We start from the raw sequence: 115,343 nt of genomic DNA, 5'->3' as shown, positions 1-115,343 counted from the left end.
AGAAACACCGCCGCCAATAACGATTGATGAAGGATTCAAGGTATTTCCTAAGTTTCCGCAAGCTAAACCAAGATAGAAAGTCACTTTGTCGATGACCATCAATGCTAAATCATCTTGTTCTTCTTCCGCTAATTCAAACACGTCTTTACTTGTGATGTCTTCGCCATTATCCAAACGAGCTTTTAATTTAGAACCGCCAGCATATTCTTCGGCTAATTGACGAGCCACACGTACAACACCTGTTGCACTAGCGACTGTTTCTAAACAACCACGTTTGCCGCATGTACATTCAAATCCATGAGGATCGACTGTTACGTGTCCGATTTCACCAGCACAGCCGGCTAATCCATGAAGCAATTCACCGTTCATGATGATTCCACCGCCAACACCAGTTCCTAATGTCATAAAGATTACATCAGGTTCGTTATCGCCAGCACCTTTCCAACGTTCGCCTAAAGCAGCAACATTGGCATCGTTATCAATCGTGAATTTGATGTTAGTTCCTTTTTCGATTTCTTTCTTAACTTGTTGTAATGTTGTCCAGTTTAAGTTGTATGCTCCGATAACTGTTCCGGCTTCAATATCTACACTACCAGGAGTTCCCATACCGATCCCGATAAATTGATCTGAAGTCATTCCATATAAAGATAAATGATGATTAATTGAATCAATGATGTCTGGTACAATATGTGAGCCATCATCTAGAATATTGGTCTCAATACTCCACTTTTGTTGGATTTCTCCGTCTTCAGTCAAAATTGCAAACTTAACCGTTGTCCCGCCTAAATCAATTCCTAATAATTTTTTATCCATACTAGTCACCTTCTCGACTTTCTTCAATGTGATGTTCCCGTTTTAGGATGCCCCAGCCTTGCAAATAAGTATCACGATCGATCAATCGACCTTCGTATAAATTCTTCAGTTCGATTTGCATCAATTCAATATCATAGATCCTTTTTCCGACATAAACATAAATGCCGAATTGTTTCAATAACTGTTGTACATCATATAAACTTTCCATCAAAACACATCCCCAGTATTATACAGAAAAATTTGCTATTTTTATAGCCTAAATTCTCAAAAAAATTTTCTTCACATTGTATTTTATAGTATTGTCTCATCAGTCGCAAATCGAAAAATATTATTTTTCTAATAAGTCGGCTAATTTCAAGACTGTTTTCCAATTTCGCAACGTCATACTTTTAGAATCTTTTGCTATTTTTGGCACAATTTTTGAAATACGTATACTATCATCCATCAAAAAATAGACTTTTTTTCCAGCAACAATAGCGCGTTCACTTTCCATCAACAGAGACGCTGAAGTGATTTGCTCGGCAGAAAAACCAACATATAAATGGGCTACTTTGGGATTTTTTTCTTCTGTATGTATAATTTCAGTCGCTGAAAATGGCAAATCTTCAATAACTTGCAAGAATTGTTCCTTTGTTAGATAAACAACTGTAGTTTCAAAGCCAAATCGTTGCATGAAGCATACAGTCACTTTAGTAGCGAACGCTTCGAGTGCTTCGTCAGTTGAAAAAATCAGGTTCCCGCTTTGGATATAACTAACGACATCCTGACAACCTAATCCGTTAAAAATTTCTTTTAAGTCAGCCATTTTTACACGATTCTTTCCTCCGACATTGATTCCTCTAAACAACGCTATATAATTCATTTTATTTTTTCCTTTCAATAAAAAAATACGAGCTTAATGCTCGTATTAATTCAATAGGCCAAATTTTCGAATACCGAATAAAAGACAAATCACTGTAACAAAAATAAATAATAAAACAGCAGTCACTCGTTCTCGCGTAGTAAAGCGATCTTTAGCAAAAGGAACGGCTAGTGCCCAACCAGAGAAGACTCCCCCAGCAATACCGCCTAAGTGACCCCAGATATCGATCGTAGAATCAAACACTCCAAATGCTAAGTTCATTAAAATAAACAATCCAAATTGGCGAGTCAACGCTTGGATATTAGGATTGTCGCGATAGTGTAACCCCACGATCAAAAATGCGCCAAACAAACCAAAAAGGGCTGTACTAGCTCCGCCGGACAAAGTCGTCGGCTGATTAAACGCAAAACTAGCAAAATTTCCCATCACGCCACTTAATAAATAAATGATCGCAAAACGCCAGTGACCAAAAATCGCTTCACATTGTTGGCCCATATAGTAAAGGACTACACTATTCAAAGCAAAATGCATCAAACCAAAATGGATGACCATTGGTGTAATGAAGCGCCAATACTGATGTTGAAAAACGATCGATGGAGCAAACATTCCTAACTGGCTCTCGATTCCTAAACTAGGTAATAAATATTGCAGTAAAAAAACAACTGCATTGATTACAAAAATCGTATACATAATATACGGTTTATCTCTTCTCATGCTTTCCCTCTTTCAATTTACTTCGCCATAATCAAACGATCGATTGGTAAATCAAACGTTTCTGGCTGCCAATTTTCAAAAATTTGTTCTTTAAAAACAAAACTGATCGTATCGCCTTGATAATTTGCTAAGTAGCGATCGTAATATCCGCCGCCAAAACCGATCCGGTATTTTTGATGCGTAAAACATAGACCAGGAACAATCAGCAAATCAATTTCTTCAGGCGTTGCAACAGCTTCAACCTCAGGTTCTTCGACACCAAATTTCGTCATCTGGTAACTCGTTTCTGGATCAACCCAATGAAAAACCATTTTTCCTTTAGGCAAAGATTTTGGAACAGCAATGTTTTTCCCAGACTCAAACGCTTTTTGAATTAATCTTTCTGTCGGAAATTCAATCGCTGTTGCTTTTGTAACACCAATTGTTTTGGCCTCTTTCCAAATCGCACTCTCAAAAAATTGATTATAGATTTGAGTGACTTGGTCTTGTCGCAATTCACTTTTTGACAATTCAACCAGTCGCTTGATCGCTTGTTGGCGTAATTTATCTTTTTCCACCCTATCACCTTCTTAGTAAAAAGAATAGCAAAGTCTGACCAAAATAAAAAGAGGATTACTCCCCTTTAAAAAAATCACTAACAATTTGACGTGCAATCATCAAACCACCAATCGCATTAAAGTGTAAATGATCGCCACTGTCATAATTAGAAATCAATCGACCATTCCCTTCAACAATAGCTGCAAAATCCCAGAGCTTTTGCTCATTATTTTCACGTAGCCATTGATTGATTGTTTGACGGACCGTTTCTTTGGTCGTATCCATTCCTGGATAACCTAAACATGGTGTCAACGTACAAAGTTGATAATCCACACCGCGTTCTACACAATAATCAATCAATCGTTGGACTGCTAGTTGAAAATGTTTTAGATCCAGTTCTCCATGGATCAAATCATTTGCCCCAAAAAAGATGATCACTTTTTTTACATTATGATGACTCTCTAAACATCTTTTTAAACGTGTAAAACTATCATGACCATAAAACAACTGATTCTTATCCGTTGACTGATCGTCACTGCTATCTTTCAATAAGAAGCTGCCATTGATTCCCTGATTGACCAAAAATAAATTATTCGATCTTAGTTTTCGTTGCAGCGGAGCTGTCCAAGTAGCCCCCTCGGTCAAAGAATCACCCAAAGCAATCAGACACTCTCCTTCGATATCGGCTTCGATCGCTAATAATCCTGTGCAAAAATCAGTATGTCCTTTTATCGGTAAAAAGTCAGCATCATTAAAAGCATAACCACTTTCCATCGGTCTCGCTTCAAATTTAATTTTCCATTTAGCAGCTTCAGAATCAATTAAAATAGCGGGCGTATAGTGGTATTTACCTGGATCAACAGAGAACGCACCAATTTGCTCAATCCATTCATTTGATTGAACCGTCAAAGCTTCGATCGATTGTCGCTGATGGCCGTATTCATTCACAAAAACTAATCGGATCTGTTCAACCGATAAAATTTGCTTAAAAGACAAATCAACTGTTCCATTGCCTTCACTATAATTCGCAATCCCACGTTGCGCGTGACTCCAAATCGTTGTCCAGACCATCTGCCATTACTCCAATCTATACACGTTTAAGTAATTGTAAAATAAAATAAGGAGCCCCAATCAATGATACGATGATCCCAGCAGCCATTTCGCCGCTAGGTAAAATTACTCGTGCGAATACATCACTGAATAATAATAAAACACCACCGATCAAAGCAGTCATCAATAATGTTTGATTATTTTTTCTACGTGTAATCTGACGCGCGATATGGGGAGCGATCAAGCCGATAAAACTGATACTACCGGCAATCGAAACACTTACGGCTGCTAGACAGACAGCACATGCTAAAAAGAATAATTGCGTTTTTTTTAGTTTTACGCCTAACCCGACGGCTACATCATCGCCCAATTCTAACACTTCAAGATAGCGTCCTCTAGACATCACTAAGGGTATCAAACAAACGATCCATGGTAGCAATAGAAAAACATGCTGCCAAGTTGTTCCCCAAATGGTTCCTGATAACCATGAAGTAACAAATTGATAATTGTCTTTCGAAACACGAATCGTTCCTAATAAAGTCAAAGCAGAGATGCCTGCATTGACTGCAACACCAGATAATAATAAACGATTGGGCGTGATCCGCTCAGATTGTCGACCAAAAAAATAGACTAATACTGTAGCTAAACAACTTCCTACACAAGCAATGAAAGGTAAGAGCCAACTGCTCTCTCCACTTGCGTAAAATCCCAAGTAAATCAAAACAGTCAGTCCTGCTCCGGCATTGATCCCTAGAATTCCTGGATCCGCTAAATCATTATGGGTGATCGTTTGAAAAATATAACCTGAAACAGCCAATCCCATACCGGCAAGAATTGAAACTAATAGCCGCGGAAAACGAAAATCAAAAACAATTAATTGCTGACTTCTACTTCCAGTCCCTTGAAAGACCTGCATTAGATCATAGAAAGACAATTTGTTTGTCCCAACAGTCAAACTTAAAAAAATCCCGATGATCATCAACAACAGCAAGCAAAGCCATCCGATTTTTTTTCTCATAAGCTTCCCTTCCTTATTTGTAAAAGTAAAAATGGTACACCGATGATCGTGATGATTACCCCAGTCGGAGTTTCAAGCGGTGGTGCTATTAGACGAGATACAACATCTGCTATCACAAAAAAGAGAGCGCCAAATACTGCGGAAGCTGGCACAACGTAACGGTAATCATGACCAACAAAATAGCGCACGATATGAGGAACGATCAAGCCTATAAAACTGATTGTTCCGACTAAAGACACCGCACTACCTGCCAGTAACAAGACACAAAACATACTGAGCCGTCGAATTCGATTTGGGTTTCGTCCTAGATTGAGAGCCGTCTCGTCTCCTAGACTTAATAGAGTGACTTGAGAACTTATCATGCATGATCCAATCAGACCGACAAGAACTAGTGGAGAGATAATCTTAATCTGTTCCCAAGTGATGTTACTTGTCCCCCCAACAAACCAAAAAGTTAACGATTGATTCAAATCAAACATCAAATTAATACTTTGACTAATAGCTGAGAAAAAGGCACTTAGTGCAGCCCCCAACAACACGATCCGAACAGGTGACAAACCAAAAGAGACCCGTGTTGATACTAAATAAATCAATAAGATCGCAACTAACGCGCCTAAAAATGATCCTGCTAAGCCAACAATTGGTGCCGGATTGGCTGTAAGTGCAAAAATTAATGCTAAACCTAAGCTAGCACCTGAATTGATTCCTAATAATCCTGAATCAGCGATTGGATTAGATGTAATGCCTTGCATCAAAGCTCCTGATACCGCAAAACCTGCACCAACTAGCACTGCTCCAATCATTCTGGGCAATCTTAAGTAACGAACTAATTGTTCCCCTTGATTGCTAGCATCAAAATGTAGTAAAGCATGGCTCACATCTGACCATTTACTGGTTACTGCTCCATAGCGTAACGAAAGAAGCATCACAACGACTAATCCTATAATCACAAGCGGAAAAAATAAATTTTTTTTCGTCATTCGTCAGCTCTCCTTTACCAAATCGTATGTCAGTACAATTGGTTTATCACTGTTTGGCAAAGTAGCAAAGGTTGCTTGGATATCAAAAAGATTCAGCAATTTATCAGCGGTAAAAATTTCTTTCGGAGTCCCTTGAAAAATCAATTCGCCTTTCTTCATTCCTAACAGATAATCAGAAAAACGCGAAGCATGGTTCAGGTCATGGATTGTCATCAAAATCGTTTTTCCTTGATGATTGATTTCTTGTAACAATTCCAAAATTTCTAATTGATGAGCTGGATCTAAAAACGTGATTGGCTCATCCAAAATCAAAATATCTGTATCCTGTGCCAAAGCCATCGCAATCCAAACTCTCTGTTGTTGCCCACCAGAAAGTGTCAGTAAAGTCCGTTGTTTTAATTTTGTCAGATTTGTTGCCTCTAAGGCCCACTGGATCAGCTGATGATCTTCTTCTTTCAAACCTGCAAAACCCTTTTGATAAGGAAAGCGTCCATAGGCTACGATTTCTTCAACTGTTAATCCATTCACTTGTGTAGTTGTCTGAGACAAGGATGCAATCTTTTGAGCGACAGTTTTTGTATCTAAGCGCTGAACGTTCTCGCCATCTATGTAAACATCACCTTTAGCCGGTTCTAAAATACGTGCTAAAGCTTTCAAAAAAGTGGATTTTCCACTTCCATTTGGTCCAATCAAACTAGTAATTTTCCCATCAGGAATCTCCACTGTAATATCATTCACAATAATCTTTTTGTCGTACCCAATTGAAAGATCACTTGTTTTCAATTTTGTCATCGATCTTCCTCATTTCTTTGATAATCGTTCTCAATTATCACCTTATTTTATCTTTACGTCAACTCAAATTTAATTAAAATTACTTATTGACAGGCTCTGGACTTTCAGCAATAATAACAATTGAGAAATGTTCTCAATTAACTTTAAAGGAGTTTTTTATGTTTAAGAAAATAATTTTAACGACCGTTTCAATGTTAACGCTTTTAAGTTTGGTGGCTTGTGGGCAAAGCGGCCAAACTAAAGATACATCAAGTGACGTGCGTACGTTAACAGATGCACAAGATCATAAAGTCGAAGTTCCTAAAAAACCAAAACGAATCATCGCTTCTTACTTAGAAGATTATTTAGTTGCCTTAGATGAAAAACCGGTTGCTCAATGGACCGTTGGTGAAGGAAAAATCCAACATTACTTGCAAGATAAGTTAGATGGCATTCCTACAATCAATTATGATCTTCCTTATGAAGACGTCTTAAAATTCGAACCCGACCTACTTTTAATTGGTTCTGATGGTACGTTAGAAGGCGGTAAATATAAAGAATATTCAAAAATCGCTCCTACCTATGTAGTCAAAAATGGTGATGGTGTGACTTGGCGTGAACAATTAGAAGATATCGCTAAAGTCCTAGGCAAAGAAGACAAAGCAAAAAAAGTTGAAACGGATTATGACGATTTAGTCAAACAAACAAAAACAGATTTAAAGGATAAGATTCAAGGAAAATCTGCTGCTGTATTATGGGTAACAAACAATTCTGCCTTCATGGTTGCGGATAATCGTTCCAGTGGTGAGTTGATCTATAAAGAGCTAGGCTTTGAAATTCCTGAATTAACTAAAGAAATCAGTGAAAAAGCTACCTCTGACTTCTCACAAGTCTCTTTAGAAAGTCTTTCACAACTAGATGCTGATTATTTATTCTTAGTCAACAGCGATACAGGGGCGGCTATGTTCAAAGACCCATTATGGAGCAATATTCCAGCAGTCAAAAACAACCATTTATATGAATTCGATGGCAATTCAAGTTGGTTGTATAACGGACCAATCGCCTATACTAAAATTGTTGAAAACATCAAGGACGTCCTTAAATAAAAAAGTCGTTTGACCAAGCCTTTCTTTTCAATAAGAAAGGCTTCAGTCAAACGACTTTATTTTTTACTTCGACGGCTTCTTGTAACTGGTTCTGTTGTTTTGGCTAAAAATTTTAATTGATAAGGTTCATGATAGCGAATCCCTTGTTTGACAAAATCCCCGCCAACAATGAATAACCCGATTGGATTTAGTGGTTCTGTTTGACGAATCATTCCGACTGTTTCTAAATCCCGATAATTTTTTCCGATTTGTAATTGATACGTCTGATCGTTGATCTGTTTGACATAGTAATAAGGATAAAGCGTATTTTCTTCAATTAAAAATCCTTCATGTTTTGTTAAATCATTCGTTGTGATTTCTTGTTTATCAATCAATGCTTGGATATTTTCAACCAATCTTAATTGATAATCTTCATTGAAATCCACAGAAATTTCTTTTGCATGTTCAAATAATTTTCTATTTTGTTTTGCTTGTTCGCTTTGAATATTAAAGGCATCATCCGGTAAATATTTAACAAACAATTGTGTGATATCTAATTTCAAGTTTTTATCTAAGAAATAGTAAAAGAAGTTTAGCACAGAAAAATAAATCAAAACGATAAAAACCAAACTATAAAGGAAAAATTGGAGATAATTTTGATTACTCCACAGACCATACACGATTCGTAAAACATAAAGTGTCGGCAAAATACTCAATAATGTATATGCCCGGTTCAAATATTTAGGACTGATATCTAAGAAACCTAAAAATTTATTTAAACCATTAATAATATCTAATAACAATGTCATTGGTTATCACCTGCTTTTGTTGCTTCCGCGCCATTTGTAGGCTGTTGTTGCGTAGCTACGGATTGCGATTCTTCGGTTGTTGATGATTCTTCACTAGATGATGTATCTGCATTGTCTGCAGAACTTTCTACTGTGCTAACAGCACGATTATCAGCATTATTGTCGTCGTTAGTGATTACCTCATCTTCACTAGTAGTTGGTTCTTCACTTATTATACTTGTCGAAGAATCGATTGTAGTATTTTCACTTGAAAGACTATCCGATCGCTGAGAAGAATCGTTCGTTTGTGATGTGACTGTTTCAGTTGTACTACTTGGCGTAGTGGAACTACGGTAACTTGAATGGTTAAACACACTCGTTGTCGTCGCGATCAAGATCGATACCGTTAGTAATGCGATTGGTTTTAAAATTGGTGGAACTTTACGCATCGAATTCTTCCTTTCTAAATAGATCATTTACTCTATTGATAGTTTTACCATTTGAAACTTATCTTTTGCTTAGGAATATATGAATTTTTTATGTAGTTTTAAAAAAAAGCCAGCATCCGCGAACGGACGCTGGCTTTTCAATGTAATTATTTTACTTCTTTATGCAAAGTAACTTTACGTTCGCGTGGGCAATATTTCATTTTTTCCAAACGATCTGGGTTGTTACGTTTGTTTTTATTTGTTAGGTAGTTACGTTCTTTACAAGAAGTACATTCTAAAGTGATGTTTACGCGCATGATTTTCCCTCCCTAGTAATAACGGTTTTTCCAAGATATTTCTCAGACTTTGATATCATATCATGTTTTTATCTTGTTGACTAGCTTTTTTGTAAAATTTGTTAAGTATATCTACTTGACGTTTTTATAATTGGGCTTCAATGTCTTTTGCGATCTCTTCTGGTTTTGTTTGCGATGCATAGCGTTTGATGACGTTTCCTTCACGATCGACTAAGAATTTTGTAAAATTCCATTTGACTGCTTTGTTAAGTAAACCACCTTGCGCACTCTTCAAATAGCTGTATAAAGGATCTTCATTCTCACCATTCACATCGATTTTGGCAAATGTTTGAAATGTCGTATGGTATTTCAACTGACAAAAGTCGGCTACTTCTTCATTTGAACCTGGAGCTTGATGGCCAAATTGATTACATGGAAAATCTAACACTTCAAATCCTTGTGCTTGATATTTTTCATATAAGTTTTGTAAGCCTTCGTACTGAGGTGTAAACCCGCATCCTGTTGCTGTGTTAACAATCAAAAGAACATTGCCTTTGTAATCTGCTATTGCCTTTTCATTGCCATCGATTGTCTTTACTTTAAAATCATATACTGTCATTGATTCCACTCCTCAAAAAAAACTAAGAAGCAAAAGCTCCTTAGTTTTATTGTACGCCATAAGTGTCAGCAAATGCATCAATTATCTCTTTTGCAATAGCCTTATTTTCATTGTCGTGTGCTTCGTCTAAGTTTGGAAGCATCACACTGATTGCAATTTGTGGATTGTTATACGGTGCATAAGCAACGATATTACTGTTGATCGTACTTTCTCCACCGTCTGCTACGGTTTCGGCTGTACCTGTTTTAGCTGCTGGATCTAATTTTGCTGAAGCAAGATCTCGGGCAGTCGTATTACCATCAGTACCATGGACGGCTTGATAGAAACCTTCTTTAATAATACCCATTTGATCTGAAGTAATATTTACTTGATTCAACTTGTTACCCGTGACTTCTTTTTCAAGACTGCCTAATCCGCCGCTGTCATTATTTCCATAGATTCCTTTGACTACATGTGGTGAGATCCGCGTTCCGCCGTTTGCGACTGTGGCTGCATATTGCGCCAGCTGCATCGGAGTATACGTATCATATTGTCCAAAAGATAAATCAAGCAGATTACCGCCGCCAGGACCATTTTCTTCACCAAAGTTGGTATTCTTGATCCCAGTTGATTCATTGGGTAAATCGATCCCTGTACTTACGCCCATACCGTATTCGGCAAAAGCATCACGTAATTTATTATAACTTTCTTTAGTTGAAGCACTTTCCGGCAAACTCATATTTTGTTGATAGGTAACACCTAGCATTCGTAAGACCAGTTCCATCATGTACGCATTAGATGACCATTCTAGCGCCTTAACTGTATTTAAAGGAATTTGATTTCCTAAGACCTGATTGTAGATTGATCCTTTAAGTGAAGTCCCTGCTAATTTGATTGGTTGATCTATCAATGTATCATTACCGGTGATAACACCTGTTTGATATCCCGCAGTAACAGTCCCGCCTTTGACAACTGAACCTGGTACAAAGGCATTTGTGATTGTTCCGAGTGCATTTTCAGTCAATGTTTTACTATTAGTGTCATGACTAAAACCAGCCATCGCATACACTTCACCATCATTTGGATTCATCGCAACCACGTAAGCACCGGGTGAGTATTTAGCCACGCCGCTGTCGACCATTTTTTGATAATGTGTTCGTAAAATATCTTCTACTTTTTGCTGGAATTCTGCATTGATCGTTAGAACAACATTCGAACCTTTTTCACCTTTTTTGACTTCAGTTTGTTTTTCGATATTTCCTTGTTGATTCAAAGTGACTTTATATTCACCTTTTTTCCCTTGCAAGACATCTTCATATTGTTTTTCTAGATAGCTTTTTCCGACACGGTCGTTGCTTGCATAGCCTTTTTTCAGTAAAGCTTCAGCTTCTTCAGCAGGCAAGCCTTCTTTTTCCGTCGTGATCGAACCTAAAATACTTCTTAATGATCCATCTAAATTGTCATTATATGAACGATCCCAGTCCGTTCCAGTGGAAACTCCTGGCAAATCTGCTGCCCGTTCAGCCACGACAGCCAATTCTTCATCTGTGACATTTTCATTTTTGACAAAAACCGTACTTAAAGCCGATGCACTATTCATACGTTTGAAAATCGTCGCAACTTTTAGCTGCTCATCGCTGAATTGGATTTCGCTATCTTTGACTTTATCGACTAGTTTTTGATATTCATCTGATGTATCAAGATTTTTTTCTTTAAACGATAACCGATCTTCGGCTTCTTTCAAATGATCGGCATCTGCTAACCAGAAATCTTTCTTATCACGGGTAGTTAGTGTGTCATCTGCTGGAACATCAATCAGTTTATTTAATTTTTCAGCTAATTTAAGGATGTCCTTGGCTGCCATTGAATTCCCTCGTGTAAAGGTAATTGCTGGATTCGCAGCATTATTGACTAATGCCGTTCCTTTTGCATCATAAATGACACCCCGTGGTGCGTTCTCTTTCACAGTGATGGTAGTTGAAGCTTTCATTTGCGATTTCATTTTGTCACCTTCTACGATCTGTAAATAGCCCAAACGTGAGACTAAGATAACAAATAAAGCAAAGATGACGAAGAATAGAATATTTAGCCGAAACGGCACGTGACTCTTGCTTTTGCTGCGGTCAGATTCGTCCGCCTTTTTTAAATGATCAAAAAATTTCTTTAATGGGTTCGTTGGTTTCATTCATCTGTTCCTTCCGTTCAACAGTTCTTTTTTTATTGTAGCCGAAAAAAGAATTTTTCAAAAGGATTATTCTTAGTTCCTTTACCATAGTTTAAACATTTTAATAATTTAAACCCTTTTCGTCTTCGCCAATGTTTCACAGTTTCATGATAAAAAATTTAGTTGACGGACATTTTCAAGCTAAAGCCTCGTTTTACAATTAAAGATTCACTCATTTATCGTGAAACATTTTAGCTATATAATTTCTGTGGAAAAACAGATTCTTAAAAAGGCTTTAACTACAACTTGGGTATATCTTTTTTTCCACAAGTTAAACTACAAAAAATTGAGGCAAAAGTAAATTTACTTTTGCCTCAATTTCAGTTTTTTATTGGCGACTCATGTTCGCAATGTCATCTTTGATTGCTTCGATAAACATGTTCAAATCTTGCGCTTCTTGCTCTTCGCTACCATAGCGACGAACATTGACTGAAGCACTTTCGACTTCTTTATCTCCAATAACCAATAGATAAGGAATTTTTTGTGTTTGTGCTTGACGGATCTTGTAACCTAATTTTTCATTACGGTCATCAACTTCTACACGAACACCTGCGCGGACTAAACGATCTTTTACTTCATAAGCATAATCTCCATGGTGTTCAGGTGAGACTGGTAAAATCGCAACTTGTTCTGGTGCTAACCAAGTTGGGAAAGCTCCTTTGTATTGTTCGATCAAGTAAGCAGTGAAACGTTCCATTGTTGAAACCACACTACGGTGAACTACGACTGGACGATGTTCTTTTCCGTCTTCCCCAATATATGTTAAGTCAAAACGTTCTGGTAATAAGAAGTCAAATTGGATCGTTGACAATGTTTCTTCTGTTCCTAATGCTGTCAATACTTGTACATCAAGTTTAGGACCGTAGAATGCAGCTTCGCCATCTGCTTCAAAGTAATCAAAACCAGATTCGTCCATTACTTCTTTTAATAAACCTTGAGATGTTTCCCACATTTCATCGTCATCAAAGTATTTTTCTGTATTTTCTGGATCGCGGTAGCTTAAACGGAAACGATAATCTTCAAAACCGAAGTCTTTGTATACTTCTAAAATCAAATCTAATGTACGACGGAATTCTTCTTTGATTTGATCCGGACGAACGAAGATATGTGCATCGTTCATTGTCATTTCACGCACACGTTGTAAGCCAGATAATGCGCCAGATTTTTCATAACGGTGATCCATTCCAAGTTCCGCTAAACGGATTGGTAATTCACGGTATGAATGAATGTGGTTTTTATAGATCATCATGTGGTGCGGGCAATTCATCGGACGTAATACTAATGATTCTTCACCATCACCCATATCCATGATTGGGAACATGTCTTCTTTATAATGATCCCAGTGGCCTGAAGTTTTGTATAAACTTGTATCAGCCAAGACTGGTGTATACACATGTTCATAACCCATTGAGATTTCTTTATCAACGATGTAACGTTCGATTGTGCGACGGATTGTTGCACCTTTTGGCAACCAGAATGGCAATCCTGAACCAACTTCTTGCGAAATCATGAATAGATCTAATTCTTTACCTAATTTACGATGATCACGTTCTTTTGCTTCTTCACGCATTTTCAAGAAATGATCTAAATCTGCTTGATTGAAGAAGGCTGTTCCATAAATACGTTGCATCATTTTGTTGTCTGAATTTCCGCGCCAGTAAGCACCTGCTACAGACAATAATTTAACGATTTTGATTTTTCCAGTTGATGGAACATGTGGTCCACGACATAAGTCAGTGAATTCACCTTGCGTATACGCTGTGATCACTTCGTCTTCAGGAAGATCGCTGATCAATTCAACTTTATAAGGATCATAGCTAAAGAAATCTAACGCTTCTTGACGGCTCATCACTTTACGTTCGATTGGTAAGTTTTCTTTGATAATTTTTTTCATTTCTTTTTCGATTGCTGGGAAATCTTCTTCACTTAATTGTTCTTCCCCATTATCAGTATCATAATAGAAACCAGAATCAATCGCTGGCCCTACACCAAAATGCATATTTGGGAATAAACGGCGGATTGCTTGTGCCATCAAGTGAGCACTTGAGTGACGAACAAGTGGCAATGCTTCCTCATCTTTATCGGTCACAATTTTCAATTCCGCATCTTCATCGATTGCACGATTTAAATCTTCTAACTGACCATTTACTACGACAGCTAATGCTTTTTTTGCTAATGAACTAGAAATGCTTTTTGCGATTTCTAACCCAGTAATGCCTTTATCAAATTCTTTTGTTGATCCATCTGGAAATGAAATTTTTACCATCCTGTAGTTCCCCCTTATGATTTTTGATCGATAATCAAGAAAGCTTCGCTAATCCTCAAAAATTAAGTATAAAAAAAGTCCTAGTACCGTAACGGTACTAGGACGAATAAACGTGGTTCCACCTAATCTTTGAGCAACTATTGTGCTCCTCACAAGCGATAACGGCGCTGTCCGCTCTTGCATTTGACAAGAGTCCTTCAGAAAGTGGTCATCCCTCGCGCTCATCTGGAAAAGTTTCAGCCATGCTTTCCCTCTCTTTTAAATAGCTTTCAAGTTCAGTTGTCTTTCTTCATCGATCAATTACAAACTCATTATAAACATGTATCAATTTAAAAAGCAAGTATAATATCAAATATTATCTCCACTTTCCACCTTGAGCATATTTTCCTTTTTGCATTTCATTAATGATCACATGAATATTTTCTTTAGGCGCACCTGCTGTTTTAGATACGACTTCAGTTACTTCTTTGACCATTTCTGTTAACTGTTCTTCGGTTCTTCCTTCAAGTAATTCAATATGAACAAATGGCATATCAATCGCTCCCTTGATCTTAAATTTAATTCTCCTAATTTTATCACAAGTAAGCATAAAAGAACCACTTGTTATTTAGCTATTTTGAATTCTATGATAGATACATTCCCACTCCAGGGCCTAACGGTAATTTGAAGACGTAAAAGGCAATGAACAACAGCACCCAAGTTATGAACAAGACGATAACGTGCGGTAGCATCAATGCAATAATACTTCCCACATCGGTCTTCTTATCATATTTTGCTGCAAAGGTTACGATCAAAGCGAAATATGGAAGCAATGGTGTAATAACATTGATTGGGGAATCTGCCACACGGTAAGCTGCTAATACTGCTTCTGGCGCGATACCCAATTGGTACAATAATGGAACGAAAATTGGCGTTAAGATCGCAAATTTTGGTACTGCTCTGACTAAAATAATATCTAATCCAGCAATCAATAGAATGAAGCAAAGTAACAATGCTAGACCACTCATTTGTAAGCCTTCAATAAAATCAGCAGCATTTACTGCCAATACAGTTCCTAAGTTAGTAAAGTTGAAGTAAGCAATAAATTGGCTGATGATCAATAGTAAGAAAATCATTCCGCTTAGATTTCCGAATACTTTAATGATCGGATTAACGACATCTAAACTTGATTTGATTTTACCCATTGCTCGACCATAAAAAATTGACGGCACTAGTGCTACTAACATAATGATCGTGATCAAGCTATCCATAAATGGTGTTGAACCAATGATATTTCCAGTTTCTGCATGACGTAATGGTGCGCCACTTGGTAATGTCACCATCATGATGATCGCTGTTAATCCTAGTAAGCCGATCAATGCCCAGCGTAAACCTTTTGCTTCGTCTGCATTATCTTCTTCAGGGAAAAGATCTTTATCCGATTTATATACCCCAAGTCGAGGTTCAATAATTTTTTCATTTACTAATGTACAAACAATAACTACTAAAACGGTTGAAGCAATCGAAAAGAACATGTTGGAAACTAAATCGACTGTATACGTAGGGTTTACAGTATGAACTGCTTCATTCAAAATTTCCGTCAACATCCCATCGATTGGTGTGATGATGATATTTACACCAAATCCAGCTGATACCCCAGCAAATGCTGCAGATAAACCAGCAATCGGATGGCGTCCGACTTTGTAGAAAACAGCTGCTCCTAAAGGAATCAATACTAGATACCCTGCATCAGAAGCAATACTTGAAAGTACTCCGATAAATACTAGGACACTTGTCATCATGGCTTTAGGTACAACTTTGACCAACTTGTGGATCAAAGCACTGATCAAACCAACTTCCTCAGCAAAACCAACTCCGACCATCGCTACTAACGTCACACCCAACGCATTAAAACTCATGAAATTAGCAACCGTCGACGTAAACATGAAACGAATTCCTTCGGCACTCAATAAACTTTCGACTGCCATCGTTGTCATTTCTGCATTATTTGTTTCAGCATTCAATGTTTCAAATGTCGCTTGAGCCCCAATTGAAGCAAAAATATGTGACAAAACAACCACCAACAAAATCAAAATAAGGAAAATAATTGAGGGATGCGGAACTTTGTTCCCGATTCGTTCGATCGTATTCAGCATCTTGTCAATTCGCGTATGCGGCTTAGCACCTTTTTTCTCTCGTTCTAAGTCTAGCTTCTGATCCATTTTAATAGACCTCCCATAAAAAATGATTTCGATCAGTTGTTTTTCTGCCGGGCCCTTGGCATTTATCAAACAACTAATCTAAGTGTTTTTAAATAACAAACTTGAAAACACTTACTTATATATCCAAAATAACAACATAACTCATCAGTGTCAATATTAATTTTAAAGTTTTTTTATAAATCTAATGATTAAATATTCTGAAAATACTGATAAAAAGTGCATTTTAATAATATTAAGCGAATTTAAGATCGACTAAAAAATCAATAATTATTAATTTTAATTAGAATAAAATAAAATTATTAGATTTATTATAATAGTCCGAAAATTATATAAATAACATTACATATCGTTGATTGGAATAGACCTACTTGCATTTAAAATTTGGCATCACATTTAAAAAGACTATAAAATCAACCTTTTATTCTTTTTTCAAAATTCAACTTAATTGAAACCCTTTCTAAATAGACGTTATTTTAAATTGGTCAACAAACGTAGTACCTTCCATCTTTTTATGAAAGCACTCAATATTTTCATATTTATGGATATTTACTTGCTTTGTAAAAATAGATAATTCCATCTTTTTGCTTCCAGCCACTCTTGTGTGCTATACTATTATGCTGTTAAAAACAATGAATGGTAGAAAAAGGAGGATGCTCAATGAACGCAAGAGAATACGAACAAGAGCACGTCCAACAGACAAGCGCTTTGATCCAACAAGAACTAACTTTTTTGGATCGTCAAAAACAAGAAACAAAAACAAAGTTTGATACTAATATGCGTGAAAATGCTGAACAAAAAATCCAAGCTGGTTCTTTTGAAGCATTAGCAGATACAATGGCAGAAACTCGCCAGCATGAAACTGAATTATTGATGCGTTATCAAACCTTAGCATCTCAAGAAAAACGTCAAAAAGTATTACGTTTGATGGAAGAAAACCCCTATTTTGCACGTATTGATTTCAAAGAAGATCAAGAATCTGAAACACTTTATTTAGGGATCGCCTCGCTGCGTGATACCCAAGAAGAAACGATCGTGATTGACTGGCGTGCACCCATCGCCAACCTTTATTACGAAGGCACATTAGGCCAAACATCTTATGAGGCTCATGATGCGATCATTCCGATTGAATTATTATTGAAACGCCAATTTAAGATTCGCGAAGGAAATATCCTTTCGATGGTCGATACATCCGAAGCGATCAATGATGATTTCTTATTAGAGATCTTAGATGAAGCATCTTCTAATCATATGAAAAATATCGTGGCGACAATTCAGCGTTCGCAAAATGAAATTATCCGTGATACAAGAAGCAAAGTTTTAGTTGTTGAAGGAATCGCCGGCAGCGGTAAGACTTCTGCTCTTTTACAACGTGTGGCTTATTTGCTCTATCACAATCGTAAATGGTTGGAAAATGACCAAGTACTATTATTCTCGCCTAACCATATTTTTTCTGATTATATCTCGACTGTCTTACCTTCACTTGGTGAGAGCGGCATTCCAACAGAAACGTTTAAAACTTTTTTAGCGGCCTTGTTACCGAATTATCAGATCCATACCGAAGAAAGTCATGAAGAAGTCTTCCTATCTGGTCAAGATGATCGTGTCCTTAGAGCAAAAAGCAGCTTTTTGATTGTTCAAGAATTGTATAAATACATTGAGCGAATCACTGGCTTTGGCCCATTGTTCCGCGATTTGAAATTAAAAGATAAAGTTCTGATTTCTAAAAAACAAATCCGTACTTGGTATCAAGAGGCTAATCCTGAATTACCCATGTATCAACGGATGCAATTATTGCAAACAAAACTGTTGAAAAAACTTGGTGGTTTAGAAAAAGATGAAATGAAAAAGGATTGGGCAAAGAAAGCTGCTGATGATTTAGTTGATGCTGTCTTTGTCAATAATCCAGATATGGAAGATTCCGAAAAAGCTGAAAGACGTCTACGTCGTCAAATGACTCAAAAAGTCGTCCGTAAAAAAATGCGTCCGTTACGTCGCCAAATCAATCGTTTCGGTTTTGTTAATTACGCTAAACAATATCTTCACTTTTTACAAAATGTACCGACTAGTCTATTAACACATTATCAATTGACAGAAGAAAATTGGAAAACTATGCTAGAAGAACTGATGGCTGACTTCAAGCGGAAAGATCTTAGTTTAGAAGATGGAACGCTTTTATTTCTCTTAATGAAGTCGATCCACCCAATGGATGTTCAACAAAAAGCGCGCTTTATCTTCATTGATGAAATGCAAGATTTTTCACCCGCTCAAGTAGCTTTATTGAGACATCTCTATCCAAAAGCAACCTATACTTTATGTGGAGATTTGAATCAAAAAGTCTTTGGTAATGAAAGTATGGTTCATTCTTTAGCGCAAATTTTCCCAGATGAATCATTGACACATTTTGAATTGACTACTAGCTATCGTTCAACCGAAGAGATCACGAATTTTGCCAATCAGTTCTTAACGCAAGAAAATCGAGTAGAATTGACTGCCCGCGTTGGCGATTTGCCAAGTATTTATTACACGAATGATACCCGTCAAATGATCGATGGTTTGATTCGTGAAATCGATGAGACAAAAGAAGCCGCTCGTTACTGGCGGACTGCGATTATCGCTAAGACCGTTGAAGAATGTCAGGCTTTATATGATCAATTATCGGCTGAACAAAAAGATCAAGTACAGTTGCTGACCGATGAAGAAGATTTCATGAAAAAGAATTTGATCATCATTCCGACTTATTTAGCAAAAGGATTAGAATTTGATCGTGTCTTCGCCTGGAATATTTCACCCGAAAATTACTATACTGAGCAAGACAAATTGATCCTCTACACTGTATGTACACGAGCAATGCACGAATTAAATCTATTAGTAATCGGAAAACAAAGTCCGCTATTAGATACCATTCCTGAAACACTATACCAAACAAAAACAATTTAAAAAAAGACCAGCCAAAAATTGGCTGGTCTTTTTTGATGATTATTAGTCCTCTAATTCAACGTTGTGATAAATTTGTTGTACGTCTTCTAATTCATCTAAAACATCGATCATTTTTTCAAATTTTTCTAAATCTTCACCAGTTAAAGTGATTTCGTTTTGTGGGATCATTTGCATTTCAGCAACAGAGAATTCTGTGATACCTTTTTCTTTCAATGCTTCTTGGATCGCATTGAAATCTTCAGGTTCGCCATAGACGATGATTTGACCCTCTTCTTCTACAACATCACGCACATCAATCTCTTTATCCATCAAGTATTCTAAGATCTCATCTGCATCTTCACCAGCAAAACCAAATAAAGCTGTGTGATCGAACATATACGCAACCGCACCAGAGACACCCATGTTTCCGCCATTTTTACCAAATGCGGCACGAACATCTGAAGCTGTACGGTTCACATTGTTTGTCAAGGCATCCACGATGACCATTGATCCGTTTGGTCCGAAACCTTCATAACGTAATTCTTGGAATGTTTCATCGCCAGAACCTTTTGCTTTTTCGATTGCACGATCAATGATATGTTTTGGAACATTATACGTTTTAGCACGTTCAATAACGAAACGTAATTTTTGATTTGCATGCGGATCAGGTTCTCCTGATTTTGCCGCTGCATAAATCTCGATCCCAAATTTAGCGTAAATTTTACTATTGTTTGCATCTTTCGCAGTCTTCTTAGCTACGATATTTGCCCATTTACGTCCCATGTTTTCACTTCTCTTTCGTTAATTTCATACTTTCCCATTATAACGACTCCGACAAACTTTGCAAAGTATTTTTTATAATCGAATCGGAAATCGGCCGATTGTTTGCTCTCTCGGATGCACTAATTGATAAATTTGGTCTGCGCGATAAGTTAGAAAATGCTGTTCTTTTTCTTTTTGTCCGATTTTAGCAGCCACAGGCAATGCGAATTGCTTTTTCTTCTGGTTTAAATAATGTTGCCCTTTTTCAGTGAATCCTAAGATATGGAGCATCGTCTGTTCTTGTTCAGTCTTTATTTCTAACAAACTGACTTGCAACAATAAATAAGTTAACAATCGCTGCAATCGCGGTTTTGTATAGCGCTTAGTACTGATCAAATCGATATATTCAGCAAAATCATTCGCATTGGCTGCTACTAAACGATGCTCTAATCCTTCTGCCATCTGATAAATCCCCTGCATTCTTTCCAATGGCAATGCCCGCAACTGATAATTTAAATACGGCCAAAAATCTTCCCAAGATATCTGAGTTTCAGCTAATTCCATGGCTGTCTGCTTAGGTACAAATGATGAAATCGACTGATTTTTAAAAACGGCTTGGCGAATTCCCGTTGCACTGGCAAATTGATCTTTAATCAACGCTTCATCATGATAACCTTGATCTTTTCGCACAAGCGGATAGATATCCATCGGCCGTTCATAAGTTGCATTTTCTTTCGCATAACTCAATCCTAAGATATGATTTGGCGGAAATGCTTGCGTTCCTGGGTACAATCTAGATACAGCTTCAGCCATTTTTTCAGGATAACTCCAGCCAATCGGCAATTCATGAAATAATTGGTCAATCGCTGATTTTTTTTCAATAAAGAAACGTCCATAATCAGCATAATCAAAGGACTCTCCACCATCAGTCCCAAAACACAACGCATCACACATTAATGCTTGCAATAGCTTGATGCTTCCCTTAGCAAAATAATCTGCTGATTGGACTGCCCAAGCAAAAGGGAGTTCTACGACTAAATCGACGCCATTTTCCAAAGCCGCTTGAGCGCGCGACCACTTATCAACGATCGCAGGCTCTCCACGTTGGAGAAAGTTTCCGCTCATCACAGCAACAACAACATCCGCGCCGCTCAACTCACGAGCTTTCTGAGCGTGATACTTATGCCCATTATGAAATGGATTGTATTCTACAACAATGCCGCAACTACGCATATATTTCCTCCTAAAAATTGATAAATAAAAAACCGAGATTGCTCTCGGCTATTTTTTACAGACAAAAAACCAACGTTTGCTTGTTTCATTAGGTGCTTGATCTGTGAAATCAGCAAAAATTTCAGTTTCAAATCCAGCTGTTTCCAACATTTTTTGATACGTTGGTAACGGATAGGTCCGTTCTTGATGCAATTCATCCACTCGTTCAAACAATTCATCTTCACGCTTAACAAAGAAAGTTAAAAAATGTTCGATACTGTGTGGAAGTTCTCCCGCATAGCTGTCCCATAAGAAAGCAAACTCTTCTGTTTGTTCATTAAAACTATATTCTGTGAAAACTTCATCGACTTGGTATGTCGAATGAACATCAAAAATGAACGTTCCTGATTTTTCTAAAAGTTCGTATACACCATTGAAAACTTGTTGGACTTGTTCTGGTGTTTGCATATAGCATAATGAATCTGAAAAACAAGTAACTGCTTGATACTGACCTAAATCAGTTAGATCTAGCATATCCCCTGCTACCCAATTAATTGAAACATCTTCTTCGATGCTCCGATTACTAGCCAAGGTCAACATTTCCTCTGATAAATCTAAACCAGTCACGTCGTACCCTGCTTTAGCAAATTCTACCGCTAAAGCTCCGGTACCACAGGCCAATTCAAAAATCTGATTAGTATCCTTGGGTAAATGATGAATGGAAAAATCTAACCATTGTTGATACAACGAATCATCCATTACTTCGTCATAAACGAAAGCAAATGTTTCGTACGCCATTAGTCGATCCAAGCCTCGATATTTTCAAGCGGTGCATCAGACCATAATTTTTCTAGATTATAGAATTCACGTTCTGAAGGGCTGAATACATGAACGATTAGGTCTCCAAGATCGATCAAGACCCATTTTCCGCCATCTTTACCTTCTACACGTTTGACTGTCACTTGATGTTCTTCTTCTTTATCAACGATTTCGTCAACAATGGCGTTGATTTGACGATCTGAATTTGCTGAACAGATCATGAAATAATCCGCTAATAATGATACTTGTGTTACATCTAAAGCCACAACGTCTACTGCTCGTTTTGAATCGGCTGCCTTAACAGCGATTTCCAACATTTTTTTACTATCTATGATAATTCTCCTCCTTGATTGTACTACCATGTTTCATTCTATTCTTCTCTACTGACACTGTACAGTGTCGTTAGTATTTATAAGACTTATTTAAAAAATCACTACTCAATTCCAGCAACCCAGCGATTATATGTTTCGATCGTCTTAGGATAGACTAGCGTTTCACTTTCAATCAGATGCGCTAAAGTGTGTTTTGTTTCAAATGCTACCGCTTGATCCAAATCACTAAAAGCAATCACTCGTGCATCTTCAACTCCAGGAAAATTTCTTCCAGGCTCAATATAATCCGCTACATAAATAATTTTATCCAGCAAATTCATTTCAGCTGCACCTGTAGTGTGCAAGCGAATGGCAGTTAAGATTTCTTCATCAGTAATCTCCAATTCACGAGCTACAAAATCCGCCCCGACTACGCCATGCCAAATCGCATTGCCATATTTTAACAACTCCGATTTATTCGAATAATCTCCTTGCTCGATTGCAAGTTGAAATTCTTCATCTGAACGTTCTTTTGCATAATCATGAGTCAAGGCAGCAATACTCGCTTTTTCTGGTGAAGCATCAAATCGTTCTGCTAATGCTACAGCAGTTTCTTCTACGCCTAAGATATGCTTGAATCTTTTTTCGCTCATACGCATTTGAACAGCTTGCATCAAAGCTTCCCGTTTTAATGATGTGTATACTTTACTGTAATTCATCAAGATACAACCCTTCCTCCATAATATATTCTCGGACTCGATCTGGAACAAGGTAACGGATCGAACACCCTTGTTTGACTTGTTTACGGATATAGGTAGAAGACAATTGTATCTCAGGAACATCAACCCAAATAATCGGATAAGGGCTCTCAAGCTCATAACCAGCGCGTTTCACACCAACAAAATTTACGAGTTGTACTAATTCATCGATTCGATGCCATTTCGGAAGATAGGCAACTTCATCGCCACCAATAATAAAATAATATTCTGTATCAGGATTTTCAGCTGTCATCTCTACCATCGTATCGATCGTATAACTTTTGCCTTTACGGGTGAACTCTCTCGTATCTACCGATAAAAATGAATTATCTTCAATCGCTAGTTTCACCATCGCTAAACGGTCTTTACTATCGATTGTTTTCTTTTCATCCACATGGGGTGGAAGATAACTTGGTAACAGATGCACTTCATCAAATCCCATTTTTTGACCCACTTGTTCGGCAATCATTAAATGCGCATTATGGATTGGATTGAAATTACCACCTAGTAGTCCGACCTGCTTTTTAGGCATTGAGGTCTCTACCATTGGTTCAACTTTTGGAATTGTTAAGCAATCTTGAAACAACCGTTATCCCTCCTTTTGATAAACCTAGAACTTAAATCGCTTTGACTTCTTTTGAAATTCGTTGATATTTTTCTTTGCTTGATGGTTTATATAAAACCAATACACGACCGATGATTTGAACCACGTCACAATGAACATTTTTTTCAATTACTTGTGCGACATCATCAGCGATTTCATCAGTATTTTGTAATAAATTGATCTTGATCAATTCACGTTTTTCTAACGCTTCTGCGATTTGGACTAAAACAGCATCATTGATTCCATTTTTTCCGATTTGAAAAATCGGTTGTAAATGGTGTGCCTTGCTTCGTAAAAAACGTTTTTGTTTTCCTCTTAATTCCATTAATAGTCTCCTTTTTTAAACGATAGCCTGCTTAAACAGCCATCTCATCAACCAATAGATAGTCAAATTTTTCTATAATATATTCAACTATCATCAATCTTATCTTTTTAGATCAATGCTTTACGCGTTAAAACATCGACGCCTTTTGGTGCCCAGCCAGCTACAACCGCTGGCGTTGAAACAGTTACCCAACCAAGACCAGCAAAAACAATGTCGGTTTTTTCTTTGATTGAATATTCAAAACGAACCAATTCAGGAAACTCAGCTACTTCATCTGGACGTGGTGGTTGCAATAGTCCACCCTTATGTTTGTCATAAAAAGCATCCGCTTTTTCTAATTTTGTCCGATGGGGCTCTATATCATTTGAGACATACGCAACAAAAGAAGCACGATCGCCTTGGATGAAATCAAAACGCGCCAACCCACCTAAGAACAAAGTCTGACCAGCATTCAATTGATAGACTTTCGGTTTGATTTCTTTATGTGGGGCAATAATTTTCAAATCTTTTTTTCCAAGATAGTGTGCCATTTGATGACGATGAATGATCCCTGGAGTATCAAACAAATAATGTCCATCATCTAATGGGATCTCGATTTTATCTAGTGTTGTTCCTGGAAACTGCGAAGTCGTGATCAAATCTTGCACTCCGGCAGTTTGTTTGATGATTTGATTGATCAGCGTTGATTTACCTACATTCGTCACGCCAACGACATAGACATCACGTCCATCGCGGTATTCTTCGATTTTAGCTAATAGATCAGTCATTTCATTCGACTTACGAGCACTGGTCAATAAAATATCCACTGGTCGTAAACCTTCTTCATGGGCGCGTTCACGCATCCATTGTGTCAATCGACCACGTTTTAATGATTTAGGCAATAAATCAACTTTATTTCCAACTAATAATACCGGATTATCACCAACAAAACGATGCAATCCTGGAATCAATGAGCCGTTGAAATCAAAGATGTCAACGACATTCACAATCAACGCATCCGCTTTGCCTAATTCATTTAACAAACGTAAAAAGTCATCATCTGTTAAGGAAACATCTTGGATTTCATTGTAATGGCGTAATCGGAAACAACGTTGGCAATAAACTTCTCCATTTTCTAGCCCTTTTTCTAAAGCTGATTGTGGAGTATAACCCAATTCTTTAGGTTGCTCTGTTTGGATCTTCGCACCACAACCAATACAAAATAATTCTTCTTCCATTTATAATCCACTCTTCCATTTCATTTCAGAATCTTTACGCAGCAGTGTCCGCATGATACGACGTTCAAAGAAACGATTGATCCGAGTATTCCAACCGTCTGTATCCACGATTGGTCGAACTAAAATACTTCGGATCCCAGCGGCATTGGCTCCGCGAACATCTGTCATGATTTGATCGCCGATCATTACGATTTCATTTTTTGATAGGCCCAATTTTTGCTGAGCACTTTTTATACCAACAGAAAAAGGCTTCATAGCACGCGACACAAAATCGAGCTCAAAACTTTCAATCGCTTTTGCGACACGACTCGCCTTATTATTCGATACGACGACAACTGGGATTCCAGCTTTATCCATCATTTTTAACCAATCGATCAATTCTTTGGTGCCATTAGGATTATCCCAGGCAATCAAAGTATTATCCAGATCAGTCAGAACCGCTTTTAATCCATGCGCTTTTAATTGTTCAGGGGTTATTTGATAAATGGCCTCGACCATCCACGTTGGTTTGTATTTGTCTAACATGGCAGCTCCTAAAATTTTTTTATACTTCTACAAAACCTGATTATAACGCAATTTTTCTGAAAACTCTACATTTCACTCCAAAGGTTTAAAAAAAAGACTAGGCTTTTTCAGCCTAGTCTACTATTTCTACAATACCTTCGATAGGAAATCGATCGTCCGAGCATTTTTTGTTTGATCGAAGACTTCTTCAGGAGTTCCTTCTTCAACGATTACGCCGCCATCCATAAAGATCACGCGATCGCCGACTTCTTTGGCAAAGCCCATTTCATGGGTAACGATCATCATCGTCATTCCTTCTTTAGCCAATTGTTGCATGACCGCTAAAACATCGCCGACCATTTCTGGATCTAAAGCAGATGTTGGTTCATCAAACAACATCACATCCGGTTGCATCGCTAACGCACGCGCAATCGCGATCCGCTGTTGCTGACCGCCGGATAATGATTGCGGATAGGCATCCGCTTTTTCTGATAAGCCGACTTTTTCTAATAATTCTTTCGCAATCACTTCAGCTTCTTTTTTTGATAGACCTTTAACTTTGATTGGTGACAATGTAATGTTATCCAACACCGTCATATTAGGAAATAAGTTGAATTGTTGAAAAACCATCCCCATTTTTTCACGTGTTTTAAAAATATCATTCTTTTTATTAGTAATATCTGTACCTTCGAATTTGATTGAACCAGAAGTCGGTACTTCTAATAAATTCACGCACCGCAAGAAAGTACTTTTACCAGAACCAGATGGTCCGATGATTACGACTACTTCCCCGGAAGTGATTTCAGCAGAAATATCTTTCAACACTTCATTGTCACCAAATTTTTTATTTAAATGTTCGATTTGAATCAATGCTTCTGTCATCATTTCCACCTCTATCTTATCGTTGATATCCTTTTCCAAGTTTTTTCTCCCATAGATTCAACAAACGTGAAGTCGCAAAAGTCATTATGAAATACAAGATTGCGGCTACAAAGTAAGGCTCTAATGGAATATATGAATTTGAAATAACGATTTGAGCTGAACCCATTAACTCATTGATCCCGATTGCTGTCAATAAAGAGGAATCTTTGATCAATGTAATAAATTCATTCCCCAATGGAGGCAAAATGTTTCTTAGTGCTTGCGGCAAGATCACATAGCGCATCGTTTGTGCTGGTCGTAAGCCTAATGAATGGGCGGCTTCCGTTTGTCCATAATTGACCGCTGTGATACCGCCACGAATAATCTCAGCAACGTAAGCACCTGAATTTAGTGACAAGACGATCATCCCAGGAAAAAGACGTCCCAAGTCGACGGTCAATACGCCGACACTGATATCTTTTGAAGGGAAAAATCCTTGTAAGAGTAAAAATCCGATCATAATTTGTAACAACATCGGCGTACCGCGAAGGATTTCGATGTAAACGTTGGCTAACCAATTCAATGGTTTGTGTTTAGAAAGCTTCAATAACGCCATTACTAATCCGATGAACGTTCCTAAGCAGACAGTAACTAGCGAGATCATGATTGTGATCCCAGTCCCAGATACAAAATAAGACAGGTATTTATCTAAAAATGAAAAATTCAATGCATGGTCCCTCTATTCTGCTGATTTTTCGGCTAATTCATGGTTTGTTTTGACATATTCATCAATTTTGCCTTCGTCATTCAATTTTTTGATGATTTTATTTAATTCCGTTTGTAATTCTTCACTGCCTTTTGGTAAAGCAATCGCAAAGGCTTCATCAGAAGATGGTTCTAAATCAATATCTGCTACCATTAGATCTGGGTTTTGTTGAACATAAGATTCAGCAATTGTTTTTTCAACAACCATTGCATCCAATGATCCGCTATTTACTTCTACGACCATATTCGGTACTTTTTCGATTGAGACTAATTTAGCGTCTTTGATTTGTGTTTTTACAATATCTTCTTGGATCGAACCTTTTTGAGCACCGACTTGTTGATCTTTCAATGAATCTAAACTAGTAAATTTGTCTTTATTCTTTTTGTTGATGATCACTACTTGTGGTGGATTGTAATAGTTATCCGTAAAGTCAAATTGTTCTTTACGTTCTTTAGTTGCTGAAATCGCTGAGATCGCGATATCTGATTTTCCTTGATTCAATGATGCTAAGACTGTGTTAAAGCTCATATCAGAAACTTCTGCTTTCACACCTAATTCTTTGGCGATTTCATTGACTAGATCAATGTCAGCTCCGACGATTTTATCTTTTCCATCAACCATTGTGTGGAATTCAAATGGCGCATAGTCAGCTGAAGTCGCTACTTTTAATACACCTGATTTCTTGATAGCTGCTAATTGATCTTCTGTCTTAGCGCTTGATGACGCATCCGTACTGCTGCTGCTTCCGCCACATGCTGCTAAGGTAAATAATGCTGCTAGAGTTATTACTAAGCCGGTAATCTTTTTCATCCTATTTCCCCCTAAAAATTAAACTACTTATTTCAATGAATTTATTATAGCACGAACTTTTTATAAAACAAGTATTTAATGTATAAATATTAAATTTTTATTGAATATAAGGCGTTTAATTGTATATATTCGATTTAAATTTGCATAAAATAATCAATTACTACTAGAGAGTGCTATTTGATTATTTTTTGCAACTAATTTGTTGATGGTGCCTTCTTGTTTCATTTCCTTAATATATTTATTCAATTCTTCCACTAACTTTTCATTTCCTTTTGTTACGGCAATACACAAAGCATCCTCTTTCATACTTTTTAATGGAACATCTGCGATCATTAAATCAGGATTTTTATCTACATAAGCATCTGCGACTGTTTTTTCGACAACCAATCCATCTAACGTATCATTTTTGACTTCTACAAAAATATTCGGCAACTTTTCAATTGAAACAAGCTTAGCACTCGTTAATTGCTCTTTTACGATGTTTTCTTGGATCGTTCCTTTTTGAGCACCAATTTGTTTATCTTTAAAAGTATCTAGTGAAGTAAATTCAGCGGCATGCTTTTTATTGATCACGATCACTTGCGGAGACGTATAATAGTCAGTCGTAAAATCAAAACTTTTTTCACGTTCGCTTGTAACAGAAATGGCTGATACAGCTACATCTGCTTTCCCCTCTTTGGTTGCTGCCAAAACTGCATTAAAACTCATATCGATCCAATCAATTTTTACGCCCATTTTTTTGGCGATAGCTTCCATCATTTCAATATCAGCGCCAACAATCTTATCTTTCCCGTTAATTTTGGTATGAAATCCAAAGGGTGCGTAATCTGGTGAAGTTGCCACTTTAATGACTTTTTCCTTCTGTATCGTATCTAACTTGTCCGTTGTCTCTTTCGTTCCACATGCACTTAGTGATAACAATACTAATCCCGCTAAAATCATTTTTATTCCTTTTTTCATATAGATACCCCCAAAACCATTTTTACAGTATAGCATATTATTTCATAAAATATAGCTTTTTATGAATATTTATTTATTATGAACTTGATTAAATGCATAAAAAAAGACAGCTTTCGCTGTCTTTTTTTTAATTAGAATTTTCGGAATCGTTGATACCGTTTCTCTAATAATTCTTCTGTTGAATAGTTCGTTAATTCATTCAGTTTTTCAACTAATGATTTTTGCATCATGCGAATAATTTTTTCTTCACTTAATTTTTTACCTTTGAGCGTTTCAGGAATTACACGATCGATGACATCAAGATCTAAAAGCTCAGCAGCAGTTATTTTCATCAGCTCAGCAGCTTCATCCGCCCGTTTTCCATCTTTCCAAAGAATCGAAGCAAAACCTTCAGGAGATAAAATCGCATAGATACTGTATTCCATCATCCAAACTTCATCAGCTAGTGCTAGCGCTAATGCACCGCCACTTCCACCTTCACCGGTTACAATCGAGATGATCGGTACTTTTAAATCGGCCATCTCCATCAAATTTTGAGCGATGGCTTCACCTTCGCCACGTTCTTCTGCTTCAACCCCACAAAAAGCACCCGGCGTATTAACAAAACAAATCACTGGTCGATTGAATTTTTCCGCTTGCTTCATCAAGCGTAAAGCTTTACGATAACCCTCAGGATTGGGTTGACCAAAATTACGAGCCATATTTTCTTTTAGATCGTTTCCTTTTTGGATTCCGATTACAGTCACTGGCTTTCCAGTGAGTTTAGCGATTCCGCCTACAATAGCAGGATCATCACCGAATAAACGATCTCCGTGGAACTCTTGGAAATCAGTAAAGACTTTTTTAAAATAATCCAAACTAGTTAAACGATCTTGATGTCTTGCTAATTTGACAATTTCTCCGGCAGTCAGACTCATATTAACACCAGCCTTTCTGTTGGTGAAGATCCAATATTTGTGCTAACTGACCTTTGAGTTCTAAACGTGGGATAATTTGATCAATAAACCCATGTTGCAAAAGAAACTCTGCTTTTTGGAAATCTTCCGGCAATTGTTGGCGGATCGTTTGTTCGATCACGCGACGGCCAGCAAAACCGACTAATGTTTGCGGCTCTGCTAAAATAATGTCGCCTTCCATGGCAAAACTAGCTGTGACACCGCCAGTTGTTGGATCCGTTAAGACAGTAATGTAAAGTAATCCGGCGTTGCTGTGACGTTTGACCGCAGCAGAAATTTTTGCCATTTGCATCAAAGAAAAAATCCCTTCTTGCATTCTAGCCCCGCCAGAAGCAGTAAACAATACCACTGGTAGCTGCTGTTGCGTTGCTTTTTCAAAAAGCCGAGTGATTTTCTCACCGACAACAGTTCCCATACTCCCCATGATAAAGTTGGCATCCATGACACCAATCGCGATTGGCTGGTCAGCAATCGTAGCCAAACCAGTAATGACGGCTTCATCTAATCCTGTCTTCTCACGCATCGTATCTATTTTTGCTAGATAATCGGGAAAATTGATTGGGTTTTTTTCCTCTAAATCATTATCCCAATCAACAAAACTTTTTTCATCAATTGTTAGTGCCAAGCGTTCCCAAGCACTGATCCGAAAACTGTATCCGCAATGAGGACAGACTTTTTCTGCACCCATTTCTTTTTTATAGAGTGTTCGTTTACAATTCGGGCACTTCGCCCACATGTCATCAGGCACAGTCGGCTTCGTTGTTGGCATGTTATCACGGTTAGGATTGATCCGAATGTAGTTTTTTTTCTTGTTAAAAAGTCCCACCTATATTCCTCCTACTCGCTTTGTTGCCACTCTGGTAAAAATGTTGTTTGTAAGAAACTTGTATCGTAATCTCCTGCTAAAACATTTGGATGACTGATCAAATCCATTTGAAAATCAACATTTGTGATCACGCCTTCTGAAACGAATTCACTTAGCGCTCGTTGCATCTTCATCAAGGCATCCAAACGATCATCCCCATGAACGATAATTTTAGCGATCATTGAATCATAAAATGGCGGAATCGTTACACCACTGTACATCGCACTATCCACTCGTAAGCCTAAGCCACCGCTAGGTAAAAGGAGGGTCTTAATTTTACCAGGAGACGGAGCAAAGTTGAATGCTGGATTTTCAGCATTGATTCGACATTCGATTGAATGACCTTGGAAAGTCACGTCAGATTGTTTTAATCCTAACGGCTCACCTGCGGCAATATTGATTTGTTTTTTTACAATATCGATTCCCGTTACCATTTCCGTAATTGGATGTTCGACTTGAATCCGGGTATTCATCTCCATGAAATAAAAATTCCCCGACTCATCACGTAAAAATTCGATCGTACCGGCACTTTCATAATTCACAGCTTTTCCTGCTTTGACCGCGATATCCCCTAACATATTCCGTGTTTCATCATCGATCACAACAGAAGGTGATTCTTCTAATACTTTTTGATTGTTTCGTTGTAAAGAACAGTCACGTTCGCCTAAATGGATCACGTTTCCATGCTGATCTCCTAAAATTTGAACTTCGATATGACGTGCCGGGTAAATAATTTTTTCTAAATACATTGCATCGTCACCAAAAGCTGCTTTAGCTTCTGACTTAGCAGATAAAAAATTCTTTTCTAATTCATCTTTATTAGGAACTTTTCGAATCCCTTTTCCGCCACCGCCTGCCGCTGCTTTTAGCATGACAGGGTAACCAATTTCATCTGCTAAAGCTTCTGCTTCAGCTAATGTATCAATCGCTCCATCACTACCAGGAATCACAGGTACACCAGCTTTTTGCATCAATTGGCGCGCATGAATTTTATTTCCCATCGCATCGATGGTCTCTTCACTAGGACCAATAAATTTAATATTACATTCCGCACACATCGTCGCAAACAAACTATTTTCTGATAGGAAGCCAAATCCAGGATGAATTGCTTCTGCATTTGTTACGATCGCTGCGCTTAAGATAGCCTGCATATTTAAATAAGAATCTGTCGAACGAGCGGGTCCGATACAGATCGCTTCATCCGCCATTTCTGTGTGTAACGCTTCTTTATCCGCTTCCGAATAGACGGCAACTGTCAAAATTCCTAATTCACGACAAGCACGAATGATTCGAACAGCGATTTCGCCACGGTTGGCGATCAATATTTTTGAGAACATAGACATCTATCCAATCATAAAAGTTAGTTCTGCTTCGGCAACTTTTTTACCATCGACATAAGCGATGCCTTTTCCGCAACCAGCTGAAGAACGAACTTTTGTTAATTCTACTTCTAAAACTAATGTATCGCCAGGTACTACTTTTTTGCGGAATTTTGCTTTGTCAATTCCACCAAAGTAGGCTGTTTTTCCTTTGAATTCATCCATTGATAATAGTGCAACTGCACCAGCTTGAGCCATTGCCTCAACGATTAAAACACCCGGCATTACTGGTTCGTGTGGGAAATGTCCTTGGAAAAATGGTTCGTTAACTGAAACATTTTTCTTCGCTTTGATCGATTTACCTGGTTCTAACTCTTCCACACGGTCAATCAATAGCATTGGGTAACGGTGGGGAATGATTTCTTTGATTTCTTCAATCGTTAACATATTTACGCTCCTTGTGTATGAAAAAATTTTGTTCAAACAATCCTAGTTGCTGTAGTTACTCAACTAATTCGGAAGAGTGGTTGACCAAATTCAACAACATCTTCATTTTCTACTAGAATTTCAGTGACCGTTCCTTCAAAATCACTTGTGATTTCATTCAGCAATTTCATTGCTTCAATGATGCAGACTGTATCACCTTTTTTGACCGTTTCTCCAACCGCTTTAAACGCTGATTGTTCTGGTGAAGGTTGCAAATAAACGATCCCAACGATTGGAGATGTGATTACTTGGCCCTCTACAACAGGTTCAGCAACTGAAGCTGATTCTGCGACAGCACTACTCGGTGCCACTGTTGTCGACACGGGAGGTACTGACACAGATTCGCCAATCGTTTCTGTTTGAACTGGTGTTGCTTGGCGACTCGTTTGATTTTTATTCATATATAATTCAAAACTGCCTTCACGTAAATCGAATTCTGTAAGGCTTGAATCATTGAATTGATTCAATAGTTCTTTAACTTCGTTGATTTCCATTATTATGCCTCCCAGCGTTTCAAGCAGATCACTGCATTGTGTCCGCCAAAACCTAGAGAGTTACTTACGGCGTAATTCACTTGAGTTTCTTTTGCTTCGTTCACAACAACATTTGCTTCGATTTCAGGATCTACTTCTTTAACATTTGCAGTTGGTGGAATAAATTGGTGTTGCAACGCCATTAAAGAGGCAACTGCTTCGACCCCACCAGCACCACCTAATAAATGTCCGGTTAATGATTTTGTGCTGCTGACATAAGCATTGTCAGTTAAGGCTGCTTTGATAGCTTTACTTTCTGCTTTGTCATTTGCTTGGGTACTTGTTCCGTGAGCATTTACATAATTAACTTCAGCAGGATCAATCCCAGCTTCTTTGACAGCTTCTTTGATGGCACGAGCAGCGCCTTCGCCATCTGGTGATGGTGATGTCATGTGGTAAGCATCGCAAGTAGCGCCGTAACCGACGACTTCACCTAAAATAGTTGCGCCGCGTTTTTGAGCATGTTCTAACGATTCAAGAACTAAGACACCGGCACCTTCACCCATTACGAATCCATTACGCTCTTTATCAAAAGGAATAGAAGCACGATCCGGATATTCAGAAGTACTTAAAGCTGTTAATGCCGCAAAGCCTGAAATCCCAATCTTATTGATACAAGATTCAGCCCCACCTGCAATAATCACATCAGAATACCCATGCTTGATATTTCGGAAAGCTTCGCCGATTGAATGTGTACCACTGGCACATGCGGTAACAGTACTAGTACAAATACCTTTCGCGCCGATTCTTAAAGCAACATTCCCAGCTGCCATATTCACGATTGCTAATGGCACGAACATTGGCGATACTCGAGCCGGGCCTTTTTTATCCATTTTGATCACTTGATCTTGGATCGTTCCTAGACCACCAACGCCTGATCCAATCATTACACCAAAACGCTCCATGTCTTCTTCTTCTGTATTGATACCGCTCATTTCTAACGCTTCTAACGCTGAGTAGATTGCATATAAAGAATAAGTTTCCATTCTTTTGGTATCTTTTTTTACGAAATATTTTTCTAATGGAAAATCTGTTATTTCCCCAACGACACTGATGCCTGTTTCACTCGCATCAAACCGTGTGATTGGACCTAAACCATGATTTCCTTCTTTTAAGTTGTTTAAAAATGTTTCTTCATCATTACCAATTGGTGATGCAACACCAAATCCTGTAATTACGACACGATTCATTTTTTTACTTCCTTTCTTTACATGACCATTCCGCCATCAACATTTAATACTTGTCCTGTAATGTAATTGTTTTGCGCTAGGAACAATGCGGCGTTTGCTACATCTTCAACACGACCAAAACTTTTAAGCGGAATTTGTCCTTCCATCTGTTCTTTAACTTTATCATTTAATTCATTGGTCATATCTGTTTTGATAAATCCCGGTGCTAAGGCATTACAAGTGATCCCACGAGGAGCAACTTCTCTAGCTACTGCCTTTGTAAATCCGATCACACCAGCTTTGCTGGCTGCATAATTACTTTGACCTACGTTACCGATCAAGCCAACAACGCTAGAAAGATTGATGATTACGCCCGCGCGTTTCTTCATCATTTGTTTCAATACTTGTTGTGTCATATTGAATGTTCCTTTTAAATTGATATCTAAAACGGCATCAAATTCTTCTGGTTTCATTCGTAAAAGTAATTTATCATTCGTAATACCGGCATTATTGATCAAAATATCGACTGTCCCTAAGGTTGTCTCGCATTCTTTGATCATCTTTCCGGCATCCTCAAATGAACTGATATCACCGCAAATACTGATGCACTTTACGCCAAACGACTCAATTTCTGCAATTTTTTCTTGCGGAATTTCTTTTCGTCCATTCAATACGATATTTGCTCCAGCTTGTGCAAAAGCTTGTGCGATGCCCCAACCAATTCCCCGGCTACTTCCAGTGATAAAAACGGTCTTATTTGTTAATTCCATTCGGACCTCCTACTTAGTATTCTCAGATTCTAAAAAGCTGATTGTTTCAGTCAATGTTTGTTTATCTTCTACTCGACTAGTCGCTAATCCGCGATCGATTTTTTTGATAAAACCAGTCAATGTTTTGCCTGGACCGATTTCAACAAAATTTGAAACACCTAACTCTTTTAGCGTCACAATGCTATCGCTGAAACGAACCGGTGACATGACTTGTTTTGTTAATAGGGAAACGATAGCTGATTGTTCCATGACAGTGGCCGTCGTATTTGAAATAACTGGAACAGTCATTTCTTTAAACGTAATCGTAGCTAATACTTCATTCAAGCGTTTACTTGCTGGTGCTAGTAAAGCCGTATGAAATGGCCCGCTGACATTTAATGGAATCATTCGTTTTGTTCCAGCAGCCTTTAATAATTCTTCCGCTTTTTCGACTGCGGCTACTTCACCGCCAATCACGATCTGTTGTGGAGTATTATAATTAGCTGGTGATACAATACCTAGATCAGAAGCCTGCTTGCAGCACTCTTCGATCACAGCTGCATCAGTATTCAATACAGCAACCATCTTACCGCTGCCTGTCGGCGCTGCTTCACTCATAAATTGCCCACGTTGATGAACTAGTTGAACAGCATCGCTAAACGACAATGCTCCAGATGCAACTAAGGCTGTATATTCCCCTAGACTTAAACCAGCGACTGCATCTGCTTGAAATCCTTTAGCTTGTAATATTCTTAAGAACGCTGTACTAACTGTCAAAATAGCTGGCTGCGTATATTTTGTTTCATTCAACTGGTTATTTTCTTCAAAACATAGTTCTTCCATTGAAAATCCAAGTAAATCACTGGCTTCTTCAAACGTTTCTTTTACAATTTTTTCTTGTTGAAATAATTCTTTTCCCATTCCAACATATTGAGCGCCCTGCCCACTGAACAAGAATGCTGTTTTCATGATTTTCTCCTAATAACAGGAAAGGCCAGGCCTGATGCCTAGCCTTTTCCTAAAAATTTTATTGATTAAGCGTTTTGTTGTTTTTCAACGTATTCAACTAAATCTTTAACAGTTGCAATACCGTCTTCTGTTTCGATTTTCACATCGAATTCATCTTCGATTTCGTTGATGATTTGGAATAAATCCAAGCTATCTGCTTCTAAGTCTTCTTGGATGTTAGTATCCAATTTTACTTCTTCTTTCTCTACTCCTAGTTCTTCCACGATAATGTCTTGAATTTTTTCGAATGTCATAAGTTGTTTCCTCCGATAATTTTAAAATTTAATTTTTATATTTTTAACAAAACTTACAGCTGGATCAATAGGTTTCCCCATGCTAATCCACCGCCGTAGCCTGTCAATACCACTTTTTGTTTTCCATTTAAAGATAAGATGCCCGCTTCAATCAATTCATCCAATAAAATTGGAATACTTGCTGCGGATGTATTGCCGTAGTTCATTAAATTCATTGGGAACTTTTCAATCGGCTCATCCATCTTGCGTGCTATTTTTTCAATGATTCGTTTATTAGCTTGATGCAGTAAATAATAGTCTACTGATTCATCACCGATAAATTCTTTCAAACTTTTTGTTACATCATTTAAGGCAAAGTTCCAAATTCCTCGGCCATCCATTGATAAAGACGGATTTACTTCTGGGTTGGTACAAAATGGATTTTTATTTTGGCGATAACCAGCAGTTAACGAAGTTGCTCTTTCGCCATCTGCACGCAACATTTGTTTCATAATAGATGCTTGTTCACTCGCTTCTAATAAGACACCTGCTGCACCATCACCAAACAATACTGCTGAAGAACGATCATCCCAATCTAATAACTTAGATGTTTTTTCCCCACCGATCACAAGACCACGTTTCATCCCGCTACGAATAAAATTCTCAGCTGTTGCTAAGGCGTAAACAAAACCTGCACACGCCGCTGTGATATCAAATGCCATTGCTCGACTCGCCCCGATCATTCCTTGGACTTGGCAAGCAACTGACGGAGACGTGTAATCCGGAGACATCGTAGCCACGATCACAAAATCCAAATCAATTGGATCTAATTTGCTTTTAGTCATCAATTTTTCCGCAACTTTAAAACACATATCAGAAGTATTTTCAGCTTCTGCTATGCGACGCTGCCGAATCCCAGTTCGTGACTGGATCCACTCATCAGATGTTTCCATCCATTGAGCCAGATCGTCATTTGTTACGATTTTTTCTGGAAGATAGCGGGCAGTTGCGGTTATTTTTCCGAAACTCATTATTTGATCTCCTCTAAATAATTATAAAGATTGACTAATGCTTTCAAGAAAACTTCTTGTTCAGCCGTATCCAAATCTTTGATGGCACTTTTCACCATTTCATGATGGAAGTGCTGATGGATTCGAAATACTAGACGCCCCTGTTTTGTCAATCCTAGCTTTACAACGCGACGATCATCTTCGCTGCGAATACGCTCTACATAACCTTTTTTAACTAATCGGTTGATTGATGTCGTAAGTGTTCCGACCGTGACAAGTAGTTCTCGTGCCACTTCAGTCGTCGTTTTCTTCTTATACATCCCGATCGCATCAATCGTATGCATTTCTGTGATCGTTAAATCGCTGAATTGCGATTTCTTTAGTTCGTTTTCTTCAATCGATAAAACATCATTGAAGATTGAAACTAAATAGGTATTTAATTCTTCCCAGTTTCTTTCCATGTCCTCACCTAATTAGTTTGATTATCAAATCATTTGATGTTCAAACTATATCTTATTTTTTTTCTGAATGCAACAACATTTTTTCAATTAACTAAAAATTAATGATTAGTACCTTGTTTGAATTATTTAGATTATAAAAATTTACTTTGGTTATCAAACAAGTTATACTAATAAATTCATTTTTATCCATATTTAGAAACAAAAAAATAAGCGGAAAACCCGCTTATTAAACATTTCGATGCATTGGAATTGTATTATTGTTTGGATGAACCAATAAGTATTGAATGACATCGATATTACTTGCTTGGAACGAAGCCGCACAGGCCTGTAGGTAAAGATCCCACATCCGATAAAAGTCTTCACCTTTTTGGGCGATGACTGTTTCTCCTACTTGATGGAAGTTTTTAGTCCAATGTTCCAATGTTAATTGATAATCACGACGCAAACTTTCTAAATCAAGCAACTGCAAATTATTTTCTGTGATATGACCCACCAATTCAGTCACACCTGGAATGTAGCCACCCGGGAAAATATATTGGTTGATCCACGCATTTTTAGCACCACCTTGTTGACGCGTGATTCCATGAATCAAGGCTGTACCGTTGGGCGCTAAATGATTTTCAACAACTTTAAAGTATTCTTGTAGATTTTCTGCACCTACGTGCTCAAACATACCGACACTTGTGATATGGTCAAATGTTTCTTTCAAATCACGATAATCCATCAATTCTACAGAAACAGTATCTTCTAAATGTTCCGCTTGGATAATTTCTTGGATATGATGGTATTGCTCTTCACTTAAAGTGATTCCCTTAGCTTTTACACCATATTCTTTGGCAGCAGTCAAGATCAATGTTCCCCATCCACAACCGATATCTAGTAATGTTTCACCTGGTTGAATAAATAATTTATCTAAAATATGGTGTACTTTATTGATTTGAGCTTGTTCTAATGTATCTTCTGGTGTTTCAAAATAAGCACATGAATACGTTAATGTACGATCTAGCCACATTTCATAAAAATCATTTCCTAAGTCGTAGTGACTATGGATATCATGAGCAGATTGTTTTTTTGTATGTTTTTCTTTTGGCATCCATTTTTTGAAATTACTATTATGGAAAAAGCCATTTGCTTGATTATAAATATCATAAATCAAAGCTTGGATATTGCCTTCAATTTCAATTTTCTTTTCCATATAGGCTTCGCCAAGTGCTAAAGAAGCATTGTTCAACAAATCCTTTACTGGAATCTTTTCATTAAAAATAATTTTAAAGACGGTATCGCCTTCAGTATTGCCATATTCTTTAACAGAGCCATCCCAAAAAGTTACTTGCGTTTTTTGAGAAAACGATGGTTTAAATAATTGATTGTATACTTCTTTATCTAACATATTATCCCTCCACAGGATATTCTGTTCCTAAAAAGAGATAAGTTCAAAAGAAAAACTAGCCATTTGAAAAAAAAATAGTCAATTCTAATTAAATTTTCATTAAAATTGCATGTAACCCCTTAACTAAAGGTAAAAAAAATAAAACGGGAAAACCCGTTTTATTGAATCAAATCATAAATTTCCATTGCAACGATATCAATATTGTCAAATTGATATGATTGTTTGCTGTCGCTTTCAGTAAGCTCGAATGTTTCTGTTGTATTATCATAAGTTACAGTACATTTTTCAACGCCTTCTTTTTCAAAGCGACGTAATTGTACTTCATTATCAGTTGATTCAGTCATTGCTTCTAAGCGTTTAATAATGGCAACTAATTGTGAGTGTTTCATCTAGATGCCCCCCTTCTTCTCAATTCTGTCTTATTGTATCAAATAAGACCGTCACTTGCATTGATTTTCATCAATTAATTTATGAATTTTTTGCTAAATCTAACTTAAGTTTACGCCCACCACAATTTGATCAACGCTTGAGTCCCGTCATTTTCAAATCCTTCAGCTGCTAAACGTTCATAAAGTTCCGTTGCAAGTTTTGTTGCAGGTAGATCCAGTTGTAGCTTCTCTGCTTCGTCTAACGCTATTTTCAAGTCTTTGATAAAGTGTTTAACGAAAAATCCTGGTGTATAATCCTCTTTTAAAATACGAGAAGCATAATTATCCATCGACCAATTTTGTGCTGCACCGCCACCTAATGTCTCTAATACTTTAGGTATATTTAATTTTGCTGCTTTCGCATATACTAGCATCTCTGTCATACCAGTCATTGTGCCGGCGATCATAATTTGATTTGCCATTTTTGTATGTTGTCCCGCACCAGCAGTACCTTGCAGTGAATAACTTTTCCCCATGATTTCAAACAATGGGATTACTTTATCATACGTTGTTTGATCACCACCGACCATGATCGTTAATGTCCCATTTTTAGCGCCTAAATCACCACCAGAAACCGGAGCATCCAAAGCTTCAGCGCCCTTTTCTTTAGCTGTTTGATCAATTTTTTGGGCTAACGTTGGGGTTGAGGTCGTCAAGTCAATCAATATTTTCTTTGTTACATCAACAGAGAAAATTCCTTCAACTCCATAAAAAATTTCTTCTACGTCACTAGGATAACCAACCATTGAAAAAATAATTTCACTGGCAGATGCCACTTTAGCAGGTGTATCTTGCCATACCGCTCCTTGTTCTACTAATTCGTCGGTCTTGCTTTTAGTGCGATTATAAACAGATACTTGATGTTTTGCAGCTAAAAAGTGTTTAACGATCGATTTTCCCATGACACCTGTTCCGATAAATCCTATCTTCATTCTACTAACCTCCAAAATAAAAAATAATCCATCTCCAGTATACATGAAGAGATGGATTTCAGCTTTATTTATCCTCGCTGTTTTTCAAAGAATTGATCCTCACTCTTACTTTGCGAACAGTTCTTTTAGGTAATTTTTCTGATGAAGGTGCTTTAACGTAGCTTCCAATCAATTCTTGATAGAAATCTAAGACATCTTCACCAAAACGCTCTGCCGAAATTTCAAGTAATTTTGCTTTTTGGACTTCGGAATCCAACGAAATTTGTTGATGGATATAATCAACTAATGTTTCACTGAAATCTCCATCTTTTTCGAAAGTAACACCTAGAGAATCATCGTCGAAGAGCTCATTCAAGTAATTATTTCCCTCTACAACACATTGTGTCCCTGAAGCAATTGCCTCAGCGTAAGTGAGTCCTTGTGTTTCAGATGTAGAAGCACTTACGAAATAATCTGCTGAGTGATAATAACAAGCGACTTCATCATGAGGCACTTCTCCAGCAAATTGAACATATTCATCGATGCCTAATTCATGCGACATGGCTTTCAATTCTTCGCAATAAGGCCCTTTACCGACGATCACTAAGCGTGCATTCGGAAGATTCATCAAGACTTCTGGAAATTGTTTGATGATCACTTGAATATTCTTTTCATAAGAAATTCGACTTAAGGATAAAATCATCAATTGATCTGCGTGGATCCCTAAACGTTCCCGTAACTTCTCAGTATTCTCTTTTGTAATATCTGGGCGGACAAAACCGTTGACTTCGATCCCCGTAGGAATGATTCGCATCGGAACATCAACTTCATACCGCTTCATCGTATCTACTACTCGCTTACTGGGACAAATCACACCAGATGAGTGATTAACAAACATCTTGATAAAATGTTTGACGTGAGTCGGACGGACGACTTTTCCATTTGCAATATAGTGAAGATAATCTTCATACATCGTATGGTACGTGTGCACTACGGGAATTTTCAGGCGATTCGCCACTAGTTTTCCTAAAAATCCCGAGCCAAACTCTGTATGAGTATGGATGATATCCAATTCTAATTCTTTTGCGATCTGATAGGCAAAAAATAGACCACGGACGACGATTCTACGATCTTTAAAAGATACAAACGGTACACTTGGCATCCGAACGATATCTTTTTCGAATTCGTCTGCTTCTGGATCAGTTGTAGTAAATATATAAACTTCATGACCTCTTGACTCCAGCTGATTTTTTAATGTTTTGATTGATGTGGATACCCCGCTGACTTGGGGGAAATAAGTGTCTGTAAAAAAACCGATTCGCACGTTTATTCCTCCGAACTATTTTACAACTTTTGCGTACATTTGATGGTCACAAGGGACATCCAATACCGCTTGGTAGACCGATTCTAACTCTTTACCAATTTGATTGATACTTTTCGATTGAGCTGTTCGAAAACCTTCCATTGAAAGATTCGGTAATCGATGATTGACTAGCTCGCGGATCAATTCGCTAAATGTTTGATTGTCTTCCGCCATATAGCAGTTTTTCCGATCTGCCATCCATCCTTCATAAACTGGGATATTCCTCAATAATACTTGTTGTTGACTAGCTAAAGCTTCAAGTACAACGATTCCTTCTGTCTCTTCATAAGACGGGAAAAAGAATAAATCTGCTCCTGAATAAGCCCCTTCTATTAAATCTCCATCGATATATCCTGGGAATATAACATTATCAGGATGATCCTTTTTTACAATTTTGCGAATATTAGCTGGTATCGAAGCCATCGGTACATCGCCAAACCAAATAAATGTATATTCCGGCAATTTTTTAGCAATTTCTACAAAATCCAGAATCCCTTTTCGTTCGAAAAACAATCCTACACAAATAATTACTTTTTGTGTTTTTGACAAACCAAAATATTTTCGAAAAGCTGTTTCTTTTCGTTCATCAGGATAATATCGCTTCAAATCGATGCCGTTTGAGATTGCAGCAATTGGTTGTTTCAATCCGTAATTGCGCAACAATTTTTTCGAATAAGGAGTCGGTGTAATCAAATGATCAGCTTGCTGATACAGACTTACTAACCATTTTTTTACTAATGGAGCTAATTGATTCGAACCGATAAAAGAATTGCGAAAATCTTCTTCTGTAGAATGGGCATGATAAATAACTTTCTTACCCATTTTTTTAGCTTTATTAACCATTAATAAACTTTTTGGCCCATAAGTATTTATATGTAAGATATCATAGTCAGTCGACTTAGGATCTAAGGTGTAGTCGATCCCTACCGATGCTAACGCTCTTTTTTGATGACTAAGAGCTCTCCCAATGCCGGACTTTCCAATAACATTTTGTCCTTCGAAGTAAAGTAAAACTTTCATACTGCACTACGCCTCCTTAAAAACAAGTCAATTATATCACAAGCATCTGTTTAATTTCTCCATCTATAGTATGAGTTTAACATACCGAATGATATTAATTTAATTAAAAACAAAAAAACCGTGGCTATCAAGCCACGGTCTAAAAAGAATTATTTTACATATTCTGCAACTAATTCTTGTACTTCTTCCATTGTATCGCATTCTTTCAACGCTTTGTCAGCTAATTCAGCCATTTTAGTCGTTGTTAGAAGTTTCATCAAACTACGTGTTCTAAGAACAGATGTTGCACTCATAGAGAACTCATCTAATCCCATACCCATTAATAATGGAACCGCTGTTTGATCGCCGGCCATTTCGCCACACATACCAGCCCATTTGCCTTCAGCGTGAGCGGCATCGATTACGTTTTTAATCAAACGTAAGATTGATGGGTTGTATGGTTGGTAAAGATAAGAAACGCGTTCATTCATACGGTCAGCTGCCATTGTGTATTGGATCAAATCATTTGTTCCAATACTGAAGAAATCGACTTCTTTAGCAAATTTATCAGCTAACACTGCTGCTGCAGGAATTTCGATCATGATTCCGACTTGGATCGTATCTGAAACTTCTACGCCTTCTTTGACTAATTTTTCTTTTTCTTCATTAAATAATTGTTTAGCTGAACGGAATTCTTTCAATGTGGCTACCATTGGGAACATGATACGTAAGTTTCCATGAACAGAAGCACGCAACAAAGCACGTAACTGTGTACGGAACATGTCATCACCTAATTCAGATAGGCTGATACGTAATGCACGGTAACCTAAGAAAGGATTCATTTCATGAGGTAATGTTAAGTATGGTAATTCTTTGTCTCCACCGATATCCATCGTACGAACAACAACTGGTTTGCCATCCATACCTTCCAATACAGCTTTATAAGCTTCATATTGATCGTCTTCTGTAGGGAAATCTGGTGAATCCATGTATAAGAATTCAGTACGGTATAAACCGATTGCTTCCGCGCCATTGTTATGAACACCTTCTAAATCTTTCGGTGTACCAATATTTGCAGCTAATTCAAAATGCTTGCCATCAGCCGTAACTGTTTCAGCATCTTTCAATTTATCCCATTCTGCTTTTTGTGTAGCATAAGCTTCGCCGGCTTTTTTGTATTCAGCCGCTTGATCATCAGTTGGGTTAACGATCGTTTCACCGATAATTCCGTTAACTGCTAATACATCGCCTTCTTTAACTTTAGAAGTGATTTCTTTCGTACCAACGATTGCAGGGATTTCTAATGAACGAGCCATGATTGCTGAGTGAGACGTACGTCCACCGATATCGGTTACAAATGCTTTTACAAAGTTTTTATCTAATTGTGCTGTGTCACTTGGAGTCAAGTCATGTGCTACAACGATAACTTCTTCGTCGATCATTGATGGATCAGGTAATGAAACACCTAATAAATGTGCTAATACACGTTTGGTTACGTCGCGGATATCCGCAGCGCGTTCTTGCATATAAGCGTTATCATCCATCGCCTCGAACATACCGATGTACATGTCTGTAACTTCTTTAAGTGCGCTTTCAGCATTCACTTTATTATCATTAATATGTTGTTTGATTTGACCAATCATTTCTGGATCTGAAAGAACCATTAAATGAGCATCAAAAACTTGTGCTTCTGCTTCGCCTAAACTTTTTGCTGCTTTATCCCGAATTTTTTCTAATTCAGCAGAAGAAGCCGCCAAAGCGTCGTCAAGACGCTTTTCTTCGGCAGCCGTATCTTCTACATTGTTTTTCTTGAAAGATAAATCCGGTTGTACTAGCAGATAAGCTTTAGCAACGGCAACTCCGTCACTAGCGGCAATACCTTTTAGTAATTCAACCATTATTCAGATAATCCTTCCTTTTTCATTGTTTCTTCGATAGCTTCGATAGCTTCTTTTTCGTCAGCACCTTCAGCAGAGATAACAACGTCAGATCCTTGGCCAACACCTAAAGACATAACGCCCATGATTGATTTTAGGTTAACTGATTTTCCTTTATACTCTAAGTTGATATCAGAGTTAAATTTGCTTGCAGCTTGCACTAATAAAGTTGCGGGACGTGCATGAATCCCCGTTTCTGCTACTACGTGAAAATCTTTTTTTTCCATATTGACCGTTCTCCTTTATAAAAAGTTGTTTTTTTATGTTAGGGGTCAGAATAATAATCGACATTATTTTGCGCCCTTCATTTCCTAAGATTACCATTTTTTTACGCTAGATACAACAATTTTAGACGAATATTCGTCGCTTGTTGAATCCCCTTTCTTAAAATATCTAGACTGAATCACTTAGTTATTGATTTATCTAGTTTTCATTTTTTTTCCATAACATAAAAAAATAGAAAAAATCAGATAATTATTTTTAGCACTCTCTATTAACAAGTGCTAAAAACTAAGACAAACTGTTTGCATTTATCAAAAATCTCGCTATAATTATTTATAGGTCAGTGATAGTCAAAAACTGACTAGCGTTTCTTTTTACGTGAAACGCCTACTCGATGTACAATGGAAGAAATAATCAACTATTGAAAGGGTGAAACGAATGCTTTGCCAAAATTGCCATGAAAATGAAGCAACGATTCATTTATACGCAAATGTTAATGGACAACGAAAGCAGTTAGATTATTGTCAAAACTGCTATCAAAAATTGAAGAATCAAGCTGGAGGTGCACCGCAAATGGCTGGAAATGATCCTTTTGGTTTCGGAAGTTTAGATGATTTGTTCCGCTCAATGTCGCAACAAATGCAACAACGACAAGGCGCAGCAGATCAAACTCCACCAACTCAATTCGGTGGTGGAAATGGAAATAATCACCCCCCTCGTGGAAACGGTGGATTATTAGATGAATATGGTATCAATATTACTGGGCTTGCTCGTGAAGGAAATATTGATCCTGTTGTTGGACGTGACGATGAGATCCAACGGGTAATCGAAATTTTGAATCGTCGAACAAAAAACAACCCTGTTTTAATCGGAGAACCTGGTGTTGGTAAGACAGCAGTCGTTGAAGGATTAGCGCAAAAAATCGTTGATGGCGATGTTCCACAAAAATTAATGGATAAAGAAGTCATTCGTTTAGATGTTGCTTCACTTGTTCAGGGTACTGGGATCCGTGGTCAATTTGAAGAACGAATGCAAAAATTGATCGAAGAAATTCGTCAAGCAGAAAATATTATTTTATTTATTGATGAAGTCCATGAAATTGTTGGGGCTGGTTCTGCTGGCGATGGAAACATGGATGCAGGGAATATTTTAAAACCTGCATTAGCACGCGGCGAATTGCAAATGGTCGGTGCTACTACCTTAAATGAGTATCGAATCATTGAAAAAGATGCGGCGTTAGAACGTCGGATGCAACCCGTGCGCGTTGAAGAACCTTCTGTCCAAGAAACGATCGCAATCTTAAAAGGTTTACAACCTCGTTATGAAGATTATCATCATGTAAAATATACAGATGAAGCAATTCGTTCAGCTGCTGAGCTTTCAAACCGCTACATCCAAGATCGCTTCCTACCGGATAAAGCAATTGATTTATTAGATGAAACTGGTTCAAAGAAAAACTTAACAATCCAAATCGTTGATCCTAAAACGATCGATAAAAAATTAGCTGAAGCAGAACAACAAAAATCTCAAGCCTCACAAGAGGAAGATTTTGAAAAGGCAGCATATTATCGCGACCAAATCAACAAATTACAAAAAATGAAAGATCGTCAAATCACTGATGAGGAAACGCCTATCATCACTGAAAAAGACATGGAGCAAATCGTTGAAAAACGCACAGGTATCCCTGTCGGTGAACTGAAAGAAAAAGAACAGACACAATTGAAAAATCTTGCTGTTGATTTGAAACAACATGTGATTGATCAAGATGAAGCAGTCGATAAAGTAGCCAAATCTATTCGCCGAAATCGTGTAGGATTAAATAAGAAAAACCGTCCGATTGGATCATTCTTATTTGTTGGACCTACCGGGGTCGGTAAAACAGAATTAGCACGTCAATTAGCAGAAGAATTATTCGGCTCAAGCGACTCTATGATTCGTTTTGATATGAGTGAATATATGGAAAAACATAGTGTTTCTAAATTGATTGGTTCGCCTCCAGGCTATGTGGGTTATGAAGAAGCTGGTCAATTAACTGAACAAGTACGTCATCATCCATATAGCTTGATTTTATTAGATGAAATCGAAAAAGCTCATCCCGATGTATTGCACATGTTTTTACAAATTCTTGATGATGGTCGTTTGACGGACTCCCAAGGTCGAACAGTCAGCTTTAAAGATACAATTATTATTATGACTAGCAATGCCGGTACTGGAAAAATTGAAGCAAATGTCGGCTTTGGCGCTGCTCGAGACGGTGTAACTCGCTCTGTTTTAGGCCAATTAAAAGACTTCTTCGCGCCTGAATTCTTGAATCGTTTTGATGCAATCGTTGAATTTAGTGCATTGTCGAAAGATAATTTGATGAATATTGTTTCGTTAATGTTAGATGATGTCAACGAAATGTTGGCAGCTCAAAAACTACACATTGATGTTCCCGAAAATGTTAAAGAAAAATTGGTCGATTTGGGTTATGATCCAGCAATGGGAGCCCGCCCACTTCGCCGTACGATCCAAGAAAATATTGAAGATGGTATTGCTGAATTTTATCTAGATCATCCAACAATCACTGATCTTAAAGCTAAATTAGACAAAGAAGATCACATCATCATTACTTCTAAACCAGAACGCTTAGCAAAAGAAAACAAAGAATAAAGAGAGAGGTTCCCAAAATTATGGGAACCTTTTTTATAAATTATTTGGTTCAAACTTCTTTTATGAGCAAAATTTTTCTTTTTTCTCGTTTTCTTTTATATAATTACTATACAAATAATTTTTTGAAGGAAGGTGTTTCGCTATGAAATTAATCAATGTGACCAATAGCCATTCCAAAATGGTTTATAATCAACTAAACAATACGGATGCCAACATGATCAAAGTATACACGATTGGAAATACGACAGTGATTTATACTGATGCGGCTAAACATGCCGAAATTGTTATCAAAAATGATAATCGAAACATTTTGCCAAATGAAATCGATTTCGTACATAAATACTTTCAACGCAAATTAAATGATGGAACATATGATTTTGAACATATCTCTTATTTAGAATCCCCTGGACTAATTGAAATGTCTATCGTAAAAAAATAGCTGAGGCTTTTGCCTCAGCTATTTTTTTACGATTATAAAATCGTGATTAATTTACATCAAACTTTTTAGTTCTACTTCTGGATATTTATCTGCAAACCAACGCATCGCAAATTGATTTTCAAATAAGAACAATGGTTGATCAAAACGGTCCTTAGCCAAAATATTTCGGCTTGAGCTCATGCGCTCGTCTAATTGTTCTGGATTGATCCAACGAGCGATTTTATTGCCCATTGGCGTCATCACTACTTCGGCATTGTATTCATTCAACATCCGGTATTGGAAGACTTCAAATTGCAATTGACCGACTGCACCGATGATATATTCATCTGTCAAATATGTTTTATATAATTGAATCGCGCCTTCTTGAACCAATTGATAGATACCTTTATGGAATGATTTTTGTTTCATTACATTTTTAGCAGTAACTTTCATAAATAGTTCTGGTGTGAATGATGGTAATTCTTCATATGCGACTTTCAATTTTCCTTCATATAAGGTATCACCGATTTGATAATTCCCTGTATCATAAACCCCAATAATATCGCCGGCGACAGCTTCTTCAACATTTTCACGGGCATCGGCCATGAACTGTGTGACATTGCTCAATTTCATTTTCTTACCGGTACGTCCTAAAGTAACATCCATTCCACGTTCAAAAGTACCTGAACATACTCGAACAAACGCGATTCGATCGCGATGATTCGGATTCATGTTGGCTTGGATCTTGAAGACAAAACCAGAAAATTCTTCTTCATAAGGTGAAACAGCTTCTTCGTCAATTGTTTTATGGGCATGTGGTTTTGGTGCTAAATCAACAAATGATTCTAAGAATGTTTCTACTCCAAAGTTAGTCAAAGCTGAACCAAAGAAAACCGGTGTTTGATCGCCACGGCTGATTTTTTCTAAATCAAATTGATCGCCTGCTTCGCGGACCAATTCTACTTCGCCAAGCACATCTTCATAAATTGATTTTTCTTTTAATGGATGATCGCCTGCGATTTCTCCATTTGTTAATTTAACATAGCGCTCGCCTTCATATTGTTCTGGACGGTAAAATTCAATCCGTTCATTATAGATATCATAAATCCCTTCCAAGCCCTTACCCATTCCAATTGGCCAGTTCATTGGATAAGATTCAATCGCTAATAGTTCTTCCAATTCTTCTAACAATTCTAGCGGTTCACGACCATCACGGTCTAGTTTATTGATAAAAGTAAAAATCGGGATCCCTCGACGCTTTACAACTTGGAAAAGCTTTTTCGTTTGTGCTTCAATCCCTTTTGCACTATCGATAACCATTACTGCACTATCCACTGCCATCAAGGTTCGATACGTATCTTCAGAGAAGTCCTCATGTCCAGGAGTATCCAAAATATTAACCCGTTTATCATCAAAATCAAATTGCATCACTGAGCTGGTAACAGAGATTCCGCGTTGCTTTTCTATATCCATCCAGTCAGACTTGGCAAAGTTACCGGTTTTTTTACCTTTAACCGTACCAGCTTGGCGAATCGCTCCACCGAATAATAAAAGTTGTTCAGTGATCGTAGTTTTACCAGCATCCGGATGGGAAATAATAGCAAAGGTACGACGACTGTCCACTTGTTGTTTTAAATTAGGATTGTTCATTTTCTTGCTCCATTCATCTATATCTAATATCATAAAATTTCAACCCAATCAGTATATCATGGAACACTCTCTGTTGGAAAGTTGAATCAATTTTCTGATAAAGTCTTTAGCACTTTTTAGGTTAGATAAAAGAAAACATCCTGCTAAAGCAGAATGTTTTCTTTTAAGCTTATTAACGACGGGGTTCATCGTCTTCAAATTCTTTGGTAAACAAACGGCGTTCTTCTTCTGGTTCCGCCATTTCAGCATCGTCAGGGTGGAAAATAGCACGAATCATCAAGACACGAGAACCTTCCATCTCTTCTGAAATCAAAGTGATATTATCAACATCAAAAGATAGCTTTTCGCCTTCATCAGGGATCGTTCCTAATGCCGTGATCAAATAACCAGCCATTGTATCGACATCACTCATATGAAGACTCGTTTCAAATTCTTCATTGAATTCATCAATCAACATTTTACCATTGATCAAAAATTCATTCTCACCGACTTTTTCATATAACTTTTCGATCTCATCAGATTCATCATCAATTTCACCGACAATTTCTTCTAATAAATCTTCTAATGTAACCAAACCAACAATACCGCCATACTCGTCCAGCAAAATCGACATTTGGTTTTGCGTTTTTTTCAATTCATATAATAGATCATCAATAAAAATCGTCTCAGGAACAAACAATGGTTCTTGTAAGATTTTTTGCAAGTTTACATTTTCAAAGCCAAACTGACGAGCGGCCTTTAACAATGTTTTTGTATGCAAAATCCCAACAATTTTATCTTTATCTTCATCATAAACTGGAATTCTTGAATAGCTTTCACTTAAGATTTCATCAATATTTTCTAAGACAGAATCATTGATATCGATCATGAATGAATCAGTCCGAGGAACCATTACTTCACGTGCTACCTTCGTGTCTAAAGAAAACACACCTTGCAGCATCTCGATTTCATCATTGTCCAATACGCCTTCATTTTCCAACATATAGCGCATTTCATCACGAGTCATTTTTGTATCTTCGTCGTCAAATGTCATTGGTGTCAATCTGGCTAAAAGATTGGTCGAAGCCGTTAACAACCAAACAAAGGGTTTCGTGATGATTCCTAAAGTTCTAACCACACCTGAAGTAAATTGTGCTACTTCTTCGGTTTTGGTCATAGCAATTCGTTTTGGATATAATTCACCAAATACAATCGAAACATAGGTCAACAAAAGCATTACAATCACAGTTGAGATCGTCTTAGCAGCTGCGCTCCCACCTAGCAATGGCGCCAATTGGGCAGATAAACTATCTGCTAACGAAGCTCCTGATAAAATATTGACTAACGTAATCCCTACTTGAATCGTCGATAAAAAATTATTGGGATTTTGAAGAACCACTAATAATTTTTTAGATTTAAGATTACCTTCTTCTGCTTTTTGTTCTACTCGGTTTTTATTGACCGACACCACCGCAATTTCAGCCGCAGCTAAAAATCCGTTGATTAACGTTAAAACTACCAATAAACCTAATTGGAGTAATAACGACTGACTATCGGGGTCAGCATTCATAATTGCATTCGCTCCTTAATTTAAAGTGTAAAAAAAGTGGCACAAAGGCCACAGTAAAATCCTATCACATCAGTTGTTCTATTGCAATCTTTTAAACAATTATAGAAAGTAGTTCGTACTTAACTAAGAAATTCTTGTTCTCGTTCTTCTTGCTTACTTTGTTTGAAAATTTTAATAATAAAAATCACGATCGTACGTAAAATTGCATATACTGGAACACCTAAAAAGACGCCTAAGATACCCGCCAAATTTCCAGCAACTAATAAAATTAAAATGATTGTCAATGGATGGATATTTAAAGATTTTCCGATCACATTTGGATAGATCACATTGCCATCAACTTGTTGAACAACCAAAACAACTAAAATACATAACAAAGCTCGTGTTGGTGAATCAAAGAACGTGTAAATCAGTGCCGGTGCCAAACCTAGATAGGGCCCTAAATAAGGAATCAAATTAGTTAATCCAGCAATCACACCGAATAGAAAAGCATATTCCACACCGATCAATAAATAGCCTAAGAAGGTGAATGTACCGACAAACAAACATTCGATCGCTTGTCCGCTGATATAGTCAGACAACGTTTTATTCAATTGTTTCAATAAGTCATTGATATTGCCCCGTTGTCTTTCAGGAAAGACACGCTCAATATTTGGAACCAATTTATCTCCATCTTTTAGCATATAGAAGAGAATAAACGGCACGGTAATCAATAATAAAACGACTGTCGTAATTTTCCCAATAAATGAACCCAACCCATTGGTTAGCCCACCTAAAAATTGTTGTAACAAATCACCAGCTGAAACATCTAGATTATTGATGTATTTATCAACGTCTAATTCTTTGAACAATGGAAAATGTGTTGCTTTATCTGCTGTTTCTTGCAACCACGTTTGCATATTATCAATGAAGCCCGGAATATTTTTTGCTAGTGAAACAAGCTGTTCTACTAGATTAGGAATGATACTCATGAAAATCAAAATGATGATACCGATCAACAAGATAAAAATGAGAGCAATTGCCAACAGGCGTTTCATCCCAAACTTCATTAATAAATTCACTAATGGATTCAATAGATAATACAAAAATCCAGCAATCAAGATTGGTGCAAATAGTGTGGTAAAAAATGTGCCAATGGGTTTAAAAACAAAATCAATTTTTGACGAAACTAGGATAAACGTCGCAATGATCAATATTTCAATCGACCAAAACATTAATTTTGAATTTTTTATTTTTTCAAACATTCATCTACTCCTTTTTTTCAATTTAGTTTATAGTATACATCATGTGAAGAAAAATACCCTTTAGGAAGGTGTCATTATGAAAATTTTAATCACTAAAGATACGATGAGCGAAATCTATCTCGATGCTGTTCGGATTCGGCAAAAAGTTTTTGTTCAAGAACAAGGTGTTCCATCAAATCTAGAAATCGATGGCAACGAAGCTTATGCTGTCCATTTTGTTTTATATACCGATGACAAACAAGCGGCAGCGACCGTTCGTCTATTACCTTTAGATGAAAAAACATTCAAGCTCCAACGGATGGCTGTTCTTAAAGCTTATCGCGGCCAAAATTTAGGCGCCGCAATCGTGGAAGAAGCCGAGCTTTTTGCTAAGCAACATCAGTTTAAAACAATCGAACTTGGCGCACAGCTGAGCGCAGAAAAATTTTATCAAAAACTAGGCTACAACGCCTATGGCGAAATTTTTCAAGATGCCGGTATCGATCATATCCATATGAAAAAAGAATTCTAATCTTCAGTATAGAAAAAAGACTATGTCAATTCACTTTGACATAGTCTTTTCTTTTGTTTACTTACGCGACAATTGCTTGTAACGATCATACCAAATATCGACATAGCCTTGAGAAAAAGGCCCCTTTTCATTGTTGATCCAGTCCACTAAGATCTTGACGTTTTCTTTAAGGATATAATCAATCTCTTTTGAGTAATGCATTTGCTGACTATGGGCTTCATATTCATCTACGTCCAATAACCGTTTTTCGCCATCTGGGAAAACTTTGACATCCAAATCATAATCAATATACTTTAACGCTTCGTCATCTAATACATAAGGTGATGCTAGATTACAATAATAAGAAACTCCCTTCTCTCGAATCATTGCTATTATGTTGAACCAGTATTTTTGATGAAAATAAACGATTGCTGGTTCACGAGTGACCCATCTTCGACCATCGGATTCAGTGACTAATGTATGGTCATTCAATCCGATCAATGAACACTCGCTTGTTTTCAATACCATGGTATCACGCCACGTTCGATGCAAACTGCCGTCGTGTTTGTAACTTTTAATTGTCACAAACTCTCCTTCTTTTGGAACCTTCATAGCTACCCTTCCCTCAGCGAAATTCATTCCGCATTTGTTTGGGTGTTATCACACCGACATCAGAATTATTATAGCAATAAAATGAAAGATTGCCTACTAATCTTTGTCGTCAGCTTGATTATTTTCAAAAACTTCGACTATTTTTTGTTGTGGTTTAGGGAAAACGTAAGTCGAAAAATCCCGCTGTTTGACCCAATCGCCTACGAGCGAGACTTGGTCGGTACTGCGGCCATAAAAAACTAAAATATGCCATCGTAAATGACTGAAAACATGTTTTACTTCTCCTAAAACTTTCTTCTGCCAAATGATTTCTTGGTCGATAAAAAAATCAGGATTTTCTTCTGCGACCTGGCTACTAGAAAAAAGATCCCAGCTGCTTGGATCATATTGTTCTTTCAATGAATTGAAGTGTGCTTCAGTGATTTCTTCCATCGGAAATAACCACATATTCGCTAACAAGCCTTTTTCTGCTCTTTTTTGTAATAAGAAAGTCTGGTCTTGATTCTCAATAACTCCGGCAACATAGTAAACATCTTTTGGTTTTTGCTTTTTTGATTTTACTGGAAAGTCAGTTTGACGATCTTCTTGATACGCCTGACAATATTTTTGCAGCGGACAGCTTTCGCATTCAGGACTGGTCGGTGTACAAATACTTGAACCAAGATCCATCATCGCTTGATTAAAATCTCCTGGGTGTTCTTGACTGATTATTTTATGCATCGCTTCATCAAAAACTTTTCGACTACTCGCTTTTGCAATATCATCTTCAATACAAAATAAGCGACTAACGACTCGCATGACATTTCCATCGATAGCTGGCTCAGGGAGCTCAAAAGCAATACTGCTGATAGCGCCTGCTGTATAGGGACCGATTCCTTTTAATGAACGGATGTCTTCGACTGTTGTCGGAAATTCTCCGCCGTATTCTTCCATGATTTGTTTTGCAGCTGTTTGCAGATTACGCGCACGTGAATAATAGCCTAAGCCTTCCCATACTTTCAATAATTTATCTTCATCAGCTTCAGCTAAATCTTTGATGGTGGGAAAGATTTCCATAAAGCGATAAAAGTAATCGATCACCGTATCAACCCGTGTTTGCTGCAACATAATTTCTGAGATCCAAATACGATACGGGTCTTGGTTATAACGCCAAGGCAGATTTCTTTTTTCGTGTTGATACCAAGTTAAAAAGTCTGTTTGAAAGGCGGTGACCGTTTCTTCTGACCAGTCTTGCCATGGCTTATTCATTTTGTTCCTCTTTTCCTCGGATAAATATATCAATTTGATCTAGTTGAAAGCCTTTTTGGTAAAGGCTTTGTTTTACTTTTTGACGTCTTTTAGCTGGTTCAAACCGCTGATTTTTACGCCATAATTTCTCTCCTTGGATCTCTAAAGCATCAGTTTCCTGTTCTTCAATTTCAGAAAAATCGATTTCAGCCAAAACATTTTTACTGATATCATTGCTAAATCCTTTAGTCATCAACAGTTGTTGGATTTTTTGTTTTGCTTCACGAGGACTTTTGCGATGAAATTTCTTTAATGCCTTTTGACCAGTGTGTAACGCTACTTCAAACTGGCTTTCAGTTTCGTAAAGATACAGCGCTTGCTGGATCACATCATCTTTTAGCCCTTTTTGTTTTAATTTTTGTTGTAAAACACGTGGCCCTTTGTCACCTAAACGAATCTGAGTGCGTACATAGCTCTCGCCATAAACCAAATCATTGATCAAATCGAGTTCTTTCAATCGGATAATAATTTTTTGGCGGTCAGCTTGTTCAATCTCATGATCTTTTAAATAGATCCGAATTTCTTGTTCTGTTCGTAGTTGGTAACTTAAATAATTCAATGCTAACTGAAAGCCTAAATCTTCTTTTCCTTCTTGTTTGATCTCAGTCAATAAGTCTTCTTCCAGTTCCTGTCCTTTCAATAAACGATGACGAACGACTGTGTCTTCTGAAAGTCTTAGTTGTTCGCCATTAGAAAATTCAACTTTATAAAAAGGTCCTCGACCTTGACTAATTTTTGTCACTGTTACCATGTCATTTACTCCTTATATAAGACGATAAAATCGTCTGTTGCTACTATGTATAATAGTTTCAGCACCACTTGATTCATAGATACTCTAATAAAGATTAATTCTATCATAGAAAGCTAAATGTCCGCTAAAAATATGCTAAAATAGTCCCAGTTTAGCTTTTCATTGATCATTCAACAAAGTACCGAGTTTTTAGCGATAAGGATTTTACGGACTTCGTTTATAATAAAGGTAAAGAAACTAAAAAGGTATCACACTAAGAAAGGAGCGGCTTATGGCTGTTCAATTACAAACCAATCAAACATTAACGTTAAAAATCAAACGTCTCGGAATCAACGGTGAAGGTATCGCCTATTATAAGCGTTTGATCATTTTCGTCACTGGTGCACTGCCAAATGAGACCGTTGTGGCTAAGATCACGAAAGCAACCCCGCGTTTCGCTGAAGCATCACTAGTCAAAATCATGAAAAAAAGTCCTGACCGGATCACGCCTCCATGTCCTGTTTACGAAGAATGCGGCGGATGCCAACTGCAGCATATAATTTACAGCAAACAATTGGACTTTAAAAAAGATCTTTTAAAACAGGCGTTGGAAAAATACAAACCCGAAGGTTATCAAAGTTTTGACTTACGTGATACTTTAGGTATGGATGATCCTTGGCATTATCGGAACAAAGCGCAATTCCAATTACGTAAAAACAAACAAACACAGCAAGTCGAAGCAGGCCTTTATCAAGCTGACTCACATCAATTAGTACCGATCAAAGACTGCCTTGTCCAAGAACCGACAACTCAAAAAGTCATTAATACTGTTACTAATTTATTAACTAAATACGATGTTCCAATTTATGATGAGCGTAACAACTCTGGAATCCTGCGTACATTGATGGTTCGGATCGGTATCCATACTGGCGAAGTTCAATTAGTCCTGATCACTAAAACAAAAAAATTACCTAAAAGTAATGCTTTGATCCGTGAGATCACTACTCGCTTACCGGAAATAGTATCCATTATGCAAAATATCCAAGACAAGAAGACGTCGGTCATAATGGGTGATGAAACCATTCATTTATGGGGCAAAGAAGTCATCAATGAGCAAATCAACGAGGTCAGTTTTGAACTTTCACCCCGGGCTTTTTTTCAGTTAAATCCTCAACAGACCAATGTCTTGTATCAAGAAGCGATCCAAGCTTTAGATTTAAAAACGCCCAAGACAGTCGTTGATGCTTATTGCGGTGTTGGGACGATCGGTTTATCATTAGCCAAACAAGCAAAAGAAGTTCGCGGCATGGATATTATTCCTCAAGCTATTGAAGATGCGAAAAAGAATGCGGCGGCTATGAACCTGACAAACACCCATTATGAAGTCGGAACAGCCGAAAGTTTATTGCCCAAATGGTTAAAAGCAGGTTTTGCTCCAGATGCGATCGTAGTCGATCCGCCAAGAACCGGCTTAGACAATCAATTATTGACCGCTATTCAAGCAGCTCCAAGTCCACAGATGGTATATATCTCTTGCAATGTCTCTACATTAGCCCGTGATCTTGTTAGCCTAACTAAAATTTACCATGTAGACTATTTACAATCAGTCGATATGTTTCCACAAACAGCTCGCTGTGAAGTCGTGGTCAAACTAACTAGAAAATAAAATACAAAAAAGACGTGTCCAAATCAGACACGTCTTTTTTATATTAGTAACCTGCAGCTGGTTGTCCATAAGCGTCATACGTATTATTTTGCTGATTAGTAGTATCAGCATTTTGGTCTGTCGCGCCGCCATAGCCTTGATCATTCGTATATCCCTGATCATTTTGCGTAGTCGGATCACTGTAATCTTGATAGCCATTGTCCGTTGTCCCTGAGTTATCATACGTATTACCGCTAGTACTATAATTATTGGCATTATCGTAACCTGGTGCATACTGACTGGTATCGTCGCTAGCTTTACCATCAGAATCATCATAGAATAAGGTATCAGTATCTGTTTCTGACAGATTAGGTAAAGTTGTTGCTGTCGCAATCCCTAATTGTTTCTTCAAAGTATTCTGGATATCTAATAATTCATTTGTTCCTAAAATTTGATAATAGATATCATCGATCATCTCACTTTGACCAACTAATTGTTTTTGTTTGATCGTATCAAAGGCAGAAAGATAATTCGTTCCGATGTCTAACATGTCATCCCAAGATAAATCGGTCGTCATATTTTTTTCAACAGCTTTTAAAATTTTCTTATAGTTACCTACACCATTGATCGACATTGCTTTTTTTAATATTTTAGTTACTACTTCACGTTGGCGTTTTTGACGTCCAACATCGCCTTCAGGGTCCTCGTGTCTCATCCGAGCATAGGCCAATCCTGTCTCACCATTTAATGTTTGTTTTCCTTTTTTCACATGAATACCATCTAACGTAAAATCAATTTTATTGTTAACTTCAATCCCGCCAACAGCATCGATCAGGTCTTTCAACCCTTTCATGTTGATCGATACATAGTGATCCAACGGAATATCCAATAGATTTTCGATCGTATCCATCGACATATCAACACCACCAAAAGCATAGGCATGGTTTAATTTATCATTCGTTCCATAACCAACGATCTTAGTTAAAATATCACGATCGAGGCTGACAATCGTTGATGTCTTTTTCTTAGGATTGATCGTCACTACCATCATACTGTCAGAGCGGCCTTGTTCTGTCCGCCCTAAATCACCAGTATCGACACCCGCTAATAAAATCGAAAACGGTTCTGTATTGTCTATATTGGGTTTTGTTGTATTGCTTCGCTTAGTACTTTTTCGTTTTGTATTACTACTTATACTGTCGACCATTTTACTCGCGTCATTCGTTACTTGGACCGCGTAGTAAGTGATCCCGCCGACAAATAAATTTAATACAATCAAGATTCCGACAACTATTTTTTTTCCGCGACTCATGCTACACCTCTATCAGCAATTTTTATATTCTATTTTCTCATAACTCAATTCTTCGCACAACTAACTCCGATAAATATTAAGTTAATATTCTATATTTAAAAAGTATTAATTTAAAATTACCCTATAAAATTGATTTATACCATACAAATATGAATATTTTAGGAAGCTTTTAAAAATTAGACAAAAAAAGCAAGACTGAAAAACAGTCTTGCTTCAAAAAAAACTAATTATTTAGCGTCCGCTAAATTTTTGTTTGCTTGATCCCAATTGATTACATCCCAGAAAGCCGCGATGTAATCTGGACGAACATTTTTATATTTTAAATAGTAAGCATGTTCCCAAACATCTAATCCAATGATTGGTGTTTTGCCCTCAGTCAATGGGCTGTCTTGATTAGCAGTCGATGTGATTTCAAGCTTTCCATCGTTCAGTACTAACCATGCCCAACCAGAACCAAAACGGCCGGTTGCAGCTGTCTTAAATTCTTCTTTCATTTTTTCAAAACTACCAAAGGCTTCATCAATCGCTGTTTTGATTTCTCCTGTTGGCTCGCCACCCGCATTAGGAGCTAAAATTTTCCAGAAGAAACTATGATTTGCATGACCGCCACCATTGTTGCGGACAGCAGTTTTGATATCTTCAGGAACGTCATTCAAATTGCTGACTAATTCTTCAATTGATTGTTCCCCTAATTCTGGATGTTTTTCGATTGCTGCATTTAAATTTGTTACATACGTATTATGATGTTTATCATGATGCAAGTGCATCGTTTCAGTATCGATAGAAGGTTCTAATGTATCGTAACCATAAGGTAAATCGGGTAAAGTATAAGCCATTGTTTAATTCCTCCTTAAGTATCTTACATAAAGACTGTATCAAACAATCCATACTTCTTCAAAAAATATGCTTAGCGCGGAGAAGAATCCGTTTTCTCTTCTTCAAACAGTTCAACTTTTTTAAAAATAAAAACTTTACTAAAGAAATAATTGGCAATTACGACCACTACCTGCGTAATAACCTTAGCAATCAAATTTCCGGTATGCAGCATATCGATCAATAAATACATACACGCCATATCCATTCCATAGGAAATGATGCGGGCAACTAAAAATTTACTAAATTCCCAGATCAGTGCGCCGACACCTTCTGTTTTTGATTGGAACACCCAAATTTTATTGGTTACAAAGGCAAATAGAACTGAACAGATCCATGAAATCGTATTGGAAATCGGCCAGCTGAGATGAAATCCTTGGTACGCTAACAAAAAAGTGACGATATTGACAACTGTGGCCAAACCGCCAAAAAATAAATAAATAAAAACTTCCCAGAGTTTTTTTTCAATTAAATAGTGTTTGAATCCTTGATAAATTTTCATATGCCCACTCTTTCTATTTAAGCTCTCACTTAGTAAGATAACGAAGCTTTGAATCGTAGTCAATTCTTTCTTGATTTCTTTTTAGTTTTTTATCCTTCATCTTGTTATTTCAATCTTACTTCGCTACAATGACATTTGGATATATAGATTGGAGCGATCACATGACTTTTCGTCAATTATTTAAAGGATCTTTGTTTCGTTTTGAAGATCTTAGCCAAGCTAGAAGTACCCCCTTCTGGAAATCAATCGTCTACTTAATTGGTTTGAGTGTTCTGTTAGCTATCCCCACCGTTTATCAGGCCTTACAAGTAATGACTCAAATAAAAACCGATAGTTTAAAAATTGTTCAAAAAGTACCTGATTTTGAGATTGAAGATGGCCAAATAAAAACTGAATCAAACGATCAAGGATTTATTTATCAAACCGACTCGATTATCTTCACTTTTGATCCCGCTGGCAAACGTAGTCAAAAAGATGTAGAAAAAGATTTAGTCGGCAATTACTTTAGTGTAGGACTGCTTAAAAGTAAAGCTGTCGTCGTTTTACCCGACTACGGTGGTATCAGTTCCACAATGTTCGGGGACAATGTCCTAACCTTTTCTTATAAGCAAGAACCTCTGAAAAGCTTGACTAGTGAGAAACTAAAATCCGGATTGGAAGACCTAGAAATTCCAGCTTGGACACCGCTAGTAATGTTGATTGCTGGATTATATCCATCCTTCATTAATTTATTTGTTACTTTGCTGGTTGCTGGGATTGCCGGAACCATCGTAGCTAAACTAAGATTGCGTCGGATCACCTTTTTTGAATCTTTCAAAACGATCGTTTACTGTGCAACGATACCGACGATTATTGCAACGCTGATTTCACTATTTCAACCAGCGTTTGATGTCAGTCTCTTGATTACATTTATTAGTTTATTTATCTTTTTTAGAGTCACGACCTTTTTCCCACGAATTGAATTACCGACAAAATAACTGCTTACGATTTCGTAAGCAGTTTTTTTTAACTTAGTTTGTTAAAATAGAACCAAGATTCAAATTGAAATGAGGGGAATTTTATGGCAAAACCAATTATTTTTTTACAGCGAGAATTCCGAACAGAATTCTTAAAAAAAATCCAAGCACTTGCTCCTGATTATCTCGTTCAGACAACTCTTTCTAATGATGAAGTAGCGCAGGTTGAAATCTCGGTCGGTTGGCCAAAAAAGTTTAATGATTCTTTGTTGGCTAGTAAACAATTAAAATGGGTCCAATCAATTTCAGCGGGTGTCGATTCTTTGCCTTTAAAACAATTCTCAGAGAATGATATCTTACTTTCAAATGGCAGCGGAATCCATGCACTATCCATTAGTGAACATATCATTGGTACTTTATTGAGTTATTATCGTGGTCTAAATCAAGCGATCAAATATCAGAATAAAAAAGAATGGGTTACTGATTTTGTTCATTACGATCAATTAGCTGGAAAAAATTTATTAGTTGTCGGAACCGGACATATCGGTCAGCAGTTATCAAAATCCATTCGTAGTTTGGGTGTAAATGTTTATGGCATCAATACTACTGGTCATTCTGCTGAAGGCTTTATTGAAACCTATTCAATAAAAAATCTCACTAAAATTGTGACTGAGATGGATATCGTAGTCGGTATTTTACCTGGTACGGCAGATACCTATCATATTTTTAATAGTGATGTGTTTGATCAAATGAAATCCTCTGCGATGTTCGTGAATGTCGGTCGCGGTAATACTGTCCACACTAAAGAACTAGCAACAGCATTATCGAATAAGCAAATTGCTTTTGCTGCTTTAGATGTATTTGAAGAAGAACCACTACCAAAAGATAGTCCATTATGGGAAATTGAAAACTTATTGATCACCCCACATATTTCAGGACTCACTGTAGATTTTCAAAATAAATTTATGAAGATTTTTTTAGCGAATCTAAAAAGTTATCTTGAAAAAGATGCACTGACTATCAATCAAGTAAATTTAAAAAATGGCTATTAAAAAAGTTGAAGCTATCGCTTCAACTTTTTTTCTGTCTCTTTTACAATGTATACGGGCCTATTTTTAGTCTCCATAAAAATCTTCCCAATATATTTTCCGATGATCCCGATCCCTAATAATTGAACGCCACCGATAAATAAAATAATTGTTACTAATGATGGCCATCCCGCTGTTGGATCACTGAATATCAGTGCCCGTATGATGATGAAAATCATCGCAATGCCAGAGGCGATACAAGAAAAGCCACCAACAAATGAGGCGATACTCAACGGTACATCTGAAAAATTGACAATGCCATCGATCGAATAATTAAAAAGTTTCCAAAATGACCATGATGTCTCACCTGCAGCGCGCTCCCTGTTTTCAAATGAAATATATTCTGTTTTAAATCCTACCCAACTAAATAGTCCTTTAGAAAAGCGATTGTGTTCCGTTAATTCTAAAACGGCATCGACCACTTGACGAGTCATTAGACGGTAGTCTCGTGCACCATCAACCATTTCAGTATCACTGATGTGATTGATCAATTGATAAAACTTCTTAGCAAAGAAACTACGAACCGGCGGTTCCCCTGCTCGATCAGAACGGCGGGTTCCAACGCAGTCGATATCGGAGGTTTCGATCAAATCAATCATTTGCGGTAAAAGCTCAGGCGGATCTTGAAGATCCACATCCATTACCGTTACTAACTCACCTTTAGACGCTTGTAGTCCGGCATACAAAGCCGCCTCTTTTCCAAAGTTACGTGAAAAAGAAATATAGCGAACATAATTATATTGAGCTGCTAATTTACGTAAGACTTCTAGAGTTTGATCGCTGGAACCATCATTAATAAAAATATATTCAAACTCATGGAAGACCGTTCTTTTTACTTTTTCCATTTCTGTAAAAAACAATGGGATTGCTTCTTCTTCATTAAAACAGGGAACAATTACTGACAACATCCAAATTCACTTCCTAATTAAACTTATACTTTGGTTCATCTAACTCTTCATCATAGTCTACTTCTAAATCATAACCCTTGAAAAACCATTCATCTGATTCTTCAATAAAGAATAATTGGCCACCGATTGTTTCTTCAACGAGCGTTTTTTCTGGTGTATCAACTGCCAATCCTACCGAAAAACCATCATGAACCTGTGTTTTACCATAAACTTTCCCATAAAACTTAATGCCTTGACCAGCTGTTGGTTCCATTTCTTTTTTGAACCAGTCTTGCGCTTTTGGAGTGATCGTCAATTTCATTTATCTTCACCTATCCATTCATTTTTTCGTCTAAGTAGTCTACATCTTCATCACGACCGATCACCACTAGATGATCGTCTTTTTGTACCACTTCTTCTGCTCCAGGTGTAACGATTGGATCCTGTTTATCCCGCCGAATCGCTACGACATTCAAACCAAATCGCCGGCGGAAATCTAATTCATTCAATGTTTTACCATAAAATTTACGATTCGTTACATTGATCTCAGCTAACGAAAACTCGTCTGATAATTCTAGATAATCCAAAATATTTTTTGAAACTAAATTATGCGCCAAGCGTTGACCCATGTCACGTTCAGGGTGAACGACACGGTCTGCCCCGATCTTTTCTAAAACACGAGCATGGTATTCATTCTGAGCTTTAGCTACGATATCAGGTACGCCCATTTCTTTGACCATCAGTGTGACCAAAATGCTTGCTTGAATGTCTTCTCCGATTGCTACGATCACATGATCAAAATTTCTAATCCCTAACGAGCGCAACGTCATTTCATCTTGCGCATTCGCAACTACAGCATGCGTGGCAATATTCATATATTCATTTACTCGATCTTCATTACTATCAACCGCTAAAACTTCCTGACCAGACTCAATCAATGTCCGGCAAATACTTCCACCGAACCTCCCTAATCCAATAATTGCAAAATTTTGTTTCATGATAGCTCCTTATTTTTAAACTAGTGAAATCAAATGATTACTTTAAATGAACAACAACTATAAATCTCAGTATAACAAAGAGCGGGTTAATAAAACAGAGATGACCTCTCTATTTTATTAACCCGTGTTTAAAGGCATAGATAGCTGCTTGTGTACGATCCTCAACTTCTAGTTTCGCTAAAATATTTGAAACATGTGTTTTGACAGTTTTTAAGGTAATGAATAATTCATCCGCAATTTCTTGATTGCTCATCCCTTGAGCAATCAGCAACAGAATCTCTTGTTCACGATTAGTCAATTCCTCATGCAATACGTGACGGTGACGATTCGATAGTTGATCCATCATTTTAGTCGTTACTTCAGGTTCCAATACCCGCTCACCTTGATAGGTCGCACGAATCGCATCAGCGATTTCATGAGCGGTTGAAGTTTTCAATAGATAGCCTGATGCGCCGGCCTCGATTGCCGGATAAACTTTCTCGTCATCGATAAAGCTGGTCACAATCAATATTTTTGCCTCTGGCCAATCTTTCAATATTTTTTTGGTAGATTCTATCCCATCCATTACTTCCATCACTAAATCCATTAGGATCACATCAGGGCGTAATGCTAATGCTTTTTCATATCCTTGGGCTCCGTTTTCTGCTTCACCTATTACTTCGATATCTTTTTGGATCGATAAGTAAGAAGATACACCTAAACGCACCATTTCATGATCATCTACTAACAACACTCGAATCATTGCTTACCTCCTAGCAACATGAATAAATTTTCTTTGATTTCATTCTTGATAAATCCATTTATAAATTTACCGTGTTTACAACGGGGACTTTGATTTCTACGCTGGTTCCTTGTCCTTTAAAACTAATGATTTTAGTAGTACCGCCAACGCTGGCGATCCGTTCACGAATATTTCTCAATCCATAACTTCCTGCATGTTCATCCTTAGCTTCAAAACCAACACCGTCATCAATGATCCGTAATAAAACATTTTGCCCGACAATTTTTAGATAAACTTCTAGCTCGTTGGCTTTCGCGTGCCGCAATGTATTAGACAACAACTCTTGAACGACCCTGAACAACTGATCTTCAACACTAGAAGCTACAGAAATGTCTTGGATATCCCATTTTAGCTGTATTTGGATTTTTGTCTGTAATTCCTTTAATAATTGCTCGATTCCTTGACGCAGACTTTTTCCTTCTAAACTGATTGGGCGTAAATGCAAGAGTAAGGCTCGCATCTCAGATTGAGCAGCATTGATGATATCTGCGACCATCGCTAACTGCTTCTTATACGGCTCTAGTTCCTCTGAATATTGCGACTGTTCATTTAATGCCGACATCATCATCATCGCAGCAAACAGCTGTTGAGAGACTGAATCATGCAATTCTCTCGCTAAACGGTGTCGCTCTTCTTCCAAAATTTTTTCCTTCGTTGTTCCATCGATCATTTGCGGTTGACTGCTCAATTGTTGCAGATCACGAGACGTCGTAATTAATTTCTCTTTGATACGCTTGATATCATGATCCACCAACAACATTTCTTTATTTTGCGAAATGGGTGTATCTAAAAAGGCTTGCTCATAATTTCCAGCTGCCAAACTTTGCAGTTTTTTTTCGATTTTCCCTAACTGACGCTTTTCTAAAAATGCTACTAAAAAATAAACGACGGCACAGACAGTTAGCGATAAAATCAAAATATGAATAAACAACGGAATATAAAATATTCGTGCCCCGAACAGCTGACCGAATAATCCCCTTTTTCCAATAGCATACATATAAAGAAATAACGTACTTAAAATCAGTAAAAAAGAAATCAAGCCCGAATATAATGCAATCTGTATGCGCGAATATTTTCCAGTCATACACGAATCACCTCAATATCTCCGACTAAAGTATTGGTGATGATCTTCAATCGTCGTTGACTTCCATCATAATCTTCGCTGTATATTTTTAGCGATTCATTGCGTAAGGCATATTGTTCATCATCAAAATCTACTTTACCATATAAGGTCGCATGTTCTAAAACTAAGCCTACACCATAAGGAACTAAGATACGTGTCCGCCCAAATCCCTTGCGGACGATTACGATATTGTCTTCTTTTGGCAATAGCGTATTTCCTAAATCAACCAGGGTATCTCCAGCTAGAATCGAGATATTGATATCATCCCATTCAAATACTTGCGTACCGATACGTTCATTTCCAATCCAACTCTGTCGTTTCCGCTCTCCATTGTGTTCGCTGGGTTCTGTGCTATCGACCATCACAATGCTTTTTTTATTTTTCAAAGAATGATTTGGCATAGAGATGCCTGCCAGTTCAAATCCCTTTAATCCTAAAAATAAAACTGCAAAAACCAGCATCAGCCAAGTAGCTGGACTATTGACTAGACAAATGATCACGATAACTAAGCCTAAAATCAACTGAAATTTACGTTGACCCTGTTTTCGTAGTGCAAAATAAATATTCAAACCACCGAAGAGAAGCATGATTAACATTGCTGGATTAGAAGATAATTGCCATAATAAAAAAATTGCCAGCAAAGCCTCTACCACGAAAAAAAAGCGCCATGGACTTTTCAAGTCATCTTCCCCCTACCTACTTTTATGTAATTCCTATTTTACTGTTTTTTGATTCGCAATGCTATCGGTCTTAAGTCGCAACCGTAAAAAAGGCTAAAAGAAAAGAGGCGACCAGCGCCTCTTAGAATTTTTAGCTTTGTGAAACTTTTGTGATTTTAACTTCCATGCTTCCGCCTGGAGTAGCGATCGATACGACATCGCCTACGCTCTTTCCAATCAACGCTTGGGCGATCGGCGAGTCATTGGAAATCTTACCTGAGAAAGGATCAGCTTCTGCTTTCCCTACGATTGTATACTCTTCTTCTTCTTCATCTGGCAATTCAACAAAAGTAACCGTTTTACCAATTGAGATTTCGTCAGAGTCAACATTATCTGTATCAATGATTTGTGCGAAACGAATCATGCTTTCTAATGTATTGATACGACCTTCGACAAAAGCTTGTTCATCTTTTGCTGATTCGTACTCAGAGTTTTCTGATAAGTCGCCAAAACTACGAGCGATTTTGATACGTTCAATAATTTCGCCACGTTTTACTGTTTTTAATTCTTCTAATTCTTGTTCTAATTTAGCTTTTCCTTCTAATGTCATTGGATACGTTTTTTCTACCATTTTTTCTTCTCCTTCAGTCAACAAAATTACGAAAGGTAATCTTTTATAGATTTAATCCACAAAAGATTACCACGTAATGATTGTATTGTAAATTATTTATTGCCCTTTATTGACATATTTTTCAACCAATTCCATATGTTCTTCATATGTCTTAGCATAATAGACTTTTCCAGTTGAGATATCTGCTACGAAATACACGTAGTCATTATCGGTTGGATTCAAGACTGCCGAGATTGCTTCTTGACTCGGATTATCAAATGGACCCGGCCCATAACCAGTATTCACATACAAGTTGTACGGCGAATCTACTTGCGTGTCTTTGATCGTTACAACTTCTTTATGTTCGCCTAGCGCATAAAGAATCGAAATATCTGATTGCAATGCCATACCTGAATCAATTCGATTAAAGAAGACTTGTGCGATATTTTTACGATCAGACTCAGTGACCCCTTCTTTTTCAACTAGGGAAGCCAGTGTCATCACTTCTTGCACATCCATGCCTTTTTCTTTTATTTGACTGTAGTATTGAGACATCACTTGGTTGGTTGTATCGACCATTTGAGTCACTAGATCTTCTAAACTACGGCTCTTATGAACATTATACGTTGCTGGGAATAGATACCCTTCTAAACGATAACGAACATCTTTTGCGTTACCTGCATCCGTCAATAAATCTGGATAAGTCGTTTTCAATTCTTCAAAGAATTTATCATCTTTCATCAATTTAATGAAATCAGCTTTTTTGAAATCTGTTTTCTTAGCGACTAAAGTAGCGATTTGATCAATATCATAACCTTCAGGAATTGTTACCTTAGAAGCATCGTCCAATGGTTCGGCACTTCCGCCTTCTTGAAGCTCTTTGCTGATTTGATCAAGCGTCATATTAGGTGAAAACTGATAATAACCTGCTTGAAAATTGGTTAGATTTTTAAATTTCGTATAGAAGTTAAAAATCATTCCATCTCGAATGACATCGCCATCTTCCAAGATATCTCCAATTTGACGATTTGATGAACCGCTTGGCACCTCGACCTGAACTAATTTTTTGTCGTTTTTATCCAAAGGTTTCAACCCGGCATTCACATAATTATAACCAGAAATTGCCAAAATCCCTGCTACAATCAAAATACCGATAGTCAAAACATAAACAATCTTATGGACGACCCGATCTTCTTTGCGACGTTCTGCTCGTTTCAAGTTACTCTCCTCACTTAAATCCCCTTCAAATTCAGTATCCATCCGATGAAGCTCATCGAATTTCTCACCAATTCGCGTAAAAATAGAAGGTTCTTCTCTCTGTTCATGTTCCTTTATAATAGGCTGCTTCGTTTCAGCTTCAGTAATTTTTTTTGAACTATCTTTATTAGACTTTTTGGCATTTGAAGAACGAGAAGCTACTTTTTTCTCTTTCTTTCCCTTTGATAGTCTCGGTTTGGCTTCAATTACCGGCTCATTTTCAACGCTTTTTGAAGGCTCGATTTTTTCTTCCACGGATTCTTTATTAGCTTCAGTCTTCGCTACTTGCTTAATTACCGGTGGAATAGCCCTTTTCTCTTCAATAGGTGTTGAAGGCCCTATGATTTCCTTTTTTACTGTTTCAATTTTTGGCTTTTCATTTTTAGTTTGTCTCTTACCAAATAAACGCTCGTATGAGGATGCTAATTCTTCATCATTCTCGCTTTTATTTTCTTTATCCAAACGTCCACTACTAGCAGTCGTTTTCTTTGTCGGCTCAACTTCACGATTTTTCCGGCCTTCTTCTAAAGCACGCATAATCTGCTCTTTAAAAGACCCGTCTTCCGAGTGTTGGTTTTGATCCTCAGACAAAAAACAACTCCTCCTTACCTCATGTCATAACTTTAACCATTATACATGAAATAAAAGAGGAGTGAAATGTAAAATTTATTTAGTTAAGGAAATATATAAAGTTCTTACTGTTTATTACACAATAAAAATAGTATGCCTATTTCTATATTTTTTAAACCATTTAATTTATATAGTAATCCCACACTTCTAATTACATCATTAAAATTTCCTTTTTATAACTTTAGTAAGAGCCTTAAACTCTGGACGATGGAAACTTTGAAGAACATAAATAGGTAAAATTATTCCTGAGGTAACTAAAATCCTTACTACAAAATACAGAATCCCCAAATTTCCTTTAAAATAATTAGAAATTAATAAAGAAATTACTATAGAGCTGACTAGTAACAATAGGTTTTTAGGTAATGTTCTTAAGTACTGATTAAAGCCTTTGTTAAAGCCATATTTAAATAAAACATATGGCTCATACCAGCACGGAACAAGGATACTTGAAAGTAATGTACCAAATAATATTCCATTAAGTCCTAAATCCATTACCCCAACAAAAAATAGAGAAAAAGCTAAATTTAATACCGCTTCAACAATTGATTTATGTCTTTGAAACCAAGCTAAACCATATGCATCAATAAATGAAAGGGAGCTCTTTCTTGTTACACCTACAGCAAAATTGATTACCATAATAAAAACTGTCATGAATCCTAAGCGGAAACTATGACCTATCCAAATATCAATGAAAGGATTAATTAAAACCAACAAAAAAGCGCTAAAAAAATAAGCAATACTATAACACAAAAAAATGTGTATCTTAAAAACATTTATTCCTTCTTCATCGCTACTACTTATTTTAAAATTTCCTATTGTTGCAGTAATAGAGCCCGTTACCTGATTAACCAACGCATTTAAAGATGCTATAATTAAAGAATAATTGTTATATAAACCAACTTTAGTCAATCCAATAAATATTGAAATTAGGATATTATCTGTTCCAGTAACTACCATATAACCAATTTTATTTGAAAATTGTCCTAATGTATTTTTTTTAATTTCATCTATTAAATTTTCAGGTAATTGTTTATTACTTGATTTTAATTTTTTTAAGAAAGGATACTCTTTGTCTGCCTTTATAGAAATAGAAATGTTTCCTACTATTGTACATAAAACCTGAAAAACGAGGTAAAAAGCATAATTTCTATAATAGAACAATATAAACGTACCAACAACTTCAAATAAGATCCAAAAGAAAAAATCATTTAGGGTTACGATATAATTGTTTTGATCGGCAATGATTATACTCCTTTTGTACGTGAAAAAATAGGAAACGACAGTATTTAGGAGGAATAAAATATAGTATAAATAGATACCATCAATATTTTGATTATTTTTTAAAATTAAATGTAAAAAAGGGATAAAAATAACACCTAAAACGCCAATAATTATACCGATTATACTGTATATTTTTTTATAGAATGCCATTAAACTGATTGTGGTCTCATTATCTTTTAAAGATAATGGCTTATATAGCGAGTAAACTAGTGCAGGTCCAATACCTAGTTCTGCTAAAGACAGAATCATTAAAACATTAGTAAATAATCCATTCAATCCAAGAATTTCTACGCCTAAAAACTGAATAAAAAAATACCTTGTGATAAACCCTACAATCATTTGAAGTATAAAGACTGTTGCTCCGACAAAAGAATTTCTTAATGCAAATTTTGTATAATTATTATTCATCTATTTCCCTCATTAATTTCTTTATAATTATTGGATAGTGGAAATTTTTTTGAGCAAATGATTGTACATATTCGCTATCTTCTTCCCAATTACTATTATTAATAAGCTGAATCAATTTTATTGAAAAATCAGATATATCCTCACCTTCATAAATCATACCATTTCGCTTATCAGCAACTATATCATTTGCTGAAATTATATTACTAGTTAAAATTTGATTTCCTGCAGACAGGGCTTCAACTAATACTATTCCAAAACTTTCATATCTTGAAGTAAGAATAAATATTCTTGACTCACTATACAATTTCCAAAGCTTATTTTTATCTTTTACTTCTCCAATGACTTCAATTATATCTTTCAATAAAGGATGTTCATTATATAAATTACTTAATTTTACTTTTATTGAATCACTCATTTCACCAACTAATAAAATTTTCCAATTTTTTTCAAATAAAACTTTTTGATTTTTCACAATTCCTTTGAGAAGAAATTCAGTATTTTTTTGATATGTTCCCATTCTAGAAACATGGATAATACTTTTTGATTTTTGAGATGATTCTATTTTTGCATGATTGTACGGAAAGTAGCCATTAGGAATATATAATACCTTTTTCTTCCATAAATCGGTTAATTCCTCAGATAACATTTTTGTTTCTATACTAATAAAGTCCGTTTTGCTTAAAACTTTCTCATATCTTAGTGGAATGATGGGTAAAATTTTTGAAGATACTTGAAGTTCTAGTATTGATTCTGCTATATCTAATTTCAAATATACTTTTCCATTTGGATTAATCTTCTTAAAAAGAACAATAAGAATTGAAGTATACCACCTTAGATGAAAAAAATGAACTACATCAATTGCTTTTCCTTCTTTAAAAATGTATAAAGCAACACTTAATAATTCTGAAATTGCCTCAAAATATCGATTCCAATGAGTAAAAAAATATTTATTTATAAATTTGTGTTTCAATTTTGGAAAAAATTTTTTCTCATCAGGATATTGACCATTTTTCCAACTTACTATGAAGCAATCATAATCTTTATATTGCTCACTTATAAGCCCTGGAATTACACCAACATCTTTAGTAATATGTATATTTTCACATCTTGGAAAAATAGTAACCCATTTTTTTTTCAAATTTAATCATTCCTTCTAAAAATAACTTATTTACAAAAATATTCTTTACTATATTGAATTTATATAATATTTTCAAGTATTGAACTATTTCCAGCCCAAACGTATTATTCATTTGAAGTCACCTTCTCTGCAATTCTATTTACCGGCAACTTCACTGCCTCATTCATAATAGAAATATTATTTTTAATTATTCTGAGCTTAAACAATAAAGAACTTCGCGAAGTCTTATGAAGTAAATCAGATGAAGCATCTTCTTTATGATAAATTGATATCTTAGATGTATACATTTGTTTATAATCTAATTTTCTACACAGCAACGCCAACAATTCCTCTTCATAATACAAAAAAGTATCTGGATAAAAACCAATATATTTTTTTAAATAGTTTTCAGTAAAATATATAGCTGCGCCATGTAACATATTTTTTTCAGGATCTAACACTTTCAATTCATGATCGTCCTCTACTTTAATAGAATCAATTTCACTCTTCGCTAATTTTGATAATATCAGCTTTATCGTTCCTACTAAATTTAGTTTTACTAATAAAAATAATAATCGATTTTCAAATTTAGTTTTTTTTATCTTACTTCCATTAATTAATGAAACAGGTAATGTATTTTGATTCTTTCCATCACGACTAATGATTTTGGTCCCGATCATCGCTACATCATGGGGAACGTCCAACGTAACTAATTCATTAAGGTAATTTGGATTATCAAGTATCGTATCGCCATTGATAACTAATATGTTAAAGATATCCATTTTTTTTAAATAGGCGATTCCCAAATTATTTCCCTTAGCAAAACCTATATTTTCAGCTGATTTTATCAAAGTTATTTTACTATCCAATTTGTATAGATCATTTAAAATTCTAAAAGAATCATTTTTTGAATCATTATCGACTAAAACGATATGATAATCTTGATATACCTGTTTTTTGATTGAGTTGATGCATTCAATAGTGTCCTCGTAGGCTAAGTAATTTAAAATCACAATTCCGATTGTCATTTAACGACCTTTCCAATTATTTTCTTTAGCATAGTATCTTCCCCTGTCTTGCTTTCAGAATAGATCGTACTCATAGCATATAAAAAAGTTTTGTAAAACAAACTATTAGAATACAATAATTTACGAGGAAAATTGTTCTTTGAATATAATTTATTTTGAGAGTATATTTTTTTCAAAAGTGACTTAGCTAAGTCACCTCTATCTTGTATACATTTTACCGCTATTGAATCATTTAAATTAAGCGCTTTTTGGTAAAAATGATCCATCTCTTCAGGGTATTTCTTTATAAAAAATTCTTTCAAGAGTTCATTTTTCTTTAGGACGTCAAAATTTTTGACACTGATTTTACTAGTTAAAGTAGAATTTTCAGCAGTACGATAATAATAGCTTTTACTATTTAATAACCCAATTTCAGTTATTTGATCTAAAATTTCATAAGCAAATAGACCGTCTTCATAAATAATCCCTTCATGAAAGTAAACTTCTTTAAATAATTCTCTACAATATAATTTACAAGTTGGTGACATCGCAGGGTAGCTAGATTTATACAGATAATTGATCATTTTGACAAAAGAATTACTAAAAATAGAATAGTCATTTGATTTTTTTGCAGTTAAATCAGTTGTTTCCTTTGTAAACTTACACATAACGACTTTCAAATGTTCATTTTCTTTAATGACATCCATTAACTCTTCAATATGAAAATTTTGAATATAGTCATCACTATCTACAAAAATTAAAAAATCACCTTGTGCCTGCTGAATACCAAAATTTCTAGCTTTGGACTGCCCGCCATTTTCTTGCATGAATAATTTAATTCTCTTATCTTGCAAAACAAATTCTTTTGCGATATCACTCGAAGAATCAGTAGAACCGTCGTCAATTAAAATTATCTCTAAATTTTTATATGTTTGTTGTATCACACTGTTTAAGCATTCTGATAAATATTTTTCAACATTATAAATAGGGATGATGACACTTACTAAATTATCCATTGCAAGCTCCTTTTACATAATCAATTACCGGTTCAAATGTTTTTGAAAAAGTAAAATGTTCTTTTCCGTATGTATAGATCAAATTGCTTAATTCATCCTGACTTTGTTTAGCTAGTAGTGATTCATACCATTGAACGATGCGCTCAATATCTAATGGGGAATCATCCGCAGGAACTCGATAATAAAAATCGACATCAGCGTTATCTAAGTCTGTCTTCACTCCAGAAACGATCGGTAGCCCTTTCGCTAGATACTCTTTCCCTTTTAAACTGCTATTATATGAAACTCCTGATCTATGCCGAGCCAATGAGTCAATGCCAATATCTGCTTGAGCATAAAATTCATCCAGTTCATCTAGGTTTTTTCTACCAACTAATTGAACATACTCAGCCATTTGAGTATCTTTCACTATTTTTTTATACTCATTTAATACGGGACCGTCTCCAACTAAAGTAAAGCGTACTTTAGTCTGCTTATTATTTTTACGATAATAATTGATCAACCCATTTATTACTCGATCATATCCATGATAAAAACATAAAGAGGCCACAGCTACAAGATTGACAGTACTATCTGCTTTGTCTTTGTGATTTGGTTTTTCCAAAAATTCATAGGCATTCGAAATGTTAATAGAAGGAATTTCATAGATAGTGGTATCATCTGAATATGTCACATTCTTATCTATATATTTAGCAAGTTTTGGGACCCAAATTTTTTCTTTACTTGAAATAATCCACTTTAAGATGCCCTGAAATTCATCTATGTACGGATAAGTGGGGATCTCTACAATCAGCTTGATTGCTGGATTTTCTTTTTTCGCACGTTTGACCATCTTTATAAAACTTCTATCGAAAATAGCACCTTTTCTGATATAAGCAAAGTCATACTTTTTCCATTCGATATTTTTAGTATTGAAATATTGAATGGAAAAAAAAGGTACTACATTAACAAATAGATGCCAGTTATTTCGTCTAGGATTAATATGAGTCGTCATATTAATCCCTTGTTTTCGAAATTCTGCTATCTGCTTATATATTTTTTCGTTGATTCCTTCAGCATGAGATAGGTCTTGAGATATAAAAATACCGTTCATTTTCTATTCCGTTCTGAGTCTTCTACTCTTTTTTTCAATAATGATAATTCTTGTGTTAATCTTTTTATATTACGTTGTGATTTAATTAAAGAAATATGTAGCATTAAAGTAAATACCAGCAACACCCCTGTTAGTGTGTAAAGTGCTAATGAAGTCAACGTTGTAATTCCAAGTATATTAGCAATTCTCGTTGCAAGGGCTGGAAATAGTGCTCCTATCAATAAAATAAACGCCAATACTAACCACTTGCCCATTTGACGAATGTCTGCCTGGTCTCTTCTCACCATCCGAACCGTTAAAATAAAATAAGCGACCGCAAGTAAAATCGCAATTACTTGTAATTGAATTGGCATTATTCCTTTTTCTCCTTTCCAATTATGGTTGCAAATAATATTGATAATGAAACGGTCAACATGTAATTGATAGAATTCAATATGTTGATACTTGACTCACCTGTTGCACGTTCAAACATATTTACGCCAACTTCTTTTACACGTATTTTATTAGCTAATAAATGCATATAGCTTTCTGGTTCTGGATATTTGCTAGGATAACGTGTAACAAATTGTTCAATAACCTTTCTGTTTCCAGCTCGGTAACCACTTGTCACATCTTTTATTCGTACCCCCGACGAAAACCTGATCAACGATGACAGAATTTTAATTCCGGCTTGACGTGCTCCTGTTGATTTGAATTTTGATTTACTATCAGCTACAAAACGAGACCCTACGGTAAAATCAGCTACATTTGAAAGAATCGGTTCTACTAATTCTGGTAAAGACTCAATGTCGTGTTGACCATCACCATCATACTGAACTGCAATGTCATACCCTTTTTGCATTGCATACATATATCCCGTTTGTACAGCTCCACCGATTCCTAGATTTTGTACTAACTCTACATGCTTTATATTATTTTGTTGTAATACTTCTTCTTCATTATCAGTCGAGCCATCGTTGATCACGATATAGTCTAAATCATAGTCTGTTTTCTTTCTATACTCATCAACAGTTCTGATCACTTCAACTATTCCTTCAGCCTCATTATACGCAGGTATGATTAACAAAATCCTTTTCTGTTTCATTTCTCCATCCTTACCACTCTCAAATTCGTTATTGATTACTCTTTTGATTATAAATATAAAATTTCATTAGCAAATTGGTAACACCTTTTCCCCAATACCGACGATACATCGCTTGCTCTTCTTTTTCTCTAGTATGATCATTTGTATTTACAGTTGTTTCAGATTCTTCATGGATACGATGATACATTAATTTATTTGAGATATAATGTATAGATCCCTTTCGGCGCATTATTCGTTCCCATGCATCCCAATCTAAGGTCATTTTTAAAGATTCGTCAAAGCTAAAATCATGCAAACGTGACATATTATAAGATACTGCTGGACAACAAATGAAATTACCAAAGGCATAGACTCGCCGTTGATATCCCTTAGTTGGAAGAAGGTTCATTATATGAAGCCCGCTAGTTTTGATCTTCAAATTGATATTTCGAGAACGTAGATTGGAGTTTTGATCTATTTCAGAATAATCTGTAAAAACAATGTTAGAATCTAAATGTTTTTCAAAAGCCTTGATAATTTCACTACCATACTCTGGCAAATATACATCATCTTGGTGGGCTATCGTTGCATAGTTTGTTTCTACAAACGACAATGAGTTATTCCAGTCTTTTCCGATACCTCCACCCGATTTAGAAAACATTTTGATTCCATATTTTTCACACAATTCTTGAATAAATGGATTTGGGGTACTTGTGTATAAAGAAACACAGGATGCCCCTTCTATAACTGAAGATTGATTTAAACATGTTTGTATACATTCTTCAAGATAATCAGACTCTTTATAAGCACAAATCATAAAAGTATGTAGTAATTCCATCTAACCCCTCCGTAATAAAAAGAAAATCCTGATAGATTGAATATATCTATCAGGATCAAATCAAAATAAGTTCACGATAAAATTATCTAAAAAAACGATTTTTTAAACGTTGGATCGATAATCTTACTTTAAATTCAAGACTCGCCAGCTTACTTTTACGCTCATTATGGCTTAATAAGTTTTTGATATGCCTAATAGAATTTAGCTCATAGTCTATTGGTTTTTTTAAGTCATTGATTATTGTAGCATAGACATTTTGAATTTGATATCTTTCCTCTGCAATAGAAACAAAATTAACAGCTTTTTTCTTTTTCTCCTCAAAATTGTTTAATAAATCTTTTAAGAGAAAAACCAACTGATCAATATTTCCTTGTTCATAAAGATCTCCAAAATCAAATATTTCATAAGCTGATAGATGGCCTGGATTATCTGAAAAAATTACAGGAATGCCATTTAATAGAGCTTCGACATAGACTAATCCAAAAGTCTCCATTGCGGAAGGAAAGACACAGATATCCTTATCCGTTAGTTCTGCCCACGGATTGTCAAGATTGCCTGTAAAGCGGATATTTTTTATTTTGTGTTCATGAATATAATCTGAACAGATTTTTTTATAATCAGCATCCCAAGCACCAATAAATACTAATTCAAGATCTTTTTGCTGCATTTTTTCATAGGCTTTGATTAATTCTAGCTGATTTTTTCTTTTAGTTAAGCGACCAACAGAAACGATCCTATGTTTCGTGGCCTTTTTAATTTTAGTAGGTACGATTTCTGTGTATGGAGAGAAATTTTTAACTTCCATTTTAGTAAAGTGTTTATTTAATGTATCATTCAGCTTTCCACTTACCGCATAGATATTTGTCGAATAATCTTGTATGAAATCGACTTTATCCAAATAATAATCAAATTCATTTTCCGGAAATTCATGAATCAACCAGAAATGTGGGATACTCTCACATGCTGCTGCTATTGCACCTTGAAACATATTTACAGTATTTGTGATTACAATATCGGCTTTATTTTCCCAGATAAAATGTCGAATCGAATTAATGTTTTCTCGATATGAAGTTGCCCTAGAAACATCCGTCCCAACAATTCCCCCTGGGGCATCTTCCCACCACCATTTAATACATGGTAAAAAATGGATTTCGATTCCCTCATCAAGACACTTTTTCTGATACTCTTTTTTATTATCAAAATCCGATCCTGGAGCCAAATTGATCACACGATATCCTTTAAAAACCAAATATTTCATTAGATTAAAAATAGATATTTCTGCACCATTATCAAATGTCCCTGTCGGTGAAACAAAAATCAAAGTCTTCACATCACTACCACCCTTTTTATAGATACCCAAATAATGCTACGCATGTATTGATCCATGTAGTTATGAATACTAATTTAAATATTAGTAAAACAAGTTTTTCTTCATTTAAAGCTAGTGTCTCTCCATCAAATGTTTTAAATACCTTATTCAACACTGGAGATAAAAACATTGGTACCATAGTCAGTATATAGAAATGATACCTTCCTTGCACTCCTGAAACATTTAAATCACCTAACTTGAATACCCGATCATCACCGCTTATAGCATAAAAAACAGCTAAAGTGACAACACTAAATATTCCAAGTATCCCTAGATATGCTGTTTTAGGAACAATACTATGGAACAGCAAACTAATTACAATTAACAAGAATAAAAACACCACGATATTAATAAAGCTCAATGTTTCAGATTTCATAAGAAATGGCTGTGGATTTTGGATAGAACCCATGATCGTTGCAAGCACATCAGAAAGACTCCGCAACACTACCTCAAGTGTATAGATCGGATGATTGATAAAATAGCTCAATCTAGAAATTGTATCTGCATCGGCCATATTTGCTTCTGCCGCTCTTTTCGTAATTAGACCTAGCCTAGTTAAAAGAGTATTTTGTCCAATCCATAAAATGCCTAACACGCCACTAAATCCGATCGCAAAAAAGCTACTAATATAAGTTTTGATATTTTTGAAAAAACGTTTTGGTAAAAATAATGGTAACACTGCTAGTAAAACCATTGGCGCTTTACAAAATACCAATAAGAAACAAGTAAAACAATAAAAAATCATTTTTTTCATGGTGATAGAACTTGTTCTATCTATAAAATTAGCAAATTGAGCAATCACTAATAATACTAAACCATAATAAGATGAATCATAACTATACCCTGCCGTAATCCATAAGGTATAAGGCAATGTACCAAAAGCAAAAAGCTGAATTTTATAGTTTTTACTAATTTTTATAGCCAAAAAAACCAAAATCGCATAAAAAATCAAGTTAAAAATTCTTCCCATATAATATGAAACAGCCAACTTACCACTAATTAATTGTCCAAACTTGATACCTAATGCACTGGGGATATAAGCTGGGTTATTGAACCCTTCTACATGAACATATTCTGACTTGTATTCAGACGGTAAATTTTTTAACGCCAAAAAATCTTTGTTATACAAATTTGTATTTATTTTACTACCATATCCAGGTTTGCTAGGCAGTTTAGTAATTGCTAAAAAGTCAGGTGAAACCATTAAGAAATTTTTTTCATCTACTTGATTTCTTATTTTACCATCAGATACTTGTAATGCATGGTAATAATGTGTATTTTCATCTAAATTTTGTCTAACTGGTAAAATAAGCGCATTAGCAATCCCTAAAAAAACAATCATTACAAAAGCATTACGTGCTATTTTTTTTGGATTGCTTAAACGACTGAAAGACAATGTCAGTATTCCAGCTATTAAAGCAATGAGCATATACAATTTAGGCCATAATGCAGCTCTATATTGTAAACTAAATTGACTAACTAACATGATAATGATACCAAACGCTAGGAGAAGATAATTTTTTTTTAATTCTACGACATTTTTCAACAGTCTATTCATTTTCTTCCATCCTTAATAAATTCAGTTAATTCATCTTGTTGATTAGAAGTTGTACAGTTTTCTAAAACGAAGTTAAACGCCTTATTAGCTATCTCATTGCGTTCCGATTTCGATAAAATCATTTTCTCAAGTTCCTCATACCAATGATCATCTGAAACTAAAATACCTGTCTCATTAGGGATGATCATTTCTTTGAAAGCCCCTATATTACTAGCGATTGTCGGCACTTTTACTAAAGATGCTTCTAACCACTTGATCTCTGATTTGGCACGATTGAAGACTGAATCTACTAAAGGTGCTAAATTAATATCTACGTTCGCTATAAGTTTAGGTAATTGCTCTCTAGGTACAAAGTCATGCACTTTGATTTGTTGACTAAAAGGCTTCATATCTTTTGGGACATCTAAATGGCCTACTAAATTCAATTCTACGTGAGGGTACTTGGATAATATTTTTTTTATAGCTGGTTTAATTAATTCAAAATTTTCATTATGAGTGATAGAACCTGAAAAATAACCAATCTTTACAATATCACCATCACATTCTTGATGACCATGCTCTAAACTAATGTCTACTAGTTCCTTACTCGCTAAATTTCGATTTATTAATACTAAATCTTTGTATTTTTTAAGTTCAATCTTCAAAGGAGTTGTTGCTGCGATAGCTCCATCACATAAACTTAGCATTCTCCCATAGCTTTCAACACCCGCATCATAGTTTAATTTTTCTTCACTAGAGATTGATTGCGTATATTCTAACTGATCTGTATATTGAGTATCAATAACTAAATCGTCAATATCATAAAGGATCGTTTTGTGATATTTTTTGGCTAAAGAACATAGCTCTGCTAATTTATCGCTGTATCCCGCACGATAAATAATAATATGACTTGCATGCTCTGCATAACCCATCTGAAAACTTGATAATGGGATAGTCCAAACGTCATAGCCCAGAGATTTAAGTTGTTCAGCCTTATTGTTAACACGATAAGTTGTCAACTGAGGAATAATATTTTCAACCCCGTCAATAATTAATATGTGTTGCTTAGTTACTTTATTTTTAACATCAAACATAATTTGATCAATTACTGACATAGGATATTCAGTATTATTTTCAATATATTCCAATAAAGCTGGTACTTCAGTCTCGCGTTTTAATCCTTGCCAAGTAAACTTATCATTATCATAGTTGGCAAATGCTGTATATTTTACTAATGGAATTCCATCTTTTAGCATAGTTAATGGATGAATGTACATTGGACTGTCTTCGTTCGTTGATGCTAATGCCCCATGTTTAAAACCTAAATCTGCAAAATATTTTGTAAAGACTGTTTCATGTTTTCCAATAGCTTTTTCTCTAGAATCTGTATCTCCTATATTACGCCAATAATCATAAAAACCACCATAATTTAATAGTGATTTTTCAATAACCAGAAAATACGACTGCAGATGTACTGGAATATGATTGTAGCGATTGTATCCTGTAAAATCTGGCTGAAATTCACCATAAGAGATACCCCAAAAATCTAGTTTTTTGTTCGCCATTTTATTAAAAGTCTGATTCAGATCAGACATCGGTCCAACATTCGTATCATTTACTAATAGAAGCTCATCATATTGTTTTAGTTTATCTTTGCCTAAGTATTCGATACCGTAACGAAAAGCAGCTGTATCATACCCACTATTTTCTCGATTTTTAACCTCACCCAATTTTTTCAATCGTTGAATATCAATTGTAGGTAATTCACCATTGATTACGATCAGTACATCTTCAACAATTGCAGCTAGCTCTTTCAAAAAAATATATTTATATTCTTGTAATTTATCTTGGTTCTCATAAATTACATAAACTAAAAACCGCTTAGGACTATCATAATTATTTTTCATTCGATTAATAGTTCGAATAGTTCTCAATGCACTTCCCTTAAGGCTTGGAAATTTTGATGTTCGCCGTTTTATTGCCATAAAAAAACGGCGAAGAGTAACTTTTAGCAGTCTTGGATTTTTGACCAGTTTAGCCGAATACCTCAGTGGCTTGAAAATAGCATTTCCTAATCGATAAGACTTCGAATTTAAAATCAAAGTTTGTTGCTGAGCTAGGTCATCGTTAGCCACTTTTAAATTTTTTATTTCAGCGTTCATCTCGATAACTTGATCATCGAGATCACTCTTTTCAGTGATTACAAGTTGCTCTTTTTCTGATAAATCTTGAATCCTAGCTTTCGCAGTTTTATACAACGAATCTTTTTCATCTAATTGTTTAGTTAAATAGTCTCTCGTTGTTTCTAATGAATGAACATAATCTGTCACATTATTAAGATGCTCGATTAATTCTGTTAAACGATCTTCAAGGATCATTAGATTTTTCCCGACAGCATCAAACACTTGGTCAGATATAATTGAAACATATTTTTTTAAAATATACAGGTATGTTTCATAATAAAATTTTTCTGATCCATGATCTCCTTTTCTAGATATTGACTCATTTAATATTCGATAATTCAACTTTGTTCCAATAGCCTGTTCTGGTTTCGCATCTTTATTAATGACTAAATTTAATATAAAATCATAGTCTACGAGTTTTCGACGATTCAGATTTAAATCGTATCTTACTTCACCAATTTTAGAACTTCTAATAAGTGAGCAGTTATCGATATAATTGGATTGTAAATGTTCTTCAAACGAATAAGGCTTCGAAGCCATAAAAATTTCTGTTGAATCAGCATCCACTAAATCAGTATAAATAATATCCTTTTTAGTTTGAAGCGCTTTTTCCAATAAAATCTCCACATAATTGTCGTCTAAATAATTGTCACTATCAACAAATAAAATGAACTCGCTATCATTCCATTCTAAGCCCTTATTTCGAGTGAGACATATTCCTAAATTATCCTGTGAGATATATTCTGTTACTTCGAAAGGACTATCTGATATCACATCTTTAATAATTGTTTCAGAATTGTCCGTTGATCCATCATTGATTATCAACAATCTTATTTTTTGATGTGTTTGTGCAAAAATACTTTTCAAACATTGCTCGATATATTGGCCATGATTATAACAAGTTACTACAACTGAAACTGTATTATCCATTTATTTATATCACCTTATCTTTATCCTTAAATACACTATTTAAAGATATTTTCTTGAAATCTAAATTAGAGACCTACTAATAAGCAACTTACGGCCTATATAGCAAGTCTCTGCTCATTTTTTTAAATAATCGTCCAACTTCCATTTCTAGTCAATACACCACTACTAGAAATCCGTTCACTTTTTGTCAGCTCTGGCTTTGGAGATACAATAATGATTGGAGACTCTTGTGAATCTGAAAAAGCAAATGGTTCATCTGAATCATTTCGGATTGAAACACCTAAACGAAGCTTACATTGATTAATATCTGCCAAATCGCACCGATAACGAATTTTTTTTATTCCAGCACCTGAAGTCATGTACTCTAACGAATTGTCATTATAGATCCACACATTCCGATCGATATCCGTCATCGAAAACGCTATATAGGTTTTTATATCCTTTAATACATTATACGAAATCTCAAATTCTACGCTACGATTACCATGCTCAATCAACGCATCAGATACAAGTTCCACTTTCAAATTCTCAATAACAGTATCTTCTTTTGGCATTTTTTCAGTTGTGCTTACTTCGGACTCTTTGTCATCTGCACCTTCAATAATAGTTGCCGTACCTTTTTGCATAACATTATCAAGTGAATATTGATTAGCTACTTCGTCTGGAGTTCCCAAAACTTTTACTTCTCCTCGATCAATGAGAATTGCTTTATTACAATATTTTCTAACTGCTTCCATTGAATGGGTGACCAAAATAATCGTCTTAGAATCTTTCTTAGCTTGCATGAAGTAATCATTACACTTGCGTTGAAAAGCTTCATCTCCCACAGCTAAAACTTCATCCAAAACTAAAATATCACTCTTCGCTTGAATCGCCACAGAGAAAGCTAAGCGAACTTGCATTCCGCTAGAATAATTTTTCAATTTTTGATTCATAAAGTCTGAAAGTTCAGCAAATTCTACAATATCATTATACATTAAATCAATTTCTTTTACTGAAAATCCTAATAATGCGCCATTTAAATACACATTTTCTTTTCCCGTCAACTCAGGATTAAAACCTACACCTAATTCAATAAATGAAACTAATTTCCCGTTAACAGTTACTGTTCCTTTTTCTGGGACATAAATTTGGGAAATAATCTTTAATAACGTTGATTTACCACTACCATTACGGCCGACAATTCCAAAAAAATCCCCTTTATTTACTTCAAAAGAAATATTTTTCAATACTTGTTGCTCACGATATCCTTTAATTCCTTTAAAGTAATTGACTATTGTTCTTTTTAAGCTCGATGTACTTTCTGTTGGTAAATGAAATGATTTACCAATATGATCTACTTTTACCGCTATCTCTTTACTCATTTAAATCGTCTCCGCAAATTTCTTAGAATTTTTATCAAAAATTAAAAATCCTATGATTAATACTACAAATGGCAGTAAATATGGAATCGCCACTAGCCAATTTCTATGAATCATTTGCCAAGTAGTCAAATTAACTGGACTAGTTAATAAATGTCTCATATCTTGAATAATCTGCGCTATTGGACTAAGCATTAACATTTTAGCAATAGTTTGATTAACATTAATAACCAAAGTAATTGGATAGATAAGCGGCGTCATATACATTCCCACTTGCAGTAAAACTTCCCATATGGGTCCAATATCTCTGAAACGCACGTATACTGTAGCTAAAATAAAGGCGACCCCTAAAGAAAATGCATATAACTCTATCAATAATAATGGTGTTAAAAATGCATATCTTGATATATCTACACCATTAATTAAACCGAAGATTAATACAATTATTAAATTAATCAAAAGATTAATCAACGCATTAATGGACACTGCTACTACAATGATGTGGGTCGGAAAACTTAATTTTCTTAAGAGGTCTCCTCTACCAACGATTGACATCATTCCTAAATTGGTCGTTTCCGTAAAAAATTGCCATAAAACCATTCCTAATAGCATTGCCACAGCGAAATGCGGTACATCTGCCCCAAAACGTAAGAAGTAAATAAATACCACGTACATTACTGCGAATAGCATCAATGGTTTTAATACAGACCATAAATAGCCGATTGCACTACCTTGATATCGTAATTTAAAATCTGTTTTTACAAGCTCTTTTAACAAAATACGATTTTTACGTTCAAACACTGATTTATCTACCCCTTATTTAATATCCTATTAAAAAGATATCTCAAAATTGTACAAAGTACTTAATCCGTTAAAATTATACGTGAATTCAGAGCGTTATACAACCGGTATTCAATTTTTAAGTATAGTAAATTTAGAAAGATAAACCTTTCTTTATAATTATGCTATTAATATTATAAACTTGACTTATCGCACTTTTTTAGTTAAATTTTATTAGTTAAATTCTAGTTACATTTAGATTAATTAATAATTGGAGGCCGTTCATTCATGTTTATAATAGGGATTATCTTTTTTTTCTTACTATTAAAAATATTAAAAACAAAAAGCGTTATTTTTAAATTGTTGACTGCAATCTTACTAGTCTTATTTCAATGGTCTAGTTCCATATTGATTACACAACGATTAGTTGAAAATTTAGTACTGGTAGATCTTTATACATTTTCTACTTCTTCTAAAATTATTTATCTTGCTTTTTCTAGCTTAGTTATCTCTGGAATTCTCTCCATCCTAACCTACATTACTCAACAAATTTTATACTCGAATGAAGTAAAACATTCGACTAATAAGATTATTTCTTTTATTACCTATATATTTTATTTTCTTCTTGTCTTTCTTGGTGCAATGGCATCTTTCAGTGCAATTTGGACAAAAAAACGTTTTGGTCAAGCTGGTATAGATGAGATTGTTTATACTCTAAGCCAACCATTGGCTGGGGCTGATTCTAGCCAAATAGAAAGTTTTTTATTTGGCCCTCTTTTAAAGTCGATTTTCTTTTCATTACTTATATTTTTTATTACCGTACTTTCTATTCGTATAATCAAAGTTATCTTTATGAAATCTTATCAAACACGGAGTGATATCAAAAAAAATCGGCTTAAAATTATTTTAAAAAATACCATGTTGGTTGTACTAGGTCTCGGAATTTTAGGCGGTGGGCTTTTTTCAGGAATCAAACAATTTGGTTATACCGAAGTGAAAGCATATTTTTTTGAAACTTCTAAATTATATGAAACCTACTATAAAGATCCTGCTTCAGTAAACTTAGAATTTCCGCAAAAGAAAAGAAATTTGATTTATATTTATGTTGAATCTCTAGAATCAACTTATACTTCAAAAGAATTAGGCGGCGCTGAACAAGATAATTTACTTCCTAATCTAACTTCTTTAGCTTCAACTGCAGGTACCAACTTTTCTAACAATGATTTGATTGGAGGATCTCAACAAGTTCCGGGTGTTGGATTTACTGTTGGTGGAATGGTTGCCCAGTCAGCTGGAATCCCTTTAAAAGTTTCGGGTGGATATAATGAAAATGAATATGGGAATACTTCAAACTTTATGCCTGGAGCTTATACTTTAGGTGACATCTTAGAAAAAGAAGGCTATAACCAAACTTTATTATTAGGGTCGGATGCTAGCTTTAGCGGCCGTGACAAATATTATAAACAACACGGAAATTATGAAATTAGAGATTACAATTACGCCAAAGAAAAGAAATGGATTCCTGAAGATTATCATGTTTGGTGGGGATATGAAGATGAAAAATTATTTGAATTTGCCCAAAACACTGTTACTGAATTAGCAAGTAAAGACCAACCTTTCAATTTTACTATGTTAACTGCAGATACCCATTTTCCAGATGGATTGATGACTGATAACACGCCTAAACTTTATTCTGAACAATATAGTAATGTCATCCATTTTTCTGATCAAATGCTCGGGGCATTCATTCAATGGATTCAGCAACAATCATTTTATGATAATACTACTATCGTTATTTCTGGTGATCACTTAAGTATGGATCCAAACTATTTTAAAAATATTGAAAGCAACTACACTAGAACCGTCTTCAATCTATTTTTAAATAGTGCTGTGGATCCTAAACAAGCTAAAAATAGAACGTTCACTACAATGGATCTGTATCCTTCTACTTTAGCTGCTTTAGGAGTTAAAATACCAGGAAATCATTTAGGACTAGGGACAAATCTATTTTCTAATGAAAAAACAATTCCTGAAGAAATTAGTTTAAATGAATTCTCAACGGAATTAAGCCGTAGATCTCCATACTATGAAGAAAAAATTATGCAAGGTTCAGATCAATTAAATTCAAAATAGAACAGAAAAGAGGATAGAAAAAATTTTCTATCCTCTTTTCTGTTCTAAAAATTTGTATTAATTTTTTTATAGACTAAAAAAAAACAGGAATCACATACGTGATCCCTATTAAAGCTACTAATCTTTTCCAAATATATCTCTAGTATAAACTTTATCTTTTACATCTTCCAAAGCACTTTCAAAGCGATTTGCTACAATAACATCAGATATAGTTTTAAATTCATCAAAATCTTTTATTACTTTAGAATTGAAGAAAGTCTCTTCAGATAGAGTTGGCTCATATACAACAACTTCAATACCATGAGCTTTAATTCGTTTCATTATTCCTTGAATTGATGAGTAACGAAAATTATCTGAATTTGCTTTCATCGTTAAACGATAAATACCCACTATTTTAGGATTTTTTGCTAATATTTGTTCAGCAATAAAATTTTTCCGTGTTGTATTTGCATCTACAATAGCACCAATGATATTGCTTGGAACATCTTCATAATTAGCCCGCAATTGTTTAGTATCTTTCGGTAAACAATACCCCCCATAACCAAACGAAGGATTATTATAATGTGAACCTATCCGTGGATCTAATCCTACGCCTTCGATAATCTGACGAGAATTCAATTCTCGAGATTCTGCATAGGTATCCAATTCATTGAAATAGGCTACTCGCAATGCTAAGTACGTATTGGAGAACAGTTTAATAGCTTCTGCTTCAGTTGAATGAGTCAATAATATATTTACATCCTCTTCAAGTGCATTCTCTTTTAGCATATCAGCAATTTTTTGACCACGGTCAGAACATTCTCCAACCACAATACGAGATGGATGTAGATTATCATATAAAGCTCTTCCTTCACGTAAAAATTCTGGAGAGAAAACAATATTATCCGTATTAAATTTTTTCTTTATTTGTTCTGTATAACCAACAGGAACTGTAGATTTAATTACAAAAGTAGCATCTGAACGAATCGCCAGTGCTTTTTCTATTACATCTTCAACAGTAGACGTATTAAAATAGTTTTTATTTTCATCATAATCTGTTGGAGTTGCAATAATCAAGAAATCACCAAATTTTACTGCATCAGCAAAATCTTTCGTAAATTCAATACTTAAGTCATCACGCTCTAAAAATTCATGAACTTCTTTATCTTCTAGAGGAGAATTTCTATTTTTTAACGCTTCAATTTTTGCGTCAACAATATCATAAGCTTTTACTTGTTCTTTTTGGGATAATAGCAATGCATTAGCTAATCCTACATAACCCAATCCAAAGACAGATACTTTTGTCATTTTTACACTTCTTTCTAGACATGTTCTTTTGATTAAACTATTCATTCATTATTAGCTCAGATTACATCTAACACCTTAATTTCGCAAGTTTTTATACTGTTAAATTTAAGGCTCCTAATAAATAGCTAAAATTTATATTTTTAGCTATTTATTTTTAGAGTAGATCAAAAAGGAAAAAGTAATTTTAGCTATTGAAAATCTTCGTAAAAATACTTGTTTCATTCCCCGAACAAATAATTGTCGATGATAGTCTCTTAGTAATCGTACATTGAATTCATTATAAAAAATTGCTTCATTTCTCAAAATTGATTGATAGCGTTCAACTGATAGCTCCTCATAATGCAATACCGATAATTCATGCTGCAAAATAGTTTTTAAGTTGTATAGTTGCCGCTGTTCTGCAAAAATTTTCCAGCTTAACCAATGATCGAGATAGTCTAACGGAAATTTTTCATTGTAACCGTTGATTTGAAGTAAAAAATCGATGCGGATAGCTGTACCTGAATTGATGACCATGATATCACTAGAGAATATTTGATCACTTTGGGGCAATTCTTTATGTAATGGACGCAACGCATCACTGCGAACTGGAGAGATTTGTTGCTGCTGATCCATGATCACTGGAGCAATCGCAACGACTTTCTCAGGCAATGTCTTTGCTTTTAAAAGCATTTCTTTCAAGTAAGCGTTAGTTAATTGAGTATCTTGATCTAATGTCAGCAACCACTCAGTCCTCTGCCCTCGTTGCTTGATCGCATAATTATAAGCTTTAGCTAAACCAACATTTTCTTGACTATGTTGATAAACAAAACGTGCTTCTAAGCCACTTGGCTGTGCCACTTGATCGCTATTATCAAAAATCAATACTTTTTGGATCTCAGGAAAAAAATCGGAAGTGAGCAATTTATTCAAACTATTGATCGTTGGCGAATCTGAGTAAGTCATGTTATACAAAACGACGATTAATTCGAACATCTTTCTCTCACTTTCTTTTTCTTATTGTTTCGCTTCTAATTCTAAGAAACTGGCTAATGCTTCTTGCCATGTTGGAATTTCAAAGCCTAATGCTTTGGCTTTACTTAAGTCCATGATTGAATATTGTGGGCGTGTTGCTTTTTGTGGGTATTCCGCTGAAGTTACAGGTGCAACTTCTACATCTGTCTCTTTTAAGATCTCTTTCGCAAATTCATACCATGAACAGCTATTTTCATTTGATAGGTGATAAACACCAAATGGTGCTTTCTCTGCAATTACAAAGGTCATAAATTCAGCTAATGTCCGGGTCCAAGTTGGACGGCCGAATTGGTCGTTCACAACTGTTAAACGATCATGCGTCTTAGCTAAATTTTGCATGGTATAAATGAAGTTGTGTCCATAGATACCGAAAACCCAAGAAGTACGGATAATATAGTAGTCTTCCATTGTTTCTTGGACAGCTTGTTCACCTAAAAGTTTTGTCCGTCCATATTCACTTAATGGATTTGTCATATCATCGATTTTGTACATACCATCTTGTTTTTTTCCATCAAAAACATAGTCGGTACTGATGTAGACTAAGGTTGAGCCTGCAGCTTTCGCAGCTTCTGCTACATTACGGGTGCCTTCGACATTGATTTTTTCATCCAATTCTTTGCCTTCTTCTTCAGCTTTATCGACTGCAGTATAAGCGGCACAATGATAAATCAATTCTGGTTTCATCTCAGTAATAAATTTATATGTACCTTCTTTATCTGTGATATCTAATTGATCAGCATCCGTTGACACGTACTCGATTTTTCTTTCATCAAGTAAATGGCGTAGCTCTGTTCCTAATTGTCCTTGTCCACCTGTAATTAAGATCATTTATCTCTACTCCTTACTTTTTATCAATCTATTATTTCTCAAAAAAAGGCAGGATGCACCTGCCTCATTTAGTTAATATTATTGGCCGTTTTTCGCATAATTGCTTTCAACTGCTTCTTTTTCAGCCCGCCACCAGTTTTCGTTTTCAGTATACCATTTGATGGTATCTTTCATCCCAGCACGGAAATTCGTAAATTCAGGTTTCCAACCCAATTCTTCACGTAATTTACTTGAATCGATCGCGTAACGTAAATCGTGACCTGCACGGTCTTTTACATGATCATATGCGTCTTTAGGTTGACCCATTTCTTCTAAGATAATTTCCATCACTGTTTTATTATCTTCTTCACCATCCGCGCCAATCAAATACGTTTCGCCGATTCTGCCTTTAGTCAAAATTGCCCAAACAGCAGAAGAATGGTCGTTTGTGTGGATCCAGTCACGGACATTTTTTCCATCGCCGTAAAGTTTTGGACGAATACCACTTAAGACATTCGTGATTTGGCGTGGAATAAATTTTTCAATGTGTTGGTAAGGTCCATAATTATTTGAACAGTTTGAGATCGTCGCTTGTAAACCAAATGAACGAACCCAAGCTTTCACTAGTAAATCTGACCCCGCTTTTGTTGATGAGTAAGGACTTGAAGGGTTATAGGGTGTTTCAGCAGTGAATTTTTCTCCTTCACCTTCACCATGCCCTGGTAAATCTTCTCTTAACGGAAGATCGCCATACACTTCATCAGTTGAAACATGATGATAGCGAACATTATTTTTACGACACGCTTCAATCAATGTATACGTTCCAATGATATTTGTTTGAACAAATGGGAATGGATCTTTCAATGAATTATCATTGTGGGATTCTGCAGCATAGTGAACGACAGCATCTGTTTTTTGTACTAGACGTTCTACTAATTCAGCATCAGCGATATCACCGACAACTAATTCTACACGATCTTCCGGTAATCCCGCTAAGTTTTCTTTATTTCCAGCATAAGTTAATTTATCCAAAACCGTTACATGGACTTCTGGATGATTATTAACTACATAATGAACGAAGTTAGAGCCGATGAAGCCAGCTCCACCCGTTACGATAATATTTTTCATCTATTTTTGCTCCTAGTTTGTTTAAATTTCACCGTACACGAAAGGATTTTCAGCTTCAAATTCTTTCAATGTTGGTTGTTTGGCATCTTTTTCTGATGTGATAGCTTTTTCGATATCGATCGGCCAATCGATGGCAAGATCTGGGTCCGCAAATGAGATTCCGCCATCTGCTTCCGCATCATAGTAATTGTCACATTTATACATAAAGTTCACATTTGGTGTCAATGTCACAAAACCATGAGCGAAACCGCGAGGAACCAATAATTGACGGTGGTTATGTTCTGAAAGGATATAGCCTTCCCATTTACCGTAGGTCGGGCTGCCTTTTCGGATATCCACGATCACATCAAGAACTGCACCAGAAACAACTCGGATTAATTTTGTTTGTGCTGACTTTCCTTTTTGGAAGTGTAGTCCACGTAAAACACCTGGTTGAGTCGATAATGAATGATTGTCTTGAATAAAATTATGTTCGATACCGGCTGCTTTAAAATCTTCTTCTGAATAACTTTCAGTGAAGAAACCACGGTGGTCACCAAAAACAGCTGGTTCAATAATTTTTACATCTGTTAAATTTGTTTCTGTAACTTTGATTTTCCCCATGTCTATTCCTCTTCTGCTAAACGTAATAAGTATTGGCCATATTGGTTTTTCTTCAATGGTTGTGCCAATTCAACTAATTGTTCTTTTGTAATGTAGCCCATTCGATAAGAAATTTCTTCTAAACAAGCTACTTTTAAGTTTTGACGTTTTTCGATCGTTGAGATAAACGTTGACGCTTCTAATAATGATTCATGGGTTCCAGTATCTAACCAAGCAAATCCACGACTCATCACTTCAACTGATAATTTATTGCGTTGCAAATATTCTTTGTTGACATCAGTGATTTCTAACTCGCCACGTTCAGATGGTTGGATATTTTTGGCGATTTCAACAACTTCATTATCATAGAAATACAAGCCAGTAACCGCGTAATTTGATCTTGGTGCTTCTGGTTTTTCTTCGATCGATACGGCACGCATCTCTTCATCGAATTCAACCACACCAAAACGTTCAGGATCATTTACATGATAGCCGAAGACTGTTGCACCTTCTGTTTTTTTCGCAGCGCGTTGCAACATCCGAGATAAGCCATCTCCATAATAGATATTGTCTCCAAGTACTAGGCAGACACTATCATCGCCGATAAAGTCTTCTCCAATGATAAAGGCTTGAGCCAATCCATCGGGACTTTCTTGTACCGCATATTCGATATGGATTCCTAGTTCATGACCATCTCCAATAAGATTTTCAAAACGTGGTGTATCCTGCGGTGTAGAAATAATCAAGATTTCATTGATCCCCGCTAACATCAAAGTAGACATTGGGTAATAAATCATCGGTTTGTCATAAACCGGCATTAATTGTTTCGACGTTGCTTTAGTCAGTGGATATAAACGTGTCCCACTGCCACCTGCTAAAATAATTCCTTTCATACTTACGCTCCTTATCCATTATAATGTGCTCCGATTCTGCTGGCAAAAATATCAAATGCGATTAGCATTTTGATCTTATTACTATTTAAATCGGTATTCTTTAAAAGCATACGAACTTATTATACCTGATGTTTGTTATTAGAAAAATGTTTTTGTTGTTTTTCTTTGATTTCTTTTACTCTTTTTCGAACTAATTGAAAAGCATCCCAACGCCATTTGAATTGTTGCATGCGAGAAGCCGTTGTTTCGATCTCTGAAGCGTTCAAACCATGACGGCGGTAATAAACCAATGGTTCTGAAATGAACTTAACACCTTTATGATAATCCGCTAGCAACCCGATCCACATGTCGTGCATCGGTACTTCTTTAGGAATCGGTAAAATAACGGCTTTTAGTTCTGATCGAAAAGCCATCCCTGCACCGATATAACTGCTCTTCAAAAGATTAGCCCAGAAACCTGGACGTGTATGGCGCATCGCTTGATATGAAGGTATCAATACCTCAAAATCGTTATCTACAATGATCAAATCAGAGACAATGACTTGGATCTTCGGATCAGCAAAATAGCGAACAGTGGTTTCAACTTTATCTTTATGCCAAACATCGTCTTGGTCACACAAAAAAATAAGTGCTTTTGTACTTTGTTTGATTGCATTTTCAAAATTTTTGATTAATCCTTGCTGGTCATTTTGAAACAATTTTATTCTTGGGTCTCTTTTTGCTAAAGCTAATAAAAATTCCCACGTCCCATCGGTTGAATGGTCGTCGGAAATAATCAACTCATCTTCAGCAGAAAGTTGTGGGAATATGCTGTTCAATTGTTCTTCAATAAAATGCCTACCATTGTACGTTGCCATACAAACAGAAACTTGCATGTTAGACTGTCTGTTCATTCCCTACCTCCAAAACTCAAAAAAGTTGCCAGCCCCATTTGGAAAAATATTTTCTCATAGACTGTAAAAAAATAATAAATAACTTACGACTTTTGACTGCCCCGCGTTCATATAAATGAACGACTGAAAATTGAGGGCTGTACAACGCTTTGTAACCGGCTTGTTCCATTTTACGACAAAGATCGTTGTCTTCAAAATACATAAAGTATCTTGGATCAAAGCCTTTGATTTGATTAAATTTTTTCAAATCGACTACCATAAAGCTGCCAGAAATCATTCGAACATAACTATCTTGATCATCTGGAAGATCACGGCATTCAAATTTGGCCAAACGGTGCGCAAACATTTTCTTTACAAAGTTAAATGGAATGAATCGCAGCATATAATCGAAAACATTCAAGTGATCACGGATCAAAAATTGAGTTGTCCCATCTTCATTCAAAATCTTGGGTGCTAATAATCCAGCTTCAGAATGTTGTGCTAAATGATCCACCATTGCGTTTAGTTGGTTCTCAGACAAAATAATATCTGGGTTAAAGATGATGCCATATCCTGTTTGATCTAATAGGTTGGCATTGTGACCAAAACCAAAGCCTTTATTTTCAGAATAAAAATTGATTTCCATGAAAGGATATCTTAAATACGTTTTTAGCCGCTCACAGTATGCAGTGTCAGAAGCATTATCAAAAATTCTGATTTTGATCGTTTCCTGTTGCCCTAAACTTTGAATCAGTGAATCTAAACTCAAAAAAATCTTGTCACTATTATGGGTCACGATGCTGATCGTCACATCATTTTTTTGTTTATTCATAACGGAGATCAACACTCATTTCTTGAAATATTTATGCATTACTTGAGAACGATATTCTTTATTTCCAAATAAACGGAAGGTTTTAGTAATAAAACTGTATTTCTCACTAATCAAACCAATTAATTCTAGTAAGAATGTAAAGGCAAAGACCATTGCCACGATCAAGACGACCGTTCCTAACTGACTGGTATAATTGATCAATAAGGCTGTGAATGAAAACAATACTGCAATCGCATAGATCGTCAACACAGCACCTCGATGAGTGAAGCCTAAGTTAAGCAAACGATGATGCAAGTGCTGTTTATCTGCGACTGAAATCGGCATTTTTTTAGCTTTTCTTCGCACCATCGCAAAAAAAGTATCCGTTACAGGAACGCCTAAAATCAATAATGGCGTGATCAATGAGATAAACGTTACATTTTTCAAACCTTGTAAGGATAGAACCGCAATCATAAAGCCTAAAAACAGAGCACCAGTATCTCCCAGATAGATTTTTGCTGGATGAAAATTATAAGGAAAGAATCCCATAATACTTGCAACTAAACAAAAGATCGTCAATGAAATAAACGCTGTTGCAGAGTGTAGAAAGAAATAGCCGATAACACCGATCGTTGTTAGGCCGATCATGGAAACTCCGGCAGCTAGGCCATCTAGTCCATCGATCAAATTTACCGCATTCGTGATACCAAAGATCCAAAAAATCGTCGCAGGTAAACTCAACCATGATAAATTTATTTTCCCTAATAATGGTGCAGTAAAGAAATTGAAACGAATATCAGCAACATAATAAATAACTAATGCTGCTAGTAAAATACCTAAACTTTTTTGCTTCGGTGACAATTCAAATTTATCATCTAATAGTCCCGTAATTACAATGATCAATCCGCCTAATAAAATCTTGCTAATATAATCAAATGGGAGCACTCCACGAAACAATACCAACGAAGAGATCGCAAATGTAATAAATATCGGCAGTCCGCCTGCACTAGGCATCGGAACTTGATTCATTCGACGAGCATTAGGATTATCGACTAAGCCAGTCTGAACCGAAATAATCTTAAAAATCGGGGTTAAAATCAAGGCAATCAAAAAGGTCAAAAAGTATTTAATGATCAGCCCGAAGGACACTAACATGTTGCCACCTACCTTTGTATAAAAAATCATATAACGGAGTTCTAGTTATTTACAAGTTTTTTTTATAAACTTACAAATTTTCTAGCAATCACTTCTTCTTTTTCTTATTTATTACACGATTTTTGAGTTTGTTGAACCATTTATTTACCCGATTTGACCCTTCGGTTACTTCTTTTCCAGTTCTAAATTCTTCAATCGTTACATTTAAAACACCACCAACGATAATGATGGTCGCAGAAAAATTGAGCCAAAACATCAGAACGATAAAACTTCCGATGATTTGATAACCCGAAACGCGTTGAGCAAATGTCTGGGCATAGATACTAAAACCTTGAGCCAAAACGATCCAGCCGACAGTAGCAAAAACGGTCCCCGGTAATGCATACTTCACACGAACATGCGCGTTTGGGATCACGATATAGACCGCTCCCAAAATAATCAGCAATCCGATCACTGTTACTGGCCATCGCAATGCTAGAAAGGTCGAGATGATCTCAGGAGAAAAGCCAAACATTGGTTGTAACGCATCTAAAATAACTTGCCCCGCACTAAAGACCAAGGCCATCGCAATGATCGCCATCATGAGGATACCGACCATACCAACAGATACTACTCGACTGATCACAAAATTCCCGCGATCTTCTACCCCGTAGGCTCGATTCAGTGCTTTTTGTAATGAATTGATTCCGCGACTAGATGACCATAATGACGCTAGAACGGAGATCGATAGTGCACCACCAGAAGTATTTTCTAACAAGCCAATAATTGCAGGTTTCAAAAAACTATAAACATTTGGCGGAATCGCCTCGCTTAGATAAGGCAATACTGTTTCTGGAGTGATATTCAAAAAAGGAAGTAAATTACCGATCACAATCAGGATCGGAAAAAAAGAAAGCAACAAATAATAGGCGACTACCACGGAGCGGTCGCCTATTTCTGTCTCTGTAATGTGTTTGCGGATCGTTTGGATAAAATCCATTAATTTCTTATTCTCTTTAATTTTATCTATTGGTCCCATAAAGTTCCTCGTCTTAGTACGTTCCTTCTTCACCTTGTGAAGTCAAAATTTTTGGTCCTTCTTTTGTGATTGCTAAGGTGTGTTCGTATTGGGCACACCAGCCGCCATCTTGAGTATAAGCTGTCCAACCATTCGGATCCATCTTCATTTTCCATGTACCGGTATTGATCATTGGTTCGATCGTAATGACCATGCCCTCTTTCAAACGCAAACCTTTTCCAGCCACACCGTAATGTGGGATCGCTGGTTCTTCATGGATGGTTGGTCCGATGCCATGACCGATAAAGTCACGGACAACAGAAAAACCTTCGCCTTCTGCATATGTTTGAATCGCATGACCAATATCACCGATACGATTGCCTACTTGGGCTTGTTCGATTCCGATATACATCGCTTTTTTTGTAACGTCCATTAACCTTTGGATTTCAGGTGATACTTCACCAACAGCGTAAGACCAGCAAGAGTCAGACATAGCTCCTTTGTATTCTACACACATATCAACTTTGATCAAATCACCATTTTTTAACGGTTTTTTTCTAGGAAAACCATGACAAATTTCATTATTGATACTGCAGCAAGTCGCATATTCATAGCCTTCAAAACCAATTTGTGCAGCTGTACCGCCATGACTTTCGATAAAGTCTCTAACAAAGACTTCAATGTCCCAACTTGAAACACCTGGTTTGATAAAATCGCGTAAGTGGCGGTGCACATCCGCTAATAATTCTCCAGACTCATTCATCATTTCAATTTCTCGGTTTGATTTTAGTGTAATCATTCGTGTTCGTCTCCTTTTTCATCTTGTCTATTTTAACATAACCCTATAAAGCGAACAAATGGTTAGAAGTCTGGTTTTCCTTTTGTTTTTATTTTGGTATAATTGCCTTAAATTTGGCTTAAAGCTGAGGAGGAATTTTTTTGACATTAGCAAAAATCGTTTATGCAAGCATGACTGGAAATACCGAAGAAATCGCTGATATTGTGGCCGAAGCCTTCGAAAATTTAGATATCGAAGTTGAGATCGATGAGTGTACCCAAGTAGAAGCAGATGATTTTGAAGATGCAGATATCTGTGTCGTTGCAACTTATACTTATGGTGAAGGTGACCTACCTGATGAAATCGTTGATTTTTATGAAGATTTACAAGAATTAGATTTGAGCGGAAAGATCTTCGGTGTCTGTGGATCCGGCGATACTTTCTATGATGAGTATTGTAAATCAGTCGATGATTTTGATGCTGCCTTTGTTAAAACCGGTGCGACTCGCGGTGCTGACATCGTGAAAATCGAAATGGCTGCTGAAGAAGAAGATATCGAAAACTTAGAAGCTTTCGCAAAAAAAATTGTCGCTGCTGCGTCATAAAAAGAAAAAAAGAGTACCTGGGAAATTCAGGTACTCTTTTTTTGAACATATTTTCTTTGGAGAATTTCAAAGAAATGCTAAGATGGTACTAATGAAACGGAGGGATTTGAATGGTTCTATCAAACTTTGATACACTTTTAAAAAAATACGCTCACCTGATCGCAAAAGTTGGGGTCAATGTTCAAAAAGAAGACACGGTTGTTGTTTATGCCAGTGTTGAACAAGCACCACTCGCTCGCTTAGTAACAAAAGAAGCCTATAAATTAGGGGCTGCTGAAGTTATTGTCCAATGGAATGACGACGATATCCAACGGGCATTTTTAAGTCACGCGGCTGAAGATCGAATCAATGAGGTCCCGGCTTATAAAGTAGACGAAGCCAATACTTTTGCTGAAAAAAGAGTGACTCGAATCAGCATCGTCTCACAAAATCCAGATGCACTTTTAGGTGTCGATACCAATCGAGTCGCTGCTTTCCAATCAGCACGCGGAAAAGCATTGCAAGCGGTGATGGAAGCGACACAATCAAACAAATTACGTTGGACTGTAGTAGCGGCCTCAAGTCCTGCCTGGGCGGCAAAGGTTTTTCCTGAGTTTGCCTCAAGTGAAGAACAAGTTGACCGTCTATGGGATGAGATTTTCAAAACGACTCGCATTTACTCAGAAGATCCAGTCAAAGCTTGGGAAGAACATGACACTGTGATGCGTGAACAAGCGGAACGATTGAATAAAGAACAGTTCTCTGCTTTGCACTACACCGCTCCTGGTACTGATATCATGATTGGATTACCTGACAATCACGTTTGGGAAGGTGCTGGAAGTTTCGACGCCGATGGCAACGAGTTTATGGCCAACATGCCGACTGAAGAAGTCTTCACGGCTCCAGATCGTAATCGAATTGATGGCTATATCACTAGTACAAAACCATTAAGCTATGCCGGAACAACCTTGAATGAAATGAAATTTACATTTAAGGACGGTAAAGTCGTTGAATTTTCAGCTAAAGAAGGCGCTGACGTCCTTTCTTCTTTATTATCGATCGATGAAGGAGCTAAATATTTAGGTGAAGTCGCGCTCGTTCCAGATCCCTCACCTATCTCACAATCGGGTATCACTTTCTTCAATACTTTATTTGATGAAAATGCTTCGAATCATTTAGCGCTTGGTGCGGCGTATCCTTTCAGTGTTGAAGGTGGAACCGAAATGACCAAAGAAGAATTGGCACAAGCTGGTTTGAACAGCAGTCAAACTCATGTTGATTTCATGGTTGGATCTGATCAAATGGACATCGATGGCATCCGTAAAGATGGATCGACTACACCAATCTTTAGAAATGGTGATTGGGCATAAAAGAAAAACCACCGATTAAAATTTTTAATCGGTGGTTTCTTTTTGGATAGGATGTTCCCGACTGGAATCGAACCAGCGACCTATCGCTTAGGAGGCGATCGCTCTATCCTACTGAGCTACGAGAACGTGCTCTCTCATTGTAGCCATTTTAAATTAATTTCGCAAGATAACTAATGAAGTTTTAACAGATTTCGCGGATACCTTATTTTATTCTCTTGAAAATTGTTAACTTAGAGCAAAAAAAGGAAAAGACTTATTTACGTCTTTTCCCTTTGCTCTTTTTATTCTTTTTCTTTTTAGGATCTGCTTGTCTGACAGGCTCTTCAGTTAACAATTCACCGCCAAATAGATAAATCGGTGCAACCGGTAATTCAAGTTTTTTCGCAATTTTTAATAGATCCGCTTTGTCTTCTGGTGTAACAAACGTAATAACGACTCCGGTTTCACCCATCCGTCCTACGCGACCGGCACGATGAAGATAACTCTCTTCACTCAATGGCACATCCGCATTGACGACAAATGGCAATGATTCAATATCTAATCCACGACTAGCTAAATCGGTAGTTAATAATCCGAGAACTTGATGCTTTTTAAACTGTTCAATCGCATTTTTACGTAAAATTTTTGATTGATCTGATGCCAAACTAGCCACCGGTAATTGATGAAAAAGTAATTTTTCTTCTGCACTTCCCATGTCACTCAGCTGGTTAAAGAAAATCATCCCCCAAAAAGCAGGCATATTCAACAGACGACGCATTTGATCAACTTTTTTACGATCGTTGGTTTCAATATAAAAATGTTGTACGTCCCCTTGGCTATCGTCTTCTTTGGTTACATCGATTACTAGTAAATCTGATTCGATCGTATTCAATTCTTCTAATACTACATCTGCAGTAGCTGAGAAATACAATCTTTGGGCTTCATTATCCGTCGTTTTCAAGATTTTTTGAATCAATTGGAAACTTTGCCCTTGAACCAATTGATCGACTTCGTCAAACACTAAGGTTTTGATCGCTGGGGCTTTGATTTTTTTACCGCTGATCAATTCTAATACACGTCCAGGAGTTCCGACCAACAACTCTGGTTTTTTCTTTAAAGCTTCATGTTGACGTTTGACATTTGCTCCGCCGATCAACGCTTGTACTTTCATGCCAGAACCCGCTAACCATTTCCGCGCAACTTCAACGACTTGCATCGCAAGTTCCTGTGATGACGTCAAAATCAATACTTGGCTTGGCTTGCCAGCTTCTAATTGATTAAGTAATGGCAACAAATAGGCTAAGGTTTTTCCGCTACCAGTCGGTGCGATCCCGACCAAATGTTTTCCTTCTGTGATTGGATCGAAGACTCTTTCTTGGATCAACGCTGGTTTTTGAAACCCGGCTGTTTCCCAATTCGCTTGTAAAAATGGTACAAATTCTTGATTATTCATAGTTTCCCCTATTTCTTGTCGGCATCAAAAATAATGCCTGCACTTTTTCGCATATCATAAATCACTTGGTTAACATTTCGGGCAAGCTCTACCCATTCTTCATAAAACGTTCCTAACTCACGATCTGTTGGATTCATTATTACTTTTGCAAAATCATTGGCTTCTTCCACCATGGGATTTTCTAATTGATGAACGTTTAGTTTCTCTCTTCGTGCATGTTCGCGATCATGGAATACTGCTTCATCAATCGAGTTGACTGCATTTAGCACTAACGTCCCATTGGTTAAGTAAATCTCCGAAGCTTGGAAGCTATCTGTGATTTTTCCCGTACGGATCGTCACATCGAAATCATCATAACGTAAGATTCCCGTTCCCAAACCGTCTACACCAGTACGAATTTTTTTAGCAAAATATAGACTCTCATTTGGAATGCCAAACCAGGCTAAAGCTGCATAGATAGGATAGACCCCTAAATCAGCGAGTGCACCACCTGAAAAATGCGGCGAGAAAATATTTGGTTCTTCACCGTCTAAGACTTGATCATAACGAGACGAATACTTCATAAAGCTAAAGTCAGCCCCTAAAATATGGTCTTTCAAGGGTAAGAAATCAGCCACTGTTTTAAAGGCTTGCTCATGGATATTTCGAGCTGCTTCAAAGAAGAAAACTTGTTTTTGATTGGCTAATTCAATAATCTCATCCATTTCAGCTGGCGTTGAGAATGCTGGTTTTTCAACAATTACATTTTTTCCAGCTAAAATTGCTTGTTTCGCTTGTTCAAAGTGCAAACTGTTGGGTGAGGCAATGTAGATCGTATTTATATGTTCGATCGCAAAAAAAGTCGCTAGATCTGTGGCGTATTCTACATCACCATATTTTTCGCTAAATTTTTGGGCCGTTGCCAATTTTCTTGAATAGACAGCTGAAAGTTGATAGTTTCCTGTTTCATGTGCAGCTTGGACAAACTGATCTGTGATCCAGTTAGTCCCAATAATACCTAGATTAATCATGCTTTTTCCACCTTTCCTTGATTTGGATCAATAAATGGTTGGTTCAGGTCAAACGAAACCGCCTCTTTAAGGGCGATCGTTTCCTGATCTACCTCACAATTATACGCTAAAATCTGTACGCCGTCTGCTTTTGCCTGTTTTATTGCTTCAGAAAGAGCTGGCTGCATCTCGGAATGAATCGTCGCCACCCGTATTTGAGAAAATTGAACGATGAACAGAACAAAGCAGCGGTAGCCTAATTGTTGAGCATGCTGAAGTTCTCTCACATGTTTTAGACCTCTAAGCGTTGGCGCATCCGGGAACACACCGACTCCTTGATTTTCCAAAGTCATTCCTTTGACTTCCACAAAACCTTTTTCTTGTTGATCCGTTTCGAAATAAAGATCAAATTTTGAATGCCCATAAGTTACTTCTCTTTTTACTAAAGAAAGCGTGCCAGTTATACCTGGTAAGGAAATTGTGCCCGTAGTGAGACCTTCTGAAGCCAATGCGTTTGGAATCTGTGAATCGATATTGATCCACATCAGACCTTTCTTGACCGCAATCAAATCATAAGCCGTTTTTCGTTTTGCTGAAGGTTGATGATTGACAGCAACGATCACACCTGGAATAAGTAACTCTTTGCACCGGCCAGTATTTTTGACATGGACAATAATTTCTTCTTCGGTGTCGATTAAACGACATCGAGCAATAAATCGATTGCTTCTTTCTAAGAAAATGGCCAAATAAATTGTAGAATACTTCATTTTTATCAAAATCCTTCTAAAAAAAGTTAAATGGTCCTTAAGTTGGATGGAAAGATGACGGACTTTATTATATAGTATAACAAAGCTAGTGTGAAAGGAGTTTTTTGATGAGATTGAAATGGCCGGTCTTTTTAAGCTCGACCTCTTTGGGTATCGCTGCCGTGACCTCCAGACTTGTTCGTAAGCATGAAAACAAAGATTTAAATCAGCTCTATGTTGGTTCCTGGGAGTTTATTCATCCAAAAGGCCAAGCAAAGCACTCTATTACTATCTATCCAGATCTTTCGATTATTTTAGATGGTACAGCAATCATCTATCAGCTGATCGAATTAAGTGAACAAAAATTAGCGATTCAAGACCAATATGGATACCATTTATTGATCAAAACAAAAAACGGCATTCCAGACACACTGTATGATGAACTAGAGGACTTATCTTTGCCTCTCATATCAAAGAATTAACCAGCAATTATTCTGCCCCGTAAAATTAGACTTAAAATCTAATGTTACGGGGTATTTTTATATTTCCAGTTAGTTTAAAAATGAATTCGTCGCTTTTTACGACAAAGTTCGTCATCTTTTTTGTCTTGATTATGGTCTACTGATTATAACGGATGTACTCAATTCAGAAAGGAATCAGCTAAATGGAAGAATTAAACAATAAAAATGCGGCGTTGCTTTTGCGTTATGGCAGGATCATGTTAAAAAGCAACTATGCAACCAATGATGTCAAAAACAATTTGATAAAAATGTCCCACTTTATCAAATCGGCTGAATATTCTTTTTTTGTGACCGAGACAGCTTTGGTTGTGATCAATTCGATCGATAATGAAGTTCGGATGGTTACCGTTAAAGACAATGCCTACAATTTTGAAAAAACAACCTTAGTAGAAAAAGAAGTCGCTTTATTTTATAACCACCAGATTTCAGCAGATACTCTATATAAAAAATTAGCTGCGATCGATCATATGACTGTTGGCTTTCCTCTATACATCCAACTCCTGTGCGCCGGGACGATTTCTGGTGCAGCATATTGTATGTTCAATCAAACATCAGCAACTGCCTTGTTAGCTTTTTTCGTTACGATCATTGCTTACTTTGTCTATTTGCTGGTACAGAAATTCTTACAAGTAAAAATGTTATCGGCGTTAGTCTATTCTTTATGTGTCTCGATTATTTCAATTTTGCTTTATAAAAAAGCGCTCATCCCTGATTCCTTTTCATTGATTTTAAGTGGTTTGATGCCTTTGCTTCCAGGATCAGTTATTGTAAATTCCATCAAAGCCAGTATCAATGGTGATTATATTTCTGGTTTGACTCAAGGGATTTATGCGATCAATACCCTTTTGATGTTAGTTTTTCCAGTTGTGTTTGTATTGACCAATACGTGATCGGAGGAAAAAAATGATTTATCTATTCAGTTTTCTAGTCAGCGCTTGTGTTTCCGTACTAAATAATATCCAACGAAAATATTTTGTATTATGTGGATTAGCAGGTGCTTTTACTTATATGGCTTATCTATTTTTTACAAAGTATACAAATGAGTCCGTCGCTTCATTATTAGCCTGTATCATCCTAGCGGTCATCAGTCAGTTATTTGCTAAATTGACCAAAGCTCCTAGTACGATTTTTACGATTCCTGGTATCATGCCGATCGTTCCTGGAAGTTTACTTTTCAAGGCTTTCAATTTTTTAGTCGAAGATCAATACAGCCAAGCACTCTCGCTTGGCTTACAGGCGATGCTTGTTGGTTTTTCGATTGCGATTGGTCTGATTTTGAATGAATCGATCACTTATATCTTGAAAAAGAAAAATTATTTCAGCTTCAACAAATAAAAAACCGAAGTGAATGATTCACTTCGGTTTTCTATTTGCTTATTGATATACCATTAAGCGTAATAATTGATCGACTTCTTCAGCAGCTTTACGGCCTTCACGAATTCCCCAAATAACTAAGCTTGGTCCACGACGAGCATCGCCGGCTACGTAAACTTTTTCGTTATCTGTAGCATAATTTTCATAAATTTCTTTAACTGAAAAAGCATCTAATAACGCTTTTTCAGCACCGGTAAATCCCATTGCTAACAAGACAAGATCAGCTTTCAATTTTTTTTCAGTCCCTTGAATCGGTTGAAATTGACTATCGACTTGAACCGTTTCAATCGCGGAAACTTTTTCAGCTTCTGTTCCGATAAATGCTTTCGTTGAAGTACTGTAAACCGTCAGCTCAGGATTCTCAACAAGTCCCTCAGCTTGACCATAGCCTAAACGATCAATCATCGAATATTCAGGCCAAGGATTATTTTTTGTCCGAGTTCCCGGTAATTGCGGTGTGATTTCTAATTGTTTCACTGAGGCCGCACCTTGACGAATCGCAGAACCAATACAATCATTTCCTGTATCTCCGCCCCCGATGACCACAACATGTTTTCCAGCTAATGGTTTTTCAATAACCTTTTTCCCTTGTTTCATGACTTGCTTAGTACATTCAGTTAAATAATCAACTGCTAAATGAATACCCGCTAGCTCACGACCAGGAATTTTTAAATCTCTCGCCACACTAGCTCCTGAAGCAATGATCACACGATCGTACTCTGATTGTAATTCTTCGGCTGAAATATCGCTGCCGATTTCCGTATTCAATACAAAACGAATGCCAACTTCTTCCATTACATCGATCCGTCGTTGGACGATTTCTTTATCTAATTTCATATTCGGAATACCATACATCAATAAACCGCCAGCCCGATCACTACGTTCATAAACGGTCACTTGGTGCCCTAATTGGTTCAACCGCCATGCCGCTGACAATCCCGCCGGACCAGAGCCTACGATCGCGACTTTGAATTCTGTCCGTTCAACGGGCAGACCATCTGCTTTGACCCAGTCATTTTCAAATGCTTGATCAATAATGAAACGCTCATTGTCATGGATCGCCACACCAGAACCGTTCAATCCTTCGGTACATGATTTTTCACAAGGAGCTGGACAAACTCGTCCCGTCATTTCTGGTAGCGGATTGGTTTTGACTAAACGATCAAAGGCATTTTTGAAATCCCCTCGATAAACGAAATCGTTCCATTCAGGAATCAAATTGTCATTTGGACAACCTGAGACTGCTCGTTTTCCACCATAAAAAATTCCAGTATGACAAAATGGGATACCGCAGTTCATACAACGAGCGGCTTGTTCTTGTCTTTCGGCCACGCTAAGCGGTATTTGTAGTTCTTCCCAGTCTTGTACACGTTCTGCGACTGGACGATAAGGGTTGTCCTTACGCGGATATTTTAAAAAGCCAAATGGATCTGCCATTCTAGCCACGCTCCTTTCCAGCCGGTACCGTTTGCTCACCGATTACAGTCACAAACGCTTTTTCGATTAATTCTTCTCCTGTTAAGCCGGTAGCCGCTAATTCTTCGGTCACACGAACCATTTCATGGTATTCTCGCGGATAGACTTTGACAAAATGTTTCTGAGCCACTTCCCAATTATTCAATAGTTCTGCCGCTTTCAATGAATCCGTATAAGCTAGATGTTTTTCGATCATTTCTTTCAAGATCGCATCTTCTCCCGTCTCACCGACTTTGAAAAGATCCACCATTTCACGATTGCACTTCGCTGCAAAACTATCAGTTGGATCATAGACATAGGCGACACCACCTGACATGCCGGCAGCAAAATTTCGGCCAGTTGATCCTAAGATCACTGCCACACCACCTGTCATATATTCACAACCATGGTCTCCGACACCTTCAACAACAACATTGGCACCACTGTTGCGGACACAAAAACGTTCGCCCGCTTTTCCACGGAAATAGCCTTCTCCACGGTTCGCTCCAAAACAAACGACATTTCCGACGATCGGAGAATTTTCTACGTCATAGGCCGCATCCGCTGGTGGGACGATAATCACGCGCCCTCCGCTTAGCCCTTTAGCTACATAGTCATTGCCTTCACCAATTAACTTAAGTTCCATCCCTTGAGTGATGAATGAACCGAAGCTTTGGCCAGCAATTCCATGATACGTATACTTGATTTGACCTGGAGTCAACGCATAATTCCCGAAACGCTCTGCAATCCAACCACCCATCCGGGCTCCAACTGTTCGATTCACATTATTGATCGAGTCGGTCACAGCCACAGGAGTCCCATTTTTAATCGCTACTGTTGCAAATTGATCTAATTCCGGCCAGTCACGAGCGGCTTTAAACGGATCATCCATTTTACGTTCGATACCGATACTCGTTGAAAGAATCCGTGAAAAATCTAATGTTTTTGCTTTACCTTTTGCAATAAAACGAGGTTGTAATACTTCCGCGTGACCGATCATTTCATCGATACTTCTGAAACCTAATTCAGCCATGATCTCTCTCAAATCTTCCGCAATGAAATACATCATATTGATCAAATGTTCCGGTTTTCCAACAAAGAATTTTCGCAACTCTGGATTTTGCGTAGCAACACCTACTGGACAAGTGTTCAAACTACAGACGCGCATCATAACACAACCGATCGCGACCAATGCCAATGATGCAAAACTATATTCTTCAGCTCCTAATAAGATCGCCATCGCAACATCACGGCCAGTCATTAATTTCCCGTCTGTTTCTAACGTCATCCGTTGACGTAAATTGTTCATAGCCAATGTTTGGTGCGCTTCAGCGACGCCCATTTCCCATGGTAATCCGGCATCTCGAATCGAATTTCGTGGTGACGCGCCGGTTCCACCGTCATAGCCTGAAATCACGACGACATCTGCTCCAGCTTTCACAACACCTGTTGCGATCGTACCAACACCGGTACTGGAAACTAATTTTACATTGATCTTCGCATAATGATTGATTGCTTTTAAATCATAGATCAATTGTGCTAGATCCTCGATTGAATAAATATCATGATGCGGCGGCGGTGATATCAAACGTACTCCTGGTGTCGATCCTCGGATCTCGGCAACCCATGGAAAGACTTTATTACCGGGTAATTGCCCACCTTCTCCTGGTTTTGCCCCTTGCGCCATTTTAATTTGTAATTCTTCGGCACTCATCAAATATTCAGCATTGACGCCAAAACGGCCAGAAGCCACTTGTTTGATTTTACTATTGTAATTTTTACCGTCAGCTTGTACTTTGAATCGTTTGCGATTTTCGCCACCTTCACCGCTATTTGATTTTGCTCCGATCGCATTCATTGCTTCGGCGATACATTGATGGGCTTCTTCGCTCAAAGAACCATAAGACATTGCACCGACTTTGAACCGTTTGACGATTTTACTTGCTGGCTCTACTTCAGAAAGTTTGACCGCTGAACGATCTTTTTTAAATTCCCACAACGCTCGTAGATTAGTCGGCTCGTCCAGTGCCTCTTGGTTCATCGCTTCGACATAGTGTTTGAATTGTTGGTAATCACCTGAACGAACAGCTTGTTGAAAATTATAGATCGTCTGCGGATTGAATAAATGATGTTCCCCATCGGCCTTGTACTGGAAGCTGCCGCCAGAAGCCAGCAAATCATTTTGCCGCGGACCATAGGCTAGATAATGTCTAGCTAAATATTCTTCTTCGATTTGTTCTAATGCCAAACCGCCGATCCGGCTTGCTGTTCCAGTGAAATATTTTTCGGTCACAGCTTGGCTGATTCCTACGACTTCAAATAATTGTGCCCCATGATAACCAGCGATCGTCGAGATCCCCATCCGTGACATGACTTTAACGATGCCTTTTTCGGCGGCTTTCCGATAATTTTCTAAGCCATTTTCTAGATTAAAATCTTTTAATGTTGCATACGCACCATATGGATGGATTCCACTTGCTCCATAACCGATCAACGTCGCAAAATGGTGGACTTCACAGACTTCTGCAGAATCGACAACGATACTTGCCTGAGCCGCTTTCCCTTTACGAACTAAATGATTATGCAAACCAGAAACAGCTAATAAAATCGGCATTGCCATTTGGCTTTTTTGCGAATTTCGATCCGATAAAACCAATAAAGTTGCCCCATTATCAACGGCAGATTCTGCCGTTTTAAACATCTGTTCTAAACCATCTTCTAAGGCATTTGAACGATTGATCGTATAAAGAGTTGAAATCGTCACGGCCTTTTGGTGATTTGTTTCCAAGTTTACAAGTTTTTGGAATTCTGCCGCACTTAATACGGGACTAGCGATTTTTACTTTTTGACAATTTTGAGCATCGTCTTGTCGGATATCGCCATCTCGGCCTAAAAACATTTCTGTTCCAATAACTAATTGTTCTCGAATCGCATCGATCGGTGGATTCGTAACTTGAGCGAATTGCTGCTTGAAATAGGTGAAGAGCGATTGCGGTTTATTGCTCAAAACAGCTAATGGTGAATCGTACCCCATCGAAAGAACAGGTTCTTCACCCTTTTCAGCCATTGGCAATAATGCACCCCGAATAATTTCATCATTATAACCATTCAGTTTCCACATTTTTTGCAGTTCTTTTTGTGACCAATCACTTTCTGAAACATCTGCTTTTGGAAGCTCTACTAATTCAAGGCGATTGTCTGCCAACCATTCGCTGTAATTATGGGCTTTAGCATAATGTTCTTTAATCTCTTGATTGCGATAAAATTTACCGGCAACAGTATCCACTAAAATCATATTAGCAGGACCTAAGACTCCTTTTTCGATCACATTCGAAGGCGCAAAATCAACGACACCAGATTCTGAAGCGACTTGAACAAAGCCATCTTTCGTGATCGAATAACGTGATGGACGTAAACCATTACGATCCAACGTTGCCCCCACCATGTCACCATCTGTAAAACATAAAGCCGCAGGTCCATCCCAAGGAGCCATAAAACTAGCATTGTATTCGTGGAAAGCAGTCAATTCTTCGCCTAAACCGGCTTCTTTTGACCATGCCTCTGGCACCATCATCATTAATGCATGCGGAATGTCACGGCCATTTCGATAAAGATATTCCATACAATTTTCTAATTTAGCAGAATCAGAATCTTCTTCATTGTACACTTCGATGCCATGACTCTTCATCCAATTTTCTGACCCGCGCAACGTATTGATTTCACCATTGTGAGCTAAAAAACGAAATGGTTGCGCACGATCCCAACTAGGAAAGGTATTGGTTGAAAAACGCGAATGTACCACTGCAATGCTCGCTTCAAAAGCCTCATCTTGTAAATCATCATAAAAAATACCGACTTGATACGCATGCAGCATTCCTTTATAAACGATCGTCTTAGCAGATAGACTACAGATCGATAATTCTTGAGCCTGATAATTTTTTTCTAATTTACGTCTTAAGCGATACAAACGATCTTCAAAATCACGATCTGATGAAACATCTAGTGGACGTTTAATGAATAATTGCACAAAGCTAGGCATCACTTTTTGAGCGCCGGGCCCGCAATTCTCATATTGAAACGGTACGTCGCGTTGCCATAAAACTTGGTATCCAGCAGCTTCGATTTCAGTTACTAAGGCTTGCTGTAACTCTCTTTTTTGCTCTGGATCATCAGGCAAGAAAAACATTCCGACGGCATACTGACCTTTAGCTGGCAAAACAGTCGCGGATTTTTTAGCTTCTCTTTGGAAAAATTGATCTGGAATCGTTATCAAAATCCCAGCACCATCACCCGTTTCCGGTTCTGCACCGGTTCCGCCCCGGTGATTCATTCGTTCTAACATCGTTAACGCATAGCTGACTAACTGATGCGATGTATTCCCTTGCATTTGGGCAATGAAGCCCATACCACAAGCATCTTTCTCGAAAGAAGGATCATACATGGTTGGTGCTTCGTAAGTTTTTTGTGTCGTCATTACCATCATCCTTTAAATAATTTGACAATTCTCATTTATTTTTAATATACTACCTTTTTTTAAAAAGATAGGCAAGCCTTCTTAGAAATTTTTTTTAATTACCTCTGTTATATACTGTTCTTTTTAGTAAAGAAAAATCCAATCAAATGGAAATAATCTGAATTTTTTGGTAGAATTAATCTGATATGCTTCGTTATGAAAGGATGAACATCAATGACGCCGAATCGCGAAGATTACTTAAAATTAATATTAGAATTAGGTGGCGACCAAAAAAAAGTAAGCAACAAAAAGATCGTTGCTGGTTTATCTATTTCTGGAGCTTCTGTCAGTGAAATGATCAATAAGCTAGTCAAAGAAGGCTTAGTTGAACACTCTCCCTATCAAGGTGTCCAACTGACAGCTGCAGGACTAGAAAAAGCAAGTACCTTAGTACGGAAACATCGATTATGGGAAGTTTTCTTAGTGGATCACCTTGGTTATTCTTGGAATGAAGTCCACGATGAAGCCGAAGTTTTAGAACATGTGACTTCTTCACAAATGGAACAACGGTTGGATGATTATCTGAGCCATCCGACATTTTGTCCGCATGGCGGCATGATTCCCCAAGAAGGACAAACCGTCCACGAAAAAAGCCGCGAGACATTGGTCAATTACCCTGAAGGTTCGACTATCCGAATCGCTCGAGTGTTAGACGAAAAGGAACTACTGGATTATTTGATGGATCTAACGATCGATATCCACGATGTCTATACGATTAAAGAGATCGCCGCTTATGAAGGACCGATTACTTTACAAAATGACCAAAAAGAAGTTTCAATTAGTTACAAAGCAGCTTCAACAATTTTTGTTGATCTTTTATAAACTTATTTTTAGTGACAAGCAGACACTTAGAGTGGTATGCTTGAAAAATTCCTCCCGCTATTTTAATGAAACAGCGGGATCTGATCCAATCATCTTTAAAAGAATTAGGAGTGAACGTATATGGAACAAGCAGCATTATTCACCATCTTCGGTGGCACTGGCGATTTAGCGAAGCGTAAACTTTATCCTTCATTATTTCGTCTTTATAAAAAAGGCAGTTTAGCAAAACATTTTGCTGTGATCGGTACCGCTCGTCGGCCGTGGAGTGACGATCACTACCGAGAAATCGTACGAGATACGATCAAAGACTTGAATCCAACGAAAGAAGAAGCAGAAGAATTTTCTAGTCACTTCTATTATCTTTCTCACAACGTGAATGACACAGAACATTACGATCAGTTGAAGGATTTATCTGATCGTTTAGACGGGGACTATCAATTAGAAGGCAATCGCTTATTTTATTTAGCCATGGCGCCACAATTTTTTGGTACGATCGTTAATCATTTGAAATCTCAAGGGATTCTAACTGAAAAAGGCTATAACCGTCTAGTGATCGAAAAACCGTTTGGCTTCGACTATGATTCTGCCGATGAATTGAACGAACAGATCCGCAATGTCTTCCCTGAAGAAGCCATTTTCCGAATCGATCATTATCTAGGGAAAGAAATGATCCAAAATATTTCAGTGATCCGTTTTGCCAACAATATTTTTGAATCACTTTGGAACAATCGTTACATTGAAAATATCCAGATCACTTTCTCAGAAGCCTTAGGTGTCGAAGATCGTGGCGGTTATTATGAAAATAGCGGTGCGTTAAAAGATATGGTCCAAAATCATATCCTACAAGTTGTTTCTTTATTGGCAATGGAAGTCCCAACTTCTTTCTCAAATAAATCACTGCGGGAAGAAAAGGTTAAAGTTTTACAAGCCATTCGTCGTTACGATGAAGAAGAAGTGGCAAAAAACTTTGTCCGCGGTCAATACGCTGCTGGTGAATTAGACGGCAAAGACTTTGCTGCTTATCGCGACGAACCGAACGTAGCTGAAGACTCAGCGATGGAAACTTTTGTTGCTGGTAAATTCATGATCGACAACTTCCGTTGGGCGGGTGTTCCCTTCTATATCCGAACTGGTAAACGAATGACAGAAAAAGGCACTCGTATCAATATCGTCTTCAAGCAAGTACCTGTAAATGTCTTCAATTTTGAACAAGAAGAAACAGGCGGCAAAGACTTACCGCAAAATATTTTAACGATCTATATCCAACCAACTGAAGGCTTTTCTTTATCGTTGAATGGCAAACAAATTGGACAAGGTTTCAATCCTGAACCAGTAAAACTAGATTTCCGTCAAAGCGAAGAAGTCACCGGCAATAGTCCTGAAGCCTATGAAAAATTATTGCTTGATGCCTTGAATGGCGATGGCACTAACTTCTCTCACTGGGATGAAGTCGCAAATTCATGGGAAATCGTTGACCGTATCCGTCAAGCCTGGGATCAAACAACCCCTGAGTTTCCGAACTATGCGGCAGGAACCATGGGCCCTGATTGTGCCTTTGAACTTTTAGCTAAAAACAACCACGAATGGGCATGGCAGCCAGATCATTGGTACCGTGAACGTGGGAAATTAGATTAAACAAAAAGCTGAGACAAAAGTATTTTTTACTTTCGTCCCAGCTTTTTTTTAATAAAAAAAGGCTGCCCCATTATTGGGACAGCTCTTTTTCTTATTCTAAACCTTCAGCGGCTGCTTCAGGATAGTGTTCTTCAACGATATGGGCACATGAGGCACATAGTGTTGGTAATTTTTCGTCTGATCCGACTGTTGTTCGGACTTGGCGGCAACGATCACAGACTTCGCCATCAGCTTTTTCAACTAAGATCGCTACATCTTCAAATTTTACTGCTTCTGCTGGTGCAGCTTCATTAGAGATGCTGAATGAGTCAGGTGATACGATCAATAATTGAGCCAAATCGGCATCTAATGCAGCTAACATTGTGTTTACTTGTTCGCTTGGATAGATGGTTACTTTGGCTTCTAATGATTTACCGATTACTTTTTCGTTCCGGGCATTTTCTAATGCTTTTAAGACCTTATCACGGAAATCCATGAAGGCTTTCCAAGTATCTAATAGTTCCGCTTGGTTGGCGTATTCTTCATAGCTTGGTAATTCAGCTAATTGGACATATTCCTCTTCTTCTTTCAAATACGTCCAGATTTCTTCTGTCGTATGTGGAATGATTGGAGTCAATAATTTTGTTACAGCAACAGCTACTTGATAGAAAACTGTTTGCATACAACGACGTTCGTAGCTGTCCTCTGCTTGGATATAAACAACATCTTTAGCAAAGTCTAAATAGAATGAAGATAAATCAACCGTCAATAAATTGATGACTGTTTTATAAATTTGTGTGAAGTCGTATTTTTCATAACCATCTTCACGGATTGTTTTGATCACTTGGTTCAAACGTACCAACATATATTTATCGACTGAACGTAATTCATCGTAAGCAACCGCGTGTTCTGTAGGTTCAAAATCAGTTGTATTGGCTAATAAGAAACGCATCGTGTTACGGATTTTACGATAAACTTCGGATACTTGATTCAAAATATCCATTGATACACGAACGTCTGATTCATAATCGACACTGCTGACCCATAGGCGTAAGATATCCGCACCCATTTGTTTGATTACTTTGTCAGGCACGATCGTATTGCCAAGTGATTTACTCATCTTACGACCTTCACCGTCTAATGTGAATCCTTGAGAAAGAACCGCTTTATAAGGCGCTACACCATTGATTGCTACACTAGTAGTGATACTTGAGTTGAACCAACCACGGTATTGGTCAGAACCTTCAAGATACATATCTGCTGGGAAAGTTAAGTAGTCGCGTTGACGCAAGACTGCTTCATGAGAAGAACCAGAATCAAACCAAACATCCATGATATCTGTTTCTTTCGTAAATTCGCCATTTGGTGAGCTTGGATGAGCGAAACCTTCAGGTAATAAATCTTTGGCTTCACGTTCAAACCAGATACTTGAGCCATGTTCAGCAAATAATTCTGCGACATGTTCTGTTGTTTCCGGGGTGATGATTGCTTCGCCGTCTTCACCGTAGAAAATAGGTAATGGGACGCCCCATGCACGTTGACGAGAGATGACCCAATCGCCACGGTCACGGATCATGTTATACAAACGTGTCTTACCCCAAGGAATGATCCAATCTACTTTTTCGATTTCGTCTAAGATATCTTGACGGAATTTATCGATTGAAGCGAACCATTGTGGTGTCGCACGATAGATAACGGGTTTTTTCGTCCGCCAGTCATGCGGATAACTATGTGTAAAGAAGTCTAATTTCAATAGCGCATCTTTTTCTTTTAATAAATCAGTGACCATTGGATTGACTTTATCGTAGTAAACTCCTTCAAATCCAGGAGCATCAGCAGTCATCATACCACGGTCATCGACTGGTGAAATGATATCATTACGATATTTTTTCCATGCAAAATAGTCATCTTCCCCATGTCCAGGAGCTGTATGAACTAAACCAGTACCCGCATCTAAAGTAACGTGGTCACCTAAGATCACTAATGATTCACGATCATAAAATGGGTGTTGCGCAGTCATGTTTTCAAGCTCTTG

General features: G+C 36.7%; 111 protein-coding genes and 1 tRNA gene (2 of these 112 running past the window's edge). 16 read left to right on the top strand and 96 right to left on the bottom strand.

What is annotated here, in order from left to right; genetic code table 11:
• The 9 genes from ACQKTA_RS01465 to ACQKTA_RS01425 all read right to left on the bottom strand — a co-directional run.
• Window positions 1-813, bottom strand: the 5' portion of a protein-coding gene (locus tag ACQKTA_RS01465; protein WP_332580344.1) for an ROK family glucokinase. Its footprint begins 144 nt before the window's first position; 813 of the gene's 957 nt are visible here — the first part of the coding sequence; the start codon lies at window positions 811-813; its stop codon lies beyond the left edge, outside the window.
• Between the two features lies 1 nt (window position 814).
• Window positions 815-1,021 (bottom strand): YqgQ family protein, encoded by a 207-nt coding sequence (locus ACQKTA_RS01460; RefSeq protein WP_332580345.1) that lies wholly within the window; start codon window positions 1,019-1,021, stop codon window positions 815-817.
• Window positions 1,022-1,141: 120 nt separating this feature from the next.
• Window positions 1,142-1,675 (bottom strand): DUF1697 domain-containing protein, encoded by a 534-nt coding sequence (locus ACQKTA_RS01455; protein WP_427813923.1) that lies wholly within the window; start codon window positions 1,673-1,675, stop codon window positions 1,142-1,144.
• Between the two features lie 45 nt (window positions 1,676-1,720).
• A complete protein-coding gene (locus ACQKTA_RS01450) occupies window positions 1,721-2,389 on the bottom strand; it encodes a rhomboid family intramembrane serine protease (protein WP_427813922.1) in 669 nt (222 codons plus the stop codon).
• 17 nt (window positions 2,390-2,406) lie between these two features.
• Window positions 2,407-2,946 (bottom strand): 5-formyltetrahydrofolate cyclo-ligase, encoded by a 540-nt coding sequence (locus tag ACQKTA_RS01445; protein ID WP_427813921.1) that lies wholly within the window; start codon window positions 2,944-2,946, stop codon window positions 2,407-2,409.
• A 55-nt stretch (window positions 2,947-3,001) separates the two neighbouring features.
• Entirely contained in the window at window positions 3,002-3,997 is a 996-nt protein-coding gene (locus ACQKTA_RS01440; protein WP_427813920.1) for a GDSL-type esterase/lipase family protein, read from the bottom strand.
• Between the two features lie 16 nt (window positions 3,998-4,013).
• The gene (locus ACQKTA_RS01435; protein WP_427813919.1) at window positions 4,014-4,994 is read right to left on the bottom strand and encodes a FecCD family ABC transporter permease; all 981 of its coding nucleotides are present in this window, start codon (window positions 4,992-4,994) and stop codon (window positions 4,014-4,016) included.
• Window positions 4,991-5,974, bottom strand: a complete 984-nt coding sequence (locus ACQKTA_RS01430; protein WP_332653408.1) for a FecCD family ABC transporter permease — start codon at window positions 5,972-5,974, stop codon at window positions 4,991-4,993. The genes ACQKTA_RS01435 and ACQKTA_RS01430 overlap by 4 nt, the downstream gene beginning before the upstream one ends.
• A gap of 3 nt (window positions 5,975-5,977) precedes the next feature.
• Window positions 5,978-6,766 carry an ABC transporter ATP-binding protein gene (locus ACQKTA_RS01425; RefSeq protein ID WP_332580352.1) on the bottom strand — a complete coding sequence of 263 codons (789 nt, stop codon included), beginning with the start codon at window positions 6,764-6,766 and terminating at the stop codon, window positions 5,978-5,980.
• Between the two features lie 158 nt (window positions 6,767-6,924).
• On the opposite strand from ACQKTA_RS01425, the gene ACQKTA_RS01420 reads away from it, so the two are divergent.
• Window positions 6,925-7,851: an ABC transporter substrate-binding protein gene (locus ACQKTA_RS01420; protein ID WP_427813918.1), complete on the top strand. Its 927-nt coding sequence runs from the start codon at window positions 6,925-6,927 to the stop codon at window positions 7,849-7,851.
• Window positions 7,852-7,907: 56 nt separating this feature from the next.
• Here the strand turns inward: ACQKTA_RS01420 and ACQKTA_RS01415 are convergent, their stop codons facing one another.
• The 8 genes from ACQKTA_RS01415 to ACQKTA_RS01380 all read right to left on the bottom strand — a co-directional run bounded on the left by ACQKTA_RS01415 (window position 7,908) and on the right by ACQKTA_RS01380 (window position 16,631).
• Window positions 7,908-8,639, bottom strand: coding sequence for a DUF6681 family protein (locus ACQKTA_RS01415; RefSeq protein ID WP_427813917.1), 732 nt, complete (start codon window positions 8,637-8,639; stop codon window positions 7,908-7,910).
• Window positions 8,636-9,067 carry a hypothetical protein gene (locus tag ACQKTA_RS01410; RefSeq protein WP_427813916.1) on the bottom strand — a complete coding sequence of 144 codons (432 nt, stop codon included), beginning with the start codon at window positions 9,065-9,067 and terminating at the stop codon, window positions 8,636-8,638. Before ACQKTA_RS01410 ends, ACQKTA_RS01415 begins: the two co-directional genes overlap by 4 nt.
• 146 nt (window positions 9,068-9,213) lie before the next feature.
• Window positions 9,214-9,363, bottom strand: coding sequence for a 50S ribosomal protein L33 (rpmG, locus tag ACQKTA_RS01405; RefSeq protein WP_010740369.1), 150 nt, complete (start codon window positions 9,361-9,363; stop codon window positions 9,214-9,216).
• A 124-nt stretch (window positions 9,364-9,487) separates the two neighbouring features.
• Window positions 9,488-9,961, bottom strand: a complete 474-nt coding sequence (locus ACQKTA_RS01400) for a glutathione peroxidase (RefSeq protein WP_427813915.1) — start codon at window positions 9,959-9,961, stop codon at window positions 9,488-9,490.
• Window positions 9,962-10,007: 46 nt separating this feature from the next.
• Window positions 10,008-12,125 carry a penicillin-binding transpeptidase domain-containing protein gene (locus ACQKTA_RS01395; protein ID WP_427813914.1) on the bottom strand — a complete coding sequence of 706 codons (2,118 nt, stop codon included), beginning with the start codon at window positions 12,123-12,125 and terminating at the stop codon, window positions 10,008-10,010.
• 367 nt (window positions 12,126-12,492) lie between these two features.
• Window positions 12,493-14,430, bottom strand: a complete 1,938-nt coding sequence (gene thrS / locus ACQKTA_RS01390) for a threonine--tRNA ligase (RefSeq protein ID WP_427813913.1) — start codon at window positions 14,428-14,430, stop codon at window positions 12,493-12,495.
• Between the two features lie 355 nt (window positions 14,431-14,785).
• Window positions 14,786-14,962, bottom strand: a complete 177-nt coding sequence (locus ACQKTA_RS01385) for a 2-hydroxymuconate tautomerase (RefSeq protein ID WP_332580359.1) — start codon at window positions 14,960-14,962, stop codon at window positions 14,786-14,788.
• Window positions 14,963-15,053: 91 nt separating this feature from the next.
• Window positions 15,054-16,631, bottom strand: coding sequence for an AbgT family transporter (locus ACQKTA_RS01380; RefSeq protein ID WP_427813912.1), 1,578 nt, complete (start codon window positions 16,629-16,631; stop codon window positions 15,054-15,056).
• Between the two features lie 657 nt (window positions 16,632-17,288).
• Here ACQKTA_RS01380 and helD point away from each other — a divergent pair.
• Window positions 17,289-19,568, top strand: coding sequence for an RNA polymerase recycling motor HelD (gene helD / locus ACQKTA_RS01375; RefSeq protein ID WP_427813911.1), 2,280 nt, complete (start codon window positions 17,289-17,291; stop codon window positions 19,566-19,568).
• A gap of 42 nt (window positions 19,569-19,610) precedes the next feature.
• Here helD and ACQKTA_RS01370 read toward each other — a convergent pair whose 3' ends face one another.
• From ACQKTA_RS01370 to ACQKTA_RS01220, 31 genes are all read right to left on the bottom strand, one after another.
• Entirely contained in the window at window positions 19,611-20,330 is a 720-nt protein-coding gene (locus ACQKTA_RS01370; RefSeq protein ID WP_427813910.1) for a YebC/PmpR family DNA-binding transcriptional regulator, read from the bottom strand.
• Window positions 20,331-20,402: 72 nt separating this feature from the next.
• Window positions 20,403-21,542, bottom strand: a complete 1,140-nt coding sequence (locus ACQKTA_RS01365; RefSeq protein WP_427813909.1) for a nucleotidyltransferase — start codon at window positions 21,540-21,542, stop codon at window positions 20,403-20,405.
• A gap of 48 nt (window positions 21,543-21,590) precedes the next feature.
• Complete coding sequence (locus ACQKTA_RS01360) at window positions 21,591-22,319, bottom strand: class I SAM-dependent DNA methyltransferase (protein WP_427813908.1); 729 nt, start codon at window positions 22,317-22,319, stop codon at window positions 21,591-21,593.
• Window positions 22,319-22,675 carry a ribosome silencing factor gene (gene rsfS, locus ACQKTA_RS01355; protein WP_427814492.1) on the bottom strand — a complete coding sequence of 119 codons (357 nt, stop codon included), beginning with the start codon at window positions 22,673-22,675 and terminating at the stop codon, window positions 22,319-22,321. The genes ACQKTA_RS01360 and rsfS overlap by 1 nt, the downstream gene beginning before the upstream one ends.
• Window positions 22,676-22,773: 98 nt before the next feature.
• Entirely contained in the window at window positions 22,774-23,370 is a 597-nt protein-coding gene (yqeK, locus tag ACQKTA_RS01350) for a bis(5'-nucleosyl)-tetraphosphatase (symmetrical) YqeK (RefSeq protein ID WP_427813907.1), read from the bottom strand.
• Complete coding sequence (locus tag ACQKTA_RS01345) at window positions 23,357-23,956, bottom strand: nicotinate-nucleotide adenylyltransferase (RefSeq protein ID WP_332580399.1); 600 nt, start codon at window positions 23,954-23,956, stop codon at window positions 23,357-23,359. Before ACQKTA_RS01345 ends, yqeK begins: the two co-directional genes overlap by 14 nt.
• A 70-nt stretch (window positions 23,957-24,026) precedes the next feature.
• Window positions 24,027-24,338: a ribosome assembly RNA-binding protein YhbY gene (gene yhbY, locus ACQKTA_RS01340; RefSeq protein ID WP_332580366.1), complete on the bottom strand. Its 312-nt coding sequence runs from the start codon at window positions 24,336-24,338 to the stop codon at window positions 24,027-24,029.
• A 107-nt stretch (window positions 24,339-24,445) separates the two neighbouring features.
• On the bottom strand, window positions 24,446-25,555 hold the full coding sequence (gene yqeH, locus ACQKTA_RS01335; RefSeq protein ID WP_332580367.1) for a ribosome biogenesis GTPase YqeH: 1,110 nt from the start codon (window positions 25,553-25,555) through the stop codon (window positions 24,446-24,448).
• Window positions 25,556-26,080, bottom strand: a complete 525-nt coding sequence (locus ACQKTA_RS01330) for a YqeG family HAD IIIA-type phosphatase (RefSeq protein ID WP_332580368.1) — start codon at window positions 26,078-26,080, stop codon at window positions 25,556-25,558. It abuts the gene before it with no gap.
• 126 nt (window positions 26,081-26,206) lie between these two features.
• Window positions 26,207-26,941 (bottom strand): amino acid ABC transporter ATP-binding protein, encoded by a 735-nt coding sequence (locus tag ACQKTA_RS01325; protein ID WP_332580400.1) that lies wholly within the window; start codon window positions 26,939-26,941, stop codon window positions 26,207-26,209.
• Between the two features lie 16 nt (window positions 26,942-26,957).
• Window positions 26,958-27,647, bottom strand: a complete 690-nt coding sequence (locus tag ACQKTA_RS01320) for an amino acid ABC transporter permease (protein WP_332580369.1) — start codon at window positions 27,645-27,647, stop codon at window positions 26,958-26,960.
• Between the two features lie 12 nt (window positions 27,648-27,659).
• A complete protein-coding gene (locus ACQKTA_RS01315; RefSeq protein WP_332580370.1) occupies window positions 27,660-28,496 on the bottom strand; it encodes a transporter substrate-binding domain-containing protein in 837 nt (278 codons plus the stop codon).
• A 153-nt stretch (window positions 28,497-28,649) separates the two neighbouring features.
• On the bottom strand, window positions 28,650-29,456 hold the full coding sequence (locus tag ACQKTA_RS01310) for a transporter substrate-binding domain-containing protein (protein ID WP_427813906.1): 807 nt from the start codon (window positions 29,454-29,456) through the stop codon (window positions 28,650-28,652).
• A 131-nt stretch (window positions 29,457-29,587) separates the two neighbouring features.
• Window positions 29,588-30,373, bottom strand: a complete 786-nt coding sequence (locus tag ACQKTA_RS01305) for an acetyl-CoA carboxylase carboxyl transferase subunit alpha (protein ID WP_407855950.1) — start codon at window positions 30,371-30,373, stop codon at window positions 29,588-29,590.
• 1 nt (window position 30,374) lies between these two features.
• Entirely contained in the window at window positions 30,375-31,238 is an 864-nt protein-coding gene (gene accD / locus ACQKTA_RS01300) for an acetyl-CoA carboxylase, carboxyltransferase subunit beta (protein ID WP_407857036.1), read from the bottom strand.
• A gap of 11 nt (window positions 31,239-31,249) precedes the next feature.
• On the bottom strand, window positions 31,250-32,614 hold the full coding sequence (locus ACQKTA_RS01295; protein ID WP_427814491.1) for an acetyl-CoA carboxylase biotin carboxylase subunit: 1,365 nt from the start codon (window positions 32,612-32,614) through the stop codon (window positions 31,250-31,252).
• Window positions 32,615-32,620: 6 nt separating this feature from the next.
• The gene (fabZ, locus tag ACQKTA_RS01290; protein WP_010746010.1) at window positions 32,621-33,043 is read right to left on the bottom strand and encodes a 3-hydroxyacyl-ACP dehydratase FabZ; all 423 of its coding nucleotides are present in this window, start codon (window positions 33,041-33,043) and stop codon (window positions 32,621-32,623) included.
• Between the two features lie 59 nt (window positions 33,044-33,102).
• Window positions 33,103-33,576: an acetyl-CoA carboxylase biotin carboxyl carrier protein gene (gene accB, locus ACQKTA_RS01285; protein WP_427813905.1), complete on the bottom strand. Its 474-nt coding sequence runs from the start codon at window positions 33,574-33,576 to the stop codon at window positions 33,103-33,105.
• A gap of 2 nt (window positions 33,577-33,578) precedes the next feature.
• Complete coding sequence (gene fabF, locus ACQKTA_RS01280; RefSeq protein ID WP_427813904.1) at window positions 33,579-34,805, bottom strand: beta-ketoacyl-ACP synthase II; 1,227 nt, start codon at window positions 34,803-34,805, stop codon at window positions 33,579-33,581.
• Window positions 34,806-34,822: 17 nt separating this feature from the next.
• Window positions 34,823-35,554, bottom strand: a complete 732-nt coding sequence (gene fabG, locus ACQKTA_RS01275) for a 3-oxoacyl-[acyl-carrier-protein] reductase (protein WP_407857034.1) — start codon at window positions 35,552-35,554, stop codon at window positions 34,823-34,825.
• Window positions 35,555-35,563: 9 nt separating this feature from the next.
• Window positions 35,564-36,502, bottom strand: a complete 939-nt coding sequence (fabD, locus tag ACQKTA_RS01270; RefSeq protein WP_332580378.1) for an ACP S-malonyltransferase — start codon at window positions 36,500-36,502, stop codon at window positions 35,564-35,566.
• A 65-nt stretch (window positions 36,503-36,567) separates the two neighbouring features.
• Window positions 36,568-36,795 carry an acyl carrier protein gene (locus tag ACQKTA_RS01265; RefSeq protein ID WP_332580379.1) on the bottom strand — a complete coding sequence of 76 codons (228 nt, stop codon included), beginning with the start codon at window positions 36,793-36,795 and terminating at the stop codon, window positions 36,568-36,570.
• A gap of 53 nt (window positions 36,796-36,848) precedes the next feature.
• Entirely contained in the window at window positions 36,849-37,808 is a 960-nt protein-coding gene (locus ACQKTA_RS01260; protein WP_427814490.1) for a beta-ketoacyl-ACP synthase III, read from the bottom strand.
• A complete protein-coding gene (locus ACQKTA_RS01255; RefSeq protein ID WP_332580380.1) occupies window positions 37,805-38,245 on the bottom strand; it encodes a fatty acid biosynthesis transcriptional regulator FabT in 441 nt (146 codons plus the stop codon). Before ACQKTA_RS01255 ends, ACQKTA_RS01260 begins: the two co-directional genes overlap by 4 nt.
• A gap of 226 nt (window positions 38,246-38,471) precedes the next feature.
• Window positions 38,472-39,635: a cyclopropane-fatty-acyl-phospholipid synthase family protein gene (locus ACQKTA_RS01250; RefSeq protein WP_332580381.1), complete on the bottom strand. Its 1,164-nt coding sequence runs from the start codon at window positions 39,633-39,635 to the stop codon at window positions 38,472-38,474.
• Window positions 39,636-39,793: 158 nt separating this feature from the next.
• Window positions 39,794-40,024 (bottom strand): YkuJ family protein, encoded by a 231-nt coding sequence (locus ACQKTA_RS01245; RefSeq protein WP_010740403.1) that lies wholly within the window; start codon window positions 40,022-40,024, stop codon window positions 39,794-39,796.
• 110 nt (window positions 40,025-40,134) lie between these two features.
• Window positions 40,135-40,995, bottom strand: coding sequence for an NAD(P)-dependent oxidoreductase (locus tag ACQKTA_RS01240; protein WP_427813903.1), 861 nt, complete (start codon window positions 40,993-40,995; stop codon window positions 40,135-40,137).
• 64 nt (window positions 40,996-41,059) lie between these two features.
• Window positions 41,060-42,298 (bottom strand): glycosyltransferase family 4 protein, encoded by a 1,239-nt coding sequence (locus ACQKTA_RS01235; RefSeq protein WP_427813902.1) that lies wholly within the window; start codon window positions 42,296-42,298, stop codon window positions 41,060-41,062.
• 15 nt (window positions 42,299-42,313) lie between these two features.
• Entirely contained in the window at window positions 42,314-43,357 is a 1,044-nt protein-coding gene (locus tag ACQKTA_RS01230; RefSeq protein WP_427813901.1) for a glycosyltransferase, read from the bottom strand.
• Window positions 43,358-43,506: 149 nt separating this feature from the next.
• Window positions 43,507-45,234 (bottom strand): phosphoenolpyruvate--protein phosphotransferase, encoded by a 1,728-nt coding sequence (ptsP, locus tag ACQKTA_RS01225; RefSeq protein WP_427813900.1) that lies wholly within the window; start codon window positions 45,232-45,234, stop codon window positions 43,507-43,509.
• Window positions 45,234-45,500, bottom strand: coding sequence for a phosphocarrier protein HPr (locus ACQKTA_RS01220; protein WP_071858253.1), 267 nt, complete (start codon window positions 45,498-45,500; stop codon window positions 45,234-45,236). Before ACQKTA_RS01220 ends, ptsP begins: the two co-directional genes overlap by 1 nt.
• Before the next feature lie 433 nt (window positions 45,501-45,933).
• Between ACQKTA_RS01220 and ACQKTA_RS01215 the strand changes: the two genes are divergently transcribed.
• Window positions 45,934-48,147: an AAA family ATPase gene (locus ACQKTA_RS01215; RefSeq protein WP_427813899.1), complete on the top strand. Its 2,214-nt coding sequence runs from the start codon at window positions 45,934-45,936 to the stop codon at window positions 48,145-48,147.
• A 142-nt stretch (window positions 48,148-48,289) separates the two neighbouring features.
• On the top strand, window positions 48,290-48,586 hold the full coding sequence (locus ACQKTA_RS01210) for a DUF1827 family protein (protein ID WP_332580387.1): 297 nt from the start codon (window positions 48,290-48,292) through the stop codon (window positions 48,584-48,586).
• A 51-nt stretch (window positions 48,587-48,637) separates the two neighbouring features.
• On the opposite strand, the gene ACQKTA_RS01205 is transcribed toward ACQKTA_RS01210, so the two are convergent.
• From ACQKTA_RS01205 to ACQKTA_RS01195, 3 genes are all read right to left on the bottom strand, one after another.
• Window positions 48,638-50,215, bottom strand: coding sequence for a peptide chain release factor 3 (locus tag ACQKTA_RS01205; RefSeq protein ID WP_332580389.1), 1,578 nt, complete (start codon window positions 50,213-50,215; stop codon window positions 48,638-48,640).
• Between the two features lie 172 nt (window positions 50,216-50,387).
• The gene (locus tag ACQKTA_RS01200) at window positions 50,388-51,764 is read right to left on the bottom strand and encodes a hemolysin family protein (RefSeq protein WP_427813898.1); all 1,377 of its coding nucleotides are present in this window, start codon (window positions 51,762-51,764) and stop codon (window positions 50,388-50,390) included.
• Between the two features lie 119 nt (window positions 51,765-51,883).
• Window positions 51,884-53,008, bottom strand: a complete 1,125-nt coding sequence (locus ACQKTA_RS01195; protein ID WP_332580391.1) for an AI-2E family transporter — start codon at window positions 53,006-53,008, stop codon at window positions 51,884-51,886.
• Between the two features lie 76 nt (window positions 53,009-53,084).
• Here ACQKTA_RS01195 and ACQKTA_RS01190 point away from each other — a divergent pair, with 76 nt between their 5' ends.
• The gene (locus ACQKTA_RS01190; RefSeq protein WP_407855938.1) at window positions 53,085-53,519 is read left to right on the top strand and encodes a GNAT family N-acetyltransferase; all 435 of its coding nucleotides are present in this window, start codon (window positions 53,085-53,087) and stop codon (window positions 53,517-53,519) included.
• 57 nt (window positions 53,520-53,576) lie between these two features.
• On the opposite strand, the gene ntdP is transcribed toward ACQKTA_RS01190, so the two are convergent.
• The 3 genes from ntdP to recX form a co-directional block, all read right to left on the bottom strand.
• Window positions 53,577-54,110 (bottom strand): nucleoside tri-diphosphate phosphatase, encoded by a 534-nt coding sequence (ntdP, locus tag ACQKTA_RS01185; protein ID WP_071858244.1) that lies wholly within the window; start codon window positions 54,108-54,110, stop codon window positions 53,577-53,579.
• A gap of 96 nt (window positions 54,111-54,206) precedes the next feature.
• A complete protein-coding gene (mutY, locus tag ACQKTA_RS01180) occupies window positions 54,207-55,358 on the bottom strand; it encodes an A/G-specific adenine glycosylase (RefSeq protein WP_427813897.1) in 1,152 nt (383 codons plus the stop codon).
• Window positions 55,351-56,148, bottom strand: a complete 798-nt coding sequence (recX, locus tag ACQKTA_RS01175; RefSeq protein ID WP_332580395.1) for a recombination regulator RecX — start codon at window positions 56,146-56,148, stop codon at window positions 55,351-55,353. The genes mutY and recX overlap by 8 nt, the downstream gene beginning before the upstream one ends.
• 271 nt (window positions 56,149-56,419) lie before the next feature.
• Between recX and rlmD the strand changes: the two genes are divergently transcribed.
• The gene (rlmD, locus tag ACQKTA_RS01170; RefSeq protein WP_427813896.1) at window positions 56,420-57,793 is read left to right on the top strand and encodes a 23S rRNA (uracil(1939)-C(5))-methyltransferase RlmD; all 1,374 of its coding nucleotides are present in this window, start codon (window positions 56,420-56,422) and stop codon (window positions 57,791-57,793) included.
• 43 nt (window positions 57,794-57,836) lie between these two features.
• On the opposite strand, the gene ACQKTA_RS01165 is transcribed toward rlmD, so the two are convergent.
• The 3 genes from ACQKTA_RS01165 to ACQKTA_RS01155 form a co-directional block, all read right to left on the bottom strand.
• On the bottom strand, window positions 57,837-59,084 hold the full coding sequence (locus tag ACQKTA_RS01165) for an LCP family protein (RefSeq protein ID WP_427813895.1): 1,248 nt from the start codon (window positions 59,082-59,084) through the stop codon (window positions 57,837-57,839).
• A 227-nt stretch (window positions 59,085-59,311) separates the two neighbouring features.
• Complete coding sequence (locus ACQKTA_RS01160; protein WP_427813894.1) at window positions 59,312-59,920, bottom strand: superoxide dismutase; 609 nt, start codon at window positions 59,918-59,920, stop codon at window positions 59,312-59,314.
• A gap of 71 nt (window positions 59,921-59,991) precedes the next feature.
• On the bottom strand, window positions 59,992-60,459 hold the full coding sequence (locus ACQKTA_RS01155) for a GtrA family protein (protein WP_427813893.1): 468 nt from the start codon (window positions 60,457-60,459) through the stop codon (window positions 59,992-59,994).
• Between the two features lie 161 nt (window positions 60,460-60,620).
• On the opposite strand from ACQKTA_RS01155, the gene ACQKTA_RS01150 reads away from it, so the two are divergent.
• Window positions 60,621-61,436: a DUF1189 domain-containing protein gene (locus ACQKTA_RS01150; RefSeq protein ID WP_427813892.1), complete on the top strand. Its 816-nt coding sequence runs from the start codon at window positions 60,621-60,623 to the stop codon at window positions 61,434-61,436.
• A gap of 83 nt (window positions 61,437-61,519) precedes the next feature.
• Window positions 61,520-62,467, top strand: coding sequence for a phosphoglycerate dehydrogenase (locus tag ACQKTA_RS01145; protein WP_427813891.1), 948 nt, complete (start codon window positions 61,520-61,522; stop codon window positions 62,465-62,467).
• A gap of 11 nt (window positions 62,468-62,478) precedes the next feature.
• On the opposite strand, the gene ACQKTA_RS01140 is transcribed toward ACQKTA_RS01145, so the two are convergent.
• The 21 genes from ACQKTA_RS01140 to ACQKTA_RS01040 form a co-directional block, all read right to left on the bottom strand.
• On the bottom strand, window positions 62,479-63,411 hold the full coding sequence (locus tag ACQKTA_RS01140; protein WP_427813890.1) for a glycosyltransferase family 2 protein: 933 nt from the start codon (window positions 63,409-63,411) through the stop codon (window positions 62,479-62,481).
• 13 nt (window positions 63,412-63,424) lie between these two features.
• Window positions 63,425-63,712 carry a HesB/YadR/YfhF family protein gene (locus ACQKTA_RS01135; protein WP_407856672.1) on the bottom strand — a complete coding sequence of 96 codons (288 nt, stop codon included), beginning with the start codon at window positions 63,710-63,712 and terminating at the stop codon, window positions 63,425-63,427.
• Window positions 63,713-63,722: 10 nt separating this feature from the next.
• Window positions 63,723-64,388 (bottom strand): potassium channel family protein, encoded by a 666-nt coding sequence (locus ACQKTA_RS01130; RefSeq protein WP_071858233.1) that lies wholly within the window; start codon window positions 64,386-64,388, stop codon window positions 63,723-63,725.
• Window positions 64,389-64,497: 109 nt separating this feature from the next.
• Window positions 64,498-65,130: a response regulator transcription factor gene (locus ACQKTA_RS01125; protein WP_332581609.1), complete on the bottom strand. Its 633-nt coding sequence runs from the start codon at window positions 65,128-65,130 to the stop codon at window positions 64,498-64,500.
• 58 nt (window positions 65,131-65,188) lie between these two features.
• A complete protein-coding gene (locus ACQKTA_RS01120; RefSeq protein ID WP_427813889.1) occupies window positions 65,189-66,253 on the bottom strand; it encodes a sensor histidine kinase in 1,065 nt (354 codons plus the stop codon).
• Window positions 66,250-66,972, bottom strand: a complete 723-nt coding sequence (liaF, locus tag ACQKTA_RS01115) for a cell wall-active antibiotics response protein LiaF (RefSeq protein ID WP_427813888.1) — start codon at window positions 66,970-66,972, stop codon at window positions 66,250-66,252. The genes ACQKTA_RS01120 and liaF overlap by 4 nt, the downstream gene beginning before the upstream one ends.
• Before the next feature lie 130 nt (window positions 66,973-67,102).
• Window positions 67,103-67,582 (bottom strand): transcription elongation factor GreA, encoded by a 480-nt coding sequence (gene greA / locus ACQKTA_RS01110; RefSeq protein WP_427813887.1) that lies wholly within the window; start codon window positions 67,580-67,582, stop codon window positions 67,103-67,105.
• Window positions 67,583-67,678: 96 nt separating this feature from the next.
• Entirely contained in the window at window positions 67,679-68,821 is a 1,143-nt protein-coding gene (mltG, locus tag ACQKTA_RS01105) for an endolytic transglycosylase MltG (protein WP_332581614.1), read from the bottom strand.
• 786 nt (window positions 68,822-69,607) lie between these two features.
• On the bottom strand, window positions 69,608-71,137 hold the full coding sequence (locus ACQKTA_RS01100; protein WP_427813886.1) for a lipopolysaccharide biosynthesis protein: 1,530 nt from the start codon (window positions 71,135-71,137) through the stop codon (window positions 69,608-69,610).
• Entirely contained in the window at window positions 71,130-72,275 is a 1,146-nt protein-coding gene (locus tag ACQKTA_RS01095) for a glycosyltransferase (RefSeq protein WP_427813885.1), read from the bottom strand. Before ACQKTA_RS01095 ends, ACQKTA_RS01100 begins: the two co-directional genes overlap by 8 nt.
• 104 nt (window positions 72,276-72,379) lie before the next feature.
• Window positions 72,380-73,282: a glycosyltransferase gene (locus ACQKTA_RS01090; protein ID WP_427813884.1), complete on the bottom strand. Its 903-nt coding sequence runs from the start codon at window positions 73,280-73,282 to the stop codon at window positions 72,380-72,382.
• Window positions 73,279-74,277: a glycosyltransferase family 2 protein gene (locus ACQKTA_RS01085; RefSeq protein ID WP_427813883.1), complete on the bottom strand. Its 999-nt coding sequence runs from the start codon at window positions 74,275-74,277 to the stop codon at window positions 73,279-73,281. The genes ACQKTA_RS01090 and ACQKTA_RS01085 overlap by 4 nt, the downstream gene beginning before the upstream one ends.
• A complete protein-coding gene (locus tag ACQKTA_RS01080; RefSeq protein ID WP_427813882.1) occupies window positions 74,270-75,370 on the bottom strand; it encodes a glycosyltransferase in 1,101 nt (366 codons plus the stop codon). Before ACQKTA_RS01080 ends, ACQKTA_RS01085 begins: the two co-directional genes overlap by 8 nt.
• Entirely contained in the window at window positions 75,367-75,723 is a 357-nt protein-coding gene (locus ACQKTA_RS01075; RefSeq protein ID WP_427813881.1) for a DUF2304 domain-containing protein, read from the bottom strand. Before ACQKTA_RS01075 ends, ACQKTA_RS01080 begins: the two co-directional genes overlap by 4 nt.
• Window positions 75,723-76,454, bottom strand: a complete 732-nt coding sequence (locus ACQKTA_RS01070; RefSeq protein WP_427813880.1) for a glycosyltransferase family 2 protein — start codon at window positions 76,452-76,454, stop codon at window positions 75,723-75,725. Before ACQKTA_RS01070 ends, ACQKTA_RS01075 begins: the two co-directional genes overlap by 1 nt.
• 28 nt (window positions 76,455-76,482) lie before the next feature.
• Entirely contained in the window at window positions 76,483-77,271 is a 789-nt protein-coding gene (locus ACQKTA_RS01065) for a glycosyltransferase (protein WP_427813879.1), read from the bottom strand.
• Between the two features lie 82 nt (window positions 77,272-77,353).
• The gene (locus ACQKTA_RS01060) at window positions 77,354-78,601 is read right to left on the bottom strand and encodes a glycosyltransferase family 4 protein (RefSeq protein ID WP_427813878.1); all 1,248 of its coding nucleotides are present in this window, start codon (window positions 78,599-78,601) and stop codon (window positions 77,354-77,356) included.
• Between the two features lie 16 nt (window positions 78,602-78,617).
• Complete coding sequence (locus ACQKTA_RS01055; protein ID WP_427813877.1) at window positions 78,618-80,198, bottom strand: DUF2142 domain-containing protein; 1,581 nt, start codon at window positions 80,196-80,198, stop codon at window positions 78,618-78,620.
• Window positions 80,195-83,290: a rhamnan synthesis F family protein gene (locus ACQKTA_RS01050; protein WP_427813876.1), complete on the bottom strand. Its 3,096-nt coding sequence runs from the start codon at window positions 83,288-83,290 to the stop codon at window positions 80,195-80,197. The genes ACQKTA_RS01055 and ACQKTA_RS01050 overlap by 4 nt, the downstream gene beginning before the upstream one ends.
• Window positions 83,291-83,412: 122 nt before the next feature.
• Window positions 83,413-84,654, bottom strand: a complete 1,242-nt coding sequence (locus tag ACQKTA_RS01045; protein WP_427813875.1) for an ABC transporter ATP-binding protein — start codon at window positions 84,652-84,654, stop codon at window positions 83,413-83,415.
• Complete coding sequence (locus ACQKTA_RS01040; RefSeq protein ID WP_427813874.1) at window positions 84,655-85,452, bottom strand: ABC transporter permease; 798 nt, start codon at window positions 85,450-85,452, stop codon at window positions 84,655-84,657.
• Window positions 85,453-85,794: 342 nt separating this feature from the next.
• Here ACQKTA_RS01040 and ACQKTA_RS01035 point away from each other — a divergent pair, with 342 nt between their 5' ends.
• On the top strand, window positions 85,795-87,564 hold the full coding sequence (locus ACQKTA_RS01035) for a sulfatase-like hydrolase/transferase (protein ID WP_427813873.1): 1,770 nt from the start codon (window positions 85,795-85,797) through the stop codon (window positions 87,562-87,564).
• A 117-nt stretch (window positions 87,565-87,681) separates the two neighbouring features.
• Here the strand turns inward: ACQKTA_RS01035 and ACQKTA_RS01030 are convergent, their stop codons facing one another.
• The 11 genes from ACQKTA_RS01030 to map all read right to left on the bottom strand — a co-directional run bounded on the left by ACQKTA_RS01030 (window position 87,682) and on the right by map (window position 97,909).
• Window positions 87,682-88,851, bottom strand: coding sequence for a nucleotide sugar dehydrogenase (locus tag ACQKTA_RS01030; RefSeq protein ID WP_427813872.1), 1,170 nt, complete (start codon window positions 88,849-88,851; stop codon window positions 87,682-87,684).
• Window positions 88,852-88,995: 144 nt separating this feature from the next.
• Complete coding sequence (locus tag ACQKTA_RS01025) at window positions 88,996-89,826, bottom strand: glycosyltransferase (RefSeq protein WP_427813871.1); 831 nt, start codon at window positions 89,824-89,826, stop codon at window positions 88,996-88,998.
• Between the two features lie 21 nt (window positions 89,827-89,847).
• The gene (rfbD, locus tag ACQKTA_RS01020) at window positions 89,848-90,693 is read right to left on the bottom strand and encodes a dTDP-4-dehydrorhamnose reductase (protein WP_427813870.1); all 846 of its coding nucleotides are present in this window, start codon (window positions 90,691-90,693) and stop codon (window positions 89,848-89,850) included.
• A 78-nt stretch (window positions 90,694-90,771) separates the two neighbouring features.
• Entirely contained in the window at window positions 90,772-91,800 is a 1,029-nt protein-coding gene (gene rfbB, locus ACQKTA_RS01015; protein WP_427813869.1) for a dTDP-glucose 4,6-dehydratase, read from the bottom strand.
• Between the two features lie 21 nt (window positions 91,801-91,821).
• Window positions 91,822-92,394 carry a dTDP-4-dehydrorhamnose 3,5-epimerase gene (gene rfbC / locus ACQKTA_RS01010; protein ID WP_427814489.1) on the bottom strand — a complete coding sequence of 191 codons (573 nt, stop codon included), beginning with the start codon at window positions 92,392-92,394 and terminating at the stop codon, window positions 91,822-91,824.
• Between the two features lie 11 nt (window positions 92,395-92,405).
• The gene (gene rfbA, locus ACQKTA_RS01005) at window positions 92,406-93,275 is read right to left on the bottom strand and encodes a glucose-1-phosphate thymidylyltransferase RfbA (RefSeq protein WP_427813868.1); all 870 of its coding nucleotides are present in this window, start codon (window positions 93,273-93,275) and stop codon (window positions 92,406-92,408) included.
• A gap of 119 nt (window positions 93,276-93,394) precedes the next feature.
• Window positions 93,395-94,168 (bottom strand): glycosyltransferase family 2 protein, encoded by a 774-nt coding sequence (locus ACQKTA_RS01000; RefSeq protein ID WP_427813867.1) that lies wholly within the window; start codon window positions 94,166-94,168, stop codon window positions 93,395-93,397.
• A gap of 16 nt (window positions 94,169-94,184) precedes the next feature.
• Window positions 94,185-94,979 (bottom strand): glycosyltransferase family 2 protein, encoded by a 795-nt coding sequence (locus ACQKTA_RS00995; protein WP_427813866.1) that lies wholly within the window; start codon window positions 94,977-94,979, stop codon window positions 94,185-94,187.
• Window positions 94,980-94,994: 15 nt separating this feature from the next.
• Complete coding sequence (locus tag ACQKTA_RS00990; protein ID WP_407855905.1) at window positions 94,995-96,113, bottom strand: MraY family glycosyltransferase; 1,119 nt, start codon at window positions 96,111-96,113, stop codon at window positions 94,995-94,997.
• Window positions 96,114-96,201: 88 nt separating this feature from the next.
• The gene (locus tag ACQKTA_RS00985) at window positions 96,202-97,131 is read right to left on the bottom strand and encodes a YihY/virulence factor BrkB family protein (protein ID WP_427813865.1); all 930 of its coding nucleotides are present in this window, start codon (window positions 97,129-97,131) and stop codon (window positions 96,202-96,204) included.
• Between the two features lie 13 nt (window positions 97,132-97,144).
• On the bottom strand, window positions 97,145-97,909 hold the full coding sequence (gene map, locus ACQKTA_RS00980; protein ID WP_427813864.1) for a type I methionyl aminopeptidase: 765 nt from the start codon (window positions 97,907-97,909) through the stop codon (window positions 97,145-97,147).
• 140 nt (window positions 97,910-98,049) lie between these two features.
• On the opposite strand from map, the gene ACQKTA_RS00975 reads away from it, so the two are divergent.
• Window positions 98,050-98,493 carry a flavodoxin gene (locus ACQKTA_RS00975; protein WP_427813863.1) on the top strand — a complete coding sequence of 148 codons (444 nt, stop codon included), beginning with the start codon at window positions 98,050-98,052 and terminating at the stop codon, window positions 98,491-98,493.
• Between the two features lie 110 nt (window positions 98,494-98,603).
• The gene (locus ACQKTA_RS00970) at window positions 98,604-99,842 is read left to right on the top strand and encodes an aminopeptidase (RefSeq protein ID WP_427813862.1); all 1,239 of its coding nucleotides are present in this window, start codon (window positions 98,604-98,606) and stop codon (window positions 99,840-99,842) included.
• 52 nt (window positions 99,843-99,894) lie between these two features.
• On the opposite strand, the gene ACQKTA_RS00965 is transcribed toward ACQKTA_RS00970, so the two are convergent.
• The 4 genes from ACQKTA_RS00965 to sfsA all read right to left on the bottom strand — a co-directional run bounded on the left by ACQKTA_RS00965 (window position 99,895) and on the right by sfsA (window position 103,030).
• Window positions 99,895-99,968 (bottom strand) — tRNA-Arg (locus ACQKTA_RS00965).
• Window positions 99,969-100,095: 127 nt separating this feature from the next.
• A complete protein-coding gene (locus ACQKTA_RS00960) occupies window positions 100,096-101,274 on the bottom strand; it encodes a DEAD/DEAH box helicase (RefSeq protein ID WP_427813861.1) in 1,179 nt (392 codons plus the stop codon).
• An 8-nt stretch (window positions 101,275-101,282) separates the two neighbouring features.
• Window positions 101,283-102,284 (bottom strand): Gfo/Idh/MocA family protein, encoded by a 1,002-nt coding sequence (locus tag ACQKTA_RS00955; protein ID WP_427813860.1) that lies wholly within the window; start codon window positions 102,282-102,284, stop codon window positions 101,283-101,285.
• Window positions 102,281-103,030 (bottom strand): DNA/RNA nuclease SfsA, encoded by a 750-nt coding sequence (gene sfsA, locus ACQKTA_RS00950; protein WP_427813859.1) that lies wholly within the window; start codon window positions 103,028-103,030, stop codon window positions 102,281-102,283. Before sfsA ends, ACQKTA_RS00955 begins: the two co-directional genes overlap by 4 nt.
• A 107-nt stretch (window positions 103,031-103,137) precedes the next feature.
• On the opposite strand from sfsA, the gene ACQKTA_RS00945 reads away from it, so the two are divergent.
• From ACQKTA_RS00945 to ACQKTA_RS00935, 3 genes are all read left to right on the top strand, one after another.
• Entirely contained in the window at window positions 103,138-103,491 is a 354-nt protein-coding gene (locus ACQKTA_RS00945) for a DUF4828 domain-containing protein (protein ID WP_427813858.1), read from the top strand.
• 182 nt (window positions 103,492-103,673) lie between these two features.
• Window positions 103,674-104,420, top strand: coding sequence for a threonine/serine exporter family protein (locus ACQKTA_RS00940; protein ID WP_427813857.1), 747 nt, complete (start codon window positions 103,674-103,676; stop codon window positions 104,418-104,420).
• A 13-nt stretch (window positions 104,421-104,433) separates the two neighbouring features.
• The gene (locus ACQKTA_RS00935) at window positions 104,434-104,865 is read left to right on the top strand and encodes a threonine/serine exporter family protein (protein WP_332580566.1); all 432 of its coding nucleotides are present in this window, start codon (window positions 104,434-104,436) and stop codon (window positions 104,863-104,865) included.
• Window positions 104,866-104,904: 39 nt separating this feature from the next.
• Here ACQKTA_RS00935 and ACQKTA_RS00930 read toward each other — a convergent pair whose 3' ends face one another.
• Window positions 104,905-106,341: a glutamate synthase subunit beta gene (locus tag ACQKTA_RS00930; RefSeq protein ID WP_427813856.1), complete on the bottom strand. Its 1,437-nt coding sequence runs from the start codon at window positions 106,339-106,341 to the stop codon at window positions 104,905-104,907.
• Window position 106,342: 1 nt separating this feature from the next.
• Window positions 106,343-110,833 (bottom strand): glutamate synthase large subunit, encoded by a 4,491-nt coding sequence (gene gltB, locus ACQKTA_RS00925; RefSeq protein ID WP_427813855.1) that lies wholly within the window; start codon window positions 110,831-110,833, stop codon window positions 106,343-106,345.
• Window positions 110,834-111,046: 213 nt separating this feature from the next.
• Between gltB and ACQKTA_RS00920 the strand changes: the two genes are divergently transcribed.
• Both ACQKTA_RS00920 and zwf read left to right on the top strand, forming a co-directional pair.
• Window positions 111,047-111,694 carry a metal-dependent transcriptional regulator gene (locus ACQKTA_RS00920; RefSeq protein WP_332580569.1) on the top strand — a complete coding sequence of 216 codons (648 nt, stop codon included), beginning with the start codon at window positions 111,047-111,049 and terminating at the stop codon, window positions 111,692-111,694.
• A gap of 120 nt (window positions 111,695-111,814) precedes the next feature.
• Window positions 111,815-113,329, top strand: a complete 1,515-nt coding sequence (gene zwf, locus ACQKTA_RS00915; protein ID WP_427813854.1) for a glucose-6-phosphate dehydrogenase — start codon at window positions 111,815-111,817, stop codon at window positions 113,327-113,329.
• 91 nt (window positions 113,330-113,420) lie between these two features.
• On the opposite strand, the gene ileS is transcribed toward zwf, so the two are convergent.
• Window positions 113,421-115,343: the 3' portion of an isoleucine--tRNA ligase gene (gene ileS / locus ACQKTA_RS00910; protein WP_427813853.1), read on the bottom strand. It continues 864 nt past the right edge of the window; 1,923 of the gene's 2,787 nt are visible here — the last part of the coding sequence; the start codon falls outside the window, past its right edge; its stop codon occupies window positions 113,421-113,423.

Source organism: Enterococcus sp. 22-H-5-01 (assembly GCF_050310005.1).
Lineage (GTDB): Bacteria > Bacillota > Bacilli > Lactobacillales > Enterococcaceae > Enterococcus_A > Enterococcus_A hailinensis.
This window is presented reverse-complemented; position numbering and strand designations above follow the sequence as displayed.

Bases quoted from the DNA above. Each gene is read 5' to 3' on its own strand.
- ACQKTA_RS01250 (WP_332580381.1), bottom strand. From the start codon at position 39,635: ATGTTAGATAAAGAAGTATACAATCAATTATTTAAACCATCGTTTTCT.
- ACQKTA_RS01100 (WP_427813886.1), bottom strand. From the start codon at position 71,137: ATGAATAATAATTATACAAAATTTGCATTAAGAAATTCTTTTGTCGGA.
- ACQKTA_RS01425 (WP_332580352.1), bottom strand. From the start codon at position 6,766: ATGACAAAATTGAAAACAAGTGATCTTTCAATTGGGTACGACAAAAAG.
- fabF (WP_427813904.1), bottom strand. From the start codon at position 34,805: ATGAATCGTGTCGTAATTACAGGATTTGGTGTTGCATCACCAATTGGT.
- ACQKTA_RS01315 (WP_332580370.1), bottom strand. From the start codon at position 28,496: ATGAAAAAGATTACCGGCTTAGTAATAACTCTAGCAGCATTATTTACC.
- ACQKTA_RS01140 (WP_427813890.1), bottom strand. From the start codon at position 63,411: ATGTTGTCAGTAATTGTTCCCTGTTTTAATGAAGAAGAAGCAATCCCA.
- ACQKTA_RS00945 (WP_427813858.1), top strand. From the start codon at position 103,138: ATGAGATTGAAATGGCCGGTCTTTTTAAGCTCGACCTCTTTGGGTATC.
- ACQKTA_RS01090 (WP_427813884.1), bottom strand. From the start codon at position 73,282: ATGACAATCGGAATTGTGATTTTAAATTACTTAGCCTACGAGGACACT.
- ACQKTA_RS01220 (WP_071858253.1), bottom strand. From the start codon at position 45,500: ATGGAAAAAAAAGATTTTCACGTAGTAGCAGAAACGGGGATTCATGCA.
- ACQKTA_RS01420 (WP_427813918.1), top strand. From the start codon at position 6,925: ATGTTTAAGAAAATAATTTTAACGACCGTTTCAATGTTAACGCTTTTA.
- fabZ (WP_010746010.1), bottom strand. From the start codon at position 33,043: ATGTTAACGATTGAAGAAATCAAAGAAATCATTCCCCACCGTTACCCA.
- ACQKTA_RS01295 (WP_427814491.1), bottom strand. From the start codon at position 32,614: ATGTTCTCAAAAATATTGATCGCCAACCGTGGCGAAATCGCTGTTCGA.
- ACQKTA_RS01380 (WP_427813912.1), bottom strand. From the start codon at position 16,631: ATGGATCAGAAGCTAGACTTAGAACGAGAGAAAAAAGGTGCTAAGCCG.
- helD (WP_427813911.1), top strand. From the start codon at position 17,289: ATGAACGCAAGAGAATACGAACAAGAGCACGTCCAACAGACAAGCGCT.
- ACQKTA_RS01165 (WP_427813895.1), bottom strand. From the start codon at position 59,084: ATGAGTCGCGGAAAAAAAATAGTTGTCGGAATCTTGATTGTATTAAAT.
- ACQKTA_RS01440 (WP_427813920.1), bottom strand. From the start codon at position 3,997: ATGGTCTGGACAACGATTTGGAGTCACGCGCAACGTGGGATTGCGAAT.
- ACQKTA_RS01030 (WP_427813872.1), bottom strand. From the start codon at position 88,851: ATGACAAAAGTATCTGTCTTTGGATTGGGTTATGTAGGATTAGCTAAT.
- ACQKTA_RS01430 (WP_332653408.1), bottom strand. From the start codon at position 5,974: ATGACGAAAAAAAATTTATTTTTTCCGCTTGTGATTATAGGATTAGTC.
- ACQKTA_RS00990 (WP_407855905.1), bottom strand. From the start codon at position 96,113: ATGTTAGTGTCCTTCGGGCTGATCATTAAATACTTTTTGACCTTTTTG.
- recX (WP_332580395.1), bottom strand. From the start codon at position 56,148: ATGGTAACAGTGACAAAAATTAGTCAAGGTCGAGGACCTTTTTATAAA.
- zwf (WP_427813854.1), top strand. From the start codon at position 111,815: ATGGAACAAGCAGCATTATTCACCATCTTCGGTGGCACTGGCGATTTA.
- ACQKTA_RS01310 (WP_427813906.1), bottom strand. From the start codon at position 29,456: ATGAAAAAAGGAATAAAAATGATTTTAGCGGGATTAGTATTGTTATCA.
- mltG (WP_332581614.1), bottom strand. From the start codon at position 68,821: ATGGATACTGAATTTGAAGGGGATTTAAGTGAGGAGAGTAACTTGAAA.
- ACQKTA_RS01265 (WP_332580379.1), bottom strand. From the start codon at position 36,795: ATGACATTCGAAAAAATTCAAGACATTATCGTGGAAGAACTAGGAGTA.
- yqeK (WP_427813907.1), bottom strand. From the start codon at position 23,370: ATGAATTACAGTAAAGTATACACATCATTAAAACGGGAAGCTTTGATG.
- ACQKTA_RS01160 (WP_427813894.1), bottom strand. From the start codon at position 59,920: ATGGCTTATACTTTACCCGATTTACCTTATGGTTACGATACATTAGAA.
- fabG (WP_407857034.1), bottom strand. From the start codon at position 35,554: ATGGAATTAACAAATAAGACCGTTTTTATCACTGGAAGTAGCCGGGGA.
- ACQKTA_RS00970 (WP_427813862.1), top strand. From the start codon at position 98,604: ATGGTTCTATCAAACTTTGATACACTTTTAAAAAAATACGCTCACCTG.
- ACQKTA_RS01230 (WP_427813901.1), bottom strand. From the start codon at position 43,357: ATGAAAGTTTTACTTTACTTCGAAGGACAAAATGTTATTGGAAAGTCC.
- ACQKTA_RS01255 (WP_332580380.1), bottom strand. From the start codon at position 38,245: ATGGAAAGAAACTGGGAAGAATTAAATACCTATTTAGTTTCAATCTTC.
- accB (WP_427813905.1), bottom strand. From the start codon at position 33,576: ATGGAAATCAACGAAGTTAAAGAACTATTGAATCAATTCAATGATTCA.
- ACQKTA_RS01190 (WP_407855938.1), top strand. From the start codon at position 53,085: ATGAAAATTTTAATCACTAAAGATACGATGAGCGAAATCTATCTCGAT.
- yhbY (WP_332580366.1), bottom strand. From the start codon at position 24,338: ATGGAATTAAGAGGAAAACAAAAACGTTTTTTACGAAGCAAGGCACAC.
- ACQKTA_RS00935 (WP_332580566.1), top strand. From the start codon at position 104,434: ATGATTTATCTATTCAGTTTTCTAGTCAGCGCTTGTGTTTCCGTACTA.
- ACQKTA_RS01130 (WP_071858233.1), bottom strand. From the start codon at position 64,388: ATGAAACAAAATTTTGCAATTATTGGATTAGGGAGGTTCGGTGGAAGT.
- ACQKTA_RS01125 (WP_332581609.1), bottom strand. From the start codon at position 65,130: ATGATTCGAGTGTTGTTAGTAGATGATCATGAAATGGTGCGTTTAGGT.
- greA (WP_427813887.1), bottom strand. From the start codon at position 67,582: ATGGTAGAAAAAACGTATCCAATGACATTAGAAGGAAAAGCTAAATTA.
- ACQKTA_RS01435 (WP_427813919.1), bottom strand. From the start codon at position 4,994: ATGAGAAAAAAAATCGGATGGCTTTGCTTGCTGTTGTTGATGATCATC.
- ACQKTA_RS00955 (WP_427813860.1), bottom strand. From the start codon at position 102,284: ATGATTAATCTAGGTATTATTGGGACTAACTGGATCACAGATCAGTTT.
- ACQKTA_RS01410 (WP_427813916.1), bottom strand. From the start codon at position 9,067: ATGCGTAAAGTTCCACCAATTTTAAAACCAATCGCATTACTAACGGTA.
- sfsA (WP_427813859.1), bottom strand. From the start codon at position 103,030: ATGAAGTATTCTACAATTTATTTGGCCATTTTCTTAGAAAGAAGCAAT.
- ACQKTA_RS01045 (WP_427813875.1), bottom strand. From the start codon at position 84,654: ATGAGTAAAGAGATAGCGGTAAAAGTAGATCATATTGGTAAATCATTT.
- mutY (WP_427813897.1), bottom strand. From the start codon at position 55,358: ATGAATAAGCCATGGCAAGACTGGTCAGAAGAAACGGTCACCGCCTTT.
- rpmG (WP_010740369.1), bottom strand. From the start codon at position 9,363: ATGCGCGTAAACATCACTTTAGAATGTACTTCTTGTAAAGAACGTAAC.
- ACQKTA_RS01155 (WP_427813893.1), bottom strand. From the start codon at position 60,459: ATGAAAATTTATCAAGGATTCAAACACTATTTAATTGAAAAAAAACTC.
- ACQKTA_RS01345 (WP_332580399.1), bottom strand. From the start codon at position 23,956: ATGGTAGAGACCTCAATGCCTAAAAAGCAGGTCGGACTACTAGGTGGT.
- ACQKTA_RS00920 (WP_332580569.1), top strand. From the start codon at position 111,047: ATGACGCCGAATCGCGAAGATTACTTAAAATTAATATTAGAATTAGGT.
- rfbB (WP_427813869.1), bottom strand. From the start codon at position 91,800: ATGAAAAATATTATCGTAACGGGTGGAGCTGGCTTCATCGGCTCTAAC.
- ACQKTA_RS01395 (WP_427813914.1), bottom strand. From the start codon at position 12,125: ATGAAACCAACGAACCCATTAAAGAAATTTTTTGATCATTTAAAAAAG.
- rlmD (WP_427813896.1), top strand. From the start codon at position 56,420: ATGGCTGTTCAATTACAAACCAATCAAACATTAACGTTAAAAATCAAA.
- ACQKTA_RS01025 (WP_427813871.1), bottom strand. From the start codon at position 89,826: ATGTTCGAATTAATCGTCGTTTTGTATAACATGACTTACTCAGATTCG.
- fabD (WP_332580378.1), bottom strand. From the start codon at position 36,502: ATGAAAACAGCATTCTTGTTCAGTGGGCAGGGCGCTCAATATGTTGGA.
- ACQKTA_RS01415 (WP_427813917.1), bottom strand. From the start codon at position 8,639: ATGACATTGTTATTAGATATTATTAATGGTTTAAATAAATTTTTAGGT.
- ACQKTA_RS01325 (WP_332580400.1), bottom strand. From the start codon at position 26,941: ATGACAGAAGCATTGATTCAAATCGAACATTTAAATAAAAAATTTGGT.
- ACQKTA_RS01055 (WP_427813877.1), bottom strand. From the start codon at position 80,198: ATGAATAGACTGTTGAAAAATGTCGTAGAATTAAAAAAAAATTATCTT.
- gltB (WP_427813855.1), bottom strand. From the start codon at position 110,833: ATGACGACACAAAAAACTTACGAAGCACCAACCATGTATGATCCTTCT.
- ACQKTA_RS01370 (WP_427813910.1), bottom strand. From the start codon at position 20,330: ATGGGACGTAAATGGGCAAATATCGTAGCTAAGAAGACTGCGAAAGAT.
- ACQKTA_RS01305 (WP_407855950.1), bottom strand. From the start codon at position 30,373: ATGAGTCTGACTGCCGGAGAAATTGTCAAATTAGCAAGACATCAAGAT.
- thrS (WP_427813913.1), bottom strand. From the start codon at position 14,430: ATGGTAAAAATTTCATTTCCAGATGGATCAACAAAAGAATTTGATAAA.
- ACQKTA_RS01145 (WP_427813891.1), top strand. From the start codon at position 61,520: ATGGCAAAACCAATTATTTTTTTACAGCGAGAATTCCGAACAGAATTC.
- ACQKTA_RS01080 (WP_427813882.1), bottom strand. From the start codon at position 75,370: ATGAACGGTATTTTTATATCTCAAGACCTATCTCATGCTGAAGGAATC.
- ACQKTA_RS01460 (WP_332580345.1), bottom strand. From the start codon at position 1,021: ATGGAAAGTTTATATGATGTACAACAGTTATTGAAACAATTCGGCATT.
- ACQKTA_RS01135 (WP_407856672.1), bottom strand. From the start codon at position 63,712: ATGAAATTGACGATCACTCCAAAAGCGCAAGACTGGTTCAAAAAAGAA.
- ACQKTA_RS01070 (WP_427813880.1), bottom strand. From the start codon at position 76,454: ATGAAACAGAAAAGGATTTTGTTAATCATACCTGCGTATAATGAGGCT.
- ACQKTA_RS01200 (WP_427813898.1), bottom strand. From the start codon at position 51,764: ATGAATGCTGACCCCGATAGTCAGTCGTTATTACTCCAATTAGGTTTA.
- map (WP_427813864.1), bottom strand. From the start codon at position 97,909: ATGATTACACTAAAATCAAACCGAGAAATTGAAATGATGAATGAGTCT.
- ACQKTA_RS01050 (WP_427813876.1), bottom strand. From the start codon at position 83,290: ATGGATAATACAGTTTCAGTTGTAGTAACTTGTTATAATCATGGCCAA.
- ACQKTA_RS01330 (WP_332580368.1), bottom strand. From the start codon at position 26,080: ATGTTAGACAAATACAAACCAACGTGGATGGTCGAGGCCATTTATCAA.
- rfbD (WP_427813870.1), bottom strand. From the start codon at position 90,693: ATGATCTTAATTACAGGTGGACAAGGACAATTAGGAACAGAGCTACGC.
- ACQKTA_RS01150 (WP_427813892.1), top strand. From the start codon at position 60,621: ATGACTTTTCGTCAATTATTTAAAGGATCTTTGTTTCGTTTTGAAGAT.
- ACQKTA_RS01215 (WP_427813899.1), top strand. From the start codon at position 45,934: ATGCTTTGCCAAAATTGCCATGAAAATGAAGCAACGATTCATTTATAC.
- rfbA (WP_427813868.1), bottom strand. From the start codon at position 93,275: ATGAAAGGAATTATTTTAGCAGGTGGCAGTGGGACACGTTTATATCCA.
- ACQKTA_RS00930 (WP_427813856.1), bottom strand. From the start codon at position 106,341: ATGGCAGATCCATTTGGCTTTTTAAAATATCCGCGTAAGGACAACCCT.
- ACQKTA_RS01195 (WP_332580391.1), bottom strand. From the start codon at position 53,008: ATGTTTGAAAAAATAAAAAATTCAAAATTAATGTTTTGGTCGATTGAA.
- ACQKTA_RS01450 (WP_427813922.1), bottom strand. From the start codon at position 2,389: ATGAGAAGAGATAAACCGTATATTATGTATACGATTTTTGTAATCAAT.
- ACQKTA_RS00995 (WP_427813866.1), bottom strand. From the start codon at position 94,979: ATGAATAAACAAAAAAATGATGTGACGATCAGCATCGTGACCCATAAT.
- ACQKTA_RS01245 (WP_010740403.1), bottom strand. From the start codon at position 40,024: ATGAAACACTCACAATTAGTTGCCATTATTAAACGCTTAGAAGCAATG.
- ACQKTA_RS01000 (WP_427813867.1), bottom strand. From the start codon at position 94,168: ATGAACAGACAGTCTAACATGCAAGTTTCTGTTTGTATGGCAACGTAC.
- ACQKTA_RS01365 (WP_427813909.1), bottom strand. From the start codon at position 21,542: ATGCGTAGTTGCGGCATTGTTGTAGAATACAATCCATTTCATAATGGG.
- ACQKTA_RS01065 (WP_427813879.1), bottom strand. From the start codon at position 77,271: ATGGAATTACTACATACTTTTATGATTTGTGCTTATAAAGAGTCTGAT.
- ACQKTA_RS01385 (WP_332580359.1), bottom strand. From the start codon at position 14,962: ATGCCATTTGTTCATATTGAATTACTTGAAGGAAGAACCGAAGAACAG.
- ptsP (WP_427813900.1), bottom strand. From the start codon at position 45,234: ATGGTTGAATTACTAAAAGGTATTGCCGCTAGTGACGGAGTTGCCGTT.
- ACQKTA_RS01455 (WP_427813923.1), bottom strand. From the start codon at position 1,675: ATGAATTATATAGCGTTGTTTAGAGGAATCAATGTCGGAGGAAAGAAT.
- ACQKTA_RS00940 (WP_427813857.1), top strand. From the start codon at position 103,674: ATGGAAGAATTAAACAATAAAAATGCGGCGTTGCTTTTGCGTTATGGC.
- yqeH (WP_332580367.1), bottom strand. From the start codon at position 25,555: ATGGAAGAAGAATTATTTTGTATTGGTTGTGGTGCGAAGATCCAAACA.
- ACQKTA_RS01210 (WP_332580387.1), top strand. From the start codon at position 48,290: ATGAAATTAATCAATGTGACCAATAGCCATTCCAAAATGGTTTATAAT.
- ACQKTA_RS01075 (WP_427813881.1), bottom strand. From the start codon at position 75,723: ATGCCAATTCAATTACAAGTAATTGCGATTTTACTTGCGGTCGCTTAT.
- ACQKTA_RS01205 (WP_332580389.1), bottom strand. From the start codon at position 50,215: ATGAACAATCCTAATTTAAAACAACAAGTGGACAGTCGTCGTACCTTT.
- ACQKTA_RS01120 (WP_427813889.1), bottom strand. From the start codon at position 66,253: ATGACTGGAAAATATTCGCGCATACAGATTGCATTATATTCGGGCTTG.
- ACQKTA_RS01085 (WP_427813883.1), bottom strand. From the start codon at position 74,277: ATGGATAATTTAGTAAGTGTCATCATCCCTATTTATAATGTTGAAAAA.
- ACQKTA_RS00985 (WP_427813865.1), bottom strand. From the start codon at position 97,131: ATGGGACCAATAGATAAAATTAAAGAGAATAAGAAATTAATGGATTTT.
- ACQKTA_RS01360 (WP_427813908.1), bottom strand. From the start codon at position 22,319: ATGGCGTACGAAACATTTGCTTTCGTTTATGACGAAGTAATGGATGAT.
- ACQKTA_RS01240 (WP_427813903.1), bottom strand. From the start codon at position 40,995: ATGAAGATAGGATTTATCGGAACAGGTGTCATGGGAAAATCGATCGTT.
- ACQKTA_RS01400 (WP_427813915.1), bottom strand. From the start codon at position 9,961: ATGACAGTATATGATTTTAAAGTAAAGACAATCGATGGCAATGAAAAG.
- ACQKTA_RS00960 (WP_427813861.1), bottom strand. From the start codon at position 101,274: ATGAATAATCAAGAATTTGTACCATTTTTACAAGCGAATTGGGAAACA.
- ntdP (WP_071858244.1), bottom strand. From the start codon at position 54,110: ATGAAGGTTCCAAAAGAAGGAGAGTTTGTGACAATTAAAAGTTACAAA.